This is a genomic window from Paractinoplanes bogorensis (assembly GCF_018829635.1).
Taxonomy (GTDB): Bacteria; Actinomycetota; Actinomycetes; order Mycobacteriales; family Micromonosporaceae; genus Actinoplanes; species Actinoplanes bogorensis.
This window is the reverse complement of sequence record NZ_JAHKKG010000006.1, coordinates 512,732-625,793: the sequence shown is the minus strand read 5'-3', so window position 1 is coordinate 625,793 and position 113,062 is coordinate 512,732. Positions and strand designations below refer to the sequence as shown.

At 70.3% G+C, this 113,062-nt stretch carries 102 protein-coding genes, 15 tRNA genes and 1 pseudogene (2 of these 118 cut by a window edge); 56 read left to right on the top strand and 62 right to left on the bottom strand.

Features of this window, described 5'->3' with window-relative positions; translation table 11 throughout:
• Positions 1 to 82: the 3' portion of a transcriptional regulator gene (locus tag KOI35_RS22060; protein WP_215789375.1), read on the top strand. It extends 248 nt beyond the left edge of the window; the window shows 82 of its 330 coding nt (coding positions 249–330); its start codon lies off the left edge, out of view; its stop codon occupies positions 80 to 82.
• On the opposite strand, the gene KOI35_RS22055 is transcribed toward KOI35_RS22060, so the two are convergent.
• The 11 genes from KOI35_RS22055 to KOI35_RS22005 all read right to left on the bottom strand — a co-directional run bounded on the left by KOI35_RS22055 (position 79) and on the right by KOI35_RS22005 (position 11,564).
• Positions 79 to 864: an SAM-dependent methyltransferase gene (locus KOI35_RS22055; protein WP_215789374.1), complete on the bottom strand. Its 786-nt coding sequence runs from the start codon at positions 862 to 864 to the stop codon at positions 79 to 81. The genes KOI35_RS22060 and KOI35_RS22055 overlap by 4 nt on opposite strands.
• A 90-nt stretch (positions 865 to 954) precedes the next feature.
• Positions 955 to 1,632, bottom strand: coding sequence for a GntR family transcriptional regulator (locus KOI35_RS22050; RefSeq protein ID WP_215789373.1), 678 nt, complete (start codon positions 1,630 to 1,632; stop codon positions 955 to 957).
• Between the two features lie 22 nt (positions 1,633 to 1,654).
• Positions 1,655 to 2,407 (bottom strand): SDR family NAD(P)-dependent oxidoreductase, encoded by a 753-nt coding sequence (locus tag KOI35_RS22045; RefSeq protein WP_215789372.1) that lies wholly within the window; start codon positions 2,405 to 2,407, stop codon positions 1,655 to 1,657.
• On the bottom strand, positions 2,404 to 3,171 hold the full coding sequence (locus KOI35_RS22040; RefSeq protein WP_215789371.1) for an ATP-binding cassette domain-containing protein: 768 nt from the start codon (positions 3,169 to 3,171) through the stop codon (positions 2,404 to 2,406). Before KOI35_RS22040 ends, KOI35_RS22045 begins: the two co-directional genes overlap by 4 nt.
• Positions 3,155 to 4,399, bottom strand: coding sequence for a metal-dependent hydrolase family protein (locus KOI35_RS22035; protein ID WP_215789370.1), 1,245 nt, complete (start codon positions 4,397 to 4,399; stop codon positions 3,155 to 3,157). The genes KOI35_RS22040 and KOI35_RS22035 overlap by 17 nt, the downstream gene beginning before the upstream one ends.
• A complete protein-coding gene (locus KOI35_RS22030) occupies positions 4,396 to 5,379 on the bottom strand; it encodes a sugar ABC transporter substrate-binding protein (protein WP_215789369.1) in 984 nt (327 codons plus the stop codon). Before KOI35_RS22030 ends, KOI35_RS22035 begins: the two co-directional genes overlap by 4 nt.
• A 14-nt stretch (positions 5,380 to 5,393) precedes the next feature.
• Positions 5,394 to 6,374, bottom strand: coding sequence for an ABC transporter permease (locus KOI35_RS22025; RefSeq protein WP_215789368.1), 981 nt, complete (start codon positions 6,372 to 6,374; stop codon positions 5,394 to 5,396).
• Positions 6,371 to 8,038 carry a hydantoinase B/oxoprolinase family protein gene (locus KOI35_RS22020; protein ID WP_215789367.1) on the bottom strand — a complete coding sequence of 556 codons (1,668 nt, stop codon included), beginning with the start codon at positions 8,036 to 8,038 and terminating at the stop codon, positions 6,371 to 6,373. Before KOI35_RS22020 ends, KOI35_RS22025 begins: the two co-directional genes overlap by 4 nt.
• On the bottom strand, positions 8,038 to 10,047 hold the full coding sequence (locus KOI35_RS22015) for a hydantoinase/oxoprolinase family protein (protein ID WP_215789366.1): 2,010 nt from the start codon (positions 10,045 to 10,047) through the stop codon (positions 8,038 to 8,040). The genes KOI35_RS22020 and KOI35_RS22015 overlap by 1 nt, the downstream gene beginning before the upstream one ends.
• Positions 10,048 to 10,125: 78 nt before the next feature.
• A complete protein-coding gene (proC, locus tag KOI35_RS22010; protein ID WP_215789365.1) occupies positions 10,126 to 10,920 on the bottom strand; it encodes a pyrroline-5-carboxylate reductase in 795 nt (264 codons plus the stop codon).
• On the bottom strand, positions 10,917 to 11,564 hold the full coding sequence (locus KOI35_RS22005; RefSeq protein WP_215789364.1) for a GntR family transcriptional regulator: 648 nt from the start codon (positions 11,562 to 11,564) through the stop codon (positions 10,917 to 10,919). Before KOI35_RS22005 ends, proC begins: the two co-directional genes overlap by 4 nt.
• 109 nt (positions 11,565 to 11,673) lie before the next feature.
• On the opposite strand from KOI35_RS22005, the gene KOI35_RS22000 reads away from it, so the two are divergent.
• From KOI35_RS22000 to KOI35_RS21985, 4 genes are all read left to right on the top strand, one after another.
• Entirely contained in the window at positions 11,674 to 12,630 is a 957-nt protein-coding gene (locus KOI35_RS22000; protein ID WP_215789363.1) for a proline racemase family protein, read from the top strand.
• A 66-nt stretch (positions 12,631 to 12,696) separates the two neighbouring features.
• Positions 12,697 to 13,341, top strand: coding sequence for a flagellar brake protein (locus KOI35_RS21995; RefSeq protein ID WP_215789362.1), 645 nt, complete (start codon positions 12,697 to 12,699; stop codon positions 13,339 to 13,341).
• Between the two features lie 381 nt (positions 13,342 to 13,722).
• Complete coding sequence (locus KOI35_RS21990; protein ID WP_215789361.1) at positions 13,723 to 14,652, top strand: ferritin-like domain-containing protein; 930 nt, start codon at positions 13,723 to 13,725, stop codon at positions 14,650 to 14,652.
• Positions 14,653 to 14,714: 62 nt separating this feature from the next.
• A complete protein-coding gene (locus KOI35_RS21985) occupies positions 14,715 to 15,983 on the top strand; it encodes an Nramp family divalent metal transporter (protein WP_215789360.1) in 1,269 nt (422 codons plus the stop codon).
• Between the two features lie 9 nt (positions 15,984 to 15,992).
• On the opposite strand, the gene KOI35_RS21980 is transcribed toward KOI35_RS21985, so the two are convergent.
• Entirely contained in the window at positions 15,993 to 16,853 is an 861-nt protein-coding gene (locus tag KOI35_RS21980) for an LLM class flavin-dependent oxidoreductase (protein ID WP_215789359.1), read from the bottom strand.
• Positions 16,850 to 17,710 carry an ornithine cyclodeaminase family protein gene (locus KOI35_RS21975; RefSeq protein ID WP_215789358.1) on the bottom strand — a complete coding sequence of 287 codons (861 nt, stop codon included), beginning with the start codon at positions 17,708 to 17,710 and terminating at the stop codon, positions 16,850 to 16,852. Before KOI35_RS21975 ends, KOI35_RS21980 begins: the two co-directional genes overlap by 4 nt.
• A 42-nt stretch (positions 17,711 to 17,752) precedes the next feature.
• Between KOI35_RS21975 and KOI35_RS21970 the strand changes: the two genes are divergently transcribed.
• On the top strand, positions 17,753 to 18,418 hold the full coding sequence (locus KOI35_RS21970; protein ID WP_215789357.1) for a GntR family transcriptional regulator: 666 nt from the start codon (positions 17,753 to 17,755) through the stop codon (positions 18,416 to 18,418).
• On the top strand, positions 18,415 to 19,560 hold the full coding sequence (locus tag KOI35_RS21965; RefSeq protein ID WP_246613457.1) for an NAD(P)/FAD-dependent oxidoreductase: 1,146 nt from the start codon (positions 18,415 to 18,417) through the stop codon (positions 19,558 to 19,560). The genes KOI35_RS21970 and KOI35_RS21965 overlap by 4 nt, the downstream gene beginning before the upstream one ends.
• Here KOI35_RS21965 and KOI35_RS21960 read toward each other — a convergent pair.
• Genes KOI35_RS21960 through KOI35_RS21950 form a run of 3 tightly spaced genes read right to left on the bottom strand, consistent with a single transcriptional unit; the run spans position 19,552 to position 21,929 of the window.
• Entirely contained in the window at positions 19,552 to 20,748 is a 1,197-nt protein-coding gene (locus tag KOI35_RS21960; protein ID WP_215789355.1) for a WD40 repeat domain-containing protein, read from the bottom strand. The genes KOI35_RS21965 and KOI35_RS21960 overlap by 9 nt on opposite strands.
• Positions 20,745 to 21,257, bottom strand: a complete 513-nt coding sequence (locus KOI35_RS21955; RefSeq protein ID WP_215789354.1) for a SigE family RNA polymerase sigma factor — start codon at positions 21,255 to 21,257, stop codon at positions 20,745 to 20,747. Before KOI35_RS21955 ends, KOI35_RS21960 begins: the two co-directional genes overlap by 4 nt.
• Before the next feature lie 54 nt (positions 21,258 to 21,311).
• Positions 21,312 to 21,929 carry a hypothetical protein gene (locus KOI35_RS21950; RefSeq protein WP_215789353.1) on the bottom strand — a complete coding sequence of 206 codons (618 nt, stop codon included), beginning with the start codon at positions 21,927 to 21,929 and terminating at the stop codon, positions 21,312 to 21,314.
• A 133-nt stretch (positions 21,930 to 22,062) separates the two neighbouring features.
• On the opposite strand from KOI35_RS21950, the gene KOI35_RS21945 reads away from it, so the two are divergent.
• Genes KOI35_RS21945 through KOI35_RS21925 form a run of 5 tightly spaced genes read left to right on the top strand, consistent with a single transcriptional unit; the run spans position 22,063 to position 27,103 of the window.
• The gene (locus KOI35_RS21945; RefSeq protein WP_308121110.1) at positions 22,063 to 22,386 is read left to right on the top strand and encodes a (2Fe-2S)-binding protein; all 324 of its coding nucleotides are present in this window, start codon (positions 22,063 to 22,065) and stop codon (positions 22,384 to 22,386) included.
• Positions 22,383 to 23,765, top strand: coding sequence for an FAD/NAD(P)-dependent oxidoreductase (locus KOI35_RS21940; protein WP_246613456.1), 1,383 nt, complete (start codon positions 22,383 to 22,385; stop codon positions 23,763 to 23,765). The genes KOI35_RS21945 and KOI35_RS21940 overlap by 4 nt, the downstream gene beginning before the upstream one ends.
• Entirely contained in the window at positions 23,762 to 24,661 is a 900-nt protein-coding gene (locus tag KOI35_RS21935; RefSeq protein WP_215789351.1) for a dihydrodipicolinate synthase family protein, read from the top strand. Before KOI35_RS21940 ends, KOI35_RS21935 begins: the two co-directional genes overlap by 4 nt.
• A gap of 1 nt (position 24,662) precedes the next feature.
• A complete protein-coding gene (locus KOI35_RS21930) occupies positions 24,663 to 25,664 on the top strand; it encodes a proline racemase family protein (protein WP_215789350.1) in 1,002 nt (333 codons plus the stop codon).
• 11 nt (positions 25,665 to 25,675) lie between these two features.
• On the top strand, positions 25,676 to 27,103 hold the full coding sequence (locus tag KOI35_RS21925; protein WP_215789349.1) for an aldehyde dehydrogenase (NADP(+)): 1,428 nt from the start codon (positions 25,676 to 25,678) through the stop codon (positions 27,101 to 27,103).
• Here KOI35_RS21925 and KOI35_RS21920 read toward each other — a convergent pair.
• The 5 genes from KOI35_RS21920 to KOI35_RS21900 form a co-directional block, all read right to left on the bottom strand.
• Positions 27,086 to 27,601, bottom strand: a complete 516-nt coding sequence (locus KOI35_RS21920; RefSeq protein ID WP_215789348.1) for a SigE family RNA polymerase sigma factor — start codon at positions 27,599 to 27,601, stop codon at positions 27,086 to 27,088. The genes KOI35_RS21925 and KOI35_RS21920 overlap by 18 nt on opposite strands.
• Positions 27,598 to 28,206 carry a permease-like cell division protein FtsX gene (locus KOI35_RS21915; protein ID WP_215789347.1) on the bottom strand — a complete coding sequence of 203 codons (609 nt, stop codon included), beginning with the start codon at positions 28,204 to 28,206 and terminating at the stop codon, positions 27,598 to 27,600. Before KOI35_RS21915 ends, KOI35_RS21920 begins: the two co-directional genes overlap by 4 nt.
• Before the next feature lie 66 nt (positions 28,207 to 28,272).
• Entirely contained in the window at positions 28,273 to 28,830 is a 558-nt protein-coding gene (locus KOI35_RS21910; RefSeq protein ID WP_215789346.1) for a pyridoxamine 5'-phosphate oxidase family protein, read from the bottom strand.
• A 97-nt stretch (positions 28,831 to 28,927) separates the two neighbouring features.
• Entirely contained in the window at positions 28,928 to 30,592 is a 1,665-nt protein-coding gene (locus KOI35_RS21905) for a hydantoinase B/oxoprolinase family protein (RefSeq protein WP_215789345.1), read from the bottom strand.
• Entirely contained in the window at positions 30,589 to 32,634 is a 2,046-nt protein-coding gene (locus tag KOI35_RS21900) for a hydantoinase/oxoprolinase family protein (protein WP_246613455.1), read from the bottom strand. Before KOI35_RS21900 ends, KOI35_RS21905 begins: the two co-directional genes overlap by 4 nt.
• Positions 32,635 to 32,806: 172 nt before the next feature.
• On the opposite strand from KOI35_RS21900, the gene KOI35_RS21895 reads away from it, so the two are divergent.
• The 3 genes from KOI35_RS21895 (at position 32,807) to KOI35_RS21885 (ending at position 35,200) form a co-directional block, all read left to right on the top strand.
• Positions 32,807 to 34,096 carry a M17 family metallopeptidase gene (locus tag KOI35_RS21895; protein WP_215789344.1) on the top strand — a complete coding sequence of 430 codons (1,290 nt, stop codon included), beginning with the start codon at positions 32,807 to 32,809 and terminating at the stop codon, positions 34,094 to 34,096.
• A gap of 140 nt (positions 34,097 to 34,236) precedes the next feature.
• Positions 34,237 to 34,674 carry a DUF6924 domain-containing protein gene (locus KOI35_RS21890; RefSeq protein ID WP_215789343.1) on the top strand — a complete coding sequence of 146 codons (438 nt, stop codon included), beginning with the start codon at positions 34,237 to 34,239 and terminating at the stop codon, positions 34,672 to 34,674.
• A 10-nt stretch (positions 34,675 to 34,684) separates the two neighbouring features.
• Positions 34,685 to 35,200, top strand: a complete 516-nt coding sequence (locus KOI35_RS21885) for a P-loop nucleotide/nucleoside kinase family protein (protein ID WP_215789342.1) — start codon at positions 34,685 to 34,687, stop codon at positions 35,198 to 35,200.
• 27 nt (positions 35,201 to 35,227) lie between these two features.
• On the opposite strand, the gene KOI35_RS21880 is transcribed toward KOI35_RS21885, so the two are convergent.
• From KOI35_RS21880 to KOI35_RS21865, 4 genes are all read right to left on the bottom strand, one after another.
• Positions 35,228 to 35,476: a hypothetical protein gene (locus KOI35_RS21880; RefSeq protein ID WP_215789341.1), complete on the bottom strand. Its 249-nt coding sequence runs from the start codon at positions 35,474 to 35,476 to the stop codon at positions 35,228 to 35,230.
• Positions 35,477 to 35,498: 22 nt separating this feature from the next.
• Positions 35,499 to 35,987, bottom strand: a complete 489-nt coding sequence (locus tag KOI35_RS21875; protein ID WP_215789340.1) for a hypothetical protein — start codon at positions 35,985 to 35,987, stop codon at positions 35,499 to 35,501.
• 95 nt (positions 35,988 to 36,082) lie between these two features.
• Positions 36,083 to 36,424, bottom strand: a complete 342-nt coding sequence (locus KOI35_RS21870; RefSeq protein WP_215789339.1) for a hypothetical protein — start codon at positions 36,422 to 36,424, stop codon at positions 36,083 to 36,085.
• An 86-nt stretch (positions 36,425 to 36,510) separates the two neighbouring features.
• Positions 36,511 to 37,119, bottom strand: coding sequence for an SRPBCC family protein (locus tag KOI35_RS21865; protein ID WP_215789338.1), 609 nt, complete (start codon positions 37,117 to 37,119; stop codon positions 36,511 to 36,513).
• Positions 37,120 to 37,225: 106 nt separating this feature from the next.
• Here KOI35_RS21865 and KOI35_RS21860 point away from each other — a divergent pair, with 106 nt between their 5' ends.
• Complete coding sequence (locus KOI35_RS21860; protein WP_215789337.1) at positions 37,226 to 37,867, top strand: TetR/AcrR family transcriptional regulator; 642 nt, start codon at positions 37,226 to 37,228, stop codon at positions 37,865 to 37,867.
• On the opposite strand, the gene KOI35_RS21855 is transcribed toward KOI35_RS21860, so the two are convergent.
• The gene (locus KOI35_RS21855; protein WP_215789336.1) at positions 37,854 to 38,567 is read right to left on the bottom strand and encodes an SDR family oxidoreductase; all 714 of its coding nucleotides are present in this window, start codon (positions 38,565 to 38,567) and stop codon (positions 37,854 to 37,856) included. The two genes, KOI35_RS21860 and KOI35_RS21855, sit on opposite strands and share 14 nt — an antisense overlap.
• Positions 38,568 to 38,650: 83 nt before the next feature.
• On the opposite strand from KOI35_RS21855, the gene KOI35_RS21850 reads away from it, so the two are divergent.
• Positions 38,651 to 39,466, top strand: a complete 816-nt coding sequence (locus KOI35_RS21850; protein ID WP_215789335.1) for a LysR family transcriptional regulator — start codon at positions 38,651 to 38,653, stop codon at positions 39,464 to 39,466.
• Here the strand turns inward: KOI35_RS21850 and KOI35_RS21845 are convergent.
• On the bottom strand, positions 39,463 to 40,260 hold the full coding sequence (locus tag KOI35_RS21845; RefSeq protein ID WP_215789334.1) for an SDR family NAD(P)-dependent oxidoreductase: 798 nt from the start codon (positions 40,258 to 40,260) through the stop codon (positions 39,463 to 39,465). The two genes, KOI35_RS21850 and KOI35_RS21845, sit on opposite strands and share 4 nt — an antisense overlap.
• A gap of 70 nt (positions 40,261 to 40,330) precedes the next feature.
• Here KOI35_RS21845 and KOI35_RS21840 point away from each other — a divergent pair, with 70 nt between their 5' ends.
• Positions 40,331 to 41,329 (top strand): LysR family transcriptional regulator, encoded by a 999-nt coding sequence (locus KOI35_RS21840; RefSeq protein ID WP_215789333.1) that lies wholly within the window; start codon positions 40,331 to 40,333, stop codon positions 41,327 to 41,329.
• Positions 41,330 to 41,664: 335 nt separating this feature from the next.
• Here the strand turns inward: KOI35_RS21840 and KOI35_RS21835 are convergent, their stop codons facing one another.
• Positions 41,665 to 42,546, bottom strand: a complete 882-nt coding sequence (locus tag KOI35_RS21835) for an SDR family oxidoreductase (RefSeq protein ID WP_215789332.1) — start codon at positions 42,544 to 42,546, stop codon at positions 41,665 to 41,667.
• Between the two features lie 83 nt (positions 42,547 to 42,629).
• Here KOI35_RS21835 and KOI35_RS21830 point away from each other — a divergent pair, with 83 nt between their 5' ends.
• Positions 42,630 to 43,286 (top strand): TetR/AcrR family transcriptional regulator, encoded by a 657-nt coding sequence (locus KOI35_RS21830; RefSeq protein ID WP_215789331.1) that lies wholly within the window; start codon positions 42,630 to 42,632, stop codon positions 43,284 to 43,286.
• On the opposite strand, the gene KOI35_RS21825 is transcribed toward KOI35_RS21830, so the two are convergent.
• The 7 genes from KOI35_RS21825 to KOI35_RS21795 are packed head-to-tail and all read right to left on the bottom strand — an operon-like array spanning position 43,275 to position 51,191.
• A complete protein-coding gene (locus tag KOI35_RS21825) occupies positions 43,275 to 44,837 on the bottom strand; it encodes a helix-turn-helix domain-containing protein (RefSeq protein WP_215789330.1) in 1,563 nt (520 codons plus the stop codon). The two genes, KOI35_RS21830 and KOI35_RS21825, sit on opposite strands and share 12 nt — an antisense overlap.
• Positions 44,834 to 45,940, bottom strand: a complete 1,107-nt coding sequence (locus KOI35_RS21820; protein ID WP_215789329.1) for a DUF917 domain-containing protein — start codon at positions 45,938 to 45,940, stop codon at positions 44,834 to 44,836. Before KOI35_RS21820 ends, KOI35_RS21825 begins: the two co-directional genes overlap by 4 nt.
• A gap of 58 nt (positions 45,941 to 45,998) precedes the next feature.
• Complete coding sequence (locus KOI35_RS21815) at positions 45,999 to 47,252, bottom strand: hydantoinase/oxoprolinase N-terminal domain-containing protein (RefSeq protein ID WP_215789328.1); 1,254 nt, start codon at positions 47,250 to 47,252, stop codon at positions 45,999 to 46,001.
• 28 nt (positions 47,253 to 47,280) lie between these two features.
• Entirely contained in the window at positions 47,281 to 48,273 is a 993-nt protein-coding gene (locus KOI35_RS21810) for an ABC transporter permease (RefSeq protein ID WP_246613454.1), read from the bottom strand.
• Positions 48,270 to 49,784, bottom strand: coding sequence for a sugar ABC transporter ATP-binding protein (locus KOI35_RS21805; protein ID WP_215789327.1), 1,515 nt, complete (start codon positions 49,782 to 49,784; stop codon positions 48,270 to 48,272). The genes KOI35_RS21810 and KOI35_RS21805 overlap by 4 nt, the downstream gene beginning before the upstream one ends.
• A 55-nt stretch (positions 49,785 to 49,839) precedes the next feature.
• Positions 49,840 to 50,859, bottom strand: coding sequence for a sugar ABC transporter substrate-binding protein (locus KOI35_RS21800; protein ID WP_308121109.1), 1,020 nt, complete (start codon positions 50,857 to 50,859; stop codon positions 49,840 to 49,842).
• The gene (locus tag KOI35_RS21795; protein ID WP_215789326.1) at positions 50,856 to 51,191 is read right to left on the bottom strand and encodes an antibiotic biosynthesis monooxygenase family protein; all 336 of its coding nucleotides are present in this window, start codon (positions 51,189 to 51,191) and stop codon (positions 50,856 to 50,858) included. Before KOI35_RS21795 ends, KOI35_RS21800 begins: the two co-directional genes overlap by 4 nt.
• A gap of 326 nt (positions 51,192 to 51,517) precedes the next feature.
• Between KOI35_RS21795 and KOI35_RS21790 the strand changes: the two genes are divergently transcribed.
• Genes KOI35_RS21790 through KOI35_RS21780 form a run of 3 tightly spaced genes read left to right on the top strand, consistent with a single transcriptional unit; the run spans position 51,518 to position 56,435 of the window.
• The gene (locus KOI35_RS21790; protein WP_215789325.1) at positions 51,518 to 53,560 is read left to right on the top strand and encodes a hydantoinase/oxoprolinase family protein; all 2,043 of its coding nucleotides are present in this window, start codon (positions 51,518 to 51,520) and stop codon (positions 53,558 to 53,560) included.
• Positions 53,557 to 55,251, top strand: a complete 1,695-nt coding sequence (locus KOI35_RS21785) for a hydantoinase B/oxoprolinase family protein (protein ID WP_215789324.1) — start codon at positions 53,557 to 53,559, stop codon at positions 55,249 to 55,251. Before KOI35_RS21790 ends, KOI35_RS21785 begins: the two co-directional genes overlap by 4 nt.
• The gene (locus KOI35_RS21780; protein WP_215789323.1) at positions 55,248 to 56,435 is read left to right on the top strand and encodes a metal-dependent hydrolase family protein; all 1,188 of its coding nucleotides are present in this window, start codon (positions 55,248 to 55,250) and stop codon (positions 56,433 to 56,435) included. Before KOI35_RS21785 ends, KOI35_RS21780 begins: the two co-directional genes overlap by 4 nt.
• Before the next feature lie 51 nt (positions 56,436 to 56,486).
• Here KOI35_RS21780 and KOI35_RS21775 read toward each other — a convergent pair whose 3' ends face one another.
• The 4 genes from KOI35_RS21775 to KOI35_RS21760 form a co-directional block, all read right to left on the bottom strand.
• Complete coding sequence (locus KOI35_RS21775) at positions 56,487 to 57,575, bottom strand: DUF2510 domain-containing protein (protein ID WP_215789322.1); 1,089 nt, start codon at positions 57,573 to 57,575, stop codon at positions 56,487 to 56,489.
• A gap of 145 nt (positions 57,576 to 57,720) precedes the next feature.
• Entirely contained in the window at positions 57,721 to 58,626 is a 906-nt protein-coding gene (locus tag KOI35_RS21770; RefSeq protein WP_246613453.1) for an NAD(+)/NADH kinase, read from the bottom strand.
• A 17-nt stretch (positions 58,627 to 58,643) separates the two neighbouring features.
• Positions 58,644 to 61,916, bottom strand: a complete 3,273-nt coding sequence (lysX, locus tag KOI35_RS21765; RefSeq protein ID WP_215789321.1) for a bifunctional lysylphosphatidylglycerol synthetase/lysine--tRNA ligase LysX — start codon at positions 61,914 to 61,916, stop codon at positions 58,644 to 58,646.
• A 10-nt stretch (positions 61,917 to 61,926) separates the two neighbouring features.
• Positions 61,927 to 62,469 carry a TetR/AcrR family transcriptional regulator gene (locus KOI35_RS21760; RefSeq protein WP_215789320.1) on the bottom strand — a complete coding sequence of 181 codons (543 nt, stop codon included), beginning with the start codon at positions 62,467 to 62,469 and terminating at the stop codon, positions 61,927 to 61,929.
• A 186-nt stretch (positions 62,470 to 62,655) separates the two neighbouring features.
• Here KOI35_RS21760 and KOI35_RS47540 point away from each other — a divergent pair.
• The 3 genes and pseudogenes from KOI35_RS47540 to KOI35_RS21750 form a co-directional block, all read left to right on the top strand.
• A pseudogene (locus KOI35_RS47540) lies at positions 62,656 to 63,054 on the top strand (MFS transporter); the annotation flags it as partial.
• 178 nt (positions 63,055 to 63,232) lie between these two features.
• Positions 63,233 to 64,045 (top strand): MFS transporter, encoded by an 813-nt coding sequence (locus KOI35_RS47535; protein WP_308121108.1) that lies wholly within the window; start codon positions 63,233 to 63,235, stop codon positions 64,043 to 64,045.
• A 333-nt stretch (positions 64,046 to 64,378) separates the two neighbouring features.
• Positions 64,379 to 65,410 (top strand): hypothetical protein, encoded by a 1,032-nt coding sequence (locus KOI35_RS21750; protein ID WP_215789319.1) that lies wholly within the window; start codon positions 64,379 to 64,381, stop codon positions 65,408 to 65,410.
• A gap of 191 nt (positions 65,411 to 65,601) precedes the next feature.
• On the opposite strand, the gene KOI35_RS21745 is transcribed toward KOI35_RS21750, so the two are convergent.
• The 15 genes from KOI35_RS21745 to KOI35_RS21675 all read right to left on the bottom strand — a co-directional run bounded on the left by KOI35_RS21745 (position 65,602) and on the right by KOI35_RS21675 (position 66,838).
• Positions 65,602 to 65,674: transfer RNA gene (locus KOI35_RS21745), tRNA-Arg, on the bottom strand.
• 4 nt (positions 65,675 to 65,678) lie between these two features.
• Positions 65,679 to 65,760 (bottom strand) — tRNA-Tyr (locus KOI35_RS21740).
• Between the two features lie 2 nt (positions 65,761 to 65,762).
• Positions 65,763 to 65,833 (bottom strand) — tRNA-His (locus tag KOI35_RS21735).
• A 2-nt stretch (positions 65,834 to 65,835) separates the two neighbouring features.
• Positions 65,836 to 65,907 (bottom strand) — tRNA-Val (locus KOI35_RS21730).
• Between the two features lie 5 nt (positions 65,908 to 65,912).
• Positions 65,913 to 65,984 (bottom strand) — tRNA-Val (locus tag KOI35_RS21725).
• Positions 65,984 to 66,062: transfer RNA gene (locus KOI35_RS21720), tRNA-Met, on the bottom strand. Before KOI35_RS21720 ends, KOI35_RS21725 begins: the two co-directional genes overlap by 1 nt.
• 1 nt (position 66,063) lies before the next feature.
• Positions 66,064 to 66,136 (bottom strand) — tRNA-Lys (locus KOI35_RS21715).
• A 12-nt stretch (positions 66,137 to 66,148) separates the two neighbouring features.
• Positions 66,149 to 66,235 (bottom strand) — tRNA-Ser (locus KOI35_RS21710).
• Between the two features lie 12 nt (positions 66,236 to 66,247).
• A tRNA-Ile gene (locus tag KOI35_RS21705) sits at positions 66,248 to 66,321 on the bottom strand.
• Positions 66,322 to 66,333: 12 nt separating this feature from the next.
• Positions 66,334 to 66,406, bottom strand: a tRNA-Ala gene (locus KOI35_RS21700).
• A 17-nt stretch (positions 66,407 to 66,423) separates the two neighbouring features.
• Positions 66,424 to 66,496: transfer RNA gene (locus KOI35_RS21695), tRNA-Leu, on the bottom strand.
• Between the two features lie 17 nt (positions 66,497 to 66,513).
• Positions 66,514 to 66,586: transfer RNA gene (locus KOI35_RS21690), tRNA-Thr, on the bottom strand.
• A gap of 3 nt (positions 66,587 to 66,589) precedes the next feature.
• Positions 66,590 to 66,662: transfer RNA gene (locus KOI35_RS21685), tRNA-Leu, on the bottom strand.
• A 27-nt stretch (positions 66,663 to 66,689) separates the two neighbouring features.
• A tRNA-Gly gene (locus KOI35_RS21680) sits at positions 66,690 to 66,762 on the bottom strand.
• 3 nt (positions 66,763 to 66,765) lie between these two features.
• Positions 66,766 to 66,838: transfer RNA gene (locus KOI35_RS21675), tRNA-Ala, on the bottom strand.
• A 459-nt stretch (positions 66,839 to 67,297) separates the two neighbouring features.
• Between KOI35_RS21675 and KOI35_RS48995 the strand changes: the two genes are divergently transcribed.
• From KOI35_RS48995 to KOI35_RS21655, 4 genes are all read left to right on the top strand, one after another.
• Positions 67,298 to 70,180, top strand: a complete 2,883-nt coding sequence (locus KOI35_RS48995; protein ID WP_215789318.1) for a tetratricopeptide repeat protein — start codon at positions 67,298 to 67,300, stop codon at positions 70,178 to 70,180.
• On the top strand, positions 70,177 to 70,599 hold the full coding sequence (locus KOI35_RS21665; protein ID WP_215789317.1) for a VOC family protein: 423 nt from the start codon (positions 70,177 to 70,179) through the stop codon (positions 70,597 to 70,599). Before KOI35_RS48995 ends, KOI35_RS21665 begins: the two co-directional genes overlap by 4 nt.
• On the top strand, positions 70,596 to 71,345 hold the full coding sequence (locus KOI35_RS21660) for an SDR family NAD(P)-dependent oxidoreductase (protein WP_215789316.1): 750 nt from the start codon (positions 70,596 to 70,598) through the stop codon (positions 71,343 to 71,345). The genes KOI35_RS21665 and KOI35_RS21660 overlap by 4 nt, the downstream gene beginning before the upstream one ends.
• Positions 71,346 to 71,426: 81 nt before the next feature.
• Positions 71,427 to 72,836: an FAD-dependent oxidoreductase gene (locus KOI35_RS21655; RefSeq protein WP_215789315.1), complete on the top strand. Its 1,410-nt coding sequence runs from the start codon at positions 71,427 to 71,429 to the stop codon at positions 72,834 to 72,836.
• Here KOI35_RS21655 and KOI35_RS21650 read toward each other — a convergent pair.
• Complete coding sequence (locus tag KOI35_RS21650; protein ID WP_308121107.1) at positions 72,813 to 73,955, bottom strand: NAD(P)/FAD-dependent oxidoreductase; 1,143 nt, start codon at positions 73,953 to 73,955, stop codon at positions 72,813 to 72,815. The genes KOI35_RS21655 and KOI35_RS21650 overlap by 24 nt on opposite strands.
• Positions 73,956 to 74,061: 106 nt before the next feature.
• Between KOI35_RS21650 and KOI35_RS21645 the strand changes: the two genes are divergently transcribed.
• From KOI35_RS21645 to KOI35_RS21610, 8 genes are all read left to right on the top strand, one after another.
• Entirely contained in the window at positions 74,062 to 74,775 is a 714-nt protein-coding gene (locus tag KOI35_RS21645) for an SDR family oxidoreductase (RefSeq protein WP_215789314.1), read from the top strand.
• A complete protein-coding gene (locus tag KOI35_RS21640; protein WP_215789313.1) occupies positions 74,772 to 75,170 on the top strand; it encodes a hypothetical protein in 399 nt (132 codons plus the stop codon). Before KOI35_RS21645 ends, KOI35_RS21640 begins: the two co-directional genes overlap by 4 nt.
• Positions 75,171 to 75,180: 10 nt before the next feature.
• Positions 75,181 to 75,954 carry an enoyl-CoA hydratase-related protein gene (locus KOI35_RS21635; RefSeq protein ID WP_215789312.1) on the top strand — a complete coding sequence of 258 codons (774 nt, stop codon included), beginning with the start codon at positions 75,181 to 75,183 and terminating at the stop codon, positions 75,952 to 75,954.
• A gap of 106 nt (positions 75,955 to 76,060) precedes the next feature.
• A complete protein-coding gene (locus KOI35_RS21630) occupies positions 76,061 to 77,413 on the top strand; it encodes a glycosyl hydrolase family 18 protein (protein ID WP_215789311.1) in 1,353 nt (450 codons plus the stop codon).
• Positions 77,414 to 77,585: 172 nt separating this feature from the next.
• The gene (locus tag KOI35_RS47525; protein WP_246613584.1) at positions 77,586 to 78,551 is read left to right on the top strand and encodes an EamA family transporter; all 966 of its coding nucleotides are present in this window, start codon (positions 77,586 to 77,588) and stop codon (positions 78,549 to 78,551) included.
• Between the two features lie 36 nt (positions 78,552 to 78,587).
• Entirely contained in the window at positions 78,588 to 79,169 is a 582-nt protein-coding gene (locus KOI35_RS21620) for a GNAT family N-acetyltransferase (RefSeq protein ID WP_215789310.1), read from the top strand.
• Positions 79,166 to 79,381, top strand: coding sequence for a protein-tyrosine phosphatase family protein (locus tag KOI35_RS21615; RefSeq protein WP_215789309.1), 216 nt, complete (start codon positions 79,166 to 79,168; stop codon positions 79,379 to 79,381). Before KOI35_RS21620 ends, KOI35_RS21615 begins: the two co-directional genes overlap by 4 nt.
• A 179-nt stretch (positions 79,382 to 79,560) precedes the next feature.
• Entirely contained in the window at positions 79,561 to 80,823 is a 1,263-nt protein-coding gene (locus KOI35_RS21610) for a hypothetical protein (protein WP_215789308.1), read from the top strand.
• On the opposite strand, the gene KOI35_RS21605 is transcribed toward KOI35_RS21610, so the two are convergent.
• Positions 80,779 to 81,297: a hypothetical protein gene (locus tag KOI35_RS21605; protein WP_215789307.1), complete on the bottom strand. Its 519-nt coding sequence runs from the start codon at positions 81,295 to 81,297 to the stop codon at positions 80,779 to 80,781. The genes KOI35_RS21610 and KOI35_RS21605 overlap by 45 nt on opposite strands.
• 85 nt (positions 81,298 to 81,382) lie before the next feature.
• On the opposite strand from KOI35_RS21605, the gene KOI35_RS21600 reads away from it, so the two are divergent.
• The 4 genes from KOI35_RS21600 to KOI35_RS21585 all read left to right on the top strand — a co-directional run bounded on the left by KOI35_RS21600 (position 81,383) and on the right by KOI35_RS21585 (position 86,545).
• The gene (locus KOI35_RS21600; RefSeq protein ID WP_215789306.1) at positions 81,383 to 82,435 is read left to right on the top strand and encodes a sensor histidine kinase; all 1,053 of its coding nucleotides are present in this window, start codon (positions 81,383 to 81,385) and stop codon (positions 82,433 to 82,435) included.
• Entirely contained in the window at positions 82,432 to 83,082 is a 651-nt protein-coding gene (locus tag KOI35_RS21595) for a response regulator (RefSeq protein ID WP_215789305.1), read from the top strand. The genes KOI35_RS21600 and KOI35_RS21595 overlap by 4 nt, the downstream gene beginning before the upstream one ends.
• Positions 83,083 to 83,215: 133 nt before the next feature.
• Positions 83,216 to 85,567 carry an ATP-binding cassette domain-containing protein gene (locus tag KOI35_RS21590; RefSeq protein ID WP_215789304.1) on the top strand — a complete coding sequence of 784 codons (2,352 nt, stop codon included), beginning with the start codon at positions 83,216 to 83,218 and terminating at the stop codon, positions 85,565 to 85,567.
• A 6-nt stretch (positions 85,568 to 85,573) separates the two neighbouring features.
• Positions 85,574 to 86,545, top strand: coding sequence for a phosphotransferase family protein (locus KOI35_RS21585; RefSeq protein WP_215789303.1), 972 nt, complete (start codon positions 85,574 to 85,576; stop codon positions 86,543 to 86,545).
• Between the two features lie 71 nt (positions 86,546 to 86,616).
• Here the strand turns inward: KOI35_RS21585 and KOI35_RS21580 are convergent, their stop codons facing one another.
• The 3 genes from KOI35_RS21580 to KOI35_RS21570 form a co-directional block, all read right to left on the bottom strand.
• Positions 86,617 to 86,913 carry a hypothetical protein gene (locus tag KOI35_RS21580; RefSeq protein ID WP_215789302.1) on the bottom strand — a complete coding sequence of 99 codons (297 nt, stop codon included), beginning with the start codon at positions 86,911 to 86,913 and terminating at the stop codon, positions 86,617 to 86,619.
• Between the two features lie 95 nt (positions 86,914 to 87,008).
• A complete protein-coding gene (locus KOI35_RS21575; RefSeq protein WP_308121106.1) occupies positions 87,009 to 88,238 on the bottom strand; it encodes a cellulose-binding domain-containing protein in 1,230 nt (409 codons plus the stop codon).
• Between the two features lie 91 nt (positions 88,239 to 88,329).
• Positions 88,330 to 88,932 (bottom strand): hypothetical protein, encoded by a 603-nt coding sequence (locus KOI35_RS21570; protein ID WP_215789300.1) that lies wholly within the window; start codon positions 88,930 to 88,932, stop codon positions 88,330 to 88,332.
• A gap of 69 nt (positions 88,933 to 89,001) precedes the next feature.
• On the opposite strand from KOI35_RS21570, the gene KOI35_RS21565 reads away from it, so the two are divergent.
• Complete coding sequence (locus KOI35_RS21565) at positions 89,002 to 93,024, top strand: tetratricopeptide repeat protein (protein ID WP_215789299.1); 4,023 nt, start codon at positions 89,002 to 89,004, stop codon at positions 93,022 to 93,024.
• On the opposite strand, the gene KOI35_RS21560 is transcribed toward KOI35_RS21565, so the two are convergent.
• Entirely contained in the window at positions 93,021 to 94,406 is a 1,386-nt protein-coding gene (locus KOI35_RS21560) for a Dyp-type peroxidase (protein WP_215789298.1), read from the bottom strand. The two genes, KOI35_RS21565 and KOI35_RS21560, sit on opposite strands and share 4 nt — an antisense overlap.
• A 53-nt stretch (positions 94,407 to 94,459) precedes the next feature.
• Positions 94,460 to 96,391, bottom strand: coding sequence for an asparagine synthase (glutamine-hydrolyzing) (asnB, locus tag KOI35_RS21555; RefSeq protein WP_215789297.1), 1,932 nt, complete (start codon positions 96,389 to 96,391; stop codon positions 94,460 to 94,462).
• 111 nt (positions 96,392 to 96,502) lie between these two features.
• On the opposite strand from asnB, the gene KOI35_RS21550 reads away from it, so the two are divergent.
• From KOI35_RS21550 to KOI35_RS21490, 13 genes are all read left to right on the top strand, one after another.
• Positions 96,503 to 97,195 carry a response regulator transcription factor gene (locus tag KOI35_RS21550; RefSeq protein ID WP_215789597.1) on the top strand — a complete coding sequence of 231 codons (693 nt, stop codon included), beginning with the start codon at positions 96,503 to 96,505 and terminating at the stop codon, positions 97,193 to 97,195.
• Entirely contained in the window at positions 97,192 to 98,949 is a 1,758-nt protein-coding gene (locus KOI35_RS21545; protein ID WP_215789296.1) for an ATP-binding protein, read from the top strand. Before KOI35_RS21550 ends, KOI35_RS21545 begins: the two co-directional genes overlap by 4 nt.
• Positions 98,950 to 99,188: 239 nt before the next feature.
• Positions 99,189 to 101,978: a PQQ-dependent sugar dehydrogenase gene (locus KOI35_RS21540; protein ID WP_246613580.1), complete on the top strand. Its 2,790-nt coding sequence runs from the start codon at positions 99,189 to 99,191 to the stop codon at positions 101,976 to 101,978.
• A 73-nt stretch (positions 101,979 to 102,051) separates the two neighbouring features.
• Complete coding sequence (locus tag KOI35_RS21535) at positions 102,052 to 103,755, top strand: ThuA domain-containing protein (protein ID WP_215789294.1); 1,704 nt, start codon at positions 102,052 to 102,054, stop codon at positions 103,753 to 103,755.
• A 12-nt stretch (positions 103,756 to 103,767) separates the two neighbouring features.
• Positions 103,768 to 104,895, top strand: coding sequence for an inositol-3-phosphate synthase (locus KOI35_RS21530; RefSeq protein WP_215789293.1), 1,128 nt, complete (start codon positions 103,768 to 103,770; stop codon positions 104,893 to 104,895).
• Complete coding sequence (locus tag KOI35_RS21525) at positions 104,888 to 105,976, top strand: SCO3242 family prenyltransferase (protein WP_215789292.1); 1,089 nt, start codon at positions 104,888 to 104,890, stop codon at positions 105,974 to 105,976. Before KOI35_RS21530 ends, KOI35_RS21525 begins: the two co-directional genes overlap by 8 nt.
• Positions 105,973 to 106,782 carry a sugar phosphate isomerase/epimerase family protein gene (locus KOI35_RS21520; RefSeq protein ID WP_215789291.1) on the top strand — a complete coding sequence of 270 codons (810 nt, stop codon included), beginning with the start codon at positions 105,973 to 105,975 and terminating at the stop codon, positions 106,780 to 106,782. Before KOI35_RS21525 ends, KOI35_RS21520 begins: the two co-directional genes overlap by 4 nt.
• Positions 106,782 to 107,354 (top strand): EboA domain-containing protein, encoded by a 573-nt coding sequence (locus KOI35_RS21515; protein WP_215789290.1) that lies wholly within the window; start codon positions 106,782 to 106,784, stop codon positions 107,352 to 107,354. The genes KOI35_RS21520 and KOI35_RS21515 overlap by 1 nt, the downstream gene beginning before the upstream one ends.
• Complete coding sequence (locus KOI35_RS21510; RefSeq protein WP_215789289.1) at positions 107,354 to 108,205, top strand: TatD family hydrolase; 852 nt, start codon at positions 107,354 to 107,356, stop codon at positions 108,203 to 108,205. Before KOI35_RS21515 ends, KOI35_RS21510 begins: the two co-directional genes overlap by 1 nt.
• Positions 108,205 to 109,305, top strand: a complete 1,101-nt coding sequence (gene eboE, locus KOI35_RS21505; protein ID WP_215789288.1) for a metabolite traffic protein EboE — start codon at positions 108,205 to 108,207, stop codon at positions 109,303 to 109,305. The genes KOI35_RS21510 and eboE overlap by 1 nt, the downstream gene beginning before the upstream one ends.
• Complete coding sequence (locus KOI35_RS21500; RefSeq protein WP_215789287.1) at positions 109,302 to 110,654, top strand: alkaline phosphatase family protein; 1,353 nt, start codon at positions 109,302 to 109,304, stop codon at positions 110,652 to 110,654. The genes eboE and KOI35_RS21500 overlap by 4 nt, the downstream gene beginning before the upstream one ends.
• Entirely contained in the window at positions 110,651 to 111,721 is a 1,071-nt protein-coding gene (locus KOI35_RS21495; RefSeq protein ID WP_215789286.1) for a polyprenyl synthetase family protein, read from the top strand. The genes KOI35_RS21500 and KOI35_RS21495 overlap by 4 nt, the downstream gene beginning before the upstream one ends.
• A gap of 259 nt (positions 111,722 to 111,980) precedes the next feature.
• Positions 111,981 to 112,568, top strand: coding sequence for an NUDIX hydrolase (locus tag KOI35_RS21490; protein ID WP_246613452.1), 588 nt, complete (start codon positions 111,981 to 111,983; stop codon positions 112,566 to 112,568).
• A 26-nt stretch (positions 112,569 to 112,594) separates the two neighbouring features.
• Here the strand turns inward: KOI35_RS21490 and KOI35_RS21485 are convergent, their stop codons facing one another.
• The gene (locus KOI35_RS21485; RefSeq protein WP_215789285.1) at positions 112,595 to 112,990 is read right to left on the bottom strand and encodes a nuclear transport factor 2 family protein; all 396 of its coding nucleotides are present in this window, start codon (positions 112,988 to 112,990) and stop codon (positions 112,595 to 112,597) included.
• A 45-nt stretch (positions 112,991 to 113,035) separates the two neighbouring features.
• On the opposite strand from KOI35_RS21485, the gene KOI35_RS21480 reads away from it, so the two are divergent.
• Positions 113,036 to 113,062 carry the beginning of a TetR/AcrR family transcriptional regulator gene (locus KOI35_RS21480; protein ID WP_215789284.1) on the top strand. Its footprint extends 510 nt past the window's final position, so the window shows 27 of its 537 coding nt (coding positions 1–27); its start codon is at positions 113,036 to 113,038; its stop codon lies off the right edge, out of view.

Sequence of the window (113,062 nt, the reverse complement as noted above, 5' to 3'; positions counted from 1 at the left end):
GACCCCGGCCGGTGACGCCGCCCTCGCCGCCGAGATCAGCCGCCTCAAGGTGCTGATCGCCCGGGTCGAGGAAAAAACCTAAACCTTCCGACCGATTCCGCCGTACGAGTCCTGGTGCGCCTCGCCGGAACCCGGCTCCGGGCGCCATTCGGACACCGACACCACTCCCGGCTCCACCAGCTCGAGCCCGTCGAAGAAGCGCGCAATACGTGCGGGGCTGCGCAGGTGGTAGGTGTGGCCGCCCTCGCTGGAGACCTTGGCCCCCTCGACGATCTTTTCGCTGGTGTCGGTGCCGTCGTAGAAGGCCAGACAGCTCCCCGCGGGTAGCAGGTCGACCAGCCGGCCGACCACGGCGAGGGCCTCGTCGTCGTCCTCGATGTGACCCAGGATGCCCATCAGCATCAGCGCGATCGGCTGCTCGAAGTCGAGCGTGCGGCCCGCCTCGGCGCGGATCGTCGCGGTGTCGCGCAGGTCGGCGTCGATGTAGTCGGTGACGCCGTCGGGCCCGCTGCTGAGCAGGGCCCGGGCGTGCACCAGCACCAGCGGGTCGTTGTCGACGTAGACGATGCGCGACGCGGGGGCGACCCGCTGGGCCACCTCGTGGGTGTTGTTGGCCGTGGGCAGGCCGGTGCCGATGTCGAGGAACTGGCGGATCCCGGCGTCACCGGCCAGGTAGCCGACCACACGGGCCAGGAAGGCACGGCACGACCGGGCATTCTCCGCGATGGCCGGGAAGACCTCGAGGACGCTGTCGCCCACTTCACGGTCGACGGCGTAGTTGTCCTTGCCGCCCAGCCAGTAGTTCCAGACGCGGGCGCTGTGCGGGACGCTCGTGTCCAGCTGGGGTGCGCCGTCGGTGGCCATGGTCTGCCCCTCCCGTTCGAGTGACGGTCAGGGTAGTGCAACTTGTCGACCACTGTGGACTCTGGGAATTCTGAAACTATTGGTCCCGGGTCACGGTGTCGACATCGCGGCCGAACGGATCGCCGCGGGCAGCCCGGTCAGCGCGGCGTTGAACCGGCTCTGGAACGTCATCACGTGGGTGATCAGGGCGTCTTCCAGCGCGGCGGCGTCCCGGTCGACCAGGGCCTGGTGGGCCCGCCGGAACTCGGGCAGCAACTCCCGCACGGGTTCCAGCGGCGCCTGCACGGCGGCCAGCAGGCGCATGCTCTCGGCCACCAGGCGCCAGTAGATCGGGGTGATGTAGGGGTTGGCGCACATCAGCAGGATCCGGTCGTGGAAGCCGGCGTCGAAGTCCAGGTCGTCCAGCGACGACGGGTCGTCGAGGAACTCGCCCAGTTCCCGGATGTGGGCGGGCCGGGCGTTGGCCGACACCGAGGCGGCCACCGCCCGTTCCACCGCCAGCCGCAGGTCGAGCAGCGGCGCGCAGTTGCGCACGTCGACGTGCGTCACATAGGTGCCCCGGCGGCCGATGACCTCGACCAGGCCGTCGCCGGCCAGGCCGCGGATCGCCTCGCGCAGCGGCGTGCGACCCACGGCCAGCCGCTCCATCAGGTCGGCCTCGACCAGCGACGTGCCGGCCGCCAGCTGCCCGCGCAGGATGAGGTCGCGCAGCTGGCGGTAGGCCCGGTCGGACTCGGTCGGCCCCAGGGGGTGCCCGGTCGGGAGCAAAGCTCTCTCCTCGCAGGAAAGGTCAGGCGATGGTCTGCCCGGCGTCGAGGAACAGTGTGCTCCCTGTCGCCAGACGCGATTCATCGCAGGCCAGGAAGACGGCCGCGCCGACGACGTCCTCGGGCACGCCGATGATCTGCAGGGGGATCATCCCGAGCCGGTACTCGCGGAACGCCGGGTCGGCGATGTCGTGCCGGTTGAGGTCGGTCTCGATCAGGCCGGGGGCGATCGAGTTGGCCCGGATGCCGTGCGGCGCCAGCTCCAGCGCGAGCTGGCGGGTCAGCAGCCGGACGCCGCCCTTGGCGCTGCAGTAGTGGGCCAGGTTGATGCCGGCCAGCTGCTCACTGGCTGACGACATGTTGATGATGACACCCGACTTGCGCGGGACCATCCGCTTGGCCGCGGCCTGGGCACAGAGGAAATAGCCCTTGAGGTTGACCGACATGATCTCGTCCCACTCGTCCTCGGTGATCTCGAGGAACGGGGTCCGCTTGAGCACGGCGGCGTTGTTGACCAGGATGTCGATCTGCCCGAAACGTTCGAGGGTGGCATCCATGAGGTGCTCGACGTCGGCCGACCGGGACGTGTCGCCCTGCACGGCCAGGGCCTGCCCACCCGCGTCCTCGATCTGCTTGACGACCGATTCCGCCGCGGCGGAGTCCGACCGGTAGCCGACGACCACCGACGCCCCTTCGGCGGCGTAGCCGAGGGCGATGGCCTTGCCGATGGACCGCGACGCCCCGGTTACGACGGCGATCTTGCCGGACAGTCTCATGCTTTCTCCTTGATCTGGTGCGCGCCGGTGATCAGGCCGACCACCTCGGACGGGGTGGTGTCGGCGGTGCGGAGGAGGGCCTGCTGCGCACCCTGGCGAAGCACCAGGATGTCGTCGGCGACCGCCCACACGTGTTCCATGTTGTGGCTGATGACGAGCTGGCCGATGTTGCGTTCCTTCTTGATCGTGTTGAGGACCCGCAGCACCTCGCCGCTCTCCTCGACCCCGAGCGCGGCGGTCGGCTCGTCGAGGATCAGGACCCGTCCGGCCCAGTACGCGGCCCGCGCGATCGCCACGCACTGCCGCTGCCCGCCGGACATCTTGGAGATCTCCTGGCCGTCGATGCCCGGGATCCGGATGTGCAGCTCGGACACGGACTCCTTGGCGACCCGGGCCATCTTGCGTTTGCGCACCACACCGAACGGGCCCAGCCAGGACGGCGTGATGATCTCGCGGCGGAGGAAGAAGTTGCCGGCCACGTCCAGGTTGGGCACCAGGGCCAGGTCCTGGAAGACGGCCTCGATGCCGGCCCGGTGCGCGTCGCGCGGGTTGTTGAAGGTGACCGGCTCGCCGTCGAGGCGCAGCCCGCCTGTGGTCGGCGGGAACATCCCGGTCAGGATCTTGACCAGGGTCGACTTGCCGGCCCCGTTGTCGCCGACCACGGCCAGCGTGCGCCCGGCCGAGAGGCTGAAGCTGACCCCCTTGAGCGCCTGGGTGGCCCCGTACGACTTGGTGACGTTCTCGACCTCAAGAATCGCTGTCATGGGCCATCCCCGCCGTGTCCTTGACGATCTCGCCGGCGCGGATCACCACGGGGATGTTGGTCCCACTGGCCAGCAGCTTCACGTCGTCGAGCGGGTTGCCGGCGACGAGCACCAGGTCGGCCTGCTTGCCCGCCTCGATGGTGCCGATGGTGTCCTGCATCCGGACCAGCCGCGCGTTGTCCCGGGTCGCGCTCAGGATCGCCTTGGCCGCGCCCATCAGCTCGGCCTTGAGCACGATCTCGAGCCCGCGGCCGGTCTGGTCGGGGCCGACCAGGTCGCTGCCCGAGCCGATCCCGACGCCCTTGGCCGAGGCGATCCGCACCGCGTTGCGGCTGCCGTCGATGATGGCGTTGATGTCCACCCGCTGGTCCGGCGTGAGCGCCGGGTCGGCCTCGATGATCTGCAGGATCTGCAGGGTCGGCACCAGCCACACGTCGCGCCGCAGCATCTCGTCGGCGATCCGCTCGTCGACCTGGCTGCCGTGCTCGATCGAGCGCACCCCGGCCTCGATCACCTGCATCAGCGCCGACGCCGAGTGGCAGTGGGCCAGCACGTACGTGCCCCACGCCTCGGCCACCTCGACGGCCGCGCGCACCTCGTCGAACTGGAACTGGGTGTGCGTCCAGTGGTCGGTCGGCGACAGCACGCCGCCCGAGGTGAACATCTTGAGCTGGGTCGCGCCCTTGCGCAGCTGCTCGCGGGCCACCCGGCGCACCTCGTCGGCGCCGTTGACCACCTCGGGCCGGGCGACCAGGCCGGGGATGGACGCGCCCCGGTGCACCGCCTCGTGCGCCTCGCGCAGGTCGCCGTGCCCGCCGATCTGCGAGATCACCGAGCCGGACGGGAAGATCTTGGGTCCGCGGATCTGGCCGGCGTCGACGGCCCGGGCGAACGCCGGGTCGAGCCCGCCCGCGTCCCGGACCGTGGTGAAGCCCTCGAGCAGGGTGTCCTCGATGACGCCCTTGACCCGCAGCACGTGCGAGATCCAGGAGCCGTCGCCGTGGTCGCCGGCCGGGCCGATGAGCGCCATGTGCACGTGAGCGTCGAGCAGGCCCGGGAGCAGGGTGTGGCCGGCACCGTCGATCACGGTCGTGCCGGCCGGCACCGCGCGCCCCGCCGGGCGGAGGCCGACGATGCGGCCGGCCTCCACCTCGACGTCGACGTGCTCCTGGACGCTCTCGTCGGTGCAGGTCATCACCGACGTGTCGCGAATCAGAAGGCTGGTCACTTCATGTACTCCTGGTTGCAGAAGGCCAGGTCCGGGTTGGCCGCGGTGTCGTAGTGCGACGGGCCGATCTGGATGGCCTTCTCGGCCGTCCCGCCGGTCTTGAGGGCCAGGGCGGCGGTCATCGCGTCGATGCCGTACTGGGCCAGCGGGTCGAGCGCCGCGAACGGGATGTCCCCGCTCTTGGTCGCGGCGATACCGGCGTCGCCGGAGACCGACTCGGTGATCACCTTGACCTTGTCCTGCAGGCCGAGCTGCTTGACGACGCGGATCACGGCCAGGGCCATGTCGTCGTTGTGGGTCACGATCACGTTGACCTCGGGGTGGCTGGGCAGCAGGCTCTGCGCCAGCGACGCCGCCTTGGCCGAGTCCCAGGCCGCGTCCTGGCTGACCACGACCTCGCCGGACGAGCCCATGCCCTCCTTGGTGCCGGCCATGATGTCCTCGGCCGTGCCCGAGCCGAGCGAGCCGGTCAGCTCCATCACCTTGGCGTTGGGCACGTTGTCGGCGATCCACTTGCCGGTGGCCACGCCCGAGCCCTTGAAGTCGTAGTAGGCGCTGCCCAGCAGGTCGTCGGCGCTGACGTCGGCGCCGGGGTTGTTCCAGAACAGGTAGATCGGGATGCCGGCCGCCTTGGCCGCGCGCACCTCGGCCTGGGCCGACTGCGGGAACGCCGACCACAGCATGATCATGTCGACGCCCTGGGTGATCGCGGACTGCACGTTGCGCAGCTCGTTCTCGACGTTGTAGGCGCTGCTGCTGTCGGCCCAGGTGTGCCCGCCGGCCGCGAGGACCTGCTTGGTGCCGCTGAAGGCGCACTGCGACTGGGTGCCGGTGAGCACGCCGTTGATCAGGGCGACTTTGAGCGGCTTGGCCGAGGCTCCGGCGGCCGGTTCTTCCGACGAGGAGGAAGAGGAGGAGGAGCAGGCCGCGACGCTGAACATGAGGGCCGCGATCGCGGCTACGGAAAGGAATTTCTTCATGGGAACTCCCGGATTCAGGCGAGGGTGTTGACGAGTCGCAACTTTCCGGAGCGGACTTGATCGACGATCGCGGCAACCACCACGATCGCCCCGGTGACGACGTTGGTGACGGACCCGGACACGTTCATCAGGGCGAGCAGGCTGCCGATCGAGATCAGCAGGACGACGCCGATGAGAGTGCCCGCGACCGTGCCGCGGCCGCCGCTGAAACTGGTGCCGCCGATGACCGCGGCCGCCAGTGCCTGAAGCTCGTATCCCGTCCCGATGGTGGGCGAGCCGGTCCCGGCCCGGGCCATCAGGGTGATGCCGGCGACGCCGACCGTGACACCCGCGATGACGTAGGCCAGAAGCTTGAGACGTTGCACCCGGACGCCGGCCAGGAACGAGGCGCGTTCGCTGCCGCCGAGTGCGTAGATGTGCCGTCCGAACCGGGTGCACCGCAGCAGGACGATGAACAGCAGCGCCACCACGATCAGGGTGATGACGACGTTCGGGATGGAGAAGGTGCTGCCCAGGCCGTAGTTCTCGAGGTTGTTGCCGATCGAGAACGGGCGGCCGTTGGCGACGAGCAGGGCCAGGCCGAGGTACGCCGTGCTGGCCCCGAGCGAGACGATGAACGGGGTCACCTTGAACACCGCCACGACCAGCCCCTGCAGGCCCGCCGCGGCGACCCCGGTGAGCACACCGGCGGCCAGGCACAGCACGAGCGGGTCGCCCGCCATCAGCATGCTGCCGGTGACCGCGGTGACCAGCGAGACCTCGGCCCCGATGGCGAAGTCGATCAGGCCCGCGATCAGCAGCAGCGAGGTGCCGCAGGCGAGGATGCCCAGCACCGCGCACTGGATGACGATCTCGCGCAGATTGTTCGCGGTGCCGAAGAACGGGTTGATCGTGCTCGCGATGATCAGGAACAGCAGCACGATCCAGAGCGCACCCGGCACGTGGGTGAAGGGCGTGCGGACGCGTTCCGGCACGCGCGCGGTCAGGCTGGTCATGCGTCGTAGCCGTAGAGCTCGCGCGCCGCGGAAGCGCTGACGTAGCCGGCCGCGATGTCCCGGGCGATGTCCGCGTGAGAGCGCTCGGCCGGGTCGCCGTAGCCCCCGCCGCCACCGGTCATCAGCCGTACGGTGTCGCCGCGCCGGAGCCGGGTCCGGTTGACCTTCATGATCCGGCGCTCGTCGTCGCGCCCCGGATTGATGATCAGGTCGGGGGCCGCGCCCGCCGTGCCGCCCTCGATGCCCCAGGCCGGCGTCTGCGAGCGGTCCAGCCACAGGCTGAGGTCGCAGTCGTCGAGCAGCATCGTGTACTCGCGGACGACACCGCAGCCGCCGCGGAACCTGCCCGCGCCGCCGGTGTCGGGCCGGAACGCGTACTCGTTGATGGTGGCCGGGAACTTGGTCTCGAACACCTCGATCGGCATGTCCTTGAACGCGCCGGACATCGCCCAGATCATGCCGTCGGCGCCGTCGTTCCTCGGTGCTCCACCCCAGCCACCGACGTGCGGCTCGTTCTCGATGAACTTGTTTCCGGTACGGGGATCCGTGCCGGAGAACTGCAGGATCATGCCGTCGCCGTAGTGGCCGGCCGCGGCGAGCTCGGGCAGCACCGGCGACAGCGCCTTGACGATCAGGTCGACCAGCAGGCCGAGCGGGGTGAAGTAGAACTGGCACGGCGACGGTTCCTGCGCGCCCAGCACCGAGCCGAGCCGCACCTTGACGTCGAGACAGGCGAACGTGCCGCCGTTGACCGCCTGCTCCGGGTTGATCAGGTACTTGAAGCCGAGGCGACAGGCCGACACGGTCTGCACGGCACCACAGTTCATCGGACCGCGTACGGCGTCGTCGGAACCGGTGACGTCGATCGTCATGGCGTCGCCGGCCACCGTGATCACGACCTCGACCCGTACGGGAACGCCGGAGATGCCGTCGCTGTCGAGGTAGCCGTCGGCCGAGTAGGTGCCGTCCGGGATCTTCGCGATGCCCTCGCGGTTCTGCTGTTCGGACTGGGCGAACATGACCTCGGCGGCGGTCTCGACGACGTCCCGGCCGTAGCGGTCGTACAGCTCGACCAGCCCGCGACTGCCCAGCTCGGCCACCACGAACTGGGCCCGCAGGTCGCCGGTGCACGAGACCGGGAAGCGGGTGTTGCCGACGATCAGCTCGATCACGTCGGTGCGCTCGACGCCGCCCTGCACGATCTTCATCGGCTTGATCCGCAGGCCCTCCTGCTGGATCTCGGTCGAGTCCATGGCGACGCCCGGGTCCTTGCCGCCGATGTCGAGCCAGTGCGCCCGCGACGCCACGAAGCCGGCCAGCTCGCCCCGGTAGAACAGCGGCGCATAGACGGTGACGTCGTGCGGGTGGGTGCCGGAGATGTACGAGTCGTTCATGATCCAGATGTCGCCGTCCTGCCACGCGTCGCGGCCGAACATCTCCTCGGTCACCTTGGTGCAGTGCTCGAGGTTGCCCAGGAACAGCGGGATGCCGGACGACTGGCCGAGCACCCGGTGCTGAGCGTCGATGATGGCGACGGCCGAGTCCTTCGACTCGTAGATGACCGGCGAGAACGCCGAGCGGACCAGGCCGTTGTTCATCTCCTCGGCGATGGCCAGGAACGAGTTGCGGATGATCTCGTTGGTGATCGGGTCGGAAACGGTCATCAGGCGGCGTCCTTCGTCAGGATCAGGGACTTGAAGCCGTCGACCGACACCACCCAGCCGGGCGGGACGATCGTCACGGAGGTCGGTTCGTCGATGATCAGCGGGCCGGTGAGGCGTTCGCCGACCTTGAGCGCGTCGCGGTCGATCCGCGCGGTGTCATGCGAGCGGCGGCCGAAGATGACCGTCTGCGTGGGCAGGTCCCGCTCGGGTACGGCCTCTTCCGCCAGCGCTGACACGGCCGGGAAGTCCACATCGGCCAGCAGCGTGAGCCGGGCCGTCGTCACTTCGAGGGGCGCGCCCGGGCTCGCGTGGCCGTAGCGGCGGCGGTATTCCTCGTGGAAGTCGTCTACGAGGGTCTCGGTGAGCGCCATGGTGATGGTGTGCTCCTGCCCGACGTAGCGGGTGTCGAGCTGCCTTCGGAAGTCGACCTCGGCCGACTCGACGTTCTCGGTGCGCAGGGCCTCGCGGGCGTCGGCCTCGAGCGGCGCGAACGCCTCGTCCAGAGCGGCCGGCGACAGGTCGTCCAGCTTGCGGAAGAAGCTGCGGGTGAAGTCCTGCCGCAGCGGCGACTGCAGCATGCCCCAGGCCGAGAACGCGCCCGGCAGCGCGGGCACCACCACCTCGCCGATGGCCAGGGCCTCGGCCAGCGCGGCCGCGTGCAGAGCGCCGGCACCGCCAAAGGCGACCAGCGAGAAGTCCCGCGGTTCGATGCCGCGCTCGACCGTGATGGCCCGGATCGCCTGGGCCATCTTGGCGTTGATGACGTCGACGATGCCTTCGGCCAGCGCGTACGGGTCGAGGCCGAGCTCCCCGGCCAGCGCGTCCATGCTGGTCTTGGCCGCATCGACGTCGAGCCGCATCTTGCCGCCCAGGAAGGCGCCCGGGTCGATCCGGCCCAGCAGCAGGTTGGCGTCGGTGACCGTGGGCTGGGTGCCGCCGCGGCCGTAGCAGGCCGGACCGGGCACGGCACCCGCGCTCTCGGGGCCGACCCGCAGGCCGCCCGCCTCGACGTAGGCCACCGAGCCGCCGCCGGCCCCGATCGTCTTGATGTCGACGACCGACATCAGCGCCGGGAAGCTCTCCATGTCGGCGTGCGGCAGGATCTCCGGCTTGCCGCCCACGATCAGGCTCATGTCGAAGCTGGTGCCGCCCATGTCGACGCAGATCAGGTTGGGCCGGCCCGTACGGGCGGAAAGAACCTCGCCCCCGGCGGCCCCGCCCACGGGACCGGAGAAGAACGTCTGCAGGGGCTGGGTCCGGGCCTTGGCGATACCGATGATGCCGCCGTTGGACTGCATCACGCGTACGGGAGCGGAAATGCCTTTCTCGGCCAGCCCCTTCTCCAGGCGCGACAGATAATCGCGGACGGTCGGTCCGCTGTAGGCGCTGAGGACCGCGGTCGACGTGCGCTCGTACTCCCGCCACTCCCGCGCCGCCTCGTGCGACATGGTGATCGTGACACCGGGCAGGGCCGCGCTCAGGTAGTCGGCGGCGGCCTGCTCGTGGCGACCGTCCAGATAGGAGAAGAGGAACGCGATCGCGACCGAGCGGATGCCCTGCTCGCGGATGTAGGCGGCGGCCCGCTCGAGGTCGGCCGGGTCGAGCGGGGTCTTCTCGTCGCCCTGCCAGTCGAGCCGGCCGCCGATCTCGATCAGGTCGGGCTTGGCCACCAGCGGCGTCGGACGCACGTGGTGGATGTTGAAGATGTCCAGGCGGTGGCCACGGGCGATGAAATAGCTGTCGCCGACACCCTTGGTGGCCAGCAGCGCGACCCGCTCGCCGCGGCGCTGCAGCAGCGCGTTCAGGCCGACCGTGGTGCCGTGCACGAACGAGCGGACGGCATCGGGATCGTCGACCACGGCGTTCATCGCCTCGACGACACCGCGGACCAGATCGTCGGGGGTGGTCGGGGACTTGCCGGTGCGGAACTGCCCGCTCGTCTCTTCGTAGACGACGACGTCGGTGAAGGTCCCGCCGATGTCGACCGCGACCCGGAACTGCTCGGACATGGAACTCCTCCGTGCTCTTTTGGGCATGCGCTGTCGAGCGGCCTGCTACAGGTCGCGTTTCGTTCTTCGTTTTTCGTCTCAGGCGAGCTCGGAGAGCTCCGCGCCTCTTCGGGTGGCCGCCATGACCGCGTCGAACAATGCGTCACGGACGTTGTGCCGCTCGATCTCGCGGAAGGCGCTGATCGTCGCGCCGCCGCGGCTCATGATCGCCTCGCGCAGCTCGACCGGATGCTGCCCGGACTCGCGCAACAGCGTCGTCGCGCCCGTCATCGTCTGGATCAGCAGTTCACGGGCGATCGGCTGGGCGACCCCCGCGTAGACGCCGGCCTGGGTCAGCACCTCGACGATGAAGTACAGATAGGCGGCGCCGTGACCGGACAGGGCGCTGACCGCGTCCTGCTGGTCCTCGGGCAGCCGGATGACCCGGCCTCCGCTCGTCAGCAATGTCTCGGCGAGGTCCAGGTCGGCCTCGGTGGCGTGCCGGCCCGGAGAGATCACGCTCATCGCCTGATCCACCATGAGCCCGGTGTTGGTCATGACCCGCACGACGCGGGATTCCGGACCGAGACGCTTTTCCAGTACGGCCGTGGTCACGCCCGCCGCCATCGAGACGACGAGCCGGCCGGTTCCTGCGGCTTCCAGGGCCGGGCCGATGTCCTGGGGCTTGGTCGCCACGATCACGACGTCGGCGCGGCGGGTGGCCTCGGCGTTGTCGAGCAGCACCTCGCAGGCGAGCTCGGCGCGCAGCCGGGCCGCGTGCTCCTCGCGGCGTACGGTCACGATCAGCTGATCGGCCGGGTGGCCCCCGCGCAGAATCGCTCCGGCCAGCGCGCCGCCGACCGTGCCGCCACCGATGATCGCCACGGTCGTCACAGCAGCCTCCGCAGGGTCGACGGAGCTTCGACCAGGCCGGGCAGGCGCGTGGTGAAACTGCCGATGTGCTCGCGCATCAGGAGTTCGGCGCGGTCGGGATCGCGTACGGCGAACGCCTCGATCAGGTTTTTCAGACCGTCGACCATGTGGTCGTGCTCGCCGGCCACGTCGCGGCGCCGGGCGATCGTCATCATGCCGTTGAGCTGCTCGATGTACTCCCGCATGCGGGTGTTGCCGCAGTGCGCGGCGATCGCGCGGTGCAGCTCCTGGTCGAGCGCCTCGAGCTCGCCCGGCTCCTCGATCACCTCGAGCCGGGCCCGGAAGCTCTCGATCAGCTCCATCGGCATGTGCGTCGCCGCGACCCGGGCCGCGAAACTCTCCAGCAGCCAGCGCAGCTGGTTGACCTCGAGATAGTCCTGCACCGAGAGGGTGGCCACCCGGGCCCCGCGACCCGGGATGTCGGTGACCAGACCGTCGGCCGCGAGCCGGGCGATCGCTTCCCGCACCGGCGAGCGCGAGGTGCCGAGCTCGGTGGCGATCTCGAGCTGGTTGAGCATGGCGCCCTCGGCGTAGCGACCGTCGAGAATCCGGTCGCGCAGCATGCCGTAGCACCGCTGGGCCTCGCTCGAGTACTGGCCGCTCACCCGTGTCTCCCCTGCTCCGTGGCTTGTAGGAAGCACCGTACTCGCTGATATATTACGTGTCGACATCGTGTCGACAGAAAGTTTGTTAACGCCGCCGGGGAGGTTTCGGGTGCGTCACCGCCAGGAAATCAGCGCGATCGATTCGCACACGGCCGGGGAACCGACCCGGGTCATCACCGGTGGGCTGCCTCCGCTGACCGGTTCCACGCTGGCGGAGAAACAGGCTTCCCTGTACGCGGCGTGGCCCGACCTGATCGGCATGGTGGTGGGCGAGCCCCGGGGTCACGCCCCCTCGCACGCGACGATCGTGCTGCCGCCGACCCGCCCCGACGCCGACCTGTCGCTGCTGATCCTGTCGGCGCTGGGGCCGCTCGAGATGTGCGGGCACGCGCTGATCGGCACGGTCACGACGCTGCTCGAGACCGGTCTCGTCTCGTCGCCGACGCTGCGCATCGAGACGCTGGCCGGCCTGATCACCGCGCACGCCTCGGTCTCCGACGGCCAGGTTTCTTCCGTACGTTTCCAGGGCGCCCCCTCCTACGTTCTGCAGGACGACATCCCCGTGGAGGTGCCCGGGCTCGGCACGGCTCGGGTCGCCCTGGTCTACGGCGGCCTCTGGTACGCCGTGGCCGAACTTCCCGTGCCACTCCACCTCGACCGGGTCAACGCGCTGATCGCGGCCGGTTCCCACATCCGCGCCGCCCTGGCCGGTGGCCCGGTCGTGCCGACGCAGACGCTCTTCATCGGCGACAACCTGACCAACATGGCCACTTCGGACGCGCTCGGCTTCGACCGTTCACCGTGCGGCACCGGCACGTGCGCACGGCTGGCCCTGATGCACTCCCGCGGCTTGGCCTCGGTCGGTGTTCCGTACGAGTTCACGAGCATCACCGGCACCCGTTTCACCGGCCGCATCGCCGGTGCCGCCGAGGGAGCCGTCCAGCCCGAGATCACCGGCTCGGCCTGGCTGACCGCCCGGACGACGCTGCTCTACTCCCCCACCGACCCGCTGCGGTCCGGCTTCTTCGTCCCGGCCGTCGACCGCATCTCCGCACCGGAAAGCTAACCTCGTGGCACCCGCGGCCGATCAGAGTCCTCGACCGGATCCCCGCTTGCCCGAGGTGCCTCTCTGATGACTGCTGCCGTCTCCGTCGCCACCGATCTGCCCGCCGTCGGCACGCCGATGTTCCTCGTGCTCGGCGAGGGTGTGAACTTCCGGTCCCGCCTCGAATCGGTCGACGGCGACACCTTCACGGTGGCCGCGCCGCTCGAGACGACCGAGACGGCCGGGCTCACGCCGGGCCGCCAGTTCGACGTCTTCTGGGCGCCGCCGCGCACCCGCATCGTGCTGCCGACCCGTCTGGTCGCCGTGTCGGACGAGGCGCCCTACCGCTGGACGCTGGCCCCGACCGAGGCGCCGCGGCAGAGCAACCGCCGTGAGTACGTCCGCGGTGGGGGCGGCGCCGCCGTCCGCCTCACCACCGAGACCACCGACGCCGAGGGCGCCCTGCTCGACATCAGCGAGGGCGGCCTGCGCTGCTGGATGGACGAGCCCACGGCCCTGGCCCCGGGCGACCGCCTGACCGCGTCGGTGCCGCTCGGCACGGCCGGCGAACTCGAGGTGGAGGGCACGGTCTACACCGTGCGCGACGCCCCGCACGGCGACCCGGGCCAGCACATCGTGCTCACCTTCAACACGCCCGAGAGCCTGGCCCGGATGATCCGCCACTACATCATGGAGTGGGAGATCGCCGACCGCCGCCTGCGCGCGAGCTGAACCTCAGGGCCTTCATGGCCGCCGACTGGAACGGCGTGAACCGGGTCGCCGTCGCCGGCCGCGCCACCCGCATCCAGGTGAGAGATTTTCGGGTCCGGCAGACACGGATCGCCGGTGCTCGTACCTTCGATCTGGGTGCCAGCGTTCACGCCGACGGATCGGAGTTCCGCAAGACCGAGGCCGGTCCTCGTCTCTGCCGGGCCCGCCGGGCAGTCACCGCTCAGCCTCCTCTCCACCGCGACGGATCCCGCGCGGCTCTCTCCCGCTCGTCCTCACCGTGACCACACGTGGCGACGCTATGTCCAATATGGACGGCGAGCCCGGCACCCCCTCACGCCCGCCAACACGGGCGCGCTGCTATCCGCATTGAGGGAGCAAGACATGTTCGGTAAGAAGCTTGTCGGGGACATGATCACCCGCAGCGCCGAGAACGCCACCGACCGCCGCCGGTTCCTGCAGAGCGCCGGGGCCCTCGGGCTCGGTATCGCCGGGGCCGGTGTCCTCCGCTCCGGAACGGCCCTGGCCGAAGCGGGGACCGAAGCCATGGCCGGGCCCAGCGACGGCGCCGTCCTGAACTTCGCGCTCAACCTGGAATACCTGGAGGCCGAGTTCTATTCGTACGCCGTGCACGGGCACGGCCTGTCGGACGGCATGACGACCGGCACCGGACGCCGGGGTGGGGTCACCGGCGGCAAGCAGGTGCCGTTCAAGACCAGCCGCATCCGCCAGTACGCCACCGAGATCGCCGCCGACGAACTGGCCCACGTCAAGTTCCTGCGGAGCGCGCTCGGCTCGGCCGCCGTCTCCCGCCCGGCCATCAACATCCGGGACAGCTTCACCGCCGCGGCCCGCGCGGCCAAGCTGATCGGGATGCACGACGTGTTCGACCCGTACGCCAACGAGAACAACTTCCTGCTGGCCGCGTTCCTGTTCGAGGACGTCGGCGTGACCGCCTACAAGGGCGCGGCGCCGCTCATCACCAACAAGACCTATCTCGAGGCGGCGGCCGGCATCCTCTCGGCCGAGGCCTACCACGCCGCGACGATCCGCTCGTCGCTGTGGGAGAAGGACATGGGGGCGCAGGTCGCCAAGCTGTCCGCCGCCCGCAACATGCTGGACGGCAACGGCGACGACGACCAGGGCATCGGCGGCCCCAAGATGGCCAACATCAACCCCACCGACAAGAACGGCATCAACTTCAGCCGCTCGTACGACCGGGTGCTGAACATCGTCTATCTCAACCCGAACAAGGTCACCAAGGGTGGCTTCTATCCCTGGGGCGTCAACGGTTCGCTGAACACCAGTTCCTGAGCAATGTCGCCGGGCCCGCCGTCATCGGCGGGCCCGCCCGCACCGGAGGAAGACACACCGACATGGCTCAGTCACCGAATCCCGTCGCGCTCGTCGTGCCCGGATCCGGGCGCCCGCGCGTCCGGCCGGCCCGTCTGCGTACCGCAACCGCCCTGGGCCCGGCGTTCGTCGCGGCCATCGCCTACGTCGATCCGGGCAACTTCGCCACCAACTTCGCCGGCGGGGCCAGCACCGGCTATCAGCTGGTCTGGGTCGTGGTGCTGGCCAACCTGGTCGCGATGCCCATCCAGTTCCTCTCGGCCAAGCTCGGCGTGGCCACCGGCAAGAGCCTGCCGCACGCTTTCCGGGACACCTATCCCGGGCCGCGCTCGTGGGTGATGTGGGCCCAGGCCGAGATCGTCGCGATGGCCACCGACCTGGCCGAGTTCGTCGGGGCCGCCATCGGCCTCTATCTGCTGTTCGGCATCCCGATGCCGCTGGCCGCGGCGATCACCGCCGTGATCTCGTTCGCGGTCCTCGCGCTGCAGAACCGGGGCTACCGGCCGTTCGAGCTGGCGATCGGGGCGATGCTCGCGATGATCTGCGGCGGCTTCCTCTATCTGGCGGTGCGCGTCCCGCCGTCGCCTTCGGAGAGTCTGAACGGCCTGCTCCCCAGCATCGGCGGCGACAACGTCCTGCTGCTGGCGGTCGGCATCATCGGCGCGACCGTCATGCCGCACGCCATCTATCTGCACTCGGGCCTGATGTGCGGGCGCGCCGCCGGACGGTCACCGGCCGAGAAGCGGCAGCTGCTCCGGTTCGAGCGGATGGACATCGCCATCGCCATGAGCCTGGCCGGCCTGGTCAACCTCAGCATGCTGGCGATCGCGGCCAAGCTGTTCCACCACGACGGCGCCGGCGTCGCCATCACCCTCGACGCCGTGCACATGGACCTCGGCCGTCTGGTCGGCGGAGGCGCCGCGCTGGCCTTCGCCGCCGCTCTGCTCGCCTCGGGTATCGCGTCGTCGAGCGTCGGCACCGCGGCCGGGCAGATGGTGATGGACGGTTTCCTGCGGGCGCGCATCCCGCTGACGCTCCGCCGGTCGATCACCATGGCCCCGGCCGTGGCGCTGCTCTGCTCCGGCATCGACCCGACCCAGGCGCTCGTCCTGAGCCAGGTCGTGCTGTCCTTCGGCATCCCGTTCGCGCTGGTCGGCCTGCTCGTGCTGACCAGCCGGCGCAGCCTGATGGGCGAACACGTCAACAGCCGGCTCACCGTCGCCGGCATCAGCGTCGTCGTGGCCGTCCTCAGCGGACTCAACCTGCTGCTGCTCGCCCAGCAGCTCTTCTGAGCGGGCCGCTCAGAGACCGTGCACGGCCAGCACGTCGGCCAGCGCCGTGGCCGGGACGCCGCGGCCGTCGGGGCGGGGCCAGTGCACGCTCACCTCGTCGAAGCCCAGCGCGGCCAGGCGCCCGACCGTGTCGGCGTAGCGGTCGCGGCTCTCGAACGGCCAGTACGTCTCCAGCGCCACGTTCACGACCCGGCGGATCTTGCGGCCGTCCAGGACCTTGTCGAGCTGGGCCGACTGCTTCTCGAGGGCGGCGAACCACTCGTCGGCGGCGACGGCCGGGCCGTAGGGGCCGTAGGTGACCCACGACTGGCCGTACCGGGCGACCAGGGCCAGTGAGCGCGGGCCGGTGCCGGCCACCGTGAACGGGACCCGCGGGGTCTGCACGCAGCCGGGCAACTGGTGGGCGTCGACCGCGGTGTAGCGCTCACCGCGGACCGTGGTCACGTCCTGGGTCAGCAGCGTGTCGAGCAGGCCGATCCATTCGCCGAAGCGATCCATTCGCTGGCGCGGGGTCAACGGCTCGTCGCCCAGCACCCAGGCGTCGAGATTTTCCGTGCCGGCGCCCAGACCGACGTCGAGACGGCCGCCGCTGAGCTGGTCGAGGGTCATCAGCTCTTTGGCGAAGGGCACCGGGTGCCGATAGTTCGGCGTGGCCACCTGGACGCCGAGGCGGACCCGCTCGGTGGCGCCGGCCGCGGCCGCGAGCAGCGGGACACAGCCGTACCAGGGACTGTCTTTGAGCAGGGGCCAGGTCAGGTGGTCGTACGTCCACACGGTGGACACCCCGGCCCGCTCGGCCTCGACCACCTCGGCCAGCCAGGCGCTGGTGGGGTGACGATCGGGCAGGACGAGAGCCGACAACTCGGTCATGAGGCCTCCACTACGGCTGCGGCGATCACGAGATCCTCCCAGCCCATTCCGACAGTTTTGACGAGCCTGGGACGGGCCGGGGTCTTTTCCCGTACGAGGTCGGCGAACGTCACCAGATCGTCGGGTCCGACGCCCGCCTGGATCAGGTCACCGGCCTCGCGGAGCGCGACCGCGCGCGACTCGACCAGGGCACCACACTTCAGCACGGTCTCGGTGTCGACCTCGCGGGCCCCGGGCTCGTGCGAGCCGACGGCCACCACCACGGTGTCGTCGCGCAGCAGACGGCCGTCGAACAGCGGCTCGCGCGCGGTCGTGCAGCAGGCCACGATGTCGGCGTCGGCCACCGCTTCCGGGCCGGCCACCTCGGCCCCGATGCGGTCGGCGAACGCCTGCGCCTGTGAGCGGCCTACCACCCGTACGTGGGAAATGGGTCTGACTGCTTTTATCGCCTCGACGTGGCCCAGCGCCTGCGGACCGGTGCCGAAGACGACGAGCCGGCTCGCGGCGGGCGGGGCCACCAGATCGACGCCGAGCGCGGACACGGCGGGGGTGCGCAGCGAGGTCAGCGCGGCACCGTCCAGAATGGCCCGCGGCACCAGCGTGGGTGCGTCGAACAGAACGTAGACGCCGTGGATGCGCGGCAGACCGAGCGCGGGGTTGTCCGGGGCGATGCCGACCAGCTTGACGCCGGCCACACGCGCGTCGGACGACGGCATGACGAGGAGCTCGCCGCCGCCCATCCGCACCGGCACGCGCGCGGGCTCAGCCTCGGGGTCGAGCCCGGCGGCCAGGGCGTCGCGCAGTGCGGCGACCGCCCGCGGAAAGCCCAGCTCCGCCACCTGTTCAGCCGCAATCATGGGCTGTACCATGTCACATACCACCGAGGGAGGCAACCAGCCATGACGTCACCGCTGATCGGCCCGCTGCGGACCGCCGGCAGCTTCCGGCAGCACGTGGAGGACGCCGTGGCGTCGGCCATCGTCTCCGGCGAATTCGCTCCCGGCACCATGTTGACGGCGCCGACCCTGGCCGCCCGGTTCGACGTGTCGGCCACGCCCGTACGGGAAGCGCTCCTGAATCTGGAAAAGCGTGGCTTCGTGGAGATCGCCCGCAACAAGGGGTTCCGGGTCACCGAGGTGAGCCGGCAGGACCTCGACGAGATCGTGCAGATCCGGCAGTGGCTCGAGGCTCCCCCGATGCGGCTGCTGGCCGGGCGGCTCGAGTCCGATCGCCTGGCCCAGCTGCGGACCGAGGCCGAGGCCATCGTGACCAGCGCCGACGCGTCCGACCTGCCGACCTATCTGGCCGCCGACACCACCTTCCACCTGCACCTGCTCAGTCTGACCGGGAACGACCGGCTGGTCACCCTGGTCGGCGACCTGCGTCAGCAGACCCGGCTGGTCGGGCTGGCCACCATGCTCGGCTCGCCCGAGCTGGCCGAGTCGTCACTCGAGCACCTGACGCTGCTCGACCTGCTCGAGGCGGGTGACGGCGCCGCCGCCGAGGAACTGATGCGCCGCCATCTGGGTCACGTCACCGGCTGGTGGAGCGGACGGTCCGAATGAGGGTCGTCGTCGTCGGGGCCGGCATCGTCGGCGCGGCCGTGGCCCGGGAGCTCGCGCTGGCCGGGGTTTCCGTGACCGTGCTCGATCGTTCCGCTTCGGCCGGGGGCACCTCCGCGGCCGGTGAGGGCAATCTGCTCGTCTCCGACAAGGGTCCCGGCGCCGAACTCGACCTCGCACTGCGTTCGCTGACCCTGTGGCAGTCACTTCTGCCGGAAATTTCGGACAAGTTTCCCTCGATCGAATATGAGGCCAAGGGCGGTCTCGTGGTGGCCACGACCCCAGCCGGCGCGACCGCGTTGCAGGCGTTCGCTGAGACTCAGCGCACCGCCGGTGTGGAATCGGCCGTCGTCAACGGGCTGGATCACGAGCCCGACCTCAACCCCGGCCACACCCTCGCGGTCCTCTACCCGCAGGACGCCCAGGTGCAGCCCGCGATCGCCACCGAGGCGCTGCTGGCGCTGGCCAAGCAGCACGGCGCGACCGTGCGCCAGGGCGTCGAGGTGCTGGGCCCGCTGCTTTCCGGTGACCGCCTGAGCGGCGTGCTGACGTCCGACGGCCCGATCGAGGCCGACCATGTGGTGGTGGCCGCCGGACCCTGGTCGGGCGAGGTGTCCGAGCGTCTCGGGGTCTTTCTTCCCGTACGCCCGAGGCGCGGCACGATCCTGGTCACCACCCGGATGCGGCAGCGGATCCACCACAAGGTCTACGACGCTGACTACGTCGGCGCCGTCGGCTCCAACGACGCCTCCCTGCAGACGTCCAGCGTGATCGAGTCCACGGCCGGCGGCACCGTGCTGATCGGTTCGTCCCGCGAGCGCCGCGGCTTCGACGAAAGCATCGAGGCGCGCGTCCTGTCCGCGGTGGCGGCCAAGGCGCTGGTCCTGTTCCCGTTCCTGGCCGACGTCGCGGTGATGCGGGCGTACGGGGGATTCCGGCCCTTCGTCCCCGACCATCTGCCGGTGATCGGGCCCGACCCGCGACGGCCCGGCCTGTGGCACGCCACCGGCCACGAAGGCGCCGGGATCGTGCTGTCGACCGCGACGGCCGAGCTGCTCACCGACCTGATGGTGGGCCGTCCCGTTTCGCTCGACGCGGCCGCGTTCGCGGTCGACCGCCCCACCCTGCTGGCCGAGTCACACTAGCGGTCCGTGGGTCGTCTCCCACGGGATCGCCACCACGCGGCGGGTGCGGGCGCGGCGCTCCAGCGCGCGCACGCCCCAGCCGATCGCCAGCACGACCAGCGCGCCGACAAGCAGCCGGACCGCTAGCCGCGGCCCGATCGGGAACGGCGGGTCACCGGCCCGCACGGCTCCGGATTCGAGGGCGCCGTCGGCCAGGTCGAGATAGCTGACCGCGGACGGCAGCGCCATCACCGACGCCGGCCGGGTCGCGCCGGGAGTCAACGCCAGCAGCCGCGGCTCGTCGCCGAGCACGAAGACCACGGCACTGCCGTCCGGGCGCCAGCCCAGCAGCCGGCTGTCATAGACGGTGCCGTCGACCGCGGGCAGGGCCGGGCCGTCCACCTCGCGCCCGGCCACCGGATCGAACCACCGCGGCTTCCAGTCCCGCGCCTGCTCCCGGACGGCCACCGCGCGGCCGTCCGGCGTCCATGCCCCCTTGCCGGCCAGCTGACCGTCGAACCCCAGCGCGAACTCCTTCTGCTTTCGGCCGCCCGGGTCGACCACCGTCAGGTGGCTGGTAGCCACGTAGGCCAGGCGGGTCCCGTCCGGCGACCAGGCGGCCGATGTCTCGCTGGGCGTCGCGGCCAGGTCGACCGCGACTCCGGTGGCCACCTCGACGATCCGCAGCGTGCCGTCGTCGGTCACCAGCCGGCCGCCGTCCGGGGACCAGGCCAGCGGCGCGCCCGGCAGCGCACGCTCGGCCCCGGTGCGCAGATCGATCAGCCGGTCGGGCACGGCCAGCGCGGAACCGTCGGGCGAGAGCAGCACCGCGTCGTCGACCAGACCGGTGTGCAGCGTCCGGTAGTCCTCCCGGGTCGCGCCGTCCAGCGCGTACGTGTCGTGGTCGTCGAAGAGCGGACCGAACCGCCAGCCGTACCCCGAATAGACCACCGACGCCGCGTCGATCCCCGAGACCCCGCGCGAGCCGTACGCCGGGAGCGCCAGCCGATCGGGCAGCGACACCTGGCCCCCGTCCGCAGCCGGCATCTGAACTGTCAGCGGGAACGCCAGCGCCGCCACGAGCAGTGCCCAGACAGCGGCGGTCCGGCGGCGGCTTTGCCTGGCCTTGCGCAGGCTTCCCCCGTACGCGTCGTAGGTCTTGGCCGCCGCAGCCTCGCGCTGCAATTCCTCCCGCAGACGGGCACTCATCGCGGACTCCTCTCACCGGCGTCTTCGTCGAGCAGGCCGGGCGCCACTTCCCGCAGCCGTCGCAGGGCGTCGTGGGCGTGGCGCTTGACGGTGCCGACCCGCACCCCCAGCACGTCGGCGGCCTGAGCCTCGGTCAGGTCGTCGTAGAAGCGCAGCAGAATGACCGCGCGCTGCTTGGGGCTGAGCGCCGCGAGCGCCTGCCCCAGGCTGACCCGAAGAGCCGCGTCCTCGGCCGGGTCGCTCTCGCCACGCTCGGGCGGCGCCCCAGTCAGGTGCTCGTGCACACGGCGGCGCCGCCACCAGCTCACATGCTGGTGATAGATGGCCCGCCGCAGATAGGCCGCCGGGTTGTCGTCGCGCACCCGCCGCCAGTGGCGGTAGACGCTGGCGAACGCACTCTGCAGCAGATCCTCGGCAAGCTGGTGATCCCCGGTCAGCAGATAGGCGTGGCGCGACAACGCCGGTGAACACTCCCGCACAAACAGCCGGAAGTCCTCGTCGTCAGCCATCCGCCACCCCCTTCACCCGTCCCTAACGCCAACGGGCCGCCAGATGGTTGGGGATCAGTTGACGACCCACCGGCCGCTCGCGTCGCTGGTCAGGTTGACCGTGTTGCGGACGCCGTCGGTGAAGGTGATCGTGCACCGGTAGATGCCCGCGGCGTCGGCGCCGACATTCACCGGGATGCAGGCGGCCTGGGCGGGCGTCACGACGTTGCCCAGGGAGTCGTGGAACTCGCCCTCCGACACGATCGACTGCTCCAGCCACGGCACCGCCGACGTGGTCACCTCGGTCTGCGACCCCGAACTCAGGTTGCCCGGATGCGAGGCCACGAAGCCGAGCACCATGAAGACGACGACCAGCGACGCCACGATCGAGAGCAGGGAACTGAGGCCGAACGTCCAGCAGAAGGCCGACCAGTAGGGCCGGCCGGGCAGGCCCAGGGCCTTGGCCCGGGTGGCCCGGTTGGCGGCCGAGATCGCGCCGAAGCCGCCGAAGATCAGCGTGAACGCGACGACCGGGCCGATGCTGGGCGCCTGCGCCCGGTAGGCCGCCGGCGGCGGCGGGTAGGTGGACCGCTGTTCGACGTAGCGCTGCCCGAGGCTGACCGGTGGCGGCGGCGTGTGCCCGCCCGTCCCCCACATGCCTTGGCTGCCGTGCGTCTGCTGACCAGCGGTCATGATCCCCCGTCCGTACGCGTAAGTCCGTCGGGGTTCTATCGGCCGCCCGCCCGGGAGCGTGAGCCGCCGCGGTTCGCTGTTTCAGGTTCCCGAGATCTCGCCAGGGGCAAGTAGTGTGTGACATACTACTGGCGTGACGACGACCGGACCCCGCCGCCTGGCGGCACAGGCAGACCCGGTTCGACCTGGGCCTGCTTCGGAGATCGTGGTGTTCGTCGACGGGGTGCCGATGGCGGGCCTCGACGGGCAGACGGTGGCCGGGGTTCTCATGGCCAACGGGCGCCTCGCCTGGCGCACCACCCGCGCCGGCCGCCCGCGCGGCGTCTTCTGTGGCATCGGTGTCTGCCACGACTGTCTTGTCACGATCAACGGCCTTCCCGACGTACGGGCATGTCAGCGCCGCGCCGTCGACGGCGACACGATCGCCACGGAGACGGGGACGGGGGCGCAGTCATGACCGTCGAGACCCCGGACGTGCTCGTGGTCGGCGCCGGTCCGGCCGGGCTGGCTGCCGCCGACGCCGCCCGCCGCGCCGGAGCGCAGGTCGTCCTGCTCGATGCGGCCGCCGACGCGGGTGGGCAGTACTGGCGGCACCTTCCGAAGGAACGGCCCGCCGCCCACGAACGCGTCCTGCACCACGGCTGGGACAAGTTCACCGCGCTGCGCGACCAGGAAGTGCTCACCGACGCCCAGGTATGGCTGGCCGAACGGCACGACGACCGCCCGCCGACACTGCACGTTCTCGTCGGAGCGTCCGACGGCAACGGAAGAACACCACGGACGTTCGCGCCCAAGGCTCTCGTGCTCGCCACCGGGGCGTACGAGCGAACCCTCCCCTTTCCCGGCTGGGATCTCCCGGGCGTGTTCACCGCGGGTGCCGCCCAGGCCCTGGCCAAGGCCGAGCGCATCGCCGTCGGGCAACGCGTGATCGTGGCCGGGGCGGGTCCCTTCCTGCTTCCCGTGGCGTCGAGTCTCATCCGTACGGGATCGACGGTGAAGGCTGTTCTCGAGGCGAACGGCTGGTCACGGCTCCGAAAAGCGTGGACCGCCCGCCCCACCGAACTGCCCCGGCACAAAGCGGGCGAACTGGCCGGCTACCTGCGCGACCTCGCGACCAGGCGCATCCCCTACCGCGCCGCGACCACGATCATCGCCGCCCACGGCACCGACCGCGTGACCGAGGTGACGACCGCCCGGCTCGACGAGCAGTGGGCGCCGATCCCGGGCACCGAGCGGCGCGAGCAGGTCGACGCCGTCTGTGTCTCGCACGGCTTCGTGCCCCGCAGCGAGCTGGCCGTGAACGCCGGCTGCCGTACGGAGAACGGCGCCGTCATCACCGACGAGAACGGGCTGACCAGCGTCCCCGGCGTCTACGCGGCGGGCGAGATCACCGGCGTCGGCGGCGCCGACCTGGCCCTGGCCGAGGGCGTGGTCGCGGGACTGGCGGCGGCCGGCCATCACGCCACCGCCGCGCAGCTACGCCACAAAACGGTCAATGAGAAATTCGCCGACCGGCTCGAGGCGGCCCACGGCATCAAGCCGGGCTGGACCGGCTGGATGACCGACGACACGATCGTCTGCCGCTGCGAAGAGGTGACCGCCGGCGACCTGCGCGCGGGGGCCGAGGCCACCGGATCCCGCGGCCTGCGCTCCCTCAAACTCAGCACCCGCGCCGGCCTGGGCGTCTGCCAGGGCCGCACGTGCGGGCGCACCGTCGAAGAACTTCTGCACCGCCACACCGGCGGCCTGCTCGACCCGGGCCGCACCGAGAACCGCCCCCTCGCGGCGTTCGTCCGGATGGGCGAACTGGCCGCAGCCGAAAAGGAGACCCCATGACCGACCTTCGCGGCGTTGTCGTCGCTACCGCCCTGCCCTACAAGGAGGACCCGTCGGCGCCGGCCGGGCTGGCGGTCGACTTCGACAAGTACGCCGAGCACGTCGACTGGCTGATCGGCAACGGCTGCCACGGCATCGGCCCGAACGGCTCGCTCGGCGAGTACTCGTCGCTGACCGACGAGGAGCGCCGCAAGGTCGTGCAGGTCGCCGTCGAGACGGTCGCCGGGCGCGGCAAGGTCATCGCCGGCGTGCACGGCGCGGGCTGGCACCAGGCGAAGAAGTGGGCCGAGCTGGCCGGCGAGGACGGCGCCGACGGTGTGCTGGCGCTGCCCCCGACCATGTACCGGGCCAGCAACAGCCAGGTGGTCGAGCACTACACCAGGATCGCCGAGGCCGGGCTGCCGATGATGGTCTACAACAACCCGTTCGACACCAAGGTCGACCTGGTGCCCGACCTGGTCGCCGAGATCGCGCAGATCCCCCAGGTCGTCGCGATCAAGGAGTTCAGCGCCGACGTGCGGCGGTTGTTCGAGATCCGCGAGAAGTGCGAGATCGACGTGGTCGCGGGCGCCGACGACGTGCTGTTCGAGCTGATGGCGGACGGCGCGGTGGGCTGGTTCGCCGGTTTCCCCAACGTGTTCCCGGCCGAGTCGGTCAAGCTCTACAACCTGATGCTCGAGGGCAAGTTCCTCGAAGCCCGCGAGCTCTACCAGCACCTGGTGGCGGTGTTCCGCTGGGATTCCCGTACGGAGTTCGTCCAGGCCATCAAGCTCAGCATGGACCTGATCGGCCGGTACGGCGGTCCGTGCCGCCCGCCGCGCGGCCCGCTCACCCCCGAGCACCGGGCGCAGATCGAGGCCGAGACGAAGCTGGCCCTCAAGGCGCTGGGGAACTGACATGCGCGCCTCGCGGATGTTCTCCGCGGTCGACTCGCACACCGAGGGCATGCCGACCCGCGTCGTGACGTCCGGGCTCGGCACCATCCCCGGGGCGACCATGAACGAGCGGCGCCTGCACTTCATCGAGCACCTGGACGGCGTACGGGAACTGCTCATGAACGAACCGCGCGGCCACGCGGCGATGAGCGGCGCGATCCTGCAGCCGGCGACCCGGCCCGACGCGGACTTCGGCGTCGTCTACATCGAGGTCTCGGGCTGCCTGCCGATGTGCGGGCACGGCACCATCGGGGTCGCCACCGTGCTGGTCGAGACCGGCATGGTGGCGGTCACCGAACCGGTCACCACGATCCGGCTCGACACCCCGGCCGGGCTGGTCGTGGCCACCGTACGGGTGAAGGACGGTCACGCCGAGTCGGTCACGCTGGAGAACGTGCCGTCCTACTGTGAACGGCTCGACGCCACCATCGAGGTGCCCGGGCTGGGCACGGTGCCGTACAGCCTGGCCTTCGGCGGCAACTTCTACGCGATGGTCGACCTCGACGCGGTCGGGCTGCCGTTCGACCGGGCCCGCCAGCGCGACATCTCGGACGCGGGGCTGGCCATCATGGAGGCGATCAACACCCAGGATCCGCCGAAGCACCCGACGATCGACGGCGTCGACCACTGCCACCACGTCGAGTTCATCGCTCCCGGCTCCGACGCGGCCCTGTCGCGGCACGCGATGGCGATCTACCCCGGCTGGTTCGACCGGTCGCCGTGCGGCACCGGCACGTCGGCGCGGATGGCCGAGCTGTGGGCCCGCGGCGAGCTCAAGCTCGGAGCCGACTTCGTCAACGAGTCGTTCATCGGCAGCCGGTTCACCGGCCGGCTGGTCGAGGAGACTACGGTCGCGGGGCGTCCCGCGGTGATCCCGACCATCACCGGGCGGGCCTGGGTGACCGGCTTCGGCCAGTACCTGCTCGACCCGACCGATCCCTATCCCACCGGCTTCGCGTTCTAGAGGTATCTGTGATGAGTTCTGCAATTTCGGCAGCCGCTGAGGCCGCGCCCGTCCTCGCCGGCATGCCGCTCCGCGAGCGTGCCGGCTATCTGGTAAAGGCGGCCGACGCTCTGCTGAACGCCGCCGACGAGCTGGTCCCGCTGGCCATGGAGGAGACCGGCCTGACCGAGCCTCGCCTGCGCGGCGAGATCAAACGGACGGCGGTGCAACTCAAGCTTTTCGCCGAGGTGGCGGCGGCCGGCGAGTTCCTTTCCGTACGCCTCGACGCCGCCGATCCGGACTTCGTCCTCGGACCACGACCCGACCTGAGGCGCATGCTGGTGCCGCTCGGCCCGGTGCTCAACTTCGCGGCGAGCAACTTCCCGTTCGCCTTCTCCGTGGCCGGCGGCGACACCGCGTCGGCGCTGGCCGCCGGATGCCCCGTGGTGGTCAAGGCGCACCCGGGACATCCCCGCCTGTCCGACCGTACGGCCGCAATCGTCTCGGCCGTCCTGCCCGCCGGAGCGCTCAGCGTGATCCACGGGCAGGACGAGGGTGTGGCCGCCCTGAAGGATCCGCGGATCGCGGCGGCGTCCTTCACCGGGTCGCTCGCCGGAGGACAAGCCCTCGCCGCGATCGCGGCCGCGCGCCCTCAGCCGATCCCGTTCTACGGCGAGCTGGGCAGTCTCAACCCGGTCGTCGTGACTCCGGCGGCTCTCGAGGCGCGCGCCGGATCGATCGCCGAAGGCTTCGCGGCGAGCGTCTCGGGCTCGGCCGGCCAGCTGTGCACCAAGCCCGGTCTGCTGTTCGTGCCCGGGGCGCTGGAACTTTCCGCGAGCTTTCCTCCGCACAAGCTGCTGCACCCCGGCATCGTCGAGGGCTACGCCCAGCGCCGCGCCGCGATCCTCGGGACCCCCGGCGTGACGGTGGTGGTCGAGGGCACGGCCGGCGACGACGGCGTGACGCCGACGCTGGTCGAGACCGACCTCGCCACCCTGGTCAAGCACCGCGACACCCTGCTGCAGGAGGCGTTCGGCCCGCTGTCGATCGTCGTGCGCTACACCCCGGGCGAGCCGCTCGGCGAGACCCTGCTCGAGCTGGTCGAGGGCTCGCTGACGGCCGGCGTGCACGTCGCCGACGGCGAGGACTCCCCCTGGCTGCACGACCTCGTGACCACGCTGCAGACCCTGGCGGGCCGGGTGCTGTTCAACGGCTGGCCGACCGGCGTCGCGGTCACCCCCGCGATGCAGCACGGCGGCCCGTTCCCGGCCACCACCAACCCGACCATGACGTCGGTCGGCACCGCCGCGATCGAGCGGTTCCTGCGCCCGGTCGTCTATCAGGACGCCCCCGCGTCATTGCTGCCCGAGCCGCTGCGGGACGACAACCCGTGGAACGTCCCGCAGCAGCACTCCCCCGCCGGTTCTTCTCTCACGTGGGGCTCAGAAATCGTCGCCTAACATCTCGCGCAACCTGGCCAGAGCACGGGCGTTGCGCATCTTCACGACCGACACGGAGACGCCGAGGATCGTGGCCACAGTTTCCACGCTGTGATCCTCGGCGTGCCGCAGCACCAGCACGGCCCGGTCCTCGACGCCCATCCGGGCCAGCGCGTCGACCAGGGCCAGCCGCAGTTCCGGCGCGGTCTCGCGGCCGGGCTGATCCGGCAGCTCGGCCAGCACGATCTCGGACCCGCTGCGCCGCTTCGACCGGTCGAAGACGAGGTTCATCAGCACCCGGCGGCTGTAGCCCTCCAGGTTGGCGCTGGTCCGGATCCGCTTCCACGACGCGTACATCTTGGTGAAGGTCTGCTGGGTGAGATCCTGGGCCAGATGCCAGTCCCGGCACATCAGATAGGCGGTGCGCCGCAGCCGGGTCGCCGACGCCTCCACGAACGCCGTGAACTCCTCGTCCGCGGTCCGTGCCGTCGATTTCGGGTTCGTCAGCGTGTCCGTCACTTGATCCCGCCCACCGGCGCACTGGGCGGGCAGACGTTGCCGATGATGTCCTGAACACCGGCCATCTTCGCGTACTCCGCACGGAAGCTCCGGAATTCCCGGGCATCCTTCAGCCGTACGCGGAACGACTCGGGCAGAGACTCCGGAGTCACCGACTTGACGAACTCCGGGCTGTCCTTCCACAGGCCGACGAACCGCTCGTACGCCTCCTGGTTGCTCTCGTAGACCATCTCCTTGACGCGGCCGTCCGCCCCGAGCGCGTCGCGGATGGCCGCCCGGTCCCGCCCGGTGATCCCCGTCTTCCCGAAGATCGCCACATCGGTGGCCCGCTTCTCCTCGGACCGGTAGTTGCAGTCCTGAGCGAGCGAGAACCCCATGGGCACCGTCACGGCCGGCTCGGCGGGCTCCCGCGTCTGGAAGTTCACGCCGGCCACCACACCCAGCCCCATCACGACCACCGTGGCCGCCCCCGCCACCGCCGTGAGCCGGCGCCGCCGCCGGATCCGCCCACCCGCGACCACGGCCGCAGCCGCCATCGCCCCCACGTCGGCGCCCGGGTCGTCGCCGACCGCCCGATCGAACTGATCCCGCAGGTTCGCGTTCAAGGCCTTGTTCTCCTCGCTGTCCGGTCCGTCCTCTGCTGGATAGGACCGGATGACCCCCGGTTTCGGTCACACCTTTCCGAAGACCGGCTGCCCGTCGATGCTGACCGCGTTCTTCACCCGGCGATATTCGGCCAGGTCGGCCTCGGAGCGCCGCTCGTGCGAGCGGATCAGCAGGTCACGGTCGCCCTCGTAGGACATGAGCGGCACCGAGTAACCGCAGGAGTCGCTGATCCGGTCGACCGCGATGTCGATCACCGACCGGACGCCGTGGGTGTCGGGCGCCTCGGGAAACCCGGCCAGCAGCCCGGCGAACCCCGGCTCGTCGACCGGCACCGCGCGTCCCTGGCCGTGCAGCCGCACGATGTTCGGCGGGCCCTGGAACGCGCAGAACATGATGGTGATCCGCCCGTTCTCGTTGAGGTGGGCGATCGTCTCGGCGCCGCTGCCGTGGTAGTCGAGGTAGGCCACGCGATGCTCGCCGAGCACCACGAACGTGCCGGCCATGCCCTTGGGCGACACGTTGACGTGCCCGCCCGGGCCGGTGGGGGCGGTGGCCACGAAGAACATCGGCTGGCTCTCGATAAACGTCCGGAGCCGCCCGTCGATCCGCTCATGCACCTTCATGACTCGATACTCCCCCGCCGGGCGCCGCACGGCTCGGCAGTTTCCGGCCGTCGGGATGGCGCCGGCCCTCGGACAAAGAGGGACCGGCGCCGGGTTGTCACGGGGTGGTGATGCCGTAACGGCTGCTGGCGGCCTCGGCGGTGATGTTGTGGTCGAGCACGTCGGCCCGTACGTCGTCGGCGGAGCGTTCGGTCGGGTCGCCGTAGCCGCCTCCGCCGCCGGTGGCGCAACGGACCACGTCGCCCTTCTTCAGCGGCATGCCGTTGATCTTCAGGATGCGGCGTTCGTCCTCGCGGCCGGGGTTGATGACCACCTCGGGGCCGACCGCGTCCTCGCCGCCGAACAGGCCCCACGCGGGCTGGCGGGACCGCTCGAACCACAGCGACACCGTCAGGTCGGTCTGGGCCTCGTACTCGCGGATGACGCCGTTGCCGCCGCGCCAGCGACCGGAACCGCCGGAGTCGGGGCGGATGCGGTATTCGTTGATGCGCCACGGATAGCGGGTCTCGTAGACCTCGACCGGGATGTCCTTGAGCGAGCCGTTCACGTTGTTGATGAGCGCGCTCTCGCCGTCGGAGCCGTTCCAGCCGCCCCAGCCGCCCACGGTGGCCTCGAGGCTGACGAACTCGCGCTTGACCCGCGGGTCGGTGCCGGCCGACAGGATGATCATCGAGTCGCCGTGGCTGGCGCCGGCCACGTGGTCGGGCATGGCGGGAGCGAGGGCCCGGGCCACCATGTCGATCAGCAGGCCGAGGTGGCTGAAGTACCACTGGCAGGCCGCGGGTGACCGGGCGCCGAGCACCGACCCCTCGCGCACCTGGGTGGTCATCGAGCGGAACGAACCGCCGTTGCCGGGCAGGTCGGGGCTGACCAGCAGCTTGTAGCCGACCCGGAGGGCGGAGACGGCCTGCGAGACGCCGCAGTTGACCGGGCCCACGGTCTGGTCGGCCGACTCGGTGACGTCGAAGTCGATGTCCTCGCCGGAGACCGTCACGCGCAGGCGGATCGGGATCGGGGTGTCCAGGTCGACGCCGTCGTTGTCGAGCACGCCCTCGGCGCTGTAGACACCGTCCGGGATCTTGGCGATGACCGCGCGCTCGAGCAGTTCGGTCTGGTGGAAGATCTCGTCGCGGGCCTCCTCCAGCGTGGTGAGGCCGAACCGCCGGACGATCTCCTGCAGCCGCCGCTCGCCCATCTGGATGCAGGCCATCATCGCGTGCATGTCGCCGGTCGTCGGGTAGGGGAACCGGACGTTGGTGGCGATGGTGTCGGTGACCGAGCGTTCCTCGACGCCGCCCGACACCAGTTTCTGCGGGCCGAGGCGCAGGCCCTCCTGGAAGATGTTGACCGAGTCCATCGAGCCGCCGGGGTCCTTGGAGCCGACGTCGATCCAGTGGGCGCGGGACGCGGTGAAGCCGACCAGCGTGGTGTCCACGAACACCGGGCCGAAGATGGTCACGTCGTTGAGGTGGGTGCCGCCCAGGTAGCTGTCGTTGAGGATCCAGACGTCGCCCGGCTGCCACACCTCGCGGCCGAAACGCTCCTCGGTGGCCAGGGTGCAGGTCTCCAGGTTGCCCAGGAAGATCGGCAGGCCGGCCGACTGGCCCAGCACCTGGTGGTTGGCGTCGAGCAGGGCGACCACGCAGTCGCCGCACTCGTAGATGATCGGGGTGTAGGCCGAGCGGATCAGGGTGGCGTTCATGTCGTCCGCGGCGGCGTTGAGCGCGTTGCGGATGATCTCGACGGTTACCGGGTCGATCACTGGTCTGCCTTCCGGGAGATGATCAGGGAGCCGATCTCGTCCACGGCCACCGAATATCCGGGCGGCACGACCGTGGTGGCAGTGGCTTCAACCACCACGGCCGGGCCGTCGAACGTGTGGCCCACGAAGAGGTCGTCGCGCCGGGCAACGATCGTGTCCTGGGGCACGCCGTCGAACACCACCGTACTGATTTCATGGGCGAAGTCCGATTTATCCGACACAGCCCACTTCTGCGGGTCAGGGCGTCCCAGGTCACCGAAAGCGGCGGTGCGCAGCGCCACGAACTCGATCGGAGCACCCAGATTGGCGTGCCCGTACCGCGCCTTGTGCAGGTCGGCGAACCGCTGAGCGACATCCGACAGGAAGGTGGCGTTCAGCGGCTCGTCGGCGCTGTCGAGCGGCACAGTCAGCGTGTACTCCTGCGCCGCGTACCGGATGTCCACCGAATGCGAGGCGTGCCGCGCATCCCCCGCGACCCCCTCGTGGTCGAGCCCGTCGAGCCCGTCCCTCTCCAGCCGCGCCAGCTGAGCAGCCATGTCGGCGGTGTCGAGATCCTCGTCGAGGAAGAAGTACGGCTCGGTGTAGTCCTGCCGGATCTGCGTCTGCAGCATGCCCCAGGCCGAAAACGCCCCCGGGAACCGCGGCACGATCGTCTCGGCGATGCCCAGCTCGCGGGCCAGGAACACGGCGTGCATCGGGCCGGCCCCGCCAAACGCGACCAGCGCCGAGTCCCGCGGCTCGATCCCCCTCGACACCGTGATCGTGCGGATCGCCTGCGCCATCTTCGAGTTCGCGACGTCGCAGATGCCCTCGGCCATCGCCGTCGTGGTCATCCCGAACACTTCCGCGAGCCCGTCGACGGCCGTTTCCGCGGCCGACGTGGAGAGCGTCATCTGCCCACCGGCGAACCCGTTCGGGTCGATCCGGCCGAGCACCAGGTTGGCGTCGGTCACGGTCGGCTCGGTGCCCCCGCGGCCGTAGCAGGCCGGACCCGGCCGGGCACCGGCGCTTCGCGGCCCCACGCGCAGGCCACCGGCCTCGGCCCAGGCCACCGAGCCACCACCCGCGCCGACGGTGTGGATGTTGACCACGCTCATCAGCATCGGCAGCCCTTCCAGGGACGCCTCGGCCGACACGTCCGGCTCGCCGTCGACGATCAGCGACACGTCGAAGCTGGTGCCGCCCATGTCGATGCCGATCAGCTGCGGCCGTCCGGTCTGGCGGGACAGTTCGGCGCAGGCGATCGCACCCCCGACCGGCCCCGACAGCAGCGTCTGCAGCGGCCGGCGCCGGGCCGACTCGGCGGTCAGGATGCCGCCCGACGACTGCATGACGTGCAGCGGGACGTGCAGGCCCCGGCCTTCGAGACGGCCCTCGAGGTCGATCAGATAACGACGGACGATCGGTCCCGTGTACGCCTCCACCACCGCCGAAGACGTCCGCTCGTATTCGCGCCACTCCTTGGCCGCCTCGTGCGAGACCGACACCGTGACGTCCTCACCGAGCTCTTCGAGGAGGATCTCGCGGGCCCGCAGCTCGTGGGCCGGGTTCTTGTAGCTGAACAGGAACGCCACCGCGATCGCGCCATGGTCACTCGCCTTGAAGCGAGCCGCTGCCGCCCGTACGGCATCCTCGTCCAACGGCTTCAGTTCCGACCCGTCGGCCGCGATCCGGCCCCCGATGCCGAGGATGTCCCGGCGCGGCACCAGCGGGGTCGGCTTACGGTAGTGCAGGTCGTACAGCCTGGCCCGGGGCCCGCGGGCGATGTGGTAGGTGTCCTCGAGACCGGCCGTGCCGAGCAGCAGCACGGGCACGCCGCGACGTTCGAGAAAGGCGTTGAGCCCCTGCGTGGTTCCGTGCACCAGGAAGTCGATGCCGGCCGGTTCGTCGACGACCGCGTCCAGCCCGGCGAGCACGCCCTCACTGAGGTTGCCGGGCGTGGTCGAGGCCTTGGTGGCCGCGAACGCCCCGCTCTGCTGGTCGTACGTGACGACGTCGGTGAACGTGCCACCGATGTCCATCGCGACTCGATAACGCCCCATGTGATCTCCCTCGCGTTTCAGCCGGTCAGGTAAGCGCAAGTTAAAGAGAAGGTGTCCGGCGACACTGTGCGCCCGGCATACCGGGCCGGTGGTGGCGCGTGCGCGGCGCACGATCCACGCCCGCGAGAGCCCGGCAGGATGCCCGGATACCGACCACCCCTCGGGAGGCACTGTGACCAGCATCGATAGGCCGCGCGGCCGGAACCGTGCCGAAGAGATCTCGGCCGCCGCCGACGCGGTGGTCACCGGCACCGGACCCGTTTCGGTCTCGGTCGGCACCGCTTCCCGACTTGTCCGATTTGTCGAGGAGGGGGACGTACCGCTCGGTCCCTCGCCCACAGTCGAGTCCGCCCGGGACGCCGCCACCAAGGCCGGCGCCCGGATCCGCACCGGCACGATCGGCGTCGAGGCGCCGGCCCACCTGATCACGCCGATCGTCGACGGCCTGATCACCGGCATGGACAGCGGCACGCTGTACGTCGACGAGCCCCAGCTCCCGGCCGCGCTGCGAGGCGCACTGGCCGCCGACGTCGCCCGCCTGGCCCGCCTGCTGGTCAGCGCCCCCGCCAACGTCCTCACCCCGAGCGCCGCCGCCGCGTGGGCCGGCCAGATCGCCGAGAACGCCGGCCTGACCTGCACGGTGCTCGGTCCCGACGAGGTGGCCGCTCAGGGCTTCGGCGGCCTGGCCGCGATCGGCGGCGGCTCCCCCGACGGCCCCTACCTGGTCACCCTCGATCACCTGCCGGAGGCCGGCCCGCCCGAGGTCGCCCTGGTCGGCAAGGGCATCACCTTCGACAGCGGCGGCCTGTCGCTCAAGTCGCCCGCCGCCATGCAGAGCATGCGCCTCGACGTGGCCGGCGCCGCGACCGTGCTGGCCGTGATGGCCGGCCTCCGTCGCGCCGGTTGCACGATCCCCGTCCGCGCGGTGCTCCCCTTCGCCGAGAATCTGCCCGGCCCCGGAGCCGCCCGTCCCGGCGACGTCGTCACCGCCTGGAACGGCACCGAGATCCAGATCCTGGACACCGATTTCGAGGGCCGGGTGATCCTGGCCGACGCGCTCGCCCTGGCCGCCGACGCCGCCCCGCGCCTGCTGATCGACCTGGCCACCCTGACCTACCAGGCCGAGATCGCGCTGGGCCCCGACATCGCCGCCGTCCTGGGCCGCGACGACACCGCCGTCACCCAGCTGCTCGCCGCCGGAGCCAACGCCGGCGAGCCCCTGTGGCGCCTCCCCCTGGACGAGCGTTACCGCGCCCAGATCCTCACCTCGTACGGCGTCCGCAACCACCCTCTGCACGACTCCGGCCGAGCCATCACCGCCGCGCTGTTCCTGGGCGAGTTCGTCCCCCGCGACATCCCGTGGGCCCACGTCGACATGACCGGTCCGGCCTGGAAAGGCGACGCCTCCGTCGACGGCGCCACCGGTTTCGGCGCGCGCACCCTTTTGGAGCTTCTGACGTAATTTCTTCCCGTACGCCACGTCGACCGCGACAACCGCACCATTGAGGTCCCCGAGTCTCGCCACCCTGCGTGCGACGCAAGGCCGTAGCGCCCGACCGGGATGTTCCCGACGGCTGGGCACAACGGTCTACGGTCGGCGGCGTGAACGACGTCGCATTCGTCATCCGCACCGACTTCGAGCACCCGCGGGAGTGGCTGCGCCTCCAGGCAGCAATCGCCGAACCTCAGACCGAGGACGGCTTCCTCGCCCACGTCGAGTTCGTCGACGACCCGGTCCACGACGGTCTCACCGCACCGGGACTGCTGGCGATGTTCCCGCCGGAGTCGGACCACTCGTTCGCCTTCCTCGCCGACACCCGGGCACTGACACATCCCGATCAGCCGATCCTCGTCGTCAACCTCTTCGACTACGAGGAGGAGCGGCCCGATCGGGGCCGTGGCCCGCACTACGGCACCACTTTCCGGGTCGTGCCGTCCGAGATGTGGTCGGTGCAGAACAACCTGTCGATCGCGAACATGGACTGGGCCGAGTTCGCCGACAACGTCGACATCGACGGCGTCTTCCGCGGTTTCGGTTAGGGAGGCCCCGGTGGTGGACGCGCTCGTCCTCGTCAACGGCCTGCCCGGCTCCGGAAAGACGACGCTGGCCGGCCCGCTCGCCGCCGCCCTGCGGTTTCCGCTGGTGAGCAAGGACGCCATCAAGGAGTCGATGTCGCGCGCGGTCCCCGGGCTGCCACCACGGGCCTACGGCATCGCCGCCGCGGAGGCGATGTGGAACCTGGCCACCGCCACGCCCGGAGGGCTCGTGCTGGAGTCGTGGTGGTTCAAGCCGCGCGACCTGGACTACGTCACGGCCGGCCGGGCCCGGTGCGGCAACCCTCTGACGGTCGAGGTGTGGTGCGACGTCCCGCCCGACCTGGCGCTGTCCCGCTACCGCGACCGTCGGAGGAGCGCGCTGTACCAGGACGACCGCAAGCTAGGCGACTCCTGGCCGCGCTGGGCCGCCGAGGCAGAGCCGCTGTGGCCGGGCGCCATCTCGATCCGGACCGACAGCCCGGTCGACGTCAGCGCCTTGGCCGAAGCGATCAGCGAGCAACTCCGCTGATCCGCCACACATCGCTGCGGCGTGCGCCTATGCCAGGCCCAGCTTGTCCGGGAGGGCTCGCACCCAGGCGCCGTTGCCGGGAGCCTCGCGATCCTGCGCGGCGGCGATGCGGGCCAGCGCCTGGTCGAACGCCGTGCGCTCCTCCGGGGTCATCTGACCGAGCCGGTCGGCGATCTCTTCGAGCGCGTTGATCGCCAGATGTTCGTGCGAGTAGAGCTGGAGAAAGTCCTCCAATGCGGCCACCGCCGACAACAGCGCCTCGACAACCCGGTCCATGCCGACTCCCTTCGCCGGATGATCATGCATCGCCGGGGGCGAAGTTCCAATGCGCCGGAAGGTCGGTGTCGCAGAGCGCGCAGGTGAAGTCGTGGTCGCGGACGAGGTTGCGCTCGCCGCAGGCCGGGCAGAGGCGGAAGACGACCTGGTCGGTGAAGCCGCCCGGATGCGGGACGTCCAGCCGGTCGAGCGCCTCGGCCACCGCGGGCCAGCAGTCGGGATCCGGGCAGTAGCCGGTGGACTGGTTGGTCACCGCCACGACGGACGGCCCCGGACCAAAGGTCATCTCGCCCGCGGCCAGCACCTCGTGACCGCCGGCGAGGGCGACGTGCTCGCTGTGCCGCGACGCGAGCCGGAGTTGCCCGTCCGGCGCGACCACGAACGTGCACGGCCCGGCATCCACCCACCCGGCCAGCATCGCGAGCGTCTCCACCCGCATCGCGTCCCCGGTCGCGGGCGAGTCACGCAGCTCCGCGGGGCCGACATACCGATAGTGGCGCCGCGCTCGCATGTTCCCGAACCTAGGTACGCGCCCGGCCCACGTCGACCGAGTTCCGCACGCGCCGCAGCCGCCGGCTGGGATCCAGCACGGCGGCGCGGGGTGGGTCAGGCGGGATTCGCGGCCGAGCGGGAACTGCGGCGCAGCACGTGACAGGCGATCGCGGTGGCTGCGGCCGTGGCGATGATCAGGGTGGCCGTCGCGGGGTGCAGGTCTTTGGAGAGACTCGGGGCCCGGTCGGGCAGGGCGGCCCACAGGATCAGCGCGGTGGCGTAGACCGCGGCCAGGGCGACGGCCCACCAGCGCAAGGCGTGGAGACGGGCGTCGCGCAGCACGGTGATCAGGACGATCAGCACCGGGATCAGCGCGACCATCGCGAACTGGCCGACGACCAGCACAGGGACGGACCAGGCGGAAATGGCTACAGAACGAGCACTGGGGAGCGGCATGACTTCTCCTTGGTCGAATCGTGGCAGGCGGGGTGAGGTGCGGTCGCTGAGGCGAGGACAAGGGCCGGGCGGAAGGTGGAAGGGGGTCAGCAGGACGCTTCGGCCTTGGTCTTGAGCTCGGTCAGCCACGTCTCGAGGCCGGCTCCCAGGTAGGCGGTGGAGGTGGGCACGTCGGCCTCGACCTGGGCACCGGTCCAGGTCTCCTCGGTGCGGACCAGGACGCCGCCGCGCACCCTGGTGAAGGTCCAGACGTGGGTGCCGTTGTCGATGCTCAGGCCCTCGCCGATCGCGGGGCCGGTCCAGCGCAGGCAGCGCTCCTGCTTCACCTGCTGGACGGTCGACGTGATGACCAGCGTCGTGGCGGGCGTGGTGGGCGTCTCGGGGACCGGCGTGGTCCAGCGGAACTGCGAGCCGGGGCGCAGCTTGCCGTGGTCCAGGCGCTTGTTGGTGAGGACCGCCTGCTGCCAGGACGGCCAGCGCTCGACGTCGGTCTGCAGCTTCCAGATGGTGTGCAGCGGGGCGTTGATCACGGTCTCGGTGCGGTAGCGGATCTTCGCGGCCGGGTCGACGCCTTCACCGGCGCACCGAACCGGAGCCGGAGCGGCCGAAGCGGAAGCCGGGGCGGCCATACCGGCGACGGCCGTGGCGGCGATCAGGGCGGCGGAAACACCGGCGCGAACAGCAAGTCCAGACATGTCAGGTCTCCCTCTCGGCAGCAGCCGAGTTATCTCGGCTCGCTTGAGTTACACCCTATAACCGAGGACGAGTGACCGTCAATAAGTAAAGTGATAGCCTGTAACGGTGAGTACAGCCGAGACGACCGGGCCCCGCGAGCGCTACCGCGCGCAGGTGCAGGCGGAGATCAAGCAGCACGCCTGGGAACAGCTCGCCGCCGACGGCGTGGCCGCCCTGTCACTCAAGGCCATCGCCAAGCGCATGGGCATGAGCGGGCCGGCGCTCTACCGCTACTACGCGAGCCGCGACGAGCTGATCACGGCGCTGATCCGGGACGCCTACCGCAGCTTGGCCGACACCGTACGGGCCGCTCATCAGTCCGGCGCGGATCTCGGCGGGCTCGCTCACGCCGTACGGGAATGGGCCTTGGAAGATCCTCAGCGTTATCTGTTGATCTATGGCACGCCCGTGCCCGGATATCACGCGCCGGCCGACACCACGGCCATCTCGAACGAGGTCATGACCGTGCTGATCGCCGCCTCTCGCCGAGCCGCGAACTCGGGACGGCCGATCGAGGCTCATCTCGCCCAGCACCGGCACTGGGCGGACGACCGGTCGGCACCGGCCGCCGCCCTGCGTCAGGCCCTGGCCTTCTGGACCAGGGTGCACGGCGTGCTGTCGCTCGAACTGGCCGGCCACTTCGCCGGCATGGGGTTCGACCCCGCTCAGCTGTTCGACGACGAGGTGGCGACGCTCACCAGGGGATGACGCCGTCGTCGTCGGTGAACGTGCCGGTCGGCCCGCCATCGGGCAGGGTCGCCAACCGGATCGGGGTGGCGGCGGCCTCCGCGGCCGGCCGTCCGACCGAACCGGTGAAATCGGTCGCCACCAGTCCGGGGCAGGCCAGGTTGACCAGGATGCCGGTGCCCGCCAGCTGCCGCGCGTAGTGCACGGTGACGGCGTTCAGATAGGACTTGGCCGGCGCGTAGGCGGCCATGATCGGACCGACCTCCACCGCCGGGTCGGACTGCCAGGTCAGCGAGCTCACGCTGCTGGACACGTTGACGATGCGCGGCGACGGCGAGCGCCGCAGCAACGGCAGCATCGCGTTGGTCACCCGGATCACCCCGTAGACGTTGGTGTCCACGACCCGGCGCACCACGTCGAGGTCGAGCGTGGCCGGGTCCTGTTCCCAGCCCGGCCCGAACTCCCCCGATATCCCGGCGTTGTTCACGAGCACGTCCAGGCCGTCGAGGGTCGCCGCCGCCGCGGCCACGCTCCGGTCGTCGGTGACGTCGAGTTCGAGCGCGAACGCGTCGGCCCCGGCCGCCCGCAACGACTTCACCGCCGCCTCCCCGCGGGCCCGGTCGCGCGCGCCCACCGCCACCCGGTAGCCCAGTGCTCCCAGCCCGGCCGCGATCTCGTACCCGAGTCCCTTGTTCGCGCCGGTCACCAATGCAGTAGTCATGCCGCCGATGGTGGCCCGGCCGCCGGGTGAGGCGTGACACCGATCCGGTTCGGCGGTGATACCCGGTGAGTATCGTCGGGGGCGTGGAGACCCGCGAGCTGCGCTACTTCGTCACGGTCGCCGAGGAGCTGCACTTCGGGCGGGCGGCGGAACGGCTCGGCATGGCCCAGCCGCCCCTGTCCCGGGCGATCCAGCAGCTCGAGCGGCGGCTCGGCGTCACCCTGCTGGAACGCGACCGGCGCGGCGTCGCCCTCACCGGCGCCGGCCGGGTGCTGCTCGACGAGGCCCGCACGCTGCTCGACGGCGTCGAGGCGGCCACCCGCCGCACCCGCCGGGCCGCGACCGGGCCCGACCGCCTGACGCTCGCCACCAAGGCCGGCGCCAACCACAACCTGCTGCAGAAACTGCTCGACGCCCACCCCGGCGAGGTCGAGGTGGTGCTGTGCGGCATGGGCGACCAGACCCGGATGCTGCGCGACGGCCGCGCCGACGTGGCCCTGATGCAGCGGCCGTTCGACGCGCTGGGCGGGTTCGACACCGAAGACCTGCTGACCGAGCAGCAGGTCGCCGTCCTGCCCGCGGAGCACCCCCTCGCCGCCCGTGGGTCGCTGACCATGGCCGACCTGGGCGGGCTGCCGGTCGGGCGCTGGCCCCGCCAGGACGGCACCTACGAGCCGGGTCCCGGTCCCGAGATCCACGACCTGTCCCAGCTGGCCCAGCTGATCGCCCTCGGGCACACCATGGCCGTCATCTGCGCCTCGTCCCGGTCGTGGCTGTGGAGCGCGCACAAGGCCGTCCCGCTGACCGACGCGCCCCACGTGACCACGGTCCTCGCCTGGCCCGCGAACAGCCGCTCCCGAGCCGTCGCCGCCCTCGTGCGGACGGCGACCGGGCTCTAGAACGCGGCGACCGACACCGGCTGCCAGTCGCGCCATTCGCGCAGGCGGTCCTGGTAGATCTGCTCGATCTGCGGGAACACGCGGCCCAGGATGAGGCGCCGCGGCGGCTCCTCGGCGTCGACCAATTCCAGAATCGCGGGCTTGGTGGCAGCCGGATCGCCGATCTCGAAGTCGGGTGCGGTTGTCGCGCGGGTTTCCTCGTACGCGGGAAGGGTCTTGCTCTGTCTCGAACCCCGCGAAAGCCAGTCGGTCGCGTAGGGGCCGGGCTCGACGCAGGTCACCCGGATGCCGAAGCCGGCGACCTCCTGCGCGAGGGCGTCCGACAGGCCCTCGAGAGCCCACTTCGAGGCGTGATAGGAGCCGATTCCCGCGTACGCGCGGACGCCGCCCTCGCTCGTGACCTGCAGGATGTGCCCGCCGCCCTGACGACGCAGCACCGGGAGGACGGCCTGGGTCACCCACACGGCGCCGAAGAAGTTGGTCTCCAGTTGCTGCCGGAGTTCGCGCTCGGTCACCTCCTCGACCATGCCGAAGTGGCCGTAACCGGCGTTGTTGACGACGACGTCGAGGCGCCCGAACCGTTGCACCGCCAGGCCGACGGCCGCGAAGACGCCCTCACGGTCGGTGACGTCGAGTTCGAGCGGCAGCACGGCGTCGCCGAAACGCTCGACGAGATCGTGCAGCGACTCGAGCTTGCGGGCGGTGGCGACCACGCGATCGCCGCGTTCGAGGGCGGCCTCGGCCCAGAGCCGGCCGAAGCCGCTGGATGTGCCGGTGATGAACCAGATCTTCATACGGCCGAGTCTGCGCGCGTCCGAGCCATGCCGGTAGCGAATGATCGTCAGGTCAGGTATTCCTGTACGGATGAGCTTGGACGTGCACCCGCAACTTCTGCGCGCGCTGCGGGCGGTGCTGGACACGGGCTCGCTGACCGCGGCGTCGGAACAGCTCGGGTTCACCCAGTCGGCGTTGTCGAAGCAGATCGCGGCCCTCGAGGCGGCGGCCGGCACGCAACTGTTCCGCCGCGGGCCGCGCGGTGTCGAACCGACCGAGGCCGCCACCCGGCTGGCGGCGCGGGCGGCCACCGTCCTCGATCAGCTCGACGCCGCACGGCGCGAGCTCGACGGGCTCGCGGCGCCGTTGGGTGGGCGGGTTGCGCTGGGCGGCTTCCCGGCCACGGCGCTCCGGCTCGTTCCGCAGACGATCGCTCGAGTTCGCGCCGAACATCCCTCGGTCGAGATCGACTTCGGGGAGGCGTCGACTCCGGTGCAGATCCGGCGGCTGCGGAACGGGCGGCTCGACCTGGCGATCCTGGGGTCGGGGTCGGGTCTGCCCGACTGGGATCTGACCGGGATCGAGGTCGAGGAGATGCCGGGCGGGCCGCTGCTGGTGGCGGTCGGTGCGCGGCATCGGCTGGCCGGGATCGGTGGCGGTGTTCCGGCCGGGGTGCGGGCCGGGTCCGGGGTGCGGGCCGGGTCCGAGGTACGGGCCTCGTCTGGGGTGCGGGCCGCGCCGGTCCCGGTGGCGGAACTCGAGCATGAGGACTGGATCGCCGGCCGTGGCGCGCGCGGTGAGCCCCAATTCGGTGCCTGGCCGACGTTGCCGCACCCACGGGTGGTGGCCGAACTGGGCGACTGGTCGGCGCGGCTCGGCTTCGTGGCGGCCGGGCTCGGGGTCACCACCGTGCCCAGCCTGGCCGCGGCCGCCGTGCCCGCGGGCGTGGTGTGCGTCGAGGTCGACGATCCGGGGTGGACGGGGCGCTCGATGGTGCTCGCCCGCGTCGGCGCCCTGTCCGAACCGGCGTCGGCCGTGCGGGCGGCCTTACTGCACGAGGCGCGGAAGATCGCTCACACTAGTCAGTGAGTACTCACATCTAGCGCTGGCCCGGCGTGCGCCGAGACAGTAAGTGAGTGCTCACATCCGGCGCTGAGCCGGCGTGCGCCGAGACAGTAAGTGAGTACTCACATCCGGCGCTGAGCCGGCGTGCGCCAAGACAGTAAGTGAGTACTCACATCCGGCGCTGAGCCGGCGTGCGCCAAGACAGTAAGTGAGTACTCACATCCGGCGCTGAGCCGGCGTGCGCCGACACAGTAAGTGAGTACTCACATCCGGAGGCCACTCATCCCAGCGCAGTAAGTGAGCACTCACATCCAGGCGCGGCCGAACGCCGGACACGATCGAGCGCCCGACGCGGTCGATCAAGGCTGGATGTTCTCCAGGTCGTCGAGCAGGGACGGGTGTACCGGCTTCCAGCCCAGCGTCTCCTGGGTATATGCGCTCGACGCGGGCTGGTCGGCGGCGAAGATCGGACCGAGCGGCCCGTACGTCTCCGCCGGCACCGGCTCGACCGGCAGGCCCAGCCGGCGGCCGATGACGGCGGCGATGTCGCGTACGGCGTCGCCCTCGTCGGCCACCGCGTGCCATGAGGTGCCGGCCGGCGCCTGCTCCAGGGCGAGCCGGAACAGGACCGCCGCGTCGAGGGCGTGCACGGCCGGCCAGCGCTGGGTGCCGTCGCCCGCGTAACCGGAGACTCCGGACTGCCGGGCGATGCCGGTCAGCAGGCCGGCGAACCCGCCGTCACCGTTGTTGTGGACTGTGCGGGGCATGCGAACGGCCGAGCTGCGGACGCCCCGCGACGCCAGGTCGAGCACTCCCATGACGGCGCGGCCGCGACCGCCGACCGGGCCGTCGGTCGGCACCGGGTCGGACTCGGTGGAGGCGCGGCCGGGGATCCACGGCGTGCCGGAGACGACGACGTAGGGGCGGTCGCTGCCGACGAGTGCGGACCCGAGCGTCGCCACGGCCGCGTTCTCCTCGCTCACGGCGCGGGCCAGGGCGTCGGGGCCGCTGAAGTCGTTGGCGAAGGCCAGGTGGATCACGCCGTCGGCCCGTTCGGCCCCGGCGCGCAGCACGTCGAGGTCGGCCAGCCCGCCGCGGATCGGCTCGGCGCCGCCGGCTGAGGCGGCGGCCGCGGAGGTGTCGGAGCGGGCGAGCGCGAGCACGGTGTGGCCGTGGGCGAGGAGTTCGGCGGTGACGGCCGACCCGATCAGGCCGGTTCCGCCGGTGATGAAGACGCGCATGAAAACCCCTAAGGCGATGGGACTCTTGTCCCGTCACGCTACCACGATGACGGGACAAGAGTCCCGTCACTATGATGGGCGGCATGGCTCGTTGGGAACCGGGAGCGCGTGAGCGGCTCGTCGTCGCGGCCGTCGACCTGTTCGCCGAGCAGGGCTACGACGCCACCACGGTCGCGCAGATCGCCGAGCGGGCCGGGGTCACCAAGAGCACGTTCTTCCGGCACTTCCCCGACAAGCGCGAGCTGCTCGTGGCCGGGCAGGAGACGCTGAGCCGGCTGCTGAGCGAGGGCATCGCGGCGGCCCCCGAGGGCACCAGCCCGCTCGACATGGTGGCCGCCGGTCTGGTCAACGTGTCGGGCGCGATGGGACCGGTGAACCGCGATCTCGGGCCGCGCATCAAGGCCGCCGTGGCCGCCAGCACCGAGTTGCAGGAACGGGACGCGTTGAAGACGGTGAGCCTCGCCGCCGCGATCAAAACCGCGCTCGTCACGCGCGGCGTGCCCGACGTGACCGCGGCCCTGGCCGGCGAGCTGGGAGTGCTGGCCTTCAAACGCGGCTTCACCGAGTGGTCCGAAAACGAGCGGTCGGAAAACGAGCGGTCGGAAAACGAGCGATCCGAGAACGAGCGCACCGGCAACGAGCAGCCGGAGAAGGAAAACGAGCAGCCGGAGAAGGAACTCGCGCCGTACACGTTGCGCGCCCTCGAAGAGTTGCGGGCGGCCAGCGCCTCACTCGGCTGACGAGCCAGAGCCAGAGCCAGAACCAGAGCTAGAGCTAGCGCCGGAGCCCGCGCCCCACAGCGAAGTAAGCGCGTAACACAGAACATGCAGGGCCAGCCGCTGCCCGGGCTCGTCATAGGTGAGCCCGAACTGCCGGGCCCGCGCCAACCGGGCCAGCACAGTATTGCGATGCACCCCGAGCTGCTGCGAAGCCTGCGAGAGCGACCCGCCCGCATCCAGCACGGCCAGCACCGTCTGCACCAGGGCGGCCCGGTCGCGGGCGGCCATCAGCTCCTCCAGGCACAGGTCGGCCACCTGGGCGATCTCGGTGGTGGGTAGCCAGGCCAGCGCCGCGTTCGCGCCCACCTGGTCGAACCACTGCACCGCCCCGGGTCCGCCCTCGCGGGCCACGTGGGCCGCCAGCCGGGCCTCGGCCACCGAGCGCATCAGCCCGCCGACCCCGGGGTGGGCCCGGCCCACGCCGATCACCAGCCGGTGGGCCACGGCCGAGTCGCGGAAGGCGACCAGCCCGCGGCGCAGCGCGGCCACGTCGGACGGGTCGGTGCCGCTGTGCCAGGAGATCCAGCCGTCGCCCTCGGCGACCAGCGGCCACGTGGTGTGGCCGCGCTGCCAGGAGGCCCGGATCAGAAAAGTGATCTCGGGGGCGGGTTCGCCGGACGGGCGTACGGGAGCAAGCCACACCGCCCGATTGGCCTCGCCGACCTGCCAGCCCAGCTCGCCGGCCCAGCTGGGCACCTCGACCTCGGGCAGCTCCGAGGATTCCGGCGGGGTTTCCAAAGCCAAGCGGCGCAACAAGCCGAAGGCGGCCTGCTCGTGGGAGGCCCGAGTGGCCGCGTCGAGCCGGCTGTGCGCCCACGCGGCCTGCAACGACGGGCGGGCCAGGCGCAGCAGCGACTCCACCTGGTCGAGCGCGGCCGGACCGGGCACCGGCACCGCGGCCACCAGGCGGGCGGCCGACCGCTCCCCCGGCGCGTGCACCTCGACCTCGATCTGGCGCACGGAGGGCCGCTCGGTCAGGGCCGCGGCCTGCCCGGCGATCACCGCGCCACCGATCACCAGCGCCACCGGCACCTGGTTGAGCTCACGGTTGAGCACGCCGAGCACGCCCCGGATGCCGGTCTGCTCGGCCAGCAGTTCGGCCACCCGGGCCTGGCGCAGCGCGCGGGCCGCGGCCGGGGCGCTGACCTGCCCGGCCAGCCGCAGGGCGACGTCGACCGTGTCCTCGTCGATGATGATCAGCGACATGTGCAGCCGCTCGGCCAGGGCGACGCTGGAGTTCTCGGCCACGTCGCGGGAGACGACCACCGCCGACAGGTTGCGCTCCCAGGCCAGGTGCAGGGCCGCGGCCAGCGACCAGCCCCCGGTGGCGGCCTCGTTGTGCAGCACCACCAGCACGTGCGGGGTGCAGCGGCGCAGCCGGTCGAAGTTCTCGGCCAGCACGACCTGCTCGACCTTGCGGGCCGGGTCGGCCAGGTGCGTCTCGGCCCCGGACAGCGGCTGGATGCGGGCCAGCTCGCCCAGCGTGATGGGCAGGGTGGAGGGGATCCTCATCGTTGCCTCGGGTGGGCCAGGGGGATGCCGTGCGAACCCATGCCGACCATCTCCATGCCGCGGGGTGAGTACCAGATCGCGTCGGCCGGGGTGACCAGCACGTCGATGACGTCGCCCGGTTCCAGGCTGTCCAGCGTGGCCAGGGCTCCGCGGGACACGTCGAGCAGGCACATCAGGTCGGGGGCGCCGGCGATCAGGGCGCCGTCGGCGAACACGGCCACGATCTCGCTGCGCAGCTCGATGCGCAGCTGCCGGCCGAGTCCGCCGATCTCGTCGACGACCACGCTCGACGGGTGGGCCGGGATGGTGACGTCGCTGGGCCGGCTCAGGTGTTCGAGCTCGGCGATGCGCCCGCGGGCCAGGCGGCGGCATCCGGTGATCGCGCCGAGCCGGGTGACGAGCAGATCCGGGTCCGTACGGTCGAGGAGCAACCGCCCCACATTGGTGATCCGGGAGACCGTACCGGGAAGGGCCGCTCGCCGGAGCACACCGGCCGTGGTCGGATAGGCCGCCAGCGCCGCCCAGCCGCCCACCGTGTCGACGTTCGCGCGCAGCATCCGGTCGGCCCGCGGCCCGGCCGGCACCTCGACCAGCACGCTCTCACCGGTCGGCCCGACCGCGGCCAGCGGCGTCGGCGACACCCCGGACAGATGCATGGCGGTGTGGTGGATCAACGCGAACGTACGGCCCATGCCGTCCGCGTCGAGCAGCGGCACCCGCAGCTGGGCCGCGGTCACCACGGCCACGAGGGCGCTGATGGTGGCCGCGGCGAGCGGATAGACGGCGCCGAAGCGGACCCGCTGCAACCGCTCGATCTGCTGGACGGCCAGCACGAACTCGTCGCCCGCCGGGGGCAGGTCGGCCATGGCCGAACCCGAGCCGAGCACGCACACCGACACGCAGGGGGTCTCCGGCGGCACGCCCTCGACCTTGAGCAGCGGCACCGGGCCGTTGCGGTCGAGCAGCCCGGCCAGCCAGGAGATGACCGACGAGCGGTTGGCGTCGCCGCCCGCGGGTGAATAGAACTTCGCCCCCTCGTAGAACGCGGGCACGTCCTCGGCGGTGATCGACGAGCTGGCCCCGACGTAACCGGTCTGCGTCATGGCCGGCCCGGCCCGGAGCCGGGCGAAGTCGCGCCGGGCGAAGCATTGCCGGGCGAAGTCATCGCCGGGCCAGTGAGGTGTCGGGGGAACCGGCCACCCGGACCCGGACCCGTACGGTGCCGGACGGGCTGTAGGGCAGGGCGACGGTCGAGATCTCGGCGACGTGCGTGGTGCCGGGCGCGGCGCCGTTGGCCATGACCATCGCCGTGGCCCGTTCCTCGGCGTCGCGGCGTACGTGTTCGAGCTGGTCGGCCGACTCGATGAAGGCGACCTCGTCGAGCCACGAGGCGGGCTGGCTGATCGCCGCGCCGACGCAGGCCAGCACATGGGGCGGCTGCTCGGGCTGCAGGTAGAGGGAGCTTTCCTCGGGACCGGCGGTGAGCACGGCCATCGGGACGACCAGTTCGGTGCCGATGCCGGCCGGCTCGTCGGGCCGCACGACGGCCAGGCCGTGGCGCACCTCGCCGGCCAACCGCCGTCCGCCGCGCGGCAGCAGCACCCGGCAGTCGTCGAGCCGGGCCAGATGGGCGGCGCCGCACAGCTCGAGGGCCTCGGTCGCGCCGAAGGCCACGACCGGGGTGACCCGGATGCGCGACGGGGTGCTGTAGCCGCCGTCGCCGCGGGCCACCCGCAGTTCGAGCGAGCCGGGCAGCCGGGCCAGGGTGCGTTCGCAGCGGTCGAGGAGGCGTTCGGTGAGGGCGGTCAGCGCGCAGTCGATCACCACGGTCGCCTCCCGCGCGACCAGGCCTTGACCGCCGTAGTCGTGGGCCACCGAGATGCGGGCGCCGGGCACCGCGGCCAGGATGGCGTCGGCCACCTCGCGCTCGTGGGCGGGCCGGGCCTGGGAGCCGGCCCCGACCACGGCCACGTGCCGGATGCCGCTGGCGGCCAGCTCGGAACAGACCGTGGCCAGCCCGGCGTGGTCGAGCGGGCACAGCTCGTTGCCGAGCAGGTCGTGCCCGCCGGCCACGGTCCAGCGGTGGGCGATCCGCCGCTCGACGAGCTCGGCCGGTGACCGGCCCAGCGCCGGGTCGGTGGCCGGACGCGGGACGATCCGCACCACGGCCACCGGGGGCACCTCGGCCTCGGGCCGTACGAGGGTGTCGTAGAGCAGCGGGGCCAGGTCGACGGTGACCGCGCCGGCCCCGCCCGGAGCGCGCAGGGCGATCGCCGCCGCGGCCGAGATCACACCCTCCAGGTCGGCGCGGGCCGGGGCAACGGGCTCGACCACATCGACGGTCGTGCCCGTCACCACCGCCGCGTACGCCCGGTGCGGCCGCAGCGTCACCCCGATGTGCGCCTGAGCAGGCATTTCTTGATCTTACTCGCCGAAAAAGGGGCTAGCGGGTCCGCTTGCGGAGCCAGCGGTCCATGGTCACGGCGAACAGGATGAGCAGGCCCTGCAGCACCTGCTGATAGATGGTGTCCCAGCCCAGCAGGTTGAAGCCGTTGCCGATCAGGGTCAGCAGCAGCGCGCCGACGATGGCCCGCCAGATCGCGCCCTCGCCGCCGAGGATGCTGGTGCCGCCGACCACGGCGGCCGCGATCGCGGTCAGCTCGGTGCCGGTCGCCATGCTCGACTGGGCCGAGCCGGCCCGGGAGGCCAGGATGAGCCCGGCCAGCGCCGAGCACACACCGCTGATCATGAACGCGGTGACGTGGATCGACCCGACCCGGATGCCGGAGAGCCGGGCCGCCTCGGCGTTGCCGCCCACCGCGTACAGGCGGCGGCCGAAGGTGGTGCGGGCGACGACGACCGCCAGGATCGCCACCACTACCACGAACATGATGGTGGCCGAGGTCAGGCCGAACAGCGAGGGCCAGGTCAGCATGCCGAAGGTCTCGGCCGCGTCGGTCATCGGGTAGACGATCGCGCCGGCCGTCACCACAACCGCCAGACCGCGGTAGACCATGCTGGTCGCGAGCGTGCCGACGAACGAGTTGACGCCGCTGCGCACGACCACGGTGCCGGTGACGAAGCCGAGCAGGGCGCCGACCACGACGGCCGCCAGCATGCCGACATAGACGTCGGTGGCCCGGCCGACCTGCACGCCGATGATCGCCGAGAGGGCGAGCGTGGCGCTGGCCGTCAGGTCGAAGACGCCGCTGATGATGCAGATGGTCGCGCCCGCGGCCAGCAGGCCGATCACGGCCGTCTGGTCGAGCAGGTTGACCAGGTTGCCGGTGGTCAGGAACGTGTCGGTGCTGAGCGACAGCGCGATCACGATGATGACGAGCGCGGCCACGATGCCGTAGTCGCGCATCCGGAACGCGAGCCGCGACATGTTGCCGGACCCCGGCGCCGCGGTTTTTACCAAGGTGTCGACGCTCAACTCTCTTCTCCTTCGGAATGGTCGCCGAACGCGGCCGCGATGACGACCTCCGGGGTGGTTCCGCGCGGGTACTCGCCGACCGGCTCGCCGTGCCGCAGCACGAGCACCCGGTGCGAGAGCGCGAGCAGTTCCTCGATCTCACTCGAGACGCACACGACGGCGAGGCCGTCGGCGGCGAGCCCGGTGATCAGGTGGTGGATCTGGGTCTTGGCGGCGACGTCCACGCCGCGGGTGGGCTCGTCGATGAGCAGCACCTTGGGCTTGCGCAGCAGCCACTTGGCGAACAGCGCCTTCTGCTGGTTGCCGCCGGACAGCGTCTCGATCGGCGCCTCCGGGTTGGCCGCGCGGATGTCGACCGACTTGCTGATGTCGCCGACCGCCGACTTCTCGGCCGGGCGCTTGACGAACGGGCCGGCCCGGCGCCCGGAGAGCGACGACAGGGCCACGTTCTCGGCCACCGAACGCACCATGACCAGGCCCTGCTCCTTGCGCGACTCGGGCACCATCGCCACCCCGGCCGCCATCGCGGCTCGCGGGGTGTGCTGGGCCAGGGCCACGCCGTCGATCTCGACGACTCCCTCGACCGGCCGGTCGGCGCCGAACAGCAGCCGCAGCGTCTCGGTGCGCCCGCTGCCGACCAGCCCGGCGATGCCGAGGATCTCGCCCGCCCGCACCTCCAGGTCGACCCCGTTGACCAGGCCACGCTTGAGCCCGCGGGCCGACAGGATCACCGGCGCGCCGGCGGGCACCTCGGGCGGGTCCGGATAGAGCACGTCGATCTCGCGGCCGACCATATGCCCGACCAGTTCCCGGGGTGACGTTTCCGAGGCTTTTCCCGTACGGATGAGAGCCCCGTCGCGCAACACGGTGATCCGGTCCGCGACCGACAGCACCTCCTCCAGGAAGTGCGACACGAGAATGATCGTGGTGCCACCGGCGGCCAGTTTGCGGATGAGCGCGAGCAGGTTGTCCTTCTCGTGCTCGGCCAGCACCGCCGTCGGCTCGTCCATGGCGATCACCCGGGCGCCCCGGGCCAGCGACCGCAGGATCTCGACCTGCTGCTGCACGCCGATCGGGAGCCGGTCGACCCGCTCGTCCGGGTCCACGGTGAAGCCGGTGACCTCGAGCAGCTCGGCCAGCCGCTTGCGGTCCGAGCGGGCGCTGACCAGTCCGCCCCGGTGCGACCAGCGGGCCAGGAACACGTTGTCCAGCACCGACAGGGCGGGCACGAGCGCGCCCTCCTGCGAGATCAGGCTGATGCCGTGGGCGATGGCGTCGCGCGGGCTGCCCACGGTGACCTGCTCGCCGTCGAAGCTGAGCGTGCCGGCGTCGGCCCGGATCGCCCCGCCCAGGATCTTGAGCAGGGTGCTCTTGCCGGCCCCGTTCTCGCCGACCAGCCCGTGCACCTCGCCCGGCGTGATGTCCAGGTCGATGTCGTGCAGGACGGTGACGCCGCTGTAGGTCTTGCCGACGCCGCGCACCGCGATCGACGGCGCTTTCTGACTGCTCATCAGGCCTCCTTGACGCACGAAGGGCGCCGGGGAGATTCCCCGGCGCCCGCCGCTGTCAGTCCGAGTAGTCCGCCGTCTTGCCGGCCAGCGCTTCCTTGGTACCGAGGCAGTTGTAGTCGGTGAGCGCCTCGCACGCCACGGTAGAGTCCGGAACGGTCTCGCCGCGGGCCTTCTTGATTCCCAGCTCGGCCGCCTTGGCGCCCTCGGCCTTCTCGGGCAGGGCGTAGGTGGCGTACCAGGTGCCCTTGTTGACGTAGTCGTAGGCCTGCGTCGAGTTGCCGTTGCCGACGAACGAAATCTTCTTGCCGGCCGCGAGCGGGGTCGCGCCCGCGATGGCCTGGGACGAGCCGATCACCACGTTGACGTCCGGGTGGGCCTGCAGCAGGTTCTGCATGGCGGCCCGGCCGCTGTCCGGGGTGTAACCGCCGACGAAGTTCGAGATGACCTCACCGGCGCCGCCGGCCTTGAGGGCGTCGACCGCGGCCTTGGTGCGGGCCGTGTCCAGCGGGTAGTTCGCGAAGCCCTGCAGGTAGGCCACCTTGCAGCCGCTGTCGACGACCGTATTGCAGGCCTCCAGGCCCAGCTTGGCCAGGCCCTCGCCGTTGACCGTGGGCGGGTCGATGATGTTGATCGTGCCCGGCACCTGCGGGGCGGCGGTGTCGTACTTGCCCCCGACCGGGGTGAACTCGACGACCACGGTGATGCCGGCCGCGACCGCCTGCTTGATCGGGTTGACCATCGCGGTGCCGTCGTTGGCCTGCACGATCACGATGTCGTAGCGCTTGGAGGTGACCGCGTCCTGCAGCTGGTTGACCTGCGTCGGCCCGTCGAAGTTCGAGTCGAGGAAGGTCGCCTCGGCGTTGTTGGCGTTCGCGTACTCCTGCACGCCGGCCCAGGTGGCCTGGGCGAACGAGTTCGCCTTGGCGAAGCCGAAGAAGCCGATGTTGAGCTTCTTGTCGGCCGGGGCGGCGCTGGCCGCGGTGCCGGCCGAGTCGCTGTTGTTGGGGTTACTGCACGCGGTCAGCGCTACCGTGGCGGCCAGACCGACCGCCAGGAGTCGAGCAACTCGTATCACTGGTGCTCCTCTTTACTAAGCAAGGTCTCGACGAGCTCGAACACTCCGCCAACGAGTGGCTCGTCGTCAGGTTTGTCCAGCAGTGCGAAGAGCCCCTCGGACAAAGAGGCCCGCCACGGGTTGTCGACCCAGTTCTGGTAGTCCGCGGCCGTGTCCCAGTCAGCGATGACCAGGTGGGTCGCGGGGCTGTCGTCGACGGATCGCAACAGTTCGGCAGCGCGGCAGCCGGGGAACGCCCGGGCCACCTCCAGAATCCGCTGATCCGCGTAGAAGGCCTCGAGCTTCTCGCCGAGGCCGGCGGCTGCTCGAAGGGTGAGGACGCTGCGGACCATCAGGACCTCCCGTTGTCTCGGGGGTTGGAGTTGGCAAATGCTGACCGTGAGGGTTCCGCCACCGATGTGCGCCCAGCACAGCCGCGGCCCGCGACGCTGTGCAGCGCCCGTTGACGAGCCGTTCACAGCGCCGGGTAGCGCGACCGGCACTGATTGACACCTCGGAAACGGCTATGACAGTTTCGGCATCTCGCCGCGCCAACCGGCGACGACCATCCGGCTGACCTGCCCGTCCGGACAACGGGCTTCGTCTGTCAGCTCTCACTCCCGCCTTCTTTTTGCAGTGGCCCGGCCCTGCGCGGGAACAGGCGAAAGGCGAACTCACGATGACCAGCAACAGCCGCGTCGCGATCGACGTCGGCGGCACCTTCACCGACGTCGTGGAGCTGTCGCCGGAGACCGGCGAGATCCGGTTCGGGAAGGTGCCGACCACCCCGTCCCAGCCGACCGCGGGCGTTCTCGACGCCTTCGGCACGACCGAGGCCCCGATGGGCGAGGTCGGCATGTTCACCCACGGCACCACGCTCGGGCTCAACGCCCTGCTGACCCGCACCGGCGCCCGGACCGCAGTGATCGGCACGGCCGGCTTCCGGGACGTGTACCTGCTGGGCCGTACCGACCGGCGCACCAACTACGACATCACCTACCGGCCGCCGCCGGCCCTGGTCGAGCGGTACGACACGTTCGAGGTGCCCGAGCGCAGCCTGTTCGACGGTTCGGTGCACCTGCCGCTCGACGAGGACGCCGCCCGCCAGGTCGCGGCCACGATCGCCGAGCGCGGGTACGACTCGGTGGCGGTGGCCTTCCTGCACGCGTACGCCAATCCGGCCCACGAACTGCGGATGCGCGAGATCCTCCACGAGGTCGCGCCCGACGTCGTCGTCACCATCTCGCACGAGCTGTCCCGCGAGTACCGCGAGTACGAGCGCACCAGCACCGCCGTGCTCGACGCGTACGTCAAGCCGATCGTGCGCCGCTACCTCGAGCGGCTCGAGGGCGAACTGGCCGGCGGCGGGTTCACCGGCCGGTTCCTGATGACCCGCTCCGGCGGCGGCGCGATGACCGCCAGCTCGGCCCGGGAACAGCCGGTCAGCCTGATCCTGAGCGGCCCGGCCGGCGGCGTGATCGGCGCCGGCGTGTTCGGCGAGCTGATCGAGCAGCCCAACCTGATCACCATCGACATGGGCGGCACCAGCCTGGACGCGTCCCTGGTGATCGACGGCGAGCCGGTGCTGCACCAGGGCGCCGAGTTCGAGGGCCTGCCGATCAACACGCCGTCGCTCTACATCCACACCATCGGCGCGGGCGGCGGCTCGATCGCCTGGCTCGACGACGCGGGCGCGCTGCAGGTCGGCCCGCAGAGTGCCGGCGCCGACCCGGGCCCGGCCTCGTACGGCCGCGGCGGCACCCAGCCCACGTTCACCGACGCCGCGCTGGCGGTCGGCTACATGGGCACCACGGCGGCCCTCGGCGGCCGGCTCAGCCTCGACGACAAGCTGGCCCTGGGCGCGCTCGAGCCCCTCGCGGCCAAGCTCGACATGACCGCGCTGGCCCTGGCCCGCGGCATGATCCGGATCTCCACCACCAAGATCATGGGCGCCGTCCGGGCCATCACGGTCGAGGTCGGCCGCGACCCCAAGGACTTCGCGCTGCTGTCCTTCGGCGGCGGGGGCGGCCTGGTCGCCGTCGACGTCGCGCACGAACTCGGCATCCCGACCGTCATCGTCCCGCCCGGCCAGGGTGCTTTCTCGGCCTTCGGCATGCTGTTCGCCGACGTCCAGCACGATTTCGCCCGTACGTCGGTCATCCCTCTCGCCGAGCTGAACTCCCCCGCCGTCGAGGCCGGCTACACCGAGATGGCTCTCGAGGCGGCCGACGCGCTGGCCGCCGAGGGCTTCGCGGCCGAGGCCCAGCTGCTGACCCGCAGCGTCGACGTGCGCTACGCGGGCCAGGAGCACACGGTGACCGTGCCGGTGCCGGACGGCGCCGACAACCTCGCGAGCATCGTCGAACAGGAATTCACCGAGCTGCACGAACGTCAGTACGGCCACGTGATGGACGACCCGATCGAGGTCACCACGCTGCGGCTGCGCGCCACCGGCCAGGTCGAGAAGCCGACCCTGCCCAAGCTGGCCGCCCGCGAGTCCGGCGCCGTCGAGGCCGAGGGCACCCGGAACGTGTACGTGTCGGCCGAGCAGCCCGCCGTTCCGTACGCCCTCTACACCCGCGAGGAGCTGCTGGCCGGGGACGAGATCTCCGGACCGGCCGTCATCCACGAACACACCGCCACGACCGTCATCCACGCCGGCGACGAGGTGCGCGTGGGTTCGTACGGCGAAATGGTCATCACCGTGAAGGGGTCCCTGTGAGCACCGTCGACTCGATCACCATCGAGGTCATCCGGCACGGCCTGCTGGCCGCGGCCGAGGAGATGGCCCGCAACCTGTGCCGCACGGCCTACAACACGGTCGTCTACGAGATTCACGACTACGGCATCGGGATCCACGACGCGAACGGCGACGTGGTGGCCGACGCGCCCGGCATCGCGGTGTTCACCCGGGGCAACGACGCCGGTATCAAGAAGGCGGTCGAGTTCCTCGGCGTCGAGAAGCTGCTGCCGGGCGACGTCTTCATCATCAACTACCCGTACTGGTCGTCCGCGCACACCCTCGACCCGCTGGTGTTCGCGCCGATCCACAGCGCCGACGGTGACCTGATCGGCTTCGCCTCCTGCCGGATCCACGTGCTGGACCTCAAGCAGAAGGACGCCGGCTACGTCCTCGACTCGACGGACATGTACCAGGAGGGCATCTTCTTCACCGCCGCCAAGCTGTACCGGCAGGGCGAGATGAACGAGGACATCTTCAACGTCGTCCGCTTCAACAGCCGCATGCCCGAGCGCACCATCGGCGACCTGCAGGCCCAGGTGTCGGCCTGCTTCTCGGGCGTCCGGCGCACCCAGGAGATCGCGGCCAAGTACGGCCCGGCCGCGCTGACCGAGGCCATGGCCGCGATCAACGACCACGGCGAGCGGCTGGCCCGGATCGCCCTGGCCAAGCTGCCCAAGGGCACCTGGACCGCGCACGACTTCGTCGACCAGGACGGCGTCGACCTGGACCGCATGATCAAGATGAACGTCACGGTGACCGTCACCGAGGACGAGATGATCGTCGACTGGACCGGCAGCGAGAAGGACGTCCGCGGGCCGATCAACCTGCCCGTCGGTCAGACCGAGGCGTTCTGCAGCCTCATCTTCAAGTCGCTGACCACCCCGGACACTCCCGTCGTGGCGGGCAACTTCCGGCCGCTGCGCGTGATCACCGAGCCCGGCTCGGTCATGCACGCGGTGCCCCCGATGCCGACCTTCACCCTGTGGACCGGCCTGCTCGGCGGCGAGGTCGTGCTCAAGGCGCTGGCCCAGGGCATGCCCGACCTGGTGCCGGCCTGTTCCGGCGGCGACGTGTGCTCGATGATGGGCCTCGGCATCAACCCGCGCAACGGCGAGGCGTGGCTCGAGGCGACCAACGAGGCGGTCGGCTTCGGCGGGCACGCCAACGGTGACGGCGCCGACGGCATCATGCACATCTCGGAGCCGGGCTGCCGCAACAACCCGGTCGAGGTGCTCGAGACCAAGTCGCCGATGTTCATCGAGTCGTACGGCTACCGGCCCGACACCGGTGGCGCCGGCCGCAACCGCGGTGGCGTCGGCGTCCAGCGCTCGTACCGGTTCACCGCCCCGTCGACCGGCATCTGCATCGTCTACAAGACGAAGACCAAGCCGTGGGCGATCGACGGCGGCGGCGAGGGCGACAACAACCACATCGTCCTCAACCCCGGTACTCCCTCCGAAAAGATCACCGGTGGCAGCTACAACCTGCTCGACACGGGCGAGGTGCTGGTCAACAACACCGGCGGTGGCGGCGGTTACGGCAACCCGTTCGAAAGGGACGTGGCGCGCGTTGCGGCCGACGTCCGCAACGGCTTCGTGTCCGTTTCCTCGGCTCTCTCGGAGTACGGCGTCGTGGTCGACCCGGTGACGTTCGAGGCGTCCCGCCCGTGAGCACACTCTCGATCGTCAACGCCACGATCTTCGACGGGGTCTCGGACGACCTCGTCGAAGGCGCGGTGCACATCGCCGACGGCCGGATCACGGCCGTCGGCGGGGCGCCGCAGGCCGCCGACCGCACGATCGACGCCCGCGGCCGAACCGTGCTGCCCGGGCTGATCGACGCGCACTGCCACGCGTACGGCTTCAGCCTCAGCATGCTGGAGATGGAATCGCTGCCGCTCAGCTATGTCGCGCTGATGGCCGCCCGCCGCCTCCGCAACTCGTTGTCGCGCGGCTTCACCACCGTGCGCGACCCCTCGGGCGGTGACGCCGGCCTCGACCGGGCGATCCGCGAGGGCCTGCTGCCGTCGCCGCGCTACCTGTGGACCGGCGCGGCGCTGAGCCAGACCGGCGGCCACGGCGACGTACGCTCGGCCGACTCGGACGTCTGCGGCTGCAACGCCCACACGTGCGAGGTGGTCGACGGCGTCGAGAACCTGCGGGTGGCCGTACGGGAAAGGCTGCGCCGCGGTGCCCACGCCATCAAGATCATGGCCTCCGGCGGGGTGGTGTCGCTGACCGACCCGATCCGCATCCCGCAGTACTCCCCCGAGGAGATCCAGGTGGTCACCGCGGAGGCGGCCCGGCGCGGAAGTTACGTGGCCGCACACGCCTACTCCCCCGAGGCCATCATGCACGCCATCGACAACGGCGTACGCACCATCGAACACGGCAACCTGCTCGACGCCCCCACTGCGGCGGCGATGGCCGCGGCCGGCGCGTTCCTGGTGCCGACGCTGGCGGCGTACGACGCGATGAACCGGCGCGGCGCCTCGGTCGGCATGACGGCGGTCCAGCTGGAGAAGAACGCCGAGGTGCTCGAGTCCGGCCGGCAGGCGGTCAGACACGCCCGCGAGGCGGGGGTCCAGGTCGGTTTTGGTACGGACCTGATGGGCTTCCTGGAGGACGAACAACTCAACGGCCTACGCCTCCAGGTCGAGGTGGACGGCGCCCTGACCGCCCTGAAGTCGGCCACCTCGGTCAACGCGGCCCTGCTGAACCGCCCCGACCTGGGCCGGGTGGCCCCGGACGCCCTGGCCGACCTGCTGATCGTCGACGGCAACCCCCTCGACACGCCGGCCTCCCTGTGGGAGGGCGAGCGCACGGTCATCCAGGCCGGGGTCGAGGTGCTTTAAGACCGTTTTCCCGTACGGCGGTGCCGGTCACCGCCGTACGGGGAACGACGTTCAGCTGCAGAGTGCCGGATCGGCGGGCGGGCTGATGGCGTCGACCGAACCGCCACGCGTGGAGTCGTAGGCATACCACTTGCCGCTGCCGCCGGTGTTTGTCGCGCAGATCCGGTAGGAGTAGGCGGAGGTGGGGACGTAGTAGAGCTGAGTGTTTCCGGACAGCGTGATTGCTCGTGCCGAGCCGTCCAGGGCCAACTGTGGCGTGCTGCCAACGCGGTTGTCGCCGGCCAGCCCGGCGGCCGGATATCGGCCACCCATGTCGGTGTAGTACTGCTCGATCTCGCTGATGGCACCGCGCACGTCGGACTGGGCTGACTTGTCGGCCTGCTGAGCCGTGAGGCCCGCGTCTTCACCCAACCGGCCGGTGACGGGAAGCCCGCAGGATCGCTGCATCTGGCTCAGGTTCTCGACGATGGACAACCCGATGTCGGTCATGCGTCCCGCGGTGGCGATGTCGGCTTTCGCGGTGTCGTCCAGACCGGCACGACTGAACGTCACCATGGATTCCATGGAATCGGCGAAGCCCACGCTGGCATCCTTGAGCTTCCCCGAGAAGACGAGCCGTCCGGCGAGCGTGTGGACGCGCTCAGCCACCGTCTCCATCTTGCCCGGTACGTCCGGCGCATCTCCGCCGGCGCGGACATACGCGTCGTGGTCACCGATGATGTCGCAGAGCTCGGACTTGGCGGAATAGCTGGCTACCGCCGCAACCGCCCCACCGGCCAGCAGAACCACCGCGGCTGCACCCGCGGTGATCGCCACGATTTTCCGCTTCCCGGTCGACGGCGTCCCGTTGTGGAACTCGGGAGTCTGGCCGAGGGCGGTGTACGCCTGGTGCGTCACGGGCTGGACGGGCGGCGGCGCCGGTCGGGCGACGTCGGTCCACTGCTGCCCGTCCCACCAGCGCTGCGCGGAACTGCTGCCGGGATCGGCGTACCAGCCGGCCGGAGCGCTCTGCTGCGACCCAGCAGGATTCTCAGTGCTCGCTGTCGTCTCTCTGGCCACGATGGCCTCGACCGCCGCGGCTGTCAGGCCGAACCGGGCCGCAATCGAACCCGTTGCTTCACCCGAGGCGTAAGCGGCCACGATGGCATCGGTGTGAGACGTCGGAACACTACTCATGAGATCCCTTCGGCGGTCGGCTTGCTGCCACACCAATCGGGCACCGACAGACCGCCCTTAGGGACAGGGAGTAACGCGTACGGGAAATCGGTTTTGATCTCGATCGTCGTCAGAAGCGGGGCAGGCGACCACGGTCGCGCAGGTGTTCGGGGACCAGTTCGATCAGCTGGTCGGGGCGTAGCGGCAGGTCGAGCAGGCTCAGCTTGATGCGGGTTCGCGTGCCGTGGGTGTCGGAGTCGAAGCGGACCACGTTGACCGCGTGGGGGCGCATGCGCAGCACCATGTCGGTGCCCTCGGGAACGGTCAGCGTGACCGCGCCGTCGAGCGACAGGCGGGTCTCGTGCGAAGGGGCGCGCAGCATCACGGTTTCGTCGCCGCCCAGGACGATCGGGCGGGTGATGCCCGACATCGGCGCCACCGGCGTGAGCCCGATCAGTGGGGCCGACGGGCTGATGATCGGGCCGCCGGCCGCGTAGTTGTAGGCGGTCGAGCCCGTCGGTGTGCAGACCACCACCGCGTCGCTGCGGAAGTAGCCGTGGCGGATCTTGTTGATCTCCAGGTCGAGGGAGACCGCGGCCCACGGGGTGGTGGCCGTGAGGACCACGTCGTTGAAGGCCAGCGCCGGGCCGTCGTGGCCGGTCAGTTCGAGGCAGCTGTGCGGTTCCAGGCTGAAGTCGCCGGCGATCAGGCGGTCGAGGGCCTCGGACAGGCCGTCGGGTGTCACTTCGATGAGGAAGCCGATGTTGCCGTGGTTGACGCCCAGCACCGGCGTCGGACGGCCCGCGACCAGACGCATCGCGCCCAGCATGGTGCCGTCGCCGCCCAGGCTGAACACGAAGTCGACCCGGTCGGCGAACTCGTCGTCGGGCATCGGCTCGACACCGATGCGCGCGGCGTCGGCGGGCCGGGCCACCACCCGGATGCCGTGTTCCGACGCGAGCTTCACCACCGTGGACACCGACGCGCTGACGTCGTTGCGGGGATGGACGACGAGACCCAGTACGTGGTTCTTCATGCCCATGACCATGACACCTATCGTCCGGAGGGGCGATGGAAGGGGAAGGCCAGCGTGGCCCGGATCGACGTGCCGGTGAGCAGCATGACCACCCGGTCGACGCCGAGGCCGAGGCCGCCGGTCGGGGGCATGGCGTATTCCAGTGCGGTCAGGAACGCCTCGTCGATCTGCATCGCCTCGGGGTCGCCGGCCGCCGCCTTCAACGACTGGGTGGTCAGCCGGTCCCGCTGTTCGGCCGGGTCGATCAGCTCGGAATACGCGGTGCCGAGTTCCATCCCGAAGGCGACCAGGTCCCAGCGTTCGGCCAGGCCGGGGTGGTGCCGGTGGGTACGGGTCAGCGGCGACGTCTCGAGCGGGAAGTCGGTGTAGAACGTCGGGTGCGTGGTCTGCTTCTCGACCAGCGCGTCGTACAGCTCCAGGACGAGTTCGCCCGAGGTGGCCCCGGCCGGCGCGTGCACGCCGTGCTCGCCGCAGACCGCGCGGACCCGCTCGACGGGTGTGTCGGCGGTCAGTTCGGTGCCGGCGGCCCGGCTCACCGCCTCGTGCACCGTCACCACCGGCCACGGCTCGCTCAGGTCGACCGGTTCGAGAGTGCCGTCGGCGGCAGGCCGCATCGCGATCGGCCGGCCGTGCACGGCGACCGCCACCTCGAGGATCAGCTCGCGGGTGAGTTCCCGCATCACGTTGTAGTCGGCATACGACTGGTACGCCTCGAGCGAGGTGAACTCCGGGTTGTGGGTGGCGTCCACGCCCTCGTTCCGGAAGTTGCGGTTCAGCTCGAACACCTTGCCCATACCGGCCACGCACAGCCGTTTGAGGTAGAGCTCGGGCGCGATCCGCAGATAGAGCTCCATGTCGTACGCGTTGATGTGGGTCCGGAACGGGCGCGCCGTGGCTCCACCGTGCACGGCCTGCAACATGGGCGTCTCGACCTCGGCAAAACCCCGTACGGCAAAAGCATCTCGCAAGGCTTTGACCGCGGTGCTGCGATCGCGGAGCACCCGCATCGAGTCGGGGTTGACCAGCAGGTCGAGGTAACGCTGACTCACCCGGGCCTCGGGATCGGAGAATCCGGCGTGCGCGTCGGGCAGTGGCCGCAGGCACTTGGCGGCCATGACCCAGTCGTCGGCCAGGATGGACAGCTCGCCCCGGCGGGATTCGCCGATCTCGCCGGTGACGCTGACCAGGTCGCCCAGGTCGACGGTCCGCCGCCAGCGATGCCGCAGCTCGGCCGGGGTGCGTTCGCCGGTCAGCATCACCTGCAGGGTGGCGTCGTCCTCGGAGAGCACCCCGAAGATCACCCCGCCCAGGTCGCGGATCGCCCGGACCCGGCCGGTGACCGAGACCTGCGTCCCGGCGCCGGCGACGCGCGCCCCGGCCAGCGTGGCGGTCCGCGGCACGTGCACCGGATAGGACTCCAGGCCGTCCTTGAGCAGGCGTTCGGTCTTCATCATCCGGGCCCGCTGCTGCTGGCTGAGCTGACGCACCGGGCGGGCCGGGCGCAGCAGCTCGTCCTCCTGGGCGAGAACAGCGTCGAGGAACGGCCGGTGGTCGACCACCGCCTCGGCCGGGTCGTGCACGGTCGGCGCGTACGACGGCAGGAAGCCCTCGGCCATGCCCGCGGCCAGCACGGCCCGGCTCAGCGTGAGCGACGAGTCGTAGCAGAGGAATCGCGGCAGCCACGTCGGCATGAACTTGGCGTTGGCCCGGTAGAGCGACTCCAGCTGCCAGAACCGGGAGGCGATGGACAGCACGGCGTCGCTCATCCGGGTCACCGGGCCGGCCCCGACCGCGTCGGCCGTGCTGAAGATCGAGCGGAACATCGCGAAGTTCAGCGAGATCCGGCGTACGCCCAGGTCGGGGCAGGCCTCCACGAGCGCTGCGACCAGGTATTCGGTGAGCCCGTTCTCGGCCGTACGGTCGGCGCGCATGAGATCGAGCGACAGCCCGCGGACGCCCCACGGGACGAAGCTGAGCATCCCGCGTACGTTCCCCTCGGGATCGCTCGCGGTGACCACCACGCAGCGCTCGTCGGCCGGGTCGCCGAAGCGGCCGAGCGCCATCGAGAAGCCCCGCTCCGGGTCCGGTCCGCGCCAGGCCGCCGCGAGCCGGTCCAGTTCGGCCCGTTCGTCGTCGTCGAGCTGCCCCTGCCGGCGTACGGAACTCGTGTATCCGGCCGTGTGCACGCGCTTGACGGCTCGCTGCACCGGGCGCATCGCCTTGGTGTGCAGGCTGAACGCGGCCACGTCGAGCACCGCCTCGTCCCCGATGGTCAGAGCCTTGAGACCGTTTTCCACGTACGCTCCGGCGCCCGCCTCACTCGCCGAAAGAACCGCGGGGAACCAGCCGTGCCCGCGCGCCTCGGCCAGCCAGGCGTCGATCGCGGCGGGCCAGGAACTGACGTGCCCGATCGGGTCGCCGCTGGCCAGGCTGACCGAGGCGATCACCCGGTAGGTGACCGCGGCCCGCCCGTCCGGCGAGAACACCACCGACTTGTCGCGCCGGGTCGCGAAGTAGCCCAGCGAGTCGCGTTCGCCGTCCTGCAGCACGAGCCGGCGCAGGCGTACCTCGGAATCGGCGTCCAGATACTGCTTGGCCCGGGCCGACCGCAGGAAGATGCCGACCGCGACCAGCAGCACCAGCGCCGAGATCGTGGAGGCGGCGACGGACGCCCAGTGATGGCCGTGGTGACCGTGCAGGCGGGCGTCGATGCCGCCCACGCTCAGCCCGAGAGACGACCGGGTCGCCCAGGCCACCTGCTCGCCGACCCCGCGCAGCGTGTCGGGGAAGACCCAGGTCAGGGCGAACGCGTTGATCCACGAGACGGTCAGACCGACGCCGAGCACGGTCAGGGCGGCCAGCCGGGAACCGGTGGCCAGCCGGGCCGGGAACTGGTGGCGGGCCCGGCGCAGCAGCACGGCGGCCACGACTGCGATGACGGCGCTCGCCCCGGTGAGCACGACCTCGAACCGAGTCATGTCGAGGTCGGCCTGGCTCGGGTCGTTCCAGAAGGCGATCCCGGCCGCCAGCAGCGCCAGATCCAGCACGAAGGCCAGGATCTGATAGAGGAACAGCACCACGTACGCGGCCCGCAACCGGCGCCGCAGCGCACTGCCCAGCAGGAGCAGCACGGCGGCGACGAACAGGTTGGGCCCGGCCGGGATGTTCAGCAGCTCGAACGCGTCGTCGACCCAGCGTGGCCACTCGAAGGCCCGCAGCGGAAAACTGACCAGCACCCACGCACCGGCGATGGTGACGATCCGCCCTGCCCAAGCCGCGACCTGATCCATTCACTGGATCCTAGAGCGGCTCGGCGAGGCTCAGCAGCATCGGGCGCATCCGGGCCAGGTAGCGTCGCGCGATCTCCTCGCTCTGCAGCGGCATGGCGGCGAGCCCGTCGGTGGCGAGTTGCACCAGCACGACCCGATCGGGGTCCAGGCCGTCGGCTGCAAGATCCGTTTCCCACCGTACGGCGTCACGACTCACCAACGCAGCGACACCCGGCTCGGAGCGCAGCAGGGCCAGCGCCTCCCACCCCGGCTGATCCTCTTCGCGTTCGAGGTCGTCGCACACCGCCCGCACGTACGCCCGCAGGAGCTTGCCCGGCCGGTTCTCGGCCAGGTCGAGATGGGCCAGGACGTCGCGCCGGAAGCCGTCGAGCACGTCGCTGGTGACCGCCTCGAACAGGGCTTCCCGGGTCGGGAAGTGGTGCAGCAGCCCGCTCTTGGAGACGCCCGCGTCACGGGCGATCGTGCCGATGGCGACTCCGGAGCCGTCGCGCACCACCGCCCGTACGGTGGCCTCGAAAATCACCTGCCGGGTTCGCTCGGTGTTCCGGGTCATGTGCGTCACATTACCAGCCAAGGTGACTGGCCGTACCGACCAAATGGTCGGTACGGTGGTCGGGTGACGTCCTCGATCGCTCCTCCGCGCGCCGGTCGCCGCCAGTGGGCCGCCTTGTCGATCCTGACCCTGACCGTCGTGCTGCTGGCCGTCGACGGGACCGTGCTGGCGCTGGCCGTGCCCAGCATGACGACGGATCTCGACCCGAGCGCCACCCAGCTGCTGTGGATCGGCGACATCTACTCGTTCGCGCTGGCCGGCCTGCTGGTCACCACCGGCAACCTGGCCGACCGGATCGGCCGCAAGAAACTGCTGATGCTGGGCAGCCTCGGGTTCGGCGCCGCCTCGGTGCTGGCCGCGTTCGCCCCCACGGCCGAACTGCTGATCGCGGCCCGGGTCCTGCTCGGCGTCGCGGGCGCCACGATCATGCCGTCCACCCTGTCGATCGTCCGGGACACGTTCCGCGACCCGGCCCAGCGCGCCCGCGCCATCGCCGTCTGGTCGGCCGGCGCCACCGCCGGGGCGGCACTCGGCCCCCTGGTCGGCGGCGCTCTGCTGGAGCGTTTCTGGTGGGGCTCGGTGTTCCTGATCAACATCCCGGTGATGCTGCTGGTACTGATCGGCGGCAGCCGCCTGCTGGACGAGTCGCGCAACCCGGACGCCGACCGGATCGACCTGCTGTCGGCCGCGCTGTCCGTGGCGACCGTCGTGCCGGTCGTCTACGCCGTCAAACAGGTCGTGAGCAAGGGATTCGGCGTGCTCGGTGCTGGCCCTGATCGCCGGCATCACCGCCGGCGTGCTGTTCGTCCGCCGCCAGCGCCGCCTGGCCACCCCGATGATCGACGTCGCGCTGTTCCGCCGGCCCGCCTTCGCCGGGGCGGTCGCCTCGACCACGGTGGCCATCCTGGCGTTCAGCGGGCTGCTGTTCTTCTTCTCGCAGTACCTGCAGCTGGTCCGCGGCTTCAGCCCGATGACGGCGGGCCTGGCCGAGCTGCCGATGACGGTCGCGTCGATCGCGGTCATCCTCGTCATCGGCCGGATCGCCGCGTGGCTCGGCAGCGGACGAGCCATCGGCGCCGGACTGGCCGTCACCGCAGTCGGGTTCGCGCTGCTGGCCTGGGCCGAGGGGCTCCCCGGCTACCTCTGGGTCGGGGTGGCGACGGCGGTGATCGGCCTCGGCGTGGGCGTGGCCATGGCATTGTCGACCGACGCCGTGGTCAGCGCCGTGCCCCGCGAACGGGCCGGTGCGGCCGCGTCGGTGTCGGAGACCGCGTACGAGCTGGGAATCGCCCTGGGGATCGCGGTCCTGGGCTCCCTGCACACGGCGTTCTACCGGCTCAACCTCGACGCCGGCACGCCCGCCGCCGTGACCGAGTCGCTGGCTTCGGCGGCGCGCGCCCTCCCCGGCGGCGGCGAACTGCTCGACCATGCGCGGGAGGCCTTCACCACCGGCATGCAGGCGACGACCCTGACCGGCACCGTGCTGCTGGTCATCGCGGCCGTGATCGCCTGGCGGGTCATCCCGTCATTCTCGACGCAAGCTGACCCCGAATCCGCTCGTTCGACACCGTCCTGATTGTTCGTCACGACCGCCGGTTTGTTCAGCAGGCAGACCCAGGCATGCGCGACCGTCGAGCGCGGCGGACTGTCGCCGTGAGCATGGTGAGACCGTGAATCTGTCCGCCACCGGCACGAATGCCATTGGTCGTGGCGAGGTGTCGGGTTGCAGACGTGCCGTTCGGGCCTCTGAGTACGCCGACTTAGAGTGATGTACGCCTTTCATCGGGGAGGCACCGTGTATGAATCACATCCAGATCGTGGCCACCCACATCCTGCTCGCGGGCGGGCGTCCATTCCTGAACCGCCGAAGCCCTGGTACCGGCGGTGGGGAGGAAGCGCGTATCGCGGTGTGCTGGCAGCCGGTGCGGTGGCTGGCGCTGTTACGGCGGTCATCGCGCTGCGTCCCGCGCGGGACGTGGTCGACGCGGCCGCGTTCACTGGCCTGACGGTAACCACCGGGGTGCCGTTCAGTGAGTACCGGCAACGTCTGGAAGCGCCACACCCCAAGCCGGTCAGTCTGGGCAGCATTCAGCGTGTCGCAGAACACCAGATGATCGCGCCCAGCACGCCAACCCCCGTGCTCACCGACGACACCGGCGCCCCGGAAACCCTCGCGACGCCGACCTTACCGACGGGTGCGTCAACGGGGGCATCTGATGACTCGGCGACATCGGCCCCGCCTCGGGAATCCAGTTCATCACCTACCGCCTCGGACCCAGCGGTGTCACTGACGGTCAGCCGCCGGCAGCTGTTCCCTCAGACCTTGGCAACCTCCACCGACACGCCTCAACTCGTGCGGCCCTCGCTCAGCACATCCGCCGACCAAACCGAGTGGGATGTGCACTTCGGCCAGCTGTCGGATGCATGCGGCGGTCAGCGTTTCCTGCCTACGTTCTGCACGTTCGCGTCAGACGCTTGGGCCAACGCGGCCGCCTTGGCGGGCACGTCGAAGTCGGGTGGGTCGGCGAGGGGCGACAACGGTGGGGTGGCGCCGACCGGTGGGCAGTCCGCGGCCTCCAAGCAAACTGTCAAGACTCGCATCGCTGAGCTGCAGGGCATGCGGACGGTGAAGATCAAAGGCTCCAAGAAGCGTGAGCCCGTCGGCGTTGTCGTCTCCAGCAACATGGACTTCACCGGGCTGCGAGGTAAGAAGGTCCTGCTCTCGTGGCAGATGTGGCAGGTCGGGGGAACCAAGCGGCTCTACGGTGACTGGCTCAACGAACTGCTCGCATACCAGATCGTGCCCACCACCGATCACGACACCAGCAACGCCGACTTCTGGATACCGTTGCCTAAGGCGGACGGGCCGTTCTTCATTCGTTCCCGCCTCACCTTCGAAGGCGCGACCCTCACCACCTCGGACAGCCCGTCCTTCAGCTGACAGGACGTCAATGCCGGTGCCGCGTCGCGCCGGATTCGAAGCTGATCCGCTTTCAACGCCTTCACCGGCCCACCCTCCACAGCAGATGACACAAATGAAGCCCCGGGCGGAATCGAACCGCGTGACGAGACCCGCTTTGCAGGCGGGCAGCAGCTCCAGCTACTCGCCGAGGCCAGGTCGTACTCCGTGCGTACCCTCGGACGGATTCGAACCGCCGGCCCCCGGGTTCGGAACCCGGTGCTCTCTCCGCTGAGCTACGAGGGTGGGGTGCGGGAGGTCGGATTCGAACCGACTCAGGCAATGCACCCGCTTTACAGGCGGGCCCGACTCTCCGACGTCGGCGCTCCCACGGGGCGATCGGGCGGAGTTGAACCGCCGCATCCAGGGCCACGACCTGGCGCTCTACCACTGAGCTACGACCGCAGTGCCCGCACCAGGGTTCGAACCTGGGACCTTCCCCGTGTGAAGGGGACGCTCTTCCACTGAGCCATACGGACGTACGTATCCCGGGCTGGGCTTGAACCAGCGACTTCCGCCCTGTCACGGCGGCGCTCTACCGCTGAGCTACCGGGATGGGAGCAGGGGTGGGATTCGAACCCACGACTTCCGGCTTATGAGACCGGCGAGGATGACCGGGCTCCTCTACCCTGCAGTGCGCCGCCGGGGACTTGAACCCCGAACCTGCTGATTAAGAGTCAGAAGCTCTGCCAATTGAGCTAGCGGCACTGGTGTTACCCGCGGAGACGGGGCGAGTCGAACGCCCACGGGGTTTGACCCCCCAACCGCTTTCGAGGCGGCGGCCGGCGCCCATCGGCTGGCGTCTCCTTTTCTGGTACGTGTCGTCGGGTGGGCTCGAACCACCGGCCTCCGCCTTATCAGGGCGGTGCTCCGACCTGCTGAGCTACGACGACCTGGGTCGTGCGTGGACCCGGCCGGGGTCGAACCGGCCACCTCCGCTGTGCGAGAGCGGCGCTCTACCTGATGAGCTACGAGCCCGTACCTGCTGAAATGCGTACCCGGAGCGCGATTCGAACGCGCACTGGCGCCGTCCTGAGCGGCGTGCCTCTGCCATTGGGCTACCCGGGCCTTGATCCTTGCTTCCGAGCCGGCGGCGGGACTCGAACCCGCTACCTGCCGATTACGAAACGGCTGCACGACCAGTCGTGCTGCACCGGCGCGTGCCCTCGGCGCGATTCGAACGCGCACAACCGACGTCCTCAACGTCGGGCCTCTGCCGTTGGGCTACGAGGGCGTTGCTTCCCTTCACTTGACGGGACCGAGCGGTAGACCGGACTCGAACCGGTGCCTCCACCTTGGCGGGGTGGCGCTCTGCCTGACTGAGCTACAACCGCGTGTGGACCTGGGCGGATTCGAACCGCCGACCCCCGGTCTGCCGAACCGGTGCGCTACCGACTGCGCCACAAGCCCATTACTGAAAAGTCCGGAGCCCCCGAGTCGAACGGGGTGTCTCACCCTCCCAAGGGGCGCGGGTTTCCGTCTCCCTCGCTCCGGATTAAAAGTGTCATCCGCTGTGGAGTTGTCAATTTACGGGCAGCATTCATCGAACCCGCGGCGCTAAGAGAAAATTGGTCGGAAAACGAAAAAGCCGCCGTTCCCGAGTCGGGTGCGGCGGCGTCTGTCAGCTGGATGCTAGCCAGACCACCGCGCCCGGGAGGGCTTGACGCCATAAAGCGCCAGAGCACACGGCAGAAGGTGATGCGTAACGATCGAGGCGTAGTGCGACATCATCTTCTCCGTTCCCCTTGGTATCCGGTGGTGATAACCAAGGTAGGCGGCCCGGGCAAACTTGGCAACGCTATTTATCGCCACAGACAAAGACGCTCGGCGGCACGTATCCGCCGACCCCGTCCCGCGGTTGATGGATAAGTGACCAGAGGGCAAGCAGGTTGGTACGGCCGGGGCGCCGGCGTAGCGGTCGGCACCGGACTGGCCGGTGCCACCGGGTGGCTGACGTCGTGGCCGGAATACATCGACACCGCACCACTCGGATTGACGGTCGGCGCGGCCGGGGCGGTAGTCGGGTTCGCCGCCGGAGCGTGGTGGGACCGCCGCGCCGCCCGACTCGAGGCTGAGCGCTTCGAGCGTGAACGCTGGGCCGGCCTGTTCTCCGACTCGCCGACCCAGGCCCTGCCCACACAGGACGCCGATGGCGGACAGGGCGCCGAACTGCTGCTGCCGCAGGCCGCGGTGGTCGATTTCGAGCGCGCACATCGCCCGCACGTCGTCCAGATCCGGACCTGGTGCACGGAACCGGAACCGGGCCGGGTCTGGCTGCTCGCCGGAGGGCCCGGCGCCGGCAAGACCCGTGTCGCCATGCGGGTCGTGCAGCAGCTGCGCGGTCTCCCCGATCAGCCGTGGGACTGTGGATGGCTGCGTCCGGGACCCGGAAAAGGCGAGGCAGCGGCGGATCTCGCCGACACGTGGGACCGGCCGGTGCTCATCATCGTGGACGACGCGGACCTCCACGACGACCTTTCCGCTCTTCTTGCCGCCGCGCACCGTCCACGCGGAGAGCACGCCAAGGGCTTCCGGATTCTGCTCGTCGCTCGAGAGTTCGGCGCCTGGTGGGACTACACCAAGCAGAAGGTGCGGGTCAGCATCGACACGGCGGCGGAGAGCACGTGGGTCGGGCCGCTCGCCGCCGATCTGCAGGGCCAGCGGGTGGCGACCCGCCGGGCCGTCTCGGCCTTCGCCGCGAGGCTGGAGGTTCCGGTCCGGGCCGACAACGTCGTGCTCCGTGGGTTGCAGCCGGGAACGCCGGCGATGCTTCTTCACGCCGCGGCGCTGGAATCGGTGCTCCAGACCCGGGACGGATACCACGCGCCGGTCGACGTGAACGACGCGGTCGACAGCCTCCTCGACCGGGAGGTCGAGCGCTGGGTCCGGGAGGCCCGCCGCCAGAACCTCACCCACTATCCCCAGGTCACCGAGGAAGTCCTTCGCGACACGCTGGTGCTGGCCACCCTGGTCGGCGGGCGCGACGACGCCGACGCCGCGCTCCTGCTGCGGCACGTGCCGGGGCTGACCGATCTCACCCCGGACCTGGCCGGGAAGCTGCTCAACTGGATGCGCTTGTACGGCGTGCTCGCCGAATACCGGGCCCGTCCCCACCTCCCGGCGGTTCTGGCCGAGACTCTCGTCGTCAAGGCACTGACCGGCAATCCGATGATGGCCGGTGCGGTCGCCCGACTGGCCGGCACTCCGGAACAGGCCAGTTACGCGCTGGCCGTACTCACCCGAGCCGCCGCGCACAGTCCGGCGGCGATGACTGCCGCCGGGTTGCTGATCCAAGCGGATCCCCTCCGCCTGTTACCGATCGCGATCGAGTTGGTGCGCCGGGGCGTGGGAAGTCTGGACCCGGCCATCGCCGACGCCCTCAAGGGGATGACTCTGCCGTGGGACGCTGCCCTCCGCCTGCACGACGACGCGTTCCGCTCGAGCTCCCGGCTGAGCCTGACCCTGATCGCTCTGGCCACGGTTCTGGTGGCTTGCGCGCCCGACAAACCGCGGCGCGCGGCGTCGCTCGACCGGATGTGCGCCTCGTTGGTGATGACCAGCTACCTGGGCGAGGCGCTGAAACCGGCCGAAGACGCTGTGCGTCTGCTCCGCACTCTGGCGCGATCACGGGCGGATCGGCATCTGCCCAGCCTTCCCGGCGCCCTCACCGTTCTCGCCGGTGCGCTCCACCAATCCCGGCGCCCGGACGATGCGGCGGAGGCGGCCCGGGAAGCCGTGAAGCTCCGCTCCGACCTGGCCGATACCGATCCCGAACAGCATCTGCCCCTGCTTCCCGGTGCGCTCACGGTCCTCGCCGCCGCGCTGCGCGATTCGAGAGATCCGAGCGAGGCGGTCACGTTCGCCCGGGAAGCGGTAGCCCGGCGCCGGCAACTGGCCCGGACCGACCCTGATCGGCACCGTCCCCTGCTCCCGGCCGCCCTCACCACGCTGGCCAGCGTGCTCCATCAGGTTCGCCGGGACGCCGAGATCCAGGAGCCGGAGCATTCGGACATCGATGCCCGCCGAGCCGAGGCGGTCGTTCTCGCCCGGGAGGCCGTCGCTCTGCGACGTGAACTGGCGGCCGCCGATCCCGATGAGCACCTGGCTCTGCTTCCCGGTGCTCTGACCGTTCTCGCCAGCGTGCTCTACAGCGCCGAGCTCTGGGACGAAGCAATCGCCCCGGCTCGAGAGGCCGTCGCCCTGCGTCGAAGTCTCGCCAACGGGCATCCGGACCACCATCGCCCTCTGCTCCCGGCCGCACTCGCCATCCTGGCCTGCGCCCTGCACAAGTCCGCGCTGAGAGGCGAGGCCGAGGCGTACGCGGCCGAAGCGATCACGCTCTGGGAATCCCTGCCCGCGGCGGAACGCAATCAGCGCTGGAGCGTCTTCCCCGCGCCCCTGGCTCACCTGTCCAGTGCACTGGGCGCCCGATCCGCGGACCCTGCCCCCCTCGATATCGGCATCGGGCAGGGCGTCATGTTGCTGGCGATCACGGATGACGACGAGGTGGACACGTCCTGGCACCGCGGGGAGCCGAGCGCCCGGCGGGATGCGCTCTTCGAGAGCCTGGAGGAGATCGACGACGGCCGGAAACCACCCTACGACTCAGACGATCCCGTTCAGGGTCTCGCCATCATGGTCTACGACGCCGCCCGCCCGGAGAGCGCCCTGACGTCGGCTCGCGAGGTCGTCGTCCATGCGGGCCGTGATCGTGGAAGGGTACTCATGGACGGAGAGAAGGGGGCGCCATGACGGGCAGGCCGGCGGTGCATCTGGCGATACCGGTGGATGACCTTGGAGCGGCACGGGCGTTCTATGGCGGGGTGCTCGGGCTCGACGAGGGCAGGTCGAGCGACCACTGGATCGACTGGAACCTGCACGGGCATCAGCTCGTCACGCACGTCGTGGCCGGGCCGCCGTACAAGGCCGGCGACAGCGAGGTGGACGGGCACGAGGTGCCGATCCCGCACTACGGGCTGCTGCTGAGCGCCGAGGAGTTCCACGCGCTGGCCGAGCGGCTGCGGGCGGCCGGCACGGTGTTCCTGATCGAGCCCTACCTGCGGTTCCCGGGCCGGCCGGGCGAGCAGTGGACCATGTTCTTCCGTGATCCGGCCGGCAACGCACTGGAGTTCAAGGCCTTCCGGGACGAGAGCCAGGTGTTCGCCCGATGAGCCGGCGTGTGTTGGTGACCGGAGCCTCGCGCGGGATCGGGCGGGCCATCGCGGTCGCGTTCGCCCGGCGCGGTGACACGGTGGCGGTGCACTACGGGAGCGATCGGGAGGAGGCCGCGGCCACCGTCCGTACGATGGAAGGGGTTGGACACACGCTCGTCGGTGGTGATCTGGCCGATGCGGAGCAGGCGCGCACCGTGGTCGACACGGCCGTCGCCGAGCTGGGCGGCATCGACGTGCTGGTCAACAATGCGGCGATCGCGCCGGGCGACGGCAACCGGCACGAGATCGCGACCGTCTCCTATGCGGACTGGCAGCGCGTCTGGCGGCGGATGACCGACGTCGACCTGCTCGGGGCGGCCAACGTGACCTATCTCGTGGCGCACCACATGATGGGACAAGAGATAAAGGGCAGCATCGTCAACGTCGGTTCGCGGGGCGCCTACCGCGGTGAGCCCGACTTCCCGGCGTACGGGGCCGCGAAAGCCGCCCTGCACGCGTTCGGTCAGTCGATGGCGATCGCCCTGGCCCCGTACGGGATCGCGGTGGCCTCGGTCGCCCCGGGCTTCGTCGGAACCGAGCGCCAGCAGAGCAAGATCGACGATTCCGTACGCGGGCAGTCGCCCTTCGGCCGGGTCGGCACCCCGGAGGAAGTGGCGTCGGCCGTGGTCTACCTGAGTTCCCCGGAGGCGGCCTGGTCGTCGGGGGCCGTGCTCGACCTGAACGGCGCGTCTCACCTGCGATAAGAAGGCGGTAGCGACGTCTCTCGATGGCCCGGGTATCTTCATCGGAGAGGAAAGAAACTTTCACATTCACCGGGGGTTCTGGTGTCCGCTTCAGATCGCTTCGCCCTGTTGTCGACGTCCGAGCCTCCGACCGGTCAGCGCGTGCTGTTCGACCGGGCCGTGGTGCTCGGGGGCAGCATCGCCGGGCTGATGTCCGCCCGCGTGCTCAGCGATCATGCTACCGAGGTGCTGGTGGTCGAGCGCGACGACCTGCACGAGCTCGACGTGACCGACGAGAAGATCGCGGCCGACCCGACCGGTGCCGTGGCCCCGCGCCCGGGCGTTCCGCAGGGCAGCCAGGTGCACGCGCTGCTGCCGGCCGGCCTGATGCAGCTCGAGCGGTTCTTCCCCGGCTTCATCGACGAGGCGCTGGCGGCCGGTGCGGTGAACCCGCCGCCCGAGACCAACCGGTTCTACATGGACGGCAAGCTGCGGGAAGATCCGCCGACCGGCCCGGCCGCACAGGCGCTGATCTCGAGCCGCCCGTTCCTCGAGGCGCTGATCCGGCACCGGGTGCTCGCCCTGCCCAACGTCCGGGTGATCCAGGGCCGCGGCGACGGCCTGATCCTGCGCGACGACGCCGTGGCCGGGGTACGCCTGGCCGACGGCACCGAGGAGGAGGCCGGCTTCGTCGTCGACGCCACCGGCCGGTCCAGCCGGCTCGGCGACTGGCTCGACGGGCACGGGTTCGCCAAGCCGCCGATGCAGCGCATGGGCATCAAGCTGAACTACGCCACCGCGCTGTTCCGCCGCCCGGCCGACGCCAAGGTGTGGACCTGCATCTCGATCGCCAACCCGGGCCCGGGCAAGGTGGCCCGGATCGGCGGCTTCACGCCGATCGAGGGCGACCGGTGGACCGTGCTCGTCTCCGGCTACGACGGCGACCGGCCCGGCCGTGACGCGGGCGAGTTCCGGCAGCGCTGCTCCGACGACTTCCCGCCCGAGTTCGGCGAGGTGGCGTCGACTGCGGTGCAGGTCGGTGACGTGATCACCTATCACCAGGCGGACAGCCGCCGCCGCGACTTCCACAAGCTGACCCGCTTCCCGGCCCGCCTGGTCGCGGCCGGTGACGCCGTGGCCTCGTTCAACCCGGTATACGGGCAGGGCATGACCTCGGCCGCGCTGCACGCCTCGGCGCTGTCGGCCTATCTGCGCGGCGAGCCCGACCTGAGCAAGCCGGCCCTGTCCTACTTCGCCGACGTCAAGGTCGTCGTCGACGCCGCCTGGCAGGTCTCGACCATGGCCGACCTCGCCCTGCCGCACGTCGACGGCCCGTACCCCAAGGGCTACAAGGCGATCCAGTTCTTCAGCGGCCTGATCTTCAAGGCGTCGATGCGGGACCAGTCGGTCAACGAGCGGCTGGGCTCGGTCACCACCATGCAGGAGCACCCGAGCGCGCTGACCAAGCCGCGTTTCCTGCTTCGCGCCCTAGCCATCGGTGCCCGCGGCTGACGGGCTCCACTCCCGGCCGAACCAGCGGCGGATCCGGTCGGCGCCGAACGCCGTCTTGTCCGCCGCCAGGTCGGTCGACGGGCCGATCAGCGAACCGACCGGGCGCTGCCCGGCCACGAACGTGACGTCGACCTTGGCCACCTGGTCGCCGCCGAACTCGAGGTAGCAGACGCCCCGGCCGTCGTAGGTGCGGGCGTGGCCGATGATCCGCTGGGCGACCACGGCCGCCTGCCCCTCGGCGAACACGCCCGCTTTCGGGGTGCCGACGCTGGTGACGTCGCCGACCGCGTACACGCCGGGGAACGACGTCTCCAGGGTCAGCGGGTCGACCGGGATCCAGCCGTCGACCGCGAGGCCCGACGCGGCCACCACGGCGGGTACCCGATGTGCGGGCACGCCGAGGAAAAGGTCGTACGGGAGCTCGGTCTCGTCGCTGAGCAGGGCGACCTTGCGCTCGGGGTCCAGCCCGCGCACCAGCCGCTCGGGGATCCACTTGATGCCCCGCTCGGCGAACGCGGCCAGCACGGCGGCGGACGCGTCGGGCGACGGCGGGATCGGGGTGCCGAGCGGCATGACCAGCGTGATGTCGCAGGGCAGACCGCGGGACGTCAGATACTCGTACGTGAGAAGGGCGGTCTCGCTCGGCGCCGGCGGGCACTTGAACGGCGTGGACGTGACCGCGACGACGACCCGGCCGCCCGGAAAGTCGCGGATCGCCTCGGCCGCCGCGAACGCCCCGGCCACCGTGTAGAACTCGTGACCACCCTCGGTCAGCCCCGGAGTCGCCGCCGGGTCGAGGTCGGCGCCCAGGGCCACCACGAGGATGTCGGCCTCGTACGTGCCGGCGCTCGTCTCGACCCGCCGCGCCGACGGGTCGATCGCGGTGATCTCGGCGCTCACGAACCGCACACCCGGGTTCACCATGCCGTCGTACCGGTGCAGCACCTGCACGGGGTCGTGCCGGCCGAACATGACGTCCAGCTTCGAGAAACCGAAGACGAAACCCTCGGCCCGGTCGATCAGGGTCAGCTCGACGTCGTCGCCGAGCTCGTCGGTCACCGTCGTCGCCAGTTCGAGTCCGCCGAAACCGGCGCCCAGCACCACCACGCGCGTTGTCACGTGGAGGACCCTAGCCGCGCTATGGCCCCCGCCACACCGCGTCACGTCCGCATTCACCCGCTCGTCCCCACCACGAGACCGAGTGAGCGAGCAAAGGACGGACGTTATGCGGATGGCAGTCGCCGGCGGAACCGGCTGGGTCGGCAAACTGGTGGTCGCCCGGGCCCACGCGGCCGGGCACGAGGTGGTGGTCATCTCCCGGTCGCACGGCGTCGACCTGATGACCGGCGGCGGCCTCGACGAGGCACTCGAGGGCGTCGACGCGGTGATCGACGTGGCCAACGTGGAGACCCTCAACCGGGCCACGGCCATCACCTTCTTCGAGACGACGACGCGCAATCTTCTCGCCGCGGAAGAGCGTTCCCACGTACGCCATCACGTGGTGCTCTCGATCGTCGGCGTCGACCGGGTCGACTCGGGCTACTACGCGGGCAAGCGCCGTCAGGAGGAACTCGCCCTGGCCGGCCCGATCCCGGCCACGGTGCTGCGGGCGACCCAGTTCCACGAGTTCGCGGCCCAGATGATCGGCCGCATCCCCGGCCCGGTGAAGCTGGTGCCGTCGATGCTGAGCCGCCCGGTCGCCGCGTCCGAGGTCGCGGCCGAACTCGTTCGCCTGGCCGAAGGTCCCGCGCAGGGCCTGGCGACCGACCTGGCCGGCCCCGAGGTGCTGAGGATGGCATCGATGGTGCGCCGCCTGGCCAAGGGCAAACTGGTGCTGACCGTGCCCGCGGGCCGCGCGATGGCGACCGGCGCCCTGCTACCGGCGGGCGACTTCCACCGCGGCGAGATCACCTTCGACGAGTGGGTGGCCGCCCGATGAAACGCTGGATCGCCCTGGCCCTGGCCGTCTCGGCCGCGGTCGTCGGGGTGTGGGCGGCGGCGTTCCCGCTGAGCTTCTACACCGACTTCCCCTCGCCGGGCCGCAACTGGGTGTCGACGCTGGGCCCGTACAACGAGCATCTCGTACGGGATGTGGGGGCGCTCTATCTGGCCCTGCTGGTGCTGAGCGTGTGGGCGTTCCGCCGCCCGACCCCCGAGTCGATGCGCGTGACCGGCGGCGCGTGGCTGGTCTTCAACTCGATCCACTTCCTGTGGCACATGCTGCACCTGGACATGTTCCCGACCATCGACAAGGTCGGGAACGCGGTCGCCCTGGGCGGCGTCCTGCTCCTGTCGATCCTGCTGCTGACCCCCGACCGCACCGCGCGGGGGTAGGGTCCTGACCGTGACTGGGGAGATCGTCGGCGACGTGCGTGAGGGCGTCGGCTGGGTCACGATGAGCAATCCGGCTCGGCGGAACGCGCTGTCGACGGCCATGCTCGGGGCGCTCGACTCCCTGATGCGCGGCCTCGACGATGACGACGACGTCCGGACGATCGTGTTGCGTGGAGCGGGCGAGACGTTCACCGCCGGGGCCGACATCTCGGAGTTCGCGTCCCACCACGACTCGACGGGTGACCGCGCCGTCTGGGAAGAGACGCTGACCGGGCTCTTCGAGACATTGAGCGGGCTGACCACGCCGCTGATCGCGATGATCCGCGGGCACTGTTTCGGGGCGGGCATGGCGCTCGCGCTCAGCGCCGACATCCGGGTCGCGGCCGAGGGCAGCCGGTTCGCCATCCCGGCGGCGCGGCTCGGTATCGGCTACCCGTTCGCGCTCGCGCAGACCCTGGTGCACGTCGTCGGGCCGGCCAACGCGAGCGACATGTTGTTCACCGCGCGCGCCTACGCCGACACCGAGGCCCTCGCGGCCGGGCTGATCAATCGGCTCGTCCCGGCCGGTGACCTGGAGGCCGACGTGCTGGGCACGGCTCAGGCGATCGCGGCGAACGCCCCTCTCGCCGTACGGGCGGCCAAGGCCTCGATCAAGGCGGCGGCGCACCCGTCCTTGACCGTACGGGCGCAGCAGTTGATCGCCGAGACCAGCGGCTCGCGGGACGAGTTCGAGGGGCAGCGGGCGTTCATGGAGCGGCGCGCGCCCATTTTCCGGGGACTTTAATCAACTTCTATATTGACGACTGTTAGTAAATCTTCCTAACCTTTGGTGGCCCGTAGTCATCCCCACGGCGCATCCCCCGCGCCGGACACGAAGGGTCACCATCCCCATGGCCATCAGAAGCCGGTGGGCCGCGGCCGCAGTCGCTGCCGTGGCCACCGCCGCCACACTCGCCATCCCCGGAACGTCGCAGGCGGCCGTCCTCCCGAACGGGTTCAAGAGCGTCGGCTACATGCCGTCGTGGGCCGGCAGCGTCACGAGCATCCAGTACTCGAAGCTGACCCACATCAACTACTCGTTCGCGCTCCCCAACGCCAACGGCACCCTCCAGCCCATCGAGAACACGTCCAAGCTGCAACAACTGGTCACCCTCGGCCACCAGAACAACGTCAAGGTCTCGCTGGCGATCGGCGGCTGGAACGACGGCAACGACTCCGCCTTCGAGTCGCTCGCCGGCAACTCCGGCACCCGCACCGCGTTCGTCAACAACGTCATGAACACCGTTCGCTCGTACGGGCTGGACGGTGTCGACATCGACTGGGAGTACCCGGATCCGGGCCAGTCGGGCAACAACTACACGGCGCTGATGCAGCAGCTCAGCACGGCCCTGCACAACGAGGGCAAGCTGCTCACGGCGGCGGTCGTCAGTGAGGGTGGCACGGCCAACGGCGTACAGCCGGCGGTCTTCGGTTATGTCGACTGGCTCAACATCATGGCGTACGACGGTGGGTCGCCCCACGCCAACTACGACTGGTCGATCGCATCGGCGAACTTCTGGAAGAACCGGGGACTGCCGAAGGCCAAGACCGTGCTCGGGGTGCCGTTCTACTCACGGCCGGGCTATCTGACGTACGCGCAACTGGTCGCCCAGGACCCGGCCAACGCCAACCGGGACTGCACTCCGGGCGGTGAGTGCTACAACGGCCTGCCGACGGTCCGGCGCAAGACCCAGTGGGCCATGGCGAACGCCGGCGGCATCATGAACTGGGAGCTGTCCCAGGACGCGACCGGCGCGAACTCCCTGGTCTCGGCCATCTACGAGGTGGCCACCGGTGGGACGACGCCGCCGCCGACCGGTGGCCGCACCGGCCGCATCACCGGGATCGGCGGCAAGTGCGTCGACATCGCGGCCGCGTCCAGCGCCAACGGCACGGCGGTGCAGCTCTACGACTGCAACGGCACCGGCGCCCAGAACTGGACGGTCGGCACCGACGGCACGATCCGCGGCCTGGGCAAATGCCTGGACGTGACCGCGGCCGGCACGGCCAACGGCGCACTGGTGCAGATCTACGACTGCAACGGCACCGGCGCCCAGCAGTGGCAGGCCCAGTCCAACGGCACGCTGCGCAACCCGGTCAGCAACAGGTGCCTGGACGCCGCGAACAACTCGTCGGCCAACGGCACCCGCCTGCAGATCTGGGACTGCTTCGCCGGTACGAACCAGCGGTGGGTCCTCCCCTGACCCTTACTCAGCCGGGGCCGCTCCGTTCGGGTTAGTCCGGACGGGCGGCCTCCGGTGGGCGACTGACCTGCGCCTTTGCGGACGGCACGATCGGCCGCATGTCCTATCGCGTATCCGACCGCGGTGTATCGGGCCGCCACCCCCGGCCCACCTGATCATCGTGGCTTGGGTGATGACATCCGCGGCGTTCGCCGCCGCGTCCTGGGGTATCTCCGACTTCCTGGCCGGCCTGCTGGCCCGCCGCCTGCCGATCCTGACCATCCTGGTCTGGTCCAAGGTGGCCGCGATGCTGCTGGCTCTACTGGCCGCGGCGGTCCGGGCCGCGCCCCCGCCCATGTCTCCCCGCTTGTGGCTGGCCGTGCTGGCCGGTCTGGTCGGCCTGCCGGCGATGGGCCTGCTCTACCGCGCGATGCGGGACGGGTCGCTGGCCCTGGTCGCACCGGTGGCCGCGATCGCCGCCCTGGTCCCGGTCGGGTGGGGCGTGATGCACGGCGAACGTCTGGGACTGCTCGCCACGCTGGGCGTCGCCGCCGGCCTGGCCGGAGCGACGATGGCGAGCTGGCCCGTGGAACCCGCGCAGCGCCGCCGGCACCGCACGGCGTCGTTGTGTGCGCTGGGGGCGGCGCTCGGCTTCGGCGTCTACTTCGTGCTGCTCCACGAGGCCGCCGAGGCCGACCAGTTCTGGTCGGTCGTCGTAGCCCGCGTCGCCGAGGGCCTGGCCGCCCTGCTCCTCGCGGGCCGGCGCCTTTGGGTCTCGGCGAGCAGCCGTTGGCCGCGTTTGATCTCAGTGAGCAGCCGTTTGATCTTGGTGAGCAGCCGCCGCCTCCCCCGCCCACCCGGGAACGCCGCTGACAGTAACCCGCCCGGCGGCGTGAAAACGGCTTGTCCACAGGCACTTTCGGCTCTGAGCATCCGCACGGCCGTACCGATTTTCGTCGTCGGCGCCACCGACGCGATCGCCGACGCCGCCTTCATCGCGGCCGCAGCGGCAGCGCTCGCTCCGGCGGCGGTGGTGGCGTCGCTCTATCCGGCGGTCACCTTGCTGCTCACCCGGTCGTTGCTGCGGGAGCGCTTGCACACCGTTCACTTGTGCGGGGTGCTGGCCGCGCTGTTCGCCGTGGCCTGCCTGGCCCGCTGACCGCCGCGTATCGATGGCTACGACAGAATCCGGACGATGGCGATCACTACCCTCCCAGCGTTGCCGATCGGCGCCTTTTCTGCGCTCGCTCAGCCCGTTCTCACTGCGGAAAACGTCACTCTGCGCCCATGGACCATCAGGGACGTCGATGCCGTGCTGCAGGGCTACGGTGACTCCTCCATCCAGCATTGGCACGTTCGCTCCATGACGCCGGCCGAGGCCCGCGCCTGGATCGAGCATTGGCCGGGTCGCTGGGCTCAGGACAGCGGAGCCGGATGGGCCCTCGAGGTGGGTGGAGAGGTTGCCGGGCAGCTGAGTATGCGGCACGTGGATCTGCACGAAGGACGGGTGGAGTGGTCCTACTGGGTCCTTCCGGCCGCTCGGGGAAAGGGCGTCGCCACCACGGCCCTGATCGCCGCGACGGAGTGGGTGTTCTCCGTCGGTGTGCATCGCGCGGAACTCGATCACTCCAGCCGCAACGAAGCCTCGTGCCGGGTTGCCACCAAGGCCGGCTATCTCGCCGAGGGGACCGCGCGGCAGCGAGGTCTGCACTCCGACGGCTGGCACGACATGCACCTGCACGCACGGCTGCGCAGTGCTGTGAGCGTGGACGCGTGAAACTCGACTGGTCCGGCTGCGAGGGCTATCGCGACGGCGTCGGCGTTGAGCAGATCGCCATCGACTATGCTGCCTCGGCCGGAGCCACCACCCCGATGACCAACACGTTGACCTACCTGGACGAGTGTTATGGCGGTGCCGCACTTTACCTTCGCGCCTGCGGTGTCGAACAGGACAGGCTGACTGCGGTGCGAAGCCGGTTGCTGGACTGAGCCGGACCGCGGCGCGGCGAATCGACTCCAGTCTAACGGCGCTCGCGGCCCGGGTCAGTCGGGCGAACGACCGTTTCGGCGCCGGGGGGATCTCCGTAGATTCAACGCTCGTCATCGATGCGAGCGAGGAGAAAACCCTGCTGGTCGATCCGGAAATAACCCGTGACCGCGTCCGCGGATTGTCCCGTAACCCCGCGCTTCCCGACGATCTGGTGCTGAAGCTGCTCGAACACCCGGCCGTCGGCCGGATCAGCGTCGCCTACGGCCGCACATGGTCCGATGAACTCTTCGACGTCATGGCCGCCCACCCCGATGTCAGCGTCCGGGAGGCGCTCGCCCGATCCGGCCGGGTCACCGGGGAGCAACGGGCCCGGCTGATCGACGATCCGAGTGGACAGGTGATCATGGCTCTGCTCGAACGGCCGTACACCCGAAGTCCGCAGCCGATGCCCGTGTGGGCGTACCGGAAACTGGCCGAACATCCCAAGGTGAAGCGCATGCTGTCGCTCTTCCATCCGGCGGAGCTGTCCCCCGCGGTCGTGGCGGCGTTCGCTGACGCCGAGGACGAAGCCGTCGCCGCCTGGGCCCGGTCCGCGCCGCCGAGCTGGGAACCGGAACCCGTGACCGCCGAGCAGGCCCGCGCGATCGCCGGCGGTGACTCGGAGTGGGAGCGGGCGAAACTCGCCCTCGAGCCGAGCCTCACGCCCGACGTGATCACCGCCCTGACCGCCGACCCCGGTCCGCAGGTGCGCCAGTACGTCTCGATGCGTCCCGAGCTCAGCGAGGAGCAACGAGCCGCGATCGACTACGAGGTGTCCACGGACGACCGCCTACCGTGGCTCGCCTGGGTCCTCGAAGCCGACGGCGAGCAGCTGCAGCGCTGCGTCGACTCGGCCCACCCCGGGATTCGCCGCAGTGCCGCCGGCAACAGCCGGCTGACCGCGGACCAGATCGCGACGCTCGCCGCCGACGACGACTTCCCGGTCCGGCTGCTCCTCTGCGAATGCCAGGACGCCGTACCGGCCGACCTCGTCGTGCGCACCTACCTGGAGGCCCGGGTCATCACCCGCGGCCAACTGTTGTCGCATCCGGCGATCGTCGACGCCGATCTGACCCGGTACGCGGATTCACCGTACTGGGGCGCACGAGCGCTCGTCGTCGTCGACCGGAACGCGCCGGCCGAGCTGATCGAACGCCTCAGCCGCGACGAGCACCCCGGCGTCCGGAACTGGACGGCCCACGACGCGAGGCTGTCCGGCCGGCGGGTGCTCGAGCTCTTCGAGGACCCGGAGACCACCGGGGCCGCCGCGGCCAACCCGAAGTTGCCCGTCGAGCTGATGGTGGCGATCCTCGAGGCGCCGCTCGGAAGCGAAGCGCGCCCGGACGGCGTGCTGGTGCTAGGACACACCACGCCCACGCACGAGCCGTTGGAGGAGATCTGACCGGCCCCACGGTTTGTAGACCGAGAGGACCGTGGCGACCGTCAGCAGGCTCAGCGACACGATCGGGGGCATGATCAGGCTCGGGATGTCGAAGGAGACGTCCTCACCCGCTGACAGCCGGACGCCGTAAGCCTGAACAGCGGGCATGCCGGGGCGCAGCAGGACCAGGATCAGCGTGCAGAGCAGCACGTTGGCCACCAGTTTGACGGCGACCCACCAATAGCGGATCAGCCCCCACTTCGTGCCCAGCCCCAGCACCACGCCGGTGATCAGACTGAGCAGGCCGGAGACCAGCATCGGCCACACGATGAACGTACCCAGGGCCTCATAGGCCAGCCCCCGCCGGCCGGGATCGTCGCTGAGGAAACCGACCCCGACCAGCACGGCGACGATCACGTCGATGCCTATCCAGGCGCTCGCCGAGAGGATGTGCAGGATCAGCCAGAGCTTGCGGTAGCGGCGGCGGAAGACCATGTGACCAGCCTGGCCGAGGAATCGGGCGCGTACGTACGCTCCACGACGTACGCGCCCGGCGTACGCGCATGGCACGGTGGAGGGCATGCGCGTACGGGATCTGGCCGGGCCCGCCGCCCTCGCCGCGGTGGGTCTCGTCACGCTGCCGCTGATCGACCGCATCCCCACGCCGCACCGGCCCGTCGACGCGGTCGCGGCGGTTCTCGTGCTCGCCACGGCGGCGGTCACCGTGCTGCGTCACCGGTGGCCGGGCCCGGTTCTGCTCACCGCGGCCACACTGACCTCCATCTACATGACGACCGGTTTCCCGTACGGGCCGATCCTGTTCGCTTTCGCCGTCTGCGTCTACGCCGTCGCCCGCCGCAACAGCCCGGACAAAGCCGCCCTCTGGTCGGTGCCGGCCTTACTGGTACTACTGGTCCACCTGGTGTTCGACGGACCGTGGATCGGGCTGGTCGCGGGCACGGCCTGGGTGGTGGTGCCGTTCACGCTGGGCGCGGCCCGCCGGCAGGTCGCGGAGGCCCAGGCCCACGAGCGCGCCGAGGTCGAGCGCCGCATCGCCGGGGCCGAGCGGCTGCGGGTCGCCACCGAGGTGCACGACGTGGTCGGGCACGGGCTGGCCGCGATCCAGATGCAGGCCGACATCGCGTTGCACCTGCGGGCGGCCCGGCCCGAGATGGCGGTCGAGGCGTTGCAGGCGATCAGTACGGCCAGTGCCGAGGCCCTGGAGGAGTTGCGGGCGACGCTGGCCGGGTTGTCGTCGCCGGGGCTGGACGGGGTGGGCGACCTGTGCGACCGGGTGCGGACGGCCGGGGTCGCGGTCGAGCTCACCGTCGACGGCACGCCCGGCCCACTTCCGGCCGACGCCGACGTGGTCGCCTATCGCGTTTTGCAGGAGGCCCTCACCAACGTGGTCAAACACGCGCCGGACCGACGTGCGCTTGTCACGATCGAACACCGTACGGGGGAAATCGCCCTTGTGGTGGTAAACCAAGCCAGGGCCGAAGATACCGACGAGGGCTTCGGCATCACCGGCATGCGACGGCGCGTGGAGCAGCTCGGCGGCACGCTCACGGCCGGCGCGCGGGGCACGTCGTTCGCCGTCCGGGCCGTGATCCCCCGGGAGCCCGTGTCGTGATCTCCGTGCTGCTGGCCGACGACCAGGACCTCGTACGGCTGGGCCTGCGGGCTCTGTTCGACGCGACCGACGGTTTCCTGGTGGCCGGGGAGGCGGCCGATGGTCTCGCCGCGGTCGCCGAGGCCCGCCGCACCCGGCCCGACGTCGTTCTGATGGATATCCGCATGCCCGGCATCGACGGTCTGGAGGCCACCCGCCGCATCGTCTCCGACCCCGGCCTTTCCCGTACGCGGGTGGTCGTGCTCACCACCTTCGAGCACGACGAGTACGTGTTCACGGCCCTGCACGCCGGCGCGAGCGGATTCCTGCTCAAGAACACCAAGCCCCCGGCCCTGCTGGAGGCGGTCCGCACGGTGGTCGACGGCGGTGCGCTGCTGGCCCCCTCGGTGACACGCACGCTGATCCGCGAGTTCACCGGTTCGGCCCCGCGCGCCCGCACGCCGCACCCCGCCCTGCACAGCCTGACCGACCGCGAACGGGAGATCGTCGTTCTGGTTGCACAGGGCCTGAGCAACCACGAGATCGCCGCCCGGCTGACCGTCAGCCCGGCCACCGCCCGGACGCACGTGAGCCGCTCGATGACCAAGCTCGGCGCCCGCGACCGCGCTCAGCTGGTCGTTTTCGCCTATCAGTCGGGACTGGGGTGATCTGCTCCCGGCGGACGCCGGACCGGGCCGTGACCTGGCAGACTTGACCGACCCTGATCAGGAATCGATAAGCCGGGCGGGTGCCGCCGCGCTTACAGTTCTGCGGGGAAGCCGTCGAGACCAGGGAGCCGTGATGCACGACGCCGACCGCCACGACCTGATCCGCGTGCACGGGGCACGGGTGAACAATCTGAAGGACGTGAGCGTCGAGATCCCCAAGAGGCGGCTCACCGTCTTCACCGGGGTGTCCGGTTCGGGCAAGAGCTCGCTGGTCTTCGGCACGATCGCGGCCGAGTCGCAGCGGCTGATCAACGAGACCTACTCCGCCTTCCTGCAGAACTTCATGCCGTCGATGGCGCGGCCCGACGTCGACGTGCTCGACGGGCTGACCACGGCGATCCTGGTCGACCAGGAGCGGATGGGCGGCGACGTCCGCTCGACCGTGGGCACCGCGACCGACGCCAACGCCATGCTGCGGATCCTGTTCAGCCGGCTCGGGAAGCCGTACATCGGGTCGCCGCAGGCCTTCTCCTTCAACATCGCCTCGGTCAGCGGGGCGGGCGCCGTCACCCTGCAGAAGGGCGGCCGCGAGGTCAAGGAGAAACGCACGTTCAGCCTGCTGGGCGGCATGTGCCCGCGCTGCGAGGGGCGGGGGGCGGTCAACGACATCGACCTTTCCCAGCTGTACGACCCGGAGAAGTCGCTCAACGAGGGCGCGGTGACGATTCCCGGCTACAGCATGGAGGGCTGGCAGGGACGGATCTACCGGGGCTCCGGCTTCTTCGACCCGGACAAGCCGATCAAGAAGTTCACCAAGCGGGAGCTCGACGACCTGCTCCACAAGGAAGCGACCAAGATCAAGGTCGAGGGCATCAACCTGACGTACATGGGTCTGATCCCCAGCATCCAGAAGTCGTACCTGTCCAAAGACATCGACGCCGTCCAGCCGCACGTCCGGGCGTTCATCGAGCGCGTCGCCATCTTCAAGACCTGTCCCGACTGCGACGGCACCCGGCTGGCCGAGCCCGCCCGCTCCTCCAAGATCAAGGGCATCAGCATCGCCGACGCCTGCAAAATGCAGATCAGCGACCTGGCCGACTGGATCCGCAAGCTCAAGGAGCCGTCGGTGGCGCCGCTGCTGACCGCGCTGGGCGAGACGCTCGACTCGTTCGTCGAGATCGGCCTCGGCTACCTCTCACTCGACCGTCCCTCGGGCACGCTGTCCGGCGGCGAGGCTCAGCGGACCAAGATGATCCGCCACCTCGGTTCGGCGCTGACCGACGTCACGTACGTCTTCGACGAGCCCACGATCGGCCTGCACCCGCACGACATCGCCCGGATGAACAACCTGCTGCTGCAGCTGCGCGACAAGGGCAACACGGTGCTGGTGGTCGAGCACAAGCCGGAGGCGATCGCGATCGCCGACCACATCATCGACCTCGGGCCGGGCGCCGGCAGCGGCGGCGGCGAGGTGGTCTACGAGGGTGACCTGGCCGGGCTCCACGCCAGCGACACGCTCACCGGCCGCCACCTTGAATATCGGGCCACGCTGAAGGAGAAGGTGCGCACGGCGACCGGTTCGCTCGAGGTGCGCGGCGCCACCAGTCACAACCTGCGGAACGTCGACGTCGACATCCCGCTCGGCGTGCTGGTCGTCGTCACCGGCGTGGCCGGGTCGGGCAAGAGCTCGCTGATCCACGGGTCGGTGGCGCCGCTCGACGGCGTGGTGGCGGTCGACCAGGGCGCGATCCGGGGTTCCCGGCGCAGCAGCCCGGCCACGTACACGGGACTGCTCGAACCCATCCGCAAGGCGTTCGCCAAGGTCAACGGCGTGAAGCCGGCCCTGTTCAGCGCGAACTCCGAGGGCGCCTGCCCCAACTGCAACGGCGCCGGCGTCATCTACACCGACCTCGGCGTGATGGCGAGCATGGCCACCACCTGCGAGGTGTGCGAGGGGCGGCGGTTCGACGCGTCGGTGCTGGAGTACACGTTCGGCGGCAAGGACATCAGCGAGGTGCTGGCGATGCCGGTCGTCGAGGCACTCCCCTTCTTCAGCGAGGGCGAGGCCAAGACGCCCCCGGCCGCGTCGATCCTGGCCCGGCTGGCCGACGTCGGGCTCGGCTACCTCAAGCTGGGCCAGCCGCTCACCACGCTCTCGGGCGGCGAGCGGCAGCGGCTCAAGCTGGCCACCCGGATGGGTGAGAAGGGTGGCATCTACATCCTGGACGAGCCGACCACCGGCCTGCACCTGGCCGACGTGGAAAATCTGCTCGGCCTGCTCGACCGGCTCGTCGAGGCGGGCAAGTCGGTGATCGTCATCGAGCACCACCAGGCCGTGATGGCGCACGCCGACTGGATCATCGACCTGGGCCCCGGCGCCGGTCACGACGGCGGCAAGATCATTTTCGAGGGTACGCCGTCCGACCTGGTCGCCGCCCGTAACACCCTGACCGGCGAGCACCTGGCGGACTACGTAGGATCGTGATCCACTATGGACTCGATCACCAAGAACCGGCAGTCGCCCGAGACGCTGCGTTCCGTCGTCGCCCGGGCCTACGGCGCCGCCCTGGTGCCGACGGGCGACGACTGGGTGCACGAGCTCGGGCACGGCTGGTTCAACGTGGCCTACCGGATCCGCCTGCGCGACGCCCGTCAGGTGGTGCTCAAGATCGCGCCGCCGGCCGGGGTCGAGGTGATGACCTACGAACGCGGGGCGATGGCGACCGAGCTGGCCGCACTCGAGCTGATCCGGTCACACACGAGTGTGCCGGTGCCGGCCGTCGACTTCGCCGACACCAGCCGCGAGCTGGTCGACGCCGACTGGTTCACGATGCCGTTCGTCGACGCCGACAACTACGGCGTCATCCGCTCCGGCCTGTCCGCCCACGAGCAGGACCGCTACGACGCGGCTCTGGGCGCCCTCACCCGCGAGCTCAACACGATCCAGGGTCCGGCGTTCGGTCCGCTCGGCGGGCCGGGCGTGGCCACCTGGCGGGAACACTTCCTGAGCATGGTGGCCGACGCGCTGCACGACGGCGAGCGGCGCTCCGTCGACCTCGACTACGCCGCGCTGCGCTCGATCTTCGCCGACCAGTCCGGCTGCCTCGACCCGGTGACGTCGCCGCGGTTCGTCGAATGGGACCTGTGGGCGAGCAACGTGCTGGTCCGCGACGGCCGGATCGTCGCGATCATCGACCACGAGCGGGCCTTCTTCGGCGATCCGCTGATCGAGGCCGGCTTCGTCGCCACCCAACTGCCGTCCTTCGGCAACCCCACCGCTTTCGTACGCGGGTACGGCCGAACCGGCCTGACCCCGGGTGAGCAGCAACGGAGGCGGCTCTACACCCTCTACCTGACGCTGGTCATGGCCGTCGAGGTCGCCTATCGGGGCCGCACCGGGCCCGCGCACCACGACTGGACCCGTGCCCGCCTGGCCGAGGCGAAGGCCCTTTTCGACCGGTGACCCGGACATCGCGCCCGGCCGGGCTTCCCAGCCCCCCACGGACGATCAGTGCCCTCATGACCAGAACCCGGTCACGAGCCGGCGCTGCTCGTGCGGGCCCAGATCAGCAGGCCGATCAGCACCAGGGCCTCGCCGAACAGCGTGACGGGCAGCAGGCCGGGACTGATCGCGTTGGCGAGCGCGGCCACGATCGCCACGGCCGGATAGACGGTGAACATGCCGATCAACCGGTAGACCCACACGCCGAGGAACTGCTCTTCGAAACTGCCGCCCCGCATCGCACAGAACGCCTTGTGCAGCGACATGACGACCATGCTCGGGAACTCCCACAGCAGGAACGCGAACACCGGAACAACGAACGGACCCACGACACACTCCCCGGTCAGACCGCCGGCCCGTGCCGGCATCACTGCCACCACGGGCCGGCCGGCAATCCGGTTCACCCTTGTTCTGACGGACGGGTTCAGCAGTTGTTGCGCGCCGAGCTCACGACCACGTCGTCGTACCAGAGGGTGTCGGCCCCTTCGCCATAGCTCTCCCAGCCCAGCCGCAGGTCGGTCAGCGCGGGCCGCCAGGTGCGGTTGAGCCACTGGCCGTCGATGTCGTGGGTGGGGACGCCGTCGTTCTTGAGCCCCGGCACCGACGTGTTGTCGATCCAGGTCTCGATCGTCCCGTCGCGCCCGTCCACCTTGAACTCGACACAGTTCCAGGTGTTCACCGGCAGCGGCGCCGACAGGGCCACGCCGGCCGGGCTCTGCTCGGGCAGGGTCGCGTCGTCCGAGGCGCGGTTGAACTGCAGGGCGCCGTTCTGCCCGCCGAACCGCAGGTCCCGTTGGCCGTCGGCCGAGTCCCGCATGGCCACGGTCGTCACGTGCGAGGCGGGCAGAGCGGTCGTGTGGCGGACCCAGTAGCGGACGTACCAGACCGAGCTCGCCGTGCCGAGGATCTGGCTGTTGCCGGCGAAGACGTGGTTGCAGTAGCCGGCCGCCCCGTTGACGCGCAGCGAGGTGGTGCCGCTGTGGGCCACCGTACGGTCGATCGCGACGGCACCGGCCCCCGAGCAGTCCGGCGTGGAGACCGACCAGTTGCCGCTGGGCGCCGTACCCGTCTGATTCTCGAACCCGTCACAGATCGCCGTCGGCACGCACCCCTGAGGCTGGGAGGTCGGCGTGGGTGTGGGCGTTGTCGGCCCAGGCGTCATCGACGTCGTCGGCAGCGGCGTGGTCGGTGTCGGCCCGGGCGTCATCGACGTCGTCGGCAGAGGCGTGGTCGGTGTCGGCGTCGGTGTGGAGCCGCTGCACGAGACGCCGTTGAAGGTGAACTCGGCCGGAGCCGCATTCGTCCCCGAGTAGGTGGCCTGGAAGCCGAAACTGGCCGAGGCCCCGGTGGCGAGCGGCCCGTTCCACCCGACGCTGGCCGCCGTGACGGACTTCCCGGTCTGGGTGACGGTGGCGTTCCAGCCGTTGGTGATCCGCTGGTCACCGGCAAACGTCCAGCCCAGCGTCCACGACGTGACGGCCGCTCCCCCGTTGGTCACCTTCACCTCGGCGGTGAAGCCGGTGGACCACTGGTTGGCGCTCCACCCCACCGTGCAGACCGCCGCCGCCGACGCCGGCGGGGCCGAGGCCAGCGCCACCACGAACCCGCCGACAGCAACGAAAGCCGCGACGAGAGAAACCACGAAACGCCGCACCGGCCACCTCCGACAGTCGAGGGAACGCCACTTTGGGAGCGCTCCCATATATCGACGACTGTAGTTACGAGGAGGTTAAAAGAGAAGAGCGTCAGGCGGTGCAGTGCTCGTCGCACTCGGCGATCGGGATCAGGACGTCGGCGCTGTCGCGTTCGGCCGGCCAGAAGGCGTCGAAGCTGATCGCCACCCATTCACCCACCACGAGTTCCCGCTTCCACGTCATGCAGTAGATGTCGTCGAAGAACGACACGGTCCTCTCCCACGAGGCCTGCCCGTCGGGGATGGGGCTCCAGTACTTGATCGACAACGTATAGCGGCCCTGGTCATCGCCCGGGAACTTGACAGTCTCCTCGCGCCGGCCGATCCGGAACCACTCGTCGAGCACGATCGACCCGGGATCCGCCTCGTCAAGGGACGGGATCCCCTCCTCGCACACCACCTCGGCGAGCTTCGCGACCCCCGACTCGGGCTGGAACGGCTGCCCGGCCAGCTTCATCCCGGTCGGCCAAGACTGCCCGCCCCGCGTCGGCGGCGGCGAGGCGGCCTGGATGCGCTTGAACAACGCCTTCTGGCCGGCGTCCTCCGAGAGCGGCACCCCGTACGGATATCCGAGCGGGGCCCCGAAGCTGAACCGCAGAGAGTGGACGCATGCACTGGTCAAGGTGAAGACGGCATCGCTCAGGCCCACAGACATGACTAGTTCCCCCATTGGCGACAGGCGCGCCGAGAGTGATGATTGATCGTCGACAGTAGGATCGGAAGGGTGGCCGCACAAGGCGTGACGCAGGAACCGCCGTGGACCCCACCATCACAGATCGTGAGTGAGCTGGCCGCGACCTGGCGGTCCTACCTGCCCGAACATACTTTGCGACTACTCCTGACGGCTGACAGTGTCAGCAACCCGCCAGTGACCCAGCGGGCCGAGGCCGTCGTGCTCTACGCCGACGTGGCCGGTTTCACCGCTCTGGCCGAGAGCTTCGCCGGTGCCGGCAGCTTCGGCACCGAGCAACTCACTCGCATCATCAACGGCTGGTTCGCGGTCACGGCCGATGCCGTGGCCGCCTCCGGCGGCAGCGTGGTCGACTTTGCCGGTGACGCTCTGGTGGGCATGTTCGACTACACGCCCGAGACCGCCGCGGCCGTGGCCCGCCGGGCGATCGGCTGCGCCGAGATGATCCGCGAGGCCACCGCCGAAGTCCCGCCGGTCATCACTCCGGGCGGCACACGGTCGCTGACCATACGGGTCGGCCTCGCCGCGGGGCCCGTGCTTCTCATGCTCCTCGGCGACCCGGCGATCCGCCTGCAACACCTGATCGCCGGACCGGCCCTCGACGGGGCGATCGACGCTCTGCACCGAGCCGATCGAGGCGAGATCGTCGTGGACGAGACGCTCCAGAGAACCGCCGGCATCATGACGATGCCCGATCCTCCCTATGCTCCGCCGGCCCCGCCCACCACGGAGCTGGAACGGCTGATCGAGCCGTTCCTGCATCCGGCCATCCGCACGCGGCTGCGCTACGGACGACATGAGCTGGTCAACGAGCATCGCAAGGTCACCACGGCCTTTTTCCGGCTTCCCGATCTGTCCATCGACGACCCGTCGACCGTCGAAGCGCTCCAGCACTACCTCTCCGCCGCGGTCAAAGTGATCGACCGCTTCGGCGGTCATCTGCGCCACCTCATGGCCGATGACAAGGGCACCGTGCTGGTGGCCGTGTTCGGCACACCGGTGAGTCACGAGGACGACGAAGAGCGCGCCATCCGTTGCTGCCTCGAGTTGCTCGCCCTGCCGGGTGTCGTCGGGCGTGGCGGAGTCACCACCGGGCCGGTTTTCAGCGGCGAGGTCGGATCGGACGTGCGCCGGGAATACGCCGTCGTCGGTGACACGGTGATCCTCGCCGCGCGCTTCATGCTGGCCGCCCCGCCCGGGCATCTGCTGATCGATCAGACGACCTTCGACCGTGTGCGGGACCTGGTGGTGGCCGACGGCCCGGTCGATGTCGTCGCCAAGGGCAAGCCCGAGCCTGTTCCCGGGTGGATCGTCAGCGAGGTGCACGACGCGGCCCCGGCGAGCCCGCTGTCGTCTCCCACCCCCGGCGCGCTCGTCGGGCGCGCGATCGAGATGGCCCGATTGCGCGAGACCGTGCAGGAGGTGCTCGCGGGCCGGGGACGCGTCGTCTGGCTGAACGGCGAGGCCGGTATCGGCAAGTCCCGCTTGGCTGCCGAGATCTGCCACACCGCCGGCACCCTGGGCTTCACCGGCTACAGCGGCAGTTGCCGTTCCCATCAGATCAGCGCCGGCTACCTGGTATGGAGGTCGATCTGGCGGGAGCTGCTCGACATCGACCCGGCGCTCAGCCTCGACGATCAGCGAAGCGCACTGACCGAGCGCATCTCCCGCTACGACGGCACCGGCCAGCGGGCCCCCCTGGTGGCCGCGGTCATCGACCTGCCGATGCCCGACAACGACCTCACGGCCCAGCTCGACCAGTCCGGCCGCGACGTGCTGCTGCGCTCCACGCTGCTGGCATGCCTACGGGAGAGGTCGGCCCGTGGCCCGCTCGTCCTGCTGCTCGAGGACTGTCATTGGATCGACCCGGCCTCGCTCGACCTCCTCGGCCTCCTCGCCGACCGGCTCGCCGAACTGCCGGTCCTGCTGCTGGCCACCTCCCGCGAGCCGACCCCGGGATCGCTGGGCCGGGCCGAGCATGTGACCAGCCTGCGACTCAGCCAGATGACCAGCTCGGACGCCCAGCGGCTGGCCGCCGAGCGGCTCCGTGACCGGTACGGACGGGACGCCCGCATCGCGGCCGAACTGGTCGAGCAGATCGACCAGCAGGCGAGCGGCAATGCCTTCTACATCGAAGAACTCGCCGCCTATCTGCATGAGAACAGCGTCAACCCGGCCGACCCGGCCGGGCTCGCCGCGTTGAGTCTGCCCGACAGCCTGCAGAGGCTGGTCATGGCTCGTATCGACCAGCTCACCGACGACGAGAAAGCGGCCATCAAGGTGGCCAGCGTGATCGGCCGCCGGTTCCGACCGCCATGGATCGCCTCGGTCTACCCGGCGGCCGGTTCACCGGCACAGGTCTCGGCTCATCTGTATCGGCTGCACACACTTGAACTCACGCCGCGTGTCACGACCGAGCCCGAGCCCGAGTACGAGTTCAAACATCCGATCACTCAGGAGACGGCCTACCAGAGCATCACCTATGACACCCGGGCGGTGTTGCACGAGCGCGCCGGCCTCTTCATCGAGGAGAGGTTCGCCGACCGCCTCGCTCAGTACGTCGACGTTCTCGCCCACCACTACGCACGAACCGACCGGTTCGACAAACAACGTGTGTGGTTCCGCGCGGCCGGCGACCGCGCGAAGTCGATCTTCGCCAACGAGGTGGCGACCCGGTACTTCGGACAGCTCCTGCCGTTGCTGCCCGAGGCCGACCAGGCGGCCTTGCACATCGAGATCGGCACGGTCCATCAGCTGACCGGGAAGTGGACCGAGGCCGAGCGCCACTATCGACTGGCCATGCGAGTGGCGGAGGCTACCGGGCGCCGCGACATCGTCGCCGCGAGTCAACGTCAACTCGGCGATCTGCTCATCTACACCGGCTCGCATGCCGATGCGCTGGGCTGGCTGGAACGGGCCCTCGCCGGATTCCAGGGGCTCGGCGATGCCACCGGCCTGTCGCGCACCATGGACCGGATGACCTTCGTGCTGTATCGCCAGGGCGAATACGGTGAGGCCTCGGCCATGGCACACCGTCACCTGGCCATGGCGACCGGCGCGGGCGACCGGCCGGCCATGTGCGCCGCGTTGAACCACCTCGGCCTGTGCCTGCTCAATACGGGTCGCACCGAGGAGGCGATCGCCCATCTGCGGCGGGCACTCAGCACGGCCGAGCAGGCCAACGATCGGCACTGGATGTTGTTCGGTGCCGGCAACCTGGGCGTGGCGTTCCGGCGCAACGCCGATCACACTCAGGCCATCGAGTCGTACCGGCGTGCGCTGGACGTGGCCCGCGACATCGGTGCCCGGCCGACCGCGGGCATCACCGTGGGCAACATGGGCGAGATCTACCGGGATGAGGGGGACTTCCCACGGGCCCGGGCCTGCGCGATGTACTCGCTGCGCATCACGGTCGAGCAGCGCGATTGGATCCCCGTGGTGGATCAGGTGACCGGGCTGGCCGCCATCGCCGCGGAGGAGGGTCACCTGGACGAGGCTCAGCGCCTGCTGGAGCAGGTCATCCCGCTGGCGCGGGAGCTGGACGCTCCGCATTACCTGTGCGACTCGCTGCACCGGCTGGCGCGGCTCCACCTCAATGCGGGCCGCCCGGCCGCCGCGGAACAACTGAATTCCGAAGCGTTACGCATCGCCGAGGAACACGACGAGCGGGGCATCCAGGTCAAGGCCTACATTCTTGCGGTGCGGCTGCGGGTGGACAGCGGTGACATCAGTCTGGCTTTCGCCGCCGGCTCGCTGCGTAAGGCAGCCGACCGATGGACCGAGCCCAGCGAGGTCGCGGCCCTGCTGGATGCCGTGTGGCGCGCGAATCCGGCCGACGACGACGCGCGGCAGACGGCCGCCGCCATCTATCGAACGCTCTACGAGAGTGCTCCCGGTCTCGAATACCGCCATGCCTATCAACGGCTCACCGGGGTGAGACTGCCGCACGGCCCGCCTCTGCCCGCCCTGCCGCAGTGGATTCTCACGGACACGGGGCCCGATCTCGAGACGCTTCTGCGCCGGATCGACCGGGCACCGCGCCGGGTCACCTCTTAGGTGTCGAGGTTGTCGTCGCCGGCCAGACGCAGCAGGGCGGGCAGGGACGGCGCGAAGGCGTAGACCGCACCGGTGTTCGTCACCGAACCGCCGAACGTGATCGGGTCGAGGCCGTCGGCCTTGGGCGGCGGCTCGGCCGGGATGCGGCCGTACTTGACCAGCGTGCTCGACGGGAAGTTCGGGTCTCGGGCCCACCGCCGCTGCACCGACTCGAACTGATCCTCGATGCTGGCCATGTAGGAGTTGAAGACCATGCCGCGTTCGGCGCCGTCCGGTCGTCCCTTCACGAAGCGCGGGCCGAAGGTCAGGCCGCGGCGCAGCATCTTGTGGCCGCGGTCGCGGAAGACGACGTCCTCGCGCGGGTTCACCTTGCGGATGTGCGCCGAGAACGGGGTCGTCCGGCCGTCCCGGTCGGACTCGTAGGTGAAGACGTTCTCGGTCTCGCGGCTCGCGTCGGGTGCGGCGAGCGGGCGGCCGTCCAGGTGGCGGCCGAGGGTCCGCGCGAAGGCGTCGTCCTCGCTGATGGCCTCCGTGCCCGCCAGCTCGGCGATCCGGTCCCAGAACTTCTGCGGGTCCTGGACCAGGCGCCGGAAGACCTGGAAGGAGCCGCCGCGCATCCAGCCGGCCGGTCGCGGACGGGGCGCCCACGACTGCGGGCGGCGCTCGGCCGGATAGCCGACGATGAACTCGCCGGCCGCGATGGGCCGCGGACCGGACTTGACCGGTGGGGTGTCCGGAGAGTCCGCGACGAGCGGTTGCGAGATGCCGTCGGTGTAGCCGAAGTGCTCGATGCGACGCTTGGTCACCTCGTCGTAGAGAACCTCACACCGCTGGTCGTGGAGAATCTCGAAGCCACCGGCCGCCTCCCGCTCACGCCGCACCGCCGACTCCAGCGTCGCGGGGTCGCCGGCGGCGATGGTGAGGAGCGCGTCGACCGGTGTGCCCCGGCGGCCGTCGGCCCGGGCGACCCCGCCGACCACCCATTCGACCGGGTCGCTCGCGTCGATGTCGCCGAGCAGGGCGGGGGCGGTCGTCAGGCGGGCGTCGTCGTCGACCCGGGCACCGAGCGGCCCGTTCCAGAACGCGCCGAATCCGGCCAGGGAACTCGCCGTCTCGGGGTGCAGCAGGGTCAGCCCGGTGGCGGTGAGACCGACGTTCAGCAGCGTCGTTCCCTCGGGCAGACGTTCGTCACCTTTGCCCGGCACCTCGGTCGTGACGGCGACGCGGGATGCCACTCCGGCCAGCCAGCGGCGCGCCTCGACCCGCTGGTTGCGGAACGAGACGGCCAGGAACGCCTGGTGCTTGCCCCCGAACGGGCGCAGGATGTTGCCCTGGATCTGCTCCGGCTGGATCTTCTGCAGTTCGGCGAGCGGTGAAGACATGGTGGACGGCCCCCTCGGTCGGAATCGGGCGCGACCGATGCTAGCCAGGATACTTACCGATCAGTCAGGACTGTCGCCCATCGGTCGTTTGCCATCAAAGCGGGAGACGGCGCGGGGCGGATCGTGCGGTCCACGTGGATGGCCCACCACAGGCAGAACATGGCTACCGTCCAGACCTTGCGGGAGTTGTCGGCGTGGCCGGCGCGGTGTTCGGTGAGCAGTCGGAGGGCGTAGTCCACGTCGATCAGGTGGCGTGGGCCGGAACCGGCGATCAGGCCGCCCACCCAGTCGCCGATGCCGCCCTTGAGCCACAGCCGGGTGGGGGTGGGGAAGCCGAGCTTGCGGCGTTCCCGGACGGACTCGGGGACGATCCCGCGCATCGCCTCGCGCAGGGCGTGCTTGGTCGTGTGGCGGTTGTTCGCGGGCAGCTTGAGCGAGGTAGGCAGGCCCGCCGCGGCGGCGTAGACGGCCTGGTCGAGGAACGGGACGCGCAGTTCCAGCGAGTGCGCCATGGACATCCGGTCGGCCTTGGCCAGGATGTCGCCGGGCAGCCAGGTGTGCAGGTCCACGTACTGCATGGACGCCACGTCGTCGACGTCGGCCGTCTCGGCGTACAGCTGGGACGTTATCGCCGTGTGCGGTTCGGCGGTGAAGCGCAGCAGTTCGGCCTTCTCGGCGGGGGTGAAGATGCGCGCGTTGCCGTAGTAGCGCTCCTCGATCGGGGTGGTGCCGCGCTCGAGGAAGCTGCGGCCCTTGACCCCTTCGGGGATGGCGTGGGCCAGGCCGCGCAGGCCGCGCTTCATGCCGGTGGGCAGGTGCTCGATGCGGGACAGCGAGGCCGGCTCGCGATAGATGGTGTAGCCGCCGAACAGCTCGTCGGAGCCCTCGCCGGAGAGCACCACCGTCACGTAGCGCGACGCGGTCTGGGCCAGGAAGTAGAGCGGGATCAGTGACGGGTCGGCGACCGGGTCGTCGAGCAGGTGGACGATCCGGGGCAACTCGCGGATGACGTCGTCCTCGGTGACGACGGTCGGAGTTATCCGTACGCCGAGCTGCTCCGCGGTGTTCTGGGCGATCTCGATCTCGGAGTAGCCGTCCTGGGCGAACCCGGCCGTGAACACGTGCAGGTCGGGCTTGTGCTCGCGGGCCAGCGCGACGATCGCCGACGAGTCGACGCCGCTGGACAGGAACGCCCCGACCGGCACCTCGGCGTGCAGGTGGGCGCGCACGCTGTCGCGCAGCGCGTCCCGGATCCCGTCGAAGGCAGCCGTCTCCGAGATCGCGAGAGGCCGCAGCGACGGGCGGAAGTAGCGGGTCAGGCGCTGCCCACCGCCGGGCGTCCAGGTCAGGTGGTGGCCGGGCGGAAGCCGTCGGATCTGCCGGCTCAGCGTCAGCGGGTCGGGCACGAACTGGAAGGTGAAGTAGTGGGCCAGCGCGTCGGTGTCGAGCGTGGCCGCCGGGTCGCCGGCGAACGCGGTCAGCGCCTTGCGCTCGCTGGCCAGGAACAGCCCGTCGACCGTCTCGAGCAGGTAGAGCGGCTTGATGCCGAACTGGTCGCGGGCGGCGTGCAGGGTGCCCGTCCAGTGGTCGTAGGCGACGAAGGCGAACATGCCGCGCAGCCGGGGCAGGGCGGCCGGGCCCCAGAAGTGGAACGCCGCGGCCAGCACCTCGCTGTCACCCTCGGTGACGAAGGTGGCGCCGTGGTCGCGGATCAGCTCGGCCCGCAACTCCCGGTAGTTGTAGATCTCGCCGTTGAACACGACGGTCCAGCGGTCGCGGTAGTGCACGGGCTGGGCGGCCTCGCTGCGGTCGATGATGGCGAGCCGCTTGAAGCCGAACGCGGCCCCCTCGGTGAACTCGACCCGGGTGTCGTCCGGGCCGCGGTGGTGCATCGTCTCGAGCGCGGCGGCGAAGGCAGCCTGGGACGCCGGGTCGGGCGCTCCGGCCGACGGACGGCTGCTGACAAAGACGTTCAGTCCACACATGCCGGGGAGCGTGCGGCGCAGTCTGTGAAGAACTTGTGCGGTCATCGCTATCGCGAGGGAACTTCACGAGAATCCAACATTTCTTGGCCGGGGTAGCGCGGAGAGGCCAGAATCGCGAGCGTGACCGCACGCATCCTGGTGGCCGACGACGACCCGAAGCACGCCCAGCTCATCCGCCTCTACCTCGAGCGGGAGGGCCATCAGGTCATCACTGTCGGTGACGGCCGGTCGGCACTGGACGTGGCCCGGGCCCGCAAGCCCGACCTGGTCGTGCTGGACGTGATGATGCCGCTGGTCGACGGGCTGGACGTGTGCCGGATCCTGCGGGCCGAGTCGAGCATCGCGATCCTGATGGTCACCGCGCGCTCGTCGGAGAACGACATGCTGCTGGGGCTGGACATCGGCGCCGATGACTACCTGCCCAAACCCGTCAGTCCGCGGGAGCTGACCGCGCGGGTGCGAGCGCTCCTCCGGCGTACGGGAAAGGCCGAAGGCTCGTCGTTGGTTCTGCAGGTGGGCGACCTCGAGGTGGATGCGGGCCGGTTCGAGGTTCGCGTACGCGGTGAGGTGGTGACCCTGACCGCCAAGGAGTTCGGCATCCTCGAGCTGCTGGCGCGTGAGCCGGGCCGGGTGTTCACGCGGGCGCAGATCATCGACAAGACGTTCGGCTTCGAGCACGACGTGTCGGCCCGCACCGTCGACGCCCACGTGGTCAACCTGCGCCGCAAGATCGAGGAGAATCCGGCCGATCCGCGCTACGTGCAGACGGTCTACGGGCGGGGTTACCGGATGGCCGGGCATTGAGTTTCCGCGTACGCATCTTCGTGCTGGTCATGCTGGTGGCGGTCACCGCCATCGGGGCGACCGCGTGGCTCACCCTCAACCTGGCCTCGCGGCAGGTGCACGACACCGTCGAGGCCCAGGCCACGTATCGCACCGAGATCGTGCAGCAACTGCAGGAGTACGGCGTGACCCACGGCAACTGGCCAGGCGTCGATCGCCTCGTCCAGAGCCTCTCCGACCGCACCGAACTGCACATCCGGATCCAGACCGAGTACGGCGAGGTTCTCGTCGACTCGGACATCCAGGCCAACCGCGCGTCCGGGGCGGTGCAGCCGATCGCGTACGACATCAACGCCTACCCGGCGCTGGAGGAGGTGTCCGACCGCCCGGCGCCCGCGGTGCCGCCCGTCTACCTCGAGAAGCAGATCTACCCGATCCCCAGGGACGTGTGGGGCGACGTCCCGACCGATCCCGTGCAGGGCAGCCGGGAGATGCTGGCGCTGCGGCAGGCCACCCAGTTCCGCACCGGGCTGGTGCTGGTCCGCTGCCTGAACGACACGCTGGGCGACGAGCCGGCCATGGCGCTGGACCGGGCGCCCTACGTGACCCAGGCCCAGCGCGACAAATCGCCCGAGTGTATGCGCAAGGCCACGGCCCGGGTGATGGGCGACGAGGGCTGGTTCATGGCCTTCTGGGACTACCTGCGGCAGTGCAACGGGTTCCGCGGCACCGGCGAGGCTGCGGTCAGTAACAAGGTCGCTTCCTGCGTCGACGAATCCTTCAACGACACGGTGTCGACCAGCTCGGCGGTACCGCTGGAGCTCTACCTGGGCGGGCGCGGCACGACCGACGTCACCGACCTGCTGGGCCGCCCGGCGCTGGCCGGGGCGGCCGCGCTGATCGTGGTCGCGCTGCTCGGCACGTGGGTGATCGCCCGGCAGGTGAGCAGCCCGGTGCGGCGGCTGACCGGGGCGTCGCAGATGCTGGCGGCCGGTCAGCTCGACGCCCGGGTGCGGATCACCGGGCGGGGCGAGCTGTCCCGGCTGGGCTCGTCGTTCAACATGATGGCCGAAGCGGTGGAGCAGAGCGAGCGGCGGCAGCGCCAGCTCATCGCGGACGTGGCCCACGAGATGCGGACGCCGCTGTCCAATCTGCGCGGCTATCTCGAGGGCCTGTCCGACGGGGTGATCGAGCCGAGCCGGGAGCTGTTCGTGTCGCTGCACGAGGAGACCATGCTGCAGCGGCGCATCCTGGACGACCTGCAGGTGCTGGCTCTGGCCGAGGCGGGCGACCTGGGTTACACGAAGACGCCGACCGACCTGGCCGAGCTGGTCTCGGGCAGCGTGACGGCGCAGCGGGCGGTGGCCGCCGAGGCCGGAGTGGCGCTGACCGTGGACGCGTCGACGCCGATGTGGGCCGAGGCCGACCAGGACCGGATCCGGCAGGTGCTGGGCAACCTGCTGACCAACGCGATCCGCTACACCGACCGGGACGGGCAGATTCTCGTACGCGTCCGGGCCGAGGACGGCGAGGCGGTGCTGACCGTGCAGGACACCGGGGTCGGCATCGCGGCGAGCGACGTGCCGCACGTGTTCGACCGGTTCTGGCGGGCCGATCCCGCACGTCAGCGCGCCACCGGCGGCACCGGGCTGGGCCTGACCATCGCCCACCGGATCGTCACCGACCACGGTGGCCGGATCAGTGTGGAGAGCACTCAGCACGTGGGCACCACGTTCACCGTACGACTGCCAGCGACCGGTCTCGCTTTCGACTGATGCTGCAAAAGTTTTGTTGATCGATCCGAAAGTCTTTACAGGACCGATCCGAAGTTCATAACGTGAGCCGCACTACAGGAATGTTTCCGGTGCGTGTCAGATCCCCCCTGACGGCCGGCGACAGCCCTGTGCCACAGCACATCCCCGGCTGCGGCGCGGCGGCACGCGCCCCGCCTGGCAATCCCCGGTCAGGAAGGGACTCCGTGAACCACAAGACCTTCAAATATCGACAATTAGCTATGGCCAGCGCGGCCCTGCTCCTCACTTCCACTGTGGTGGCGGTCGCCGAGCCGGCCGCCGCGGTCATCAATCCGGCCGACTTTCAGCAGGTCACGCTGGCCAAGGGCGTCGCCGAGACGGGCGAGCCGATGAGCCTGGCGGTGCTGCCCGACCGCTCGGTGCTGCACACAGCGCGTAACGGCACCCTGCGCCGGACCGACGCCGCCGGGAACACCGCGGTGGTCGCGACCATCCCCGTCTACACCCACGACGAGGAGGGCCTGCAGGGCGTGGCGGTCGACCCCGGCTTCGCCACCAACCGCTACATCTACCTGTTCTACGCGCCCCCTTTGAACACCCCCGCGGGCGACGCACCGGCCACCGGCACGGCCGCCACCTGGGCCACCTGGGCCGGGGTCAACCGGCTCTCCCGGTTCACGCTGAACAGCGACTTCACCGTCAACACGGCCAGCCAGGTGAACGTGCTGGACGTGCCGACCGACCGGGGCATGTGCTGCCACGTCGGCGGCGACATGGACTGGGACGCGGCCGGCAACCTCTACATCTCGACCGGTGACGACTCCAACCCGTTCGACTCGGCCGGCTACTCCCCGATCGACGAGCGGACCAACCGCAACCCGGTCTACGACGCCCAGCGCAGCGCGGGCAACACCAACGACCTGCGCGGCAAGATCCTGCGGATCAAGCCCAACGCCAACGGGACCTACTCGATCCCGTCGGGCAACCTGTTCGCGCCGGGCACGGCGAACACCAAGCCCGAGATCTACGCCATGGGCTTCCGCAACCCGTTCCGGATCAGCGTCGACAAGGCCACCGGGGCCGTCTACGTCGGCGACTACGGTCCCGACGCGGGCACGTCGTCGGCCACTCGCGGGCCGTCCGGGCAGGTCGAGTTCAACCGGGTCACCGCGCCCGGCAACTACGGCTGGCCCTACTGCACCGGCACCAACACCAGCGCCGAGACGTACAACGAGTGGGACTTCGCGGCCAACACCGGCGGCGCCAAATACAACTGCACCGGCGGGCCGACCAACAACTCGTTCCGCAACACCGGCCTGGGCACGCTGCCCGCGGCCAAACCGGCCTGGATCCGGTACGCCGGGGACGCGGGCTCGCCGCCCGAGTTCGGTGGCGGTTCCGAGTCGCCGATGGGCGGCCCGGTCTACCGCTACAGCGCGAGCAACACGTCGGCCACGAAGTTCCCGCAGACCTTCGACGGGCAGTTCTTCGCCGGCGAGTTCGGCCGCGGGTGGATCAAGCCGACCGTGGTCAACGCCAACGGCACGTACGGGGCGATCGACACCTTCCCGTGGAACGGCAAGCAGGTCATGGACATGGCGTTCGGGCCGGACGGCGCGCTCTACGTCCTCGACTACGGCACCGGCTACTTCAACGGCGACGCCAACTCGGCGCTCTACCGCTACGACTACGTGGCCGGCGGGAACCGGGCGCCGACCGCGGTGGCCAGTGCGAACCCGACGTCGGGGGCCTCGCCGCTGACCGTGAACTTCTCGTCGGCGGGCAGCAGCGATCCCGAGGGCGGGGCGCTGACCTGGTCGTGGGCGTTCGGTGACGGCACCACGTCGACGGCGGCCAACCCGACCAAGACGTACGGCACCAACGGCACCTACACGGCGACCCTGACCGTCCGTGACCCGCAGGGCGCCACCGGCACGTCGAGCGTGAGCATCAGCGTCGGCAACACCGCGCCCAAGGTCGTCATCAACAGCCCGGCCGCCGGTCAGCTGGTGTCCTTCGGCGACAGCATCCCGTGGAGCGTCACGGTCACCGACCCCGAGGACGGCACGATCGACTGCACCAAGGTGACGATGGCCTACGTGCTCGGCCACGACCAGCACGCCCACCAGATCACCTCGCAGAACGGCTGCTCGGGCACGATCACCATCCCGACCGACGGGGAACACGACGACGCGGCGAACATCTTCCCGATCTTCGACGCGGCGTACACCGACAAGGGCGGGCTGACCACGCACGCCCAGAACATCCTGGCCCCGCGCAAACGGCAGGCCGAGCACTACAAGACGTCGTCCGGCGTCAGCAAGATCACGAAGACCGGCGCCGAGGGCGGGGCCACCGTCGGTGACGTCAACAACGGCGACTGGATCCAGTTCGACCCGTACAAGCTGAACAACGCCACCTCGTTCACGGCCCGGGTCTCCTCGGGCGGCAGCGGCGGCACGCTTCAATTCCGTACGGGCTCGGCCACCGGCCCGATCATCGGCTCGGCCACGGTCGCGCCGACCGGGTCGTGGGAGACGTTCGTCAACGTCACCGGCGCGATCAGCGGGGCTCCGGCCGGCACGACGTCGCTGTTCCTGACTTTCGCCGGCACCGGGACGGGCGCGCTGTTCGACGTGGACAGCTTCACCTTCGCCACATCGTCCCTGCTCTCGCTCAACAAGCCGGTCACGGCGTCGAGCACCGAGAGCACCCTCTATCCGGCCTCGTACGCGGTGGACGCCTCCACGACGACGCGGTGGTCGAGCGCGTTCAGCGATCCGCAGTGGATCCGGGTCGATCTCGGATCGGTCCGGACAGTGAACCGAGTGAATCTGCTGTGGGAGGCCGCCTACGGATCGGCGTACCAGGTCCAGACCTCTCTGGACGGGAGCACCTGGACTACCGCCCGCTCCGTGACCGGAGCTGACGGCGGTACGGACGACATCACCGGACTCAACAACCAGGCACGTTACGTACGGATCAACGGCACCACCCGGGCCACCGCCTGGGGTTACTCGCTCTTCAACTTCGAAGTCTTCGGCAGCTGATCCTTCCCCGTCGAGTGTGGGCGCCCCGCTCCCCCAAGCGGGGCGCTCACCTCCCCTCGTAACAGGAGGTTTCATGCGCAAGGTAGTAGCCGGCGCGGCGACGCTCATCGCCCTGGCCGCGTGCACGTTCACGGCATCACCGGCGTCGGCCGCGGATGCCCCGTACGACGTCCTGGTGTTCTCCAAAACCGCCGGCTTCCGGCACGACGCGATCCCGGTCGGCATCCAGACGATCCGTGACCTGGGTGCGGCCAACAACTTCACGGTCACCGCCACCGAGGACGCGGCCGCGTTCACCACGGGCAACCTGGCCCAGTACGAGGCGGTCGTCTTCCTCAACACCACGGGTGACGTGCTCAACGACACCCAGCAGACCGCCTTCGAGTCGTACGTCCGTGGTGGCGGCGGCTACGTCGGGGTGCACGCCGCGGCCGACACCGAGTACGGCTGGCCCTTCTACGGACAGCTCGTCGGCGCCTACTTCCACTCGCACCCGGCCATCCAGCAGGTGACCGCTCGGGTGCAGGACCGGGCCCACCCGAGCAGCGCGCACCTGCCGCAGGCGTGGACGCGGACGGACGAGCTCTACAACTACCAGACCAACCCGCGCAGCAGCGCCCACGTGCTGGCGACGCTGGACGAGTCGACCTACTCCGGCGGCAACATGGGCGTCGACCACCCGATCGCGTGGTGCAAGACAGTCGACAGCGGCCGCTCCTGGTACACCGGATTCGGGCACACCCAGGCCTCGTACGGGGAAACGAATTTCCGTAATCACCTGCTGGGCGGGCTGCGCTACGCGTCGAACCGGGCCAAGGCCGACTGCCGGCCCGAGACCGGCTACACGACGCTCTACAACGGCAGCACCACCGGATGGTCGCAGGCCGGGCCGGGCAGCTTCAGCAACAGCGACGCCACGCTGAACTCGGTCGGCGGGATGGGCCTCTACTGGTACTCGGCCAAGCAGTTCACGTCCTACTCGCTCAAGGCCGACTGGAAGCTCACCGGCGACAGCAACTCGGGCATCTTCGTCGGCTTCCCCAACCCGGGCAACGACCCGTGGGTGGCCGTGAACCAGGGCTACGAGGTGCAGATCGACGCCACCGACGCGGCCGACCGGACGACCGGCGCGATCTACACCTTCAAGTCGGCCGACGTCGCCGCCCGCGACGCCGCGCTCAACCCGGCCGGCGAGTGGAACGCGTACGAGCTGCTCGTCGAGGGCCAGCGGATCCGGGTCTACCTCAACGGCAAGCTGATCAACGACTTCACCAACACCGACCCGGCCCGCAACCTGGACGGCTACATCGGCATCCAGAACCACGGCTCGGGTGACCAGGCCGCGTTCCGCAACATCCGGATCAAGGAGCTGACCGGGCAGCCGCCGGTCACCAACCTGGCCCTGAACCGGCCGGCGACCGCCTCCAGCGTCGAGAACGGGAGCTACCCGGCCTCCAACGCGGTGGACGCTTCCACGACCACTCGCTGGTCGAGCGCGTTCAGTGACCCGCAGTGGGTCCAGGTTGATCTCGGCTCGGTGCGCACTGTTTCCCGCGTACGCCTGCTGTGGGAGGCCGCCTACGGGTCGGCGTACCAGATCCAGACGTCCACGAACGGCACCACCTGGACCACCGCGCGCTCGGTGACCGGGGGCAACGGTGGCGAGGACGACCTGACCGGGCTCAACGCCCAGGCCCGATACGTGCGCGTTCTCGGCACGACCCGGGCCACCCCGTGGGGCTACTCGCTCTACAACTTCGAGGTATTCGGTAACTGAGGGGGTTCATCCATGTCGACCGGCGTGTGGTTGATCGGAGCACGAGGATCTGTCGCAGTGACCAGCATGGTCGGTGCTACAGCACTACGCGCCGGGCTCGCCGAGCCCCTGGGGTGCGTCACGGAACTGCCTGCGCTGGCGTCGCCGGCCCTACCGGGCTGGGGTTCGCTGGTCTTCGGTGGGCACGACATCAGTGACATCACCCTGGAGAAGAAGGTCGAGAACCTGGTCGCCGCCGGCGTGCTTCCCGCGCGCCCGGCGGCGGCCGTGGCCGACCAGTTGGACGATCTGCAGCGCGAGCTGCGGCCCGTGCCGGTGGCCGCGAACCAGCTCGAGCAGGCACGGCTGATCGCGCAGGACATCGACGACTTCCGGCGGCGGCGCGGCCTGCAGCGGGTCGTGGTCGTCAACGTCTCGTCAACGGAACCCCTTTTCAACGGCGACTTTCCCACCCTTGACGACCTCGAGCGGGCCATGACCGCCTCGGCGCTGCCGTCGAGTTCGGTTTACGCGTACGCGGCCTTCTCCGCCGGATGCCCCTTCGTGGACTTCACGCCGTCGACCGGGGCGCGGTTGCCGGCGCTCATGGAAATGGCTGCCGCCGCCGGGCTGCCCTACGCCGGGCACGACGGCAAAACCGGCGAGACTCTCGTGAAGTCGGTGCTGGCGCCCATGTTCGCGATGCGCAACCTGCGCGTCCGCACCTGGGCCGGCACCAACCTGCTCGGCGGCGGCGACGGCGCCAACCTGGCCGACCCGGCCGCCCGGGCCGCCAAGTCGGGCAGCAAACAGCGGGTGCTTCGCGAGACGCTGGGCTACCAGCCGCAGGGCAGCAGCCACATCGAATACGTGGATGACATCGGTGACTTCAAGACGGCCTGGGACCTGATCACGTTCAGCGGCTTCCTCGGTACGCAGATGCGCATGGAGTTCTCATGGCACGGCTGCGACTCGGCCCTGGCCGCGCCCCTGATCCTCGACCTGGCCCGGCTGACCGCGGCCGCACACGCCGCCGGGCGTACGGGGGCATTGACCGATCTGGCGTTCTTCTTCAAGGACCCGATCGGCGAGGTGCCGCACGCCCTGGCCGAACAGTGGGCGAACCTGGCCGGCTTCGTGCGGGGGCTCGCGAATGACTGAGGCTCCCGCGCGCCCCGCGGCCGTGCCGACCCGGCGGCCGGAACGTCGCCGGCTGCGCTGGCGCGACCTGGCCGAACTGGTGCGGGCGCCCGCGGCGTTGTCCGTTCCGGGCGACACGATCGCCGGGGCGGCCGCGTCCGGTGGGGTGCGCCCGGCCACGCCCGCGCTGGCGGCGGCCTCGATCTGCCTCTACTGGGGTGGGATGGCGGCCAACGACTGGGCCGACCGGGAGCTCGACGCGCGCGAGCGCCCCGAACGACCCATTCCGTCCGGGCGTGTGCGGCCCCGGGAGGCGGCGCTGGTCGCAGCCGGGCTGACCGTCGCGGGCGTGGGGCTGGCCGGACTGGCTGGTGGACGGCGAGCCCTCGCGGTGGCGGCGCCGTTGGCCGGGGCGGTGTGGGCCTATGACCTGTGGGCCAAGAACACTGCGGCCGGGCCCGCGGTCATGTCGGTGTGCCGGGGGCTCGATGTGCTGCTGGGGGCCAGTGGTGGGGACATGTGGCGGGCGGTGCCGTCAGCGTTGACCGTGGCGGCGCACACGTACACGGTTACGGCGTTGTCGCGGCATGAGGTGTTGGGGGCTGCTCCTGGGCTGCCACTGAGGACGCTCGCCGGCACGTTGGGCGTTGCTGTTTCCGCTGTCGTGCCGGCCCGCAGAGCCCAGCCGCCCCGCAGAGTCGACCCGCCCCGCAGAGTCGACCCACCCCGCAGAGTCGACCCACCCCGCAGAGCCCACCCTCCCAAGGGGGCTCCCCCTCGAACATTGTCGCAAGAAATGGGTGCCGGGCGTTTGGCGAGTACCCGCGCCTGTGGACAAGCGGCAATTGTGGATAACTTCCGGACTCTCGCCACGGGTGTGCTGGCGGCCTCCTACCTGGGCGGATACGGGCGCGTGCAGCTCGAAGCAGTCGCCGACCCGAGCGGCGCCGGCATCCGCGCCGCCGTCAAGACCGGCATCACCGACCTCCCCCGGCTTCAGGGGGCGTTGACCGCCAAGGCCGGCTCCCCCGCGTACGGGATCGGGCTGTCCTTGATCCCCCTGCTCGCCCGTCGCCTGGCTCGAAAGGTGTCGCCGACATGAGGTTCGGCTATGGAACCAACGGATTCGGCAACCACCGGCTGCCCGAAGCATTGCGGGTCATCGCCGACCTCGGCTATGACGGCGTGGCTCTCACGCTTGACACCAACCATCTGGACCCGTTCGACGCGGATCTGGCCCAGCGGACGGCGGCCGTCGGCGCCGAACTGCAGCGGCTCGGGCTCGCCGTCGTCATCGAAACCGGGGCCCGATATCTGCTCGACCCGTGGCGCAAGCACTCCCCCACGCTGATGGACGACGATCCGGCGAAACGGCTCGACTACCTGAGAAAGGCCGTACGGGTGGGGGCCGATCTGGGGGCCGAGGCTGTCTCCTTCTGGGCGGGCATCGGCACCCGGTGGGACCGACTCGTCGACGGAACCGGACAGATCGTCGACGAAGCCGGGAAACACAACGTCACACTGGGCTTCGAGCCGGAACCGGGAATGCTCGTCAACGACATCGCGGACTGGCGGCGACTGTACAAAGACCTGGGCCGGCCGGCCAACTTCGGCATCACGCTCGACATCGGGCACTGCCGGTGCCTGGAACCGCTGCCGGTGGCCGACTGCGTGACCGCCGTGGCCGAGCATCTCGTCAACGTGCAGATCGACGACATGCGGCGGGGCACGCACGAGCACCTCGAGTTCGGCGACGGCGAGATCGACTTCCCGCCGGTGCTGGCCGCGCTGGACAGGGAGTACAGCGGGCTGGTCTCGGTCGAACTGCCCCGGCATTCCCATGCGGCGCCGACGATCGCGGCCCGGTCGCTGGACTTCCTGCGCACGGCGCTCAAAGGAGATCGCTGATGACCACACTCGACGACCTGCGGACGACGCTGGCCGGGAACGAGCGGCTGACCGAGGACCTGGACCGCGTACGGGAAAAGCCTGAAGCAGTAGGCGGTCTGTTCCCCGCGGCGGGTCGGCGCTACGGGCGCGAGCCACTGACCGACGGCTGGACGACCGACGAGGCGGCGCGGGCGCTGTTGCTGGCCGGCTCCCCCACCGAAGAGGTGCTGAACGCCTACCGCTACGGGGACACGGCGGAGAAGCTGGCCGTGCTGAAAGCGTTGCCGCTGCTGCCGATCGGCGACGACGGCGTGCCGCTGCTCGAGGACGCGCTGCGCACCAACGACACGCGGCTCGTGGCGGCGGCCCTGGGCCCGTACGCGGACCGCCTGGAACCGGACGCCTGGCGCCAGGCCGTGCTCAAGTGCGTGTTCATGGGCGTGCCGCTCGCGGGTGTGCACCGCCTGCACGAGCGCGCCGACGCGCCCCTGAAGGACATGCTGCGCGCCTTCGCCGCGGAACGCGAAGCCGCCGGCCGTGAGGTGCCCCTCGACGCCCGCAATCTGCTCGACGAGACACAGGAGGCCTGATGCGCATCTTCGATCCGCACATCCACATGACCTCGCGCACCACCGACGACTATCAGCGGATGGCCGATTCCGGCGTACGGGCGGTGGTCGAACCCGCGTTCTGGCTCGGTCAGCCGCGCACCGGGCCGGGGTCGTTCACCGACTACTTCGACTCGATCATCGGGTGGGAACCGTTCCGGGCGAGCCAGTTCGGCATCCGGCATCACGCCACGATCGCGCTGAACCCCAAGGAGGCCAACGATCCGCGCTGCCGGCCGGTGCTCGACCTGCTGCCGCGTTATCTGGCCAAGGACGGCGTGGTGGCGGTGGGCGAGATCGGGTACGACTCGATGACGCCGGCCGAGGACGAGGCGTTCGCGGCCCAGCTGGCCCTGGCCCTCGACCACGAGCTTCCCGCCCTGGTGCACACGCCGCACCGGGACAAGGCGCGTGGCCTGCAGCGCAGTCTCGACGTGGTCAAGGAGTCCGGCATCGATCCGGGCCGGGTCGCGCTCGACCACCTCAACGAGGTCACCGTCGCGGCGGCCAAGGACGCGGGCGTGTGGCTGGGCTTCTCCATCTATCCGGACACGAAGATGTCGCCGGACCGGATGGTGGCGATCCTGCGCGAGTACGGGCCGGAGCGCGTGCTGGTCAACTCGGCCGCCGACTGGGGCAAGTCGGATCCGCTGCTCACCGTGCGGACCGCCGAGGCCATGGCCAAGGACGGCTTCAGCGAGGACGACGTGGACCGGGTGCTGTGGCGCAACCCGGTCGAGTTCTATGCGCAGTCCGGGCGGCTCGACCTGTCCGATGTCACGGACACCGGGGCCACGTTCGCCGGCAACTCGATCCTGCGCGGAGGCAGCTGATGCATCTGAGCTACTGCACCAACGTGCACGCGGCCGAGGACCTCGACGGCATCATCGAGCAGCTGGACACGTACGCCCTGCCGATCCGCCGGCGTCTCGACACCGATGTGCTCGGGCTCGGGCTGTGGCTGGCCGCTCCGGCCGCCGCCGGGCTGGCGGAATCCGAGGAGGACAGACGCCGGTTGCGGCGGGAGCTGGATGCGCGCGGTCTGGAGGTGGTCACCCTCAACGGCTTCCCGTACGAGGCGTTCCAGGCCCCGGTCGTGAAACTCGGCGTCTACTACCCGGACTGGACCTCGCGGGAACGCCTCGACTACACGCTGCGGCTGGCCCGGATCCTGACCGACCTGATGCCGGACGGCGCCACGTACGGCTCGGTGTCGTCGCTGCCGATCGCCTGGCGCACCCCGTGGGACGGCTCGCGGGCGACGGCCGCCTACGGGCATCTCGACGAACTGGCCCGGGGACTGGCGCGGATCGAGGCGGAGACCGGCCGTACGGTGAAGGTCGGTTTCGAACCCGAACCGGGCTGCCTGATCGAGAACACCACTCAGGCGGCCGCGCTGCTGTCCGGAGTGGACACCAATCGGCTCGGCGTCTGCCTCGACCTCGCCCACCTCGCGTGCGCGTGGGAGGAACCGGTGGCCGCCCTCGACCGTTTGAAGCAGGCCGGCGTCCCGGTCGTCAAGGTGCAGGTGTCGGCGGCGCTGGAAGCGGACGATCCCGTTGCGGCGGCTGACGTTCTGCACGCGTACGTGGAACCCAGGTTTTTGCATCAGACCCGATCGGCGGGCGGCGAGGCGACGGATGACCTCGACGCGGCACTCGCCCAGAAGCTGCCCGGGCCGTGGCGCATCCACTATCACGTGCCGCTGCACGCCGAACCGGCCGCGCCGCTGGCCTCGACCGTGCCCGTGCTGCGTGAGGCCCTGCGGGCGTTGCGCGCGAACTCCGATTGCGAGCACTACGACGTGGAGACGTACACGTGGGGGGTCCTCCCCGAAGAGCAGCGGCCCAAGGACGCGGCCGGGCTGGCCGACGGGATCGCGGCCGAGCTGGCCTTCGCCCGCGACGAGCTGTCGGCGGCGGTGACCCGATGAGCCGGCTGCTCGTGCTCGACGTGGTCGGGCTGACCCCGCGACTGCTGGCCCACATGCCGAAGCTGCGGGCCGTGGCGGACAAGGGCTTTCAGGCCCCGCTGGGTACGGTGTTGCCGGCCGTGACCTGTTCCGCGCAGTCCACGTTTCTCACCGGCGTCATGCCGAGCGAGCACGGGATCGTCGGGAACGGCTGGTACTTCCGGGAACTGGGCGAGGTGTTCCTCTGGCGGCAGCACAACGCGCTCGTCGGCGGCGAGAAGATCTGGGACGCGGCCCGCAAGCAGCAGCCCGGCTTCACGGTCGCCAACGTCTGCTGGTGGTACGCGATGGGCGCCCAGGTCGACTGGACCATCACGCCGCGGCCCATCTATCGGGCCGACGGCCGCAAGGAACCGGACTGCTACACCTATCCGCCCGAGCTGCACGACGAGCTGCCGACGTTCCCGCTCTTCACCTATTGGGGGCCGGGCGCCGGGATGCCGTCGTCCCAGTGGATCGTGAACGCGGCGAAACACCTGCTGGACACCCGCAACCCCGATCTGACGCTCGTCTACATCCCGCACCTCGACTACGACCTGCAGCGGTTCGGGCCGTCCTCGCCCCAGGCCGCGGCGGCCGCGGCGGCGCTCGACGAGGTGCTCGCGCCGCTGCTCTCCTTGCCGGACACGACCGTGGTAGCACTTTCCGAGTACGGCATCACCGACGTCAGCCGTCCGGTCGACATCAACCGGATGCTGCGGTCGGAAGGATTACTCGAGGTCTACACCCAGGACGGGATGGAGTACCTCGATCCGTGGGTGTCGCGAGCGTTCGCCGTGGCCGACCATCAGGTGGCGCATGTGTATGTGCGCGATCCTGGTGACGTCGCGGCTGTGGCGAAGCTCTGCTCGACTTTGCCTGGCGTCGATTCCGTTTTGTCGGATAAATCGGATGTCGGGCTGGATCACCCCCGGGCCGGCGAACTCGTGCTGGTGGCCGAACCGGACTCCTGGTTCACGTACTACTACTGGCTCGACGACGCGCGAGCACCCGACTTCGCGCGCAGCGTCGAGATCCACCGCAAACCCGGTTACGACCCGGCCGAGCTGTTCTTCGACCCGGCCGATCCGGGCGCGGCGCGACGGCGGGCGATCACCGCGGTGGCCCGCAAGAAGATCGGCCTCCGGTACGTGATGAACCCGGTCGGACTGGACGCGGGCGCGCAGGCGGTCCGCGGCTCACACGGCCGGCTCCCCACCAACGCCGAGGACGCGCCGGTGCTTCTGTGTTCCGATCCTTCCGCCGTACGGGAATCGGTGTCGGCGGTTGAAGTCAAAGCTCTGCTGCTCGGCCTGGCGGGGTTGTCATGACGCTGGAAGCCACACACGCCCCCGCGAGCGCGGAACTGCGGGAACGCTTCGACACGGCCCTCGCCGCCTTCATCGACCGGCAGGACCCGTCGTGGCCGGACGGCGCACCGCGCGGCGCGCTCGACTCGCTGCGCCGTTTCGTGCTCGCCGGCGGCAAACGGATCCGGCCCACCTTCTGCTACTGGGGCTGGCGCGGCGGCGGAGGCGACGACTGCGACGAGATCGTCAAGGCCGGCGCGGCCCTCGAACTGTTCCACGCGTTCGCGCTGATCCACGACGACATCATCGACGGCAGCGACCGGCGGCGCGGCCAGCCGTCCATGCACCGGTTCTTCGCCACCCTGCACGACCGGCACTCGTGGCGCGGCGACTCGCTGGCCTTCGGCCGGAACACCGCGCTGCTGTGCGGCGACCTCTGCGCGGCCTGGGCCGAACAGATGTTCCACGAGTGCGGCCTGTCCCCCAAGCAGATCCACCAGGGGTACGCGGCGTTCGCGCTGATGCGCACCGAGGTGATCGCCGGCCAGTACCTCGATCTGGTGTCCGGCGTGGGTGACGGCTCGGTGGCGAGCGCGCTGACCGTCATCCGGATGAAGGCGGCCCGCTACACGGTGACAAGGCCGCTGCAGATCGGCGCGTGGCTGGCCGGCGCGCCGCGCGCCCTGTACACGTCGTTCACCGACTTCGGCGACCCGCTGGGCGACGCGTTCCAGCTGCGCGACGACGTGCTGGGCGTCTTCGGCGACCCGACCGTGACCGGCAAGTCCACCCTGGACGACCTGCGCGAGGGCAAGCCGACGGTGATGATGGCGCTGGCCCGCGACGCGGCCACCCGGCCCCAGGCGGCCCGGCTGGCCGAGCTGTTCGGCAACCCCGGCCTCGACACGGACGGGGCCGAGGACCTGCGCACCATCATCATCGACACGGGAGCCTTGAAACAGATCGAACAGATGATTCGCGTACGGGCGGAGGCGGCCCTGACCGCCCTCGACGCGGCGCCGCTCCCGCCGTTCGTGCACGAGGCCCTGACCGACATGGCCACCGCCGCCGTGGACCGCGCGACGTAGAAGCCCTCCGCACGGCGCGGCCCCCACTCGAGACGAGTGGTGGGCCGCGCCCAGCTCTATTTACCTGGGGGCGACCCCCAGACCCCACGTTACGGTGGGCACGCCGATCGCGGACGGTGGCGGCTGAGTCGGGGTTGCGTCCTCCGGCCGGTCTGCGCGACACCGGCACATACGGGGTGGCGGCCCGGTGGCCCGGAAATGAAGGCGACAGGCGACAGCCGCTGTCAGCCGACCCGGCAGGTACTGGAGTACAACCCGGATGGCGTACGGCTACTTTGCGCTTATGAGGATCGAGCCGAAGCGAGCCAGTGAATGGACCATCCACGGCGAGCGCGTAGTAGACGACACCCGCAAGGCGGTGCTGAGCATTGCGGACGTGGAACTACCCGACGGCGTCCGCTTCGAGCAGTACGTTCTGCGTATCCCGGCCGCCGCGATGGTCATCGTGCTCGACGACGACGAACGTGTGCTGATGATGTGGCGGCACCGATTCATCGTGGACAGCTGGGTCTGGGAGCTTCCCGGCGGCTACCTCGATCCGGCCGAGGATTCCATGACCTGCGCCGCCCGTGAGGTCGAGGAAGAAACCGGCTGGCGGCCGCGCAGCATCGAGAAGCTGATCGGCTTTCAGCCGATGGTCGGCACCATCGACCAGGAAAACATCGTCTACCTCGCCCGCGGCGCCGACTTCACCGGCGCGGCCCCGGACATCAACGAAGCCGAACGCCTCGGCTGGATCCCGCTCGACGAGATCCAGCAGCACATCGACAACGGCTCCATCGTCGGTGCCGGCTCCGTCTCCGGCCTGCTCGCCCTGCTGTTGTGGAAGGCGACCGGCAAACTTTAGGTGCCGGCCAGAACCGGCCGGGCCAGTCAAGGGTGCAGTGGGCGGCGGCGCGGGTGGACGATGCGGTGGGTGATGCGCCAGCCGGCGTCCACGCGTTCGATGGTGTCCTCGTAAGTGACGCTGCCTACCGTGCCGTTGGTCATCACGCCCAAACCCTTGGACAGTGCGTGAACCCGGTCAGGCCCGGCTTCTTCGAGCACGATGTTGGTGACGTGGTGGGCGACCGGGTTGGCGTCGCCCAGGGCCAGCGCGGCCTCGCGGAAAGCGGTTGCGCCGACCAGGATGCCGCCGCCGAGCGCGGTGACGTCGTAGACCGCGTCGGGTGTGAACAAGGTGGCCGCGCCGTCGAAGTCGCCGCTGTCGATCAGATGGCCGTGCCGGTTGAGCAGGTCGGAGATGGCGGTGTGGTCTTCGGGTGTCATGGTGGGCCTTCCTAAACGGGGAAGTCCCCACTAACGTAAGTGGGGATGTCCCCGAATAGCAAGCGCGCCGAC

What these genes read in the sequence shown, in the direction of transcription:
- KOI35_RS21960 (WP_215789355.1), bottom strand. Translation starts at nt 20,748, where the DNA reads ATGAGTGCCCGTCTGCGGGAGGAATTGCAGCGCGAGGCTGCGGCGGCC.
- KOI35_RS21805 (WP_215789327.1), bottom strand. Translation starts at nt 49,784, where the DNA reads ATGAGCAGTCAGAAAGCGCCGTCGATCGCGGTGCGCGGCGTCGGCAAG.
- KOI35_RS21980 (WP_215789359.1), bottom strand. Translation starts at nt 16,853, where the DNA reads ATGACCGAGTTGTCGGCTCTCGTCCTGCCCGATCGTCACCCCACCAGC.
- KOI35_RS21540 (WP_246613580.1), top strand. Translation starts at nt 99,189, where the DNA reads ATGGCCAGCGCGGCCCTGCTCCTCACTTCCACTGTGGTGGCGGTCGCC.
- KOI35_RS22025 (WP_215789368.1), bottom strand. Translation starts at nt 6,374, where the DNA reads ATGACCAGCCTGACCGCGCGCGTGCCGGAACGCGTCCGCACGCCCTTC.
- KOI35_RS21600 (WP_215789306.1), top strand. Translation starts at nt 81,383, where the DNA reads ATGCGCGTACGGGATCTGGCCGGGCCCGCCGCCCTCGCCGCGGTGGGT.
- KOI35_RS21590 (WP_215789304.1), top strand. Translation starts at nt 83,216, where the DNA reads ATGCACGACGCCGACCGCCACGACCTGATCCGCGTGCACGGGGCACGG.
- KOI35_RS21525 (WP_215789292.1), top strand. Translation starts at nt 104,888, where the DNA reads ATGACTGAGGCTCCCGCGCGCCCCGCGGCCGTGCCGACCCGGCGGCCG.
- KOI35_RS21910 (WP_215789346.1), bottom strand. Translation starts at nt 28,830, where the DNA reads ATGAAGGTGCATGAGCGGATCGACGGGCGGCTCCGGACGTTTATCGAG.
- KOI35_RS21865 (WP_215789338.1), bottom strand. Translation starts at nt 37,119, where the DNA reads ATGTCTGGACTTGCTGTTCGCGCCGGTGTTTCCGCCGCCCTGATCGCC.
- KOI35_RS21870 (WP_215789339.1), bottom strand. Translation starts at nt 36,424, where the DNA reads ATGCCGCTCCCCAGTGCTCGTTCTGTAGCCATTTCCGCCTGGTCCGTC.
- KOI35_RS21825 (WP_215789330.1), bottom strand. Translation starts at nt 44,837, where the DNA reads ATGAGGATCCCCTCCACCCTGCCCATCACGCTGGGCGAGCTGGCCCGC.
- KOI35_RS21515 (WP_215789290.1), top strand. Translation starts at nt 106,782, where the DNA reads ATGACCACACTCGACGACCTGCGGACGACGCTGGCCGGGAACGAGCGG.
- KOI35_RS21605 (WP_215789307.1), bottom strand. Translation starts at nt 81,297, where the DNA reads ATGGTCTTCCGCCGCCGCTACCGCAAGCTCTGGCTGATCCTGCACATC.
- KOI35_RS22040 (WP_215789371.1), bottom strand. Translation starts at nt 3,171, where the DNA reads ATGACAGCGATTCTTGAGGTCGAGAACGTCACCAAGTCGTACGGGGCC.
- KOI35_RS21560 (WP_215789298.1), bottom strand. Translation starts at nt 94,406, where the DNA reads ATGTCTTCACCGCTCGCCGAACTGCAGAAGATCCAGCCGGAGCAGATC.
- KOI35_RS21665 (WP_215789317.1), top strand. Translation starts at nt 70,177, where the DNA reads ATGACGGGCAGGCCGGCGGTGCATCTGGCGATACCGGTGGATGACCTT.
- KOI35_RS21620 (WP_215789310.1), top strand. Translation starts at nt 78,588, where the DNA reads ATGGCGATCACTACCCTCCCAGCGTTGCCGATCGGCGCCTTTTCTGCG.
- KOI35_RS22030 (WP_215789369.1), bottom strand. Translation starts at nt 5,379, where the DNA reads ATGAAGAAATTCCTTTCCGTAGCCGCGATCGCGGCCCTCATGTTCAGC.
- KOI35_RS21995 (WP_215789362.1), top strand. Translation starts at nt 12,697, where the DNA reads ATGACTGCTGCCGTCTCCGTCGCCACCGATCTGCCCGCCGTCGGCACG.
- KOI35_RS21965 (WP_246613457.1), top strand. Translation starts at nt 18,415, where the DNA reads ATGAGGGTCGTCGTCGTCGGGGCCGGCATCGTCGGCGCGGCCGTGGCC.
- KOI35_RS21535 (WP_215789294.1), top strand. Translation starts at nt 102,052, where the DNA reads ATGCGCAAGGTAGTAGCCGGCGCGGCGACGCTCATCGCCCTGGCCGCG.
- KOI35_RS21940 (WP_246613456.1), top strand. Translation starts at nt 22,383, where the DNA reads ATGACCGTCGAGACCCCGGACGTGCTCGTGGTCGGCGCCGGTCCGGCC.
- KOI35_RS21760 (WP_215789320.1), bottom strand. Translation starts at nt 62,469, where the DNA reads ATGACCCGGAACACCGAGCGAACCCGGCAGGTGATTTTCGAGGCCACC.
- KOI35_RS21955 (WP_215789354.1), bottom strand. Translation starts at nt 21,257, where the DNA reads ATGGCTGACGACGAGGACTTCCGGCTGTTTGTGCGGGAGTGTTCACCG.
- KOI35_RS21490 (WP_246613452.1), top strand. Translation starts at nt 111,981, where the DNA reads ATGGCGTACGGCTACTTTGCGCTTATGAGGATCGAGCCGAAGCGAGCC.
- KOI35_RS21900 (WP_246613455.1), bottom strand. Translation starts at nt 32,634, where the DNA reads ATGGGGCGTTATCGAGTCGCGATGGACATCGGTGGCACGTTCACCGAC.
- KOI35_RS21840 (WP_215789333.1), top strand. Translation starts at nt 40,331, where the DNA reads ATGAGCTTGGACGTGCACCCGCAACTTCTGCGCGCGCTGCGGGCGGTG.
- KOI35_RS21830 (WP_215789331.1), top strand. Translation starts at nt 42,630, where the DNA reads ATGGCTCGTTGGGAACCGGGAGCGCGTGAGCGGCTCGTCGTCGCGGCC.
- KOI35_RS21855 (WP_215789336.1), bottom strand. Translation starts at nt 38,567, where the DNA reads ATGACTACTGCATTGGTGACCGGCGCGAACAAGGGACTCGGGTACGAG.
- KOI35_RS21660 (WP_215789316.1), top strand. Translation starts at nt 70,596, where the DNA reads ATGAGCCGGCGTGTGTTGGTGACCGGAGCCTCGCGCGGGATCGGGCGG.
- KOI35_RS22045 (WP_215789372.1), bottom strand. Translation starts at nt 2,407, where the DNA reads ATGAGACTGTCCGGCAAGATCGCCGTCGTAACCGGGGCGTCGCGGTCC.
- KOI35_RS21485 (WP_215789285.1), bottom strand. Translation starts at nt 112,990, where the DNA reads ATGACACCCGAAGACCACACCGCCATCTCCGACCTGCTCAACCGGCAC.
- KOI35_RS47525 (WP_246613584.1), top strand. Translation starts at nt 77,586, where the DNA reads ATGACATCCGCGGCGTTCGCCGCCGCGTCCTGGGGTATCTCCGACTTC.
- KOI35_RS21640 (WP_215789313.1), top strand. Translation starts at nt 74,772, where the DNA reads ATGAAACGCTGGATCGCCCTGGCCCTGGCCGTCTCGGCCGCGGTCGTC.
- KOI35_RS21770 (WP_246613453.1), bottom strand. Translation starts at nt 58,626, where the DNA reads ATGAAGAACCACGTACTGGGTCTCGTCGTCCATCCCCGCAACGACGTC.
- KOI35_RS21570 (WP_215789300.1), bottom strand. Translation starts at nt 88,932, where the DNA reads ATGTCTGTGGGCCTGAGCGATGCCGTCTTCACCTTGACCAGTGCATGC.
- asnB (WP_215789297.1), bottom strand. Translation starts at nt 96,391, where the DNA reads ATGTGTGGACTGAACGTCTTTGTCAGCAGCCGTCCGTCGGCCGGAGCG.
- KOI35_RS21585 (WP_215789303.1), top strand. Translation starts at nt 85,574, where the DNA reads ATGGACTCGATCACCAAGAACCGGCAGTCGCCCGAGACGCTGCGTTCC.
- KOI35_RS21520 (WP_215789291.1), top strand. Translation starts at nt 105,973, where the DNA reads ATGAGGTTCGGCTATGGAACCAACGGATTCGGCAACCACCGGCTGCCC.
- KOI35_RS21925 (WP_215789349.1), top strand. Translation starts at nt 25,676, where the DNA reads ATGAGTTCTGCAATTTCGGCAGCCGCTGAGGCCGCGCCCGTCCTCGCC.
- KOI35_RS21930 (WP_215789350.1), top strand. Translation starts at nt 24,663, where the DNA reads ATGCGCGCCTCGCGGATGTTCTCCGCGGTCGACTCGCACACCGAGGGC.
- KOI35_RS21630 (WP_215789311.1), top strand. Translation starts at nt 76,061, where the DNA reads ATGGCCATCAGAAGCCGGTGGGCCGCGGCCGCAGTCGCTGCCGTGGCC.
- KOI35_RS21645 (WP_215789314.1), top strand. Translation starts at nt 74,062, where the DNA reads ATGCGGATGGCAGTCGCCGGCGGAACCGGCTGGGTCGGCAAACTGGTG.
- KOI35_RS21985 (WP_215789360.1), top strand. Translation starts at nt 14,715, where the DNA reads ATGGCTCAGTCACCGAATCCCGTCGCGCTCGTCGTGCCCGGATCCGGG.
- KOI35_RS22020 (WP_215789367.1), bottom strand. Translation starts at nt 8,038, where the DNA reads ATGACCGTTTCCGACCCGATCACCAACGAGATCATCCGCAACTCGTTC.
- eboE (WP_215789288.1), top strand. Translation starts at nt 108,205, where the DNA reads ATGCATCTGAGCTACTGCACCAACGTGCACGCGGCCGAGGACCTCGAC.
- KOI35_RS21990 (WP_215789361.1), top strand. Translation starts at nt 13,723, where the DNA reads ATGTTCGGTAAGAAGCTTGTCGGGGACATGATCACCCGCAGCGCCGAG.
- KOI35_RS21790 (WP_215789325.1), top strand. Translation starts at nt 51,518, where the DNA reads ATGACCAGCAACAGCCGCGTCGCGATCGACGTCGGCGGCACCTTCACC.
- KOI35_RS21500 (WP_215789287.1), top strand. Translation starts at nt 109,302, where the DNA reads ATGAGCCGGCTGCTCGTGCTCGACGTGGTCGGGCTGACCCCGCGACTG.
- KOI35_RS21975 (WP_215789358.1), bottom strand. Translation starts at nt 17,710, where the DNA reads ATGATTGCGGCTGAACAGGTGGCGGAGCTGGGCTTTCCGCGGGCGGTC.
- KOI35_RS21495 (WP_215789286.1), top strand. Translation starts at nt 110,651, where the DNA reads ATGACGCTGGAAGCCACACACGCCCCCGCGAGCGCGGAACTGCGGGAA.
- KOI35_RS21530 (WP_215789293.1), top strand. Translation starts at nt 103,768, where the DNA reads ATGTCGACCGGCGTGTGGTTGATCGGAGCACGAGGATCTGTCGCAGTG.
- KOI35_RS21935 (WP_215789351.1), top strand. Translation starts at nt 23,762, where the DNA reads ATGACCGACCTTCGCGGCGTTGTCGTCGCTACCGCCCTGCCCTACAAG.
- KOI35_RS21835 (WP_215789332.1), bottom strand. Translation starts at nt 42,546, where the DNA reads ATGCGCGTCTTCATCACCGGCGGAACCGGCCTGATCGGGTCGGCCGTC.
- KOI35_RS22055 (WP_215789374.1), bottom strand. Translation starts at nt 864, where the DNA reads ATGGCCACCGACGGCGCACCCCAGCTGGACACGAGCGTCCCGCACAGC.
- KOI35_RS21845 (WP_215789334.1), bottom strand. Translation starts at nt 40,260, where the DNA reads ATGAAGATCTGGTTCATCACCGGCACATCCAGCGGCTTCGGCCGGCTC.
- KOI35_RS21510 (WP_215789289.1), top strand. Translation starts at nt 107,354, where the DNA reads ATGCGCATCTTCGATCCGCACATCCACATGACCTCGCGCACCACCGAC.
- KOI35_RS21880 (WP_215789341.1), bottom strand. Translation starts at nt 35,476, where the DNA reads ATGGACCGGGTTGTCGAGGCGCTGTTGTCGGCGGTGGCCGCATTGGAG.
- KOI35_RS21795 (WP_215789326.1), bottom strand. Translation starts at nt 51,191, where the DNA reads ATGGTCCGCAGCGTCCTCACCCTTCGAGCAGCCGCCGGCCTCGGCGAG.
- KOI35_RS21950 (WP_215789353.1), bottom strand. Translation starts at nt 21,929, where the DNA reads ATGACCGCTGGTCAGCAGACGCACGGCAGCCAAGGCATGTGGGGGACG.
- KOI35_RS22015 (WP_215789366.1), bottom strand. Translation starts at nt 10,047, where the DNA reads ATGTCCGAGCAGTTCCGGGTCGCGGTCGACATCGGCGGGACCTTCACC.
- KOI35_RS21815 (WP_215789328.1), bottom strand. Translation starts at nt 47,252, where the DNA reads ATGCCTGCTCAGGCGCACATCGGGGTGACGCTGCGGCCGCACCGGGCG.
- KOI35_RS21875 (WP_215789340.1), bottom strand. Translation starts at nt 35,987, where the DNA reads ATGCGAGCGCGGCGCCACTATCGGTATGTCGGCCCCGCGGAGCTGCGT.
- lysX (WP_215789321.1), bottom strand. Translation starts at nt 61,916, where the DNA reads ATGGATCAGGTCGCGGCTTGGGCAGGGCGGATCGTCACCATCGCCGGT.
- KOI35_RS21970 (WP_215789357.1), top strand. Translation starts at nt 17,753, where the DNA reads ATGACGTCACCGCTGATCGGCCCGCTGCGGACCGCCGGCAGCTTCCGG.
- KOI35_RS21820 (WP_215789329.1), bottom strand. Translation starts at nt 45,940, where the DNA reads ATGACGCAGACCGGTTACGTCGGGGCCAGCTCGTCGATCACCGCCGAG.